The organism is Streptomyces sp. NPDC049541, from assembly GCF_044465725.1.
Taxonomy (GTDB): Bacteria; Actinomycetota; Actinomycetes; order Streptomycetales; family Streptomycetaceae; genus Streptomyces.
Window position 1 is genome coordinate 183296 of the sequence record NZ_JBITLY010000007.1, and the last position, 113194, is coordinate 296489.

A 113194-nucleotide genomic window follows, 5' to 3' on the forward strand; every position below is an offset into this window, starting at 1 on the left:
ACGCCGGCGACCACAAGGGTGTCGCCGCCGCGTTCGAGCAGCAGATGGCGGTTGCGCAGCGGCTGCCAGCCCAGTTCGTCCATCAGGTCGACCCAGCCCTGAGCCTCGCTGTAGTACTCGTGGTTGCCGGTGACGTAGACGCGGGCATGGGTGGCCCGCACGGTGCCGAGGGGGAGGGCCTGTTCGCGGCGGCGCTCGGCCGTGCCGTCCGCGATGTCGCCGGTGTGACAGACCAGGTCGGCCTCCAGGACGTTCACCGTCTCGCACACCCGGGCCGACCAGCGGACGCGGTCGAGGGGGCCGTAGTGGGTGTCGGTGATGAGGGCGACGCGGATACCGTCCAATCCGGCACCCAGTCGCGGGAGTCGAACGTCGAGTCGGCGCACACGGGGCACGCGGCGGGCCTCGGCGTACCCCCAGGCGAGCAGTACGGCGGTCACGCCCAGGACGGCCCAGGTGACGATCCGGGCCCGGTCCTGACTCTCGCCGACGCCGGCCAAGGTCAGGGCGAGCCGCAAGAGGACGCCGAGCAGAACGGACCAGGTGAACAGAACCCAGCTGGTACCCAGCAGGGTGTCACCGGCTATCGCTGCCCAGTCCTGCTGGCGCCGACCGTGGCCGCGCACCATCGCGAGCGGCATACCGACGAGGCCGAGGACGAACAAGGCGGTGCTCACCAGCGTGACGGGCAGCGGCCAGTGCTGGCCGGTGTACAGGAGCACCCAACAGGGCACGGTCCACAGCAGGACCGGAGCGATCACAGGGATGTAGCGCATCAGGCGGAGCAGTCGGCTCGGCCGTGGCGCTCGCGCTTCGCCGTCGGCGGGTCGGATGCTTCTGGTGTCGGTCACGCTTGCCCTCCCCAACCGTGCGGCCGTCTCGCGCGCACTGTATCCGGTCACCCTCGCGTCGGCCGGGCCGGCGTTGATGGGCGCCCCCGGACCACACCCCGCCGGGCAGAACATGGTCGGACTCTACGGTGCGCATGACATCGCCCGGTTTCCGCTCGACCGCGGGACGACGGTGCTCGGGGGCCTCTGGCCGACCGGCCTCCCCGCGTGGTGCGGGGAGGCCGTACTTGCTGCCGCAGGCTCAGGCAGGCCGGTTGCTTGTCAGCTCCAGGGAGATGCAGCGAGCCAGCTGGTGTCCTGGGCCCACGACGCCGTGGTGTCCCAGGCGTTGGTACCGCCGTTGCCTGCCACGTAGCCGGTGAATCGGTAGTGGCGGATGTACTTGGCCGGATAGTTGAAGGACTGCAGGGAGTAACCGGTGCCGCTGTTGCCCGGCTTGGAGCAGAAGGTGGCGTCGGCGGCGAACTGGCTGGAGCCGTCGTCGGGTTGCAGGTGAAGCTGGAAGGCGTAGTGCCTGAGGTACGTGCCGGGAGCGTTGGCGGACTCGAAGGAGACGCAGTTGCTGTCGGCCAGGCCGGCGCGGACGATCCAGGTGGCGTTGCCCTTGTCGGTGGTCGAGCTGCTGGAGGTCACCGGCGCGATCACGACCTTGTCGTCGCCGGTGTCGTGCTGCAGGTAGTCCCCGGTGCAGCAGGAGGTGGTGGCCTGCAGCGACACCTTCGCGCCCGGGGTGAAGGGGCTGGACGTGCCGGTGTTGTAGCCGGCCGCGGCGATATTGGCCTGGACGGCGGCGTCGGTGGCGTCGGAGGGGTAGCCCTTGACCATGGCGCCCTCGTAGAAGGTGCCCGCGCTCGCGTTGCGGTTGGTCTGGCAGCAGTCGCCGCCGCTGCCGAGGATGACGGCACCCTGTTTGTGCATCGGGTTCCATCCGCTGGGCAGCGCGCCGCTGTAGAGCTGGGTCAGGCTCCCGGCCTGGGCGTTCGCGCCTTTGAGCGCCATCTGGGTGGTGCCGTTGTTCTTGAGCATCGCGGTGACGAAGCGGCTGGTCTGGGAGACCTGGTTGGGATTCCATGTCTTGCTGCCGCCGGAGAACAGGCCGTTCTCCAGGTCCGCCTGGACCCACGGTCCGGTTCCGCTGCAGCCGCCGAACCAGCATTCGGTGCCGAAGTTGATCGCGTCCATGGCGCCGTTGCCGTCGGCCTTGTGGTCGATCTCCGTGTTGCCGTAGTCGAAGCAGCAGCCGTTGTTGACGTGGGTGCCGCTGGTGACCATGTACTCGCCCTCGGGTGAACTGCCGGTCGGCACACCCCCGGCGGAGTTGTAGGCGAAGTAGCTGTTGCCGGGGTTGATGTAGAGCGCGTACGCCTTCTGGCCGCCCACGCCGATCGCTTCGGTGGTCGCGGTGGCCGCCGTGTCGGCGCCGCCGGTCCCGCCGGGGCCCTGGTAGACCAGGGTGTTGCCGCCGCCGGTCTGGTCGTAGACGCGGGTGATGGTGCAGGTGGTGCCCGCGCAGAACGAGTCCTGCGCCGCCGCGTCGGCGACGCCTCCGGCCGACAGCAGCCCGATGTCCTTGAGCGCGTTGTCCGACGTCCGCTGCACCTGGTAGAGCGGTCCGTTGTAGGAGGCGAACAGCGCGCGGGTCGTGCTGTGCGCCGCGACGCACGGTGTGCCGCCCGCCGCGTAGATGTCGCAGGGCTCTTGTACAGCGGCCTGCGAGGCGCCGGTGAAGGCGACAAGGCCGGTGACGGCGAGCGCCACCGCAGCCAGGCAGCTCATCACCCCCCGGCGCAGTCTTCGGAGAACGAGCAGTTCAGGCACCATGTGCTCCCTTGTCATGGGTGTGGGGCAGCAAGCCGCGCCCCCAGCCGGGTTCGTCGTGGGGCTGGGGGCGGGGCTGAGAGGTGTTGAGGGCGGGCGGACGCGTCCGGGTGAGCGGATGGCGCCGGCGCGTCGGATCACGCTGTCACTGGATCGTCCAAGCCTGGTTGGACTGGTTCAACGGCATCCACTGACTGATGGCGGCTCCGTCGGCCGTCGATCCGCCGCCGAGCTCCAGGACCTGCCTGCTCTCGAAGTTGCGGATGACGTACCCGCCGCTGGTCGGCTCGAAGTACCACAGCTGGTTGTTGCCGCCGTTGTAGGTGTACTGCTGCAGCGCGGTCCCCGTCCGGTGACTGGAGCCGTTGATGTCGAGGGCCTTGCCGCTGTTCCGGTTCACGATCTTGTAGAGCTGACCGCTGACCGGGACGATGTTCCACTGCTGGTTGGCACCACCGTTGCTCGGCCACTGGATGACGCTCGCGCCGTCGGCGGTGGAGTTCTGGTACACGTCCATCAACTTCCCGCTGTTGACGTTCTTGATCGTGTAGTTCGTCGACGGGTTGATGGTCGGCGTCCCGGTCGCGTCCTCCAGCGCGCCGCCGGCCTGCTGCACACTGAAGTCCGCGATGAAGAAGTAGGCGCCGTCGGTCTTGGCGACCCGCACGTAGCGGAACTTCTGGCGGACGTCGATGTTGCCGGTGAGCGTGGAAGCGAGCGGCAGGGTGCTCGTCTGGCGTCCGACGACGGTGTAGGTGCCGAAGGACGGGTCGTTGGAGGCCCGGATCTCGAAGTTGCCGCGCGTCTCGGACTGGTCCAGGTCCTGGCGGGTAGTCAGGGAGAACTGCCCGAGCTGGTAGGCCTGTCCCAGGTCGACCTGCCACCAGGCCGAGGTGTCGCTCCCGGTCGGCGACCAGCCGGTGGCACCGTTGTTGTCGTCGGCTTTGGCCGCGTCCCAGGAGGAGCCGTTCACCGAGGAGGCGGACGCCGGCTTGTTGTAGGCGAGGTTGAGCTTCGCCGCCAGCCCCTGGTAGGCGGACTCTAGGCCGGAGGCCTTGATCACCGAGTCGCCGGACGACGTGTTGTTGGTGAGCGTGACGTTGGAGCCGTTGCGGTTCTGGTTGATGAAGCCGTCGGTGTGGGACAGCACGTTGTTCGACAGGGTCATGTTGTTCGACCCCTCGTCCATGTACAAGCCGGACACGGCCGAGCCGCAGGCGGCCGGCGTGCGTATCACGTCGTGGACGTAGTTGCCGTTGATGACCGTGCCGGGATCGTTGGAGAGGTGGTAGATGCCGGCGGAGTCGCAGAGCCGGTTCATCACGTTGCCGATGCGGTTGTAGCTGATGCTGTTGTTGCCTTCGGCGTTGGCCGCCGACTGCCAGCCCCAGCCCAGCGAGATACCGGCCCACGGACCGTCGGAGATGTCGTTGTGGTCGATCGTGGTGCTGTTGACGAAGCCCGCGTTGATGCCCGCGGTGCCCAGGTAGTCCTCACCGATCCGGGTGATCAGGTTGTCCTTGACGGTGACGTTCTTGACCACCTCCCGGGCGTCCTCACCCGCCGGTGAGGTGGGCGGGTTGTAGACGGTGTGGAACTCCACGGTCGGGTCGGAGAACTTGCCGACCATGATCCCGTTGCCGGCGATGTCGTAGATGACGTTTCCGGTCACGGTGCTGTCGTGCACGCCGTGGTGGAGGTCGAGGGCGGTGGCGCCCATCTGCGTGAAGGTGTTGCCGGTGAAGGAGACGCGGTCGGCGTCCGAGGCCTGGACGCCGGCCGGCGGACGGCCGACGTACTGGTTGTTGGAGGCGTCGGCCGAGAGGTTGTAGTTGCCGCCCTGGCCGTTGAGGTAGCCGTTGTCGGTCGCCTCCATCCAGGTGGTCCCGGTGAAGGTGAGCCCGGAGAAGCGCAGGTCGTGGGCGGGACTGTCGAGGCTCGTGCCCTTGATGTCGAAGAGTGTCTGCACCGTTGGGGCCTGCACGATGGCCGTGGACATGTCCTCGCCGGGGCGGGGCTTGTAGTAGACCGTCTGCGCGGCCGTGTCGACGTAGAACTCGCCCGGTTCGTTGAGGAATTCGTGGGCGTTCTCGAAGTGCAGGGGAGAACCGTTGGAGAGGACGGGGAACGGGCGCGGGAAGAGGATGCCCGCCTCATGATCCTGGATCGACAGGTTGGCGGTGCCGTTGGCGGAGCTGATCGACTTCAGCCGCAGGTAGCTCTCGCCCCACTGCGTCTCCAGCATCATCTCGACCTGGTCGAGGTGGTTCCAGTTGGAGACCTGTGAACTGAGCACCTTCAGCAGCTTGTTGGTCTTGTCGCTGCCCTGCAGCTGGAAGTCCGAGCCGAGGTCGGGGAAGCGGGCCCGGGTGGCGCGGACCCCGTTGACGTACAGCTGCCGGAAGTTGAGGCTGCCGACCGGCGCCTTGTACTCGCCGTTGGTGGCCGCGGTCCAGCCGGTGATCGCCTTGCCGCCGGTGATCACGGGCGTCTCGCCGTTGTACGCCTGGTAGACGACCGTGTGGCCGTTCGTGCCCGAGTCGCTGGTGCCGAAGCTGATCGGGCTGGTGAGGGGGTAGGTGCCGCCGCGCAGGTTCACGACGATGTCGTCGGACATGTTCGCGTTGACGGCCCGGACCGCGGCCTGGGCGGCCTGGATGGTCTTGAAGGCCGAGGCGGTGCTGGTTCCCGAGTTGCTGTCACTGCCGTTGACGGGGTCGACGTAGAAGTTCGTCGTGGCCGCGTAGGCGGGCTGAGCGGGCAGTACGGCCGCGAAGACGACGGCCGCCGCCGCGAGGGCCTTGACCGTCCCCGCGCCGATGCGTAGGGGTCTCATCTGTAGTGTGTCCCTCCTCGAACCCCCCGGTTTCTTATGAGTTGCATTTATCGATGCAACAAGGCGGGGTGGTCAAGACGATAGGCACACCTATTTTTCACTGGCGCAACAGGCGGGACATGCCGACGGGTCAGTCCGCGCGTCTGTCCACGCCTCAAAGTGGGCAATCTTCCCAGGTGGAGGCGGGCTGTCGGCGCCGATCGACCGCCGACCGAGTCCCTCCCGGACCAGTCCAACGAATCCATTGTTTTCAAAATGAGTAGTACTCATTTTGCTTCTGTGTGCTCCGGCTGAGCTCTGCCCTGGCTTCGCTGCGAAACATGGCATGTATCGATGGAAAGAAACGCCAACAAGGGTGCAAAACGGCCTTGCTGACGCTCTGTCTGAGCACTTTCATCCACGCAACTGTTGACACGGCGCAGTTACATCACTGAACTTCATGCGTAACTCAGCGCAGGGAGCCCAGAGCCGCCCGAGACCGGGAGTGCAGCTATGCCGTCAGAAGGAAGACTGTCCCGTCGTACCCTGCTGGGCTCCGCGGCCGCCGCTGTGGCCGCGAGCGCGCTGCCCGTGGTTCCCGGCGTCTCCGGCCTGTTGCCTCAGGCGGCCGCCGCGGACCTGCAGACCAGCCTCGGCAACCTGGTGAACCTGCGGTTCGGCATGTTCAACCACTTCAACATGGGCACGTTCACCAACCAGGAGTGGGCCGCCCCCAATCAGGACCCGGCTCTGTTCGCGCCCACGGCGGTCGACTGCGCCCAGTGGGCGGCCGCCGCGGCGGCGGCGAAGATGAGCTACGGCGTCCTGACCACCAAGCACCACGACGGCTTCTGCCTGTGGCCCAGTGCCCACAACAGCTACAACGTCGCCAACAGTTCCTACAGGCACGACGTCGTCGCACAGTACGTGACCGCCTTCCGGGCCCAGGGCCTGAAGGTCGGTCTGTACTTCTCCATCTGGGACCGCACTTACAACGTGCAGGCTTACGACACCCGCCACAAAGTCGCCGCCGACCAGGCCGTCCAGCCCGGCGACATCACTTACATCCTCAACCAGATCACCGAACTGCTCACCAACTACGGCACCATCGACATGTTCGTCACCGACGGCTACGCCTGGCAGATGGGCCAGCAGGCCGTCCCCTATCAGCGCATCAGGGAACATGTGAAGTCCCTGCAGCCCGGCATCGTGATGATCGACCACGGCGGGCTGTCGGTGCCGTTCCTCGGCGACGCGATCTACTTCGAGGAGCCCCTCGGCATCACCTCACCCGCAGGCAACACCTATGCCTCGCTGCAGGGCCAGACGATCAGCAACGGGTGGTTCTGGCATCCGGCGACACCCACGACCGACCCGATGAGCAGGGACTCCATCCTCTCCCATCTGGCGGACCTGGAGCCCAAGTACACCTCGTTCATCCTCAACTGCCCGCCCAACCGCAACGGTGTGCTGGACACCAACATCGTCAACCGGCTCTCCGAGGTCGGCACCGCCTGGAGCGGCCCGAACACCTCCCGGCCGCCCCTGCCCGCCCAGCTGCTCCGCGCCGAACACCCGGTCACCCCCGTGGCCGCCTACGCCACCGACTACCACACCGGCGAAGGCCCCATGAACGCCATCGACGGTCTCAGCGACAAGGGCTTCGAGACCTGCTGGTCCACCTGGAGCCTCACACTGCCCCAGACCATCACCGTCGACCTCGGCGGTCTATGGAGCAACATCTCCACCCTGGAGTACCTGCCCAAGCAGTGGAACCGCACCAACACCACCGACGGTGACATCACCGCCTGCACCATCTCCACCAGCACCGACGGCACCACCTTCACCCAGGTCGCGACCGCCTCCTGGGCCGGCGACCGCACCACCAAGGTCATCGAATGGCCGGCCGTCAACGCCGCCTTCGTCCGCATCCGGGTCACCGCCGGCACCGGCGGCTACGCCAACATCGGCAACCTGCGCATCGGCGGCCGCACCGCGACACCCGCCCTGGTGTCCACCCTCTTCCCGGGAGACGGCACCGTGTACCGCCTCGTCGCCCGCCACAGCGGCAAGGTCGCCGACGTCTCGGGCGCCAGGACCGCCAACAACACCGCCATCCTGCAGTGGCCCTGGCAGAACCACGCCAACCAGAAGTGGACGATAGCGCGGGCCGACTCCGGCTACTACAAGATCCGCAACGTCAACAGCGGCACGCTCATGGAAATCGGCGGACTCTCCCGTCTGAACGGCGGAACCGCCGACATCTGGAGCGACGCCGACGCGCCCCAGCAACACTGGGCCATCACCCCCACCGGCGACGGCTACCACCTCCTCACCAACCGGCTGAGCGGCCTGTCCCTCAACGTCGACAGCGGCTCCACCGCCGACGGAGCCGCCATCAACCAGTGGGCCTACACCGCCGGCGCCCAGCAGCAGTGGCAGATCGTCCCTTCGTAGGGCCGGGCGCCCGACTCGCGCCTCCCCGACACCTGTCAGCGCAGGGGGAGTGCCCGAGTGTGTTCGATGCGTACGGCGTCCAGGGACCGGGAGTCGAGACTGAGGAGCCGCAGGATCGTCGGGGCGATCTGCGTGGTCCGCACCGCGTCGCCGACGCGCACCCCTTGCGGGGTGGCGGCGCCGGAGACCACGAGCGGGACGTCGAGGTCGTCGGCGTGGGCGCCCCCGTGCTCGGCGATCTTGCCCATGCCGCCGGTGTAGACCACGCCGTACTGGGTGATGCCGAACAGGTCGGGAACACGGGAGTCGCCCGGGCGGGCGTGGAAGTAGTGGGCGGCATCGGCGCCCGCGTACAGGGTCTTGAGGCCGCTTGCCGTGAAGGGCTTGGCCGCGCCGTCGATGTCGTTGCCGGTGCCGGACTGAGCGAGCAGGTATGTCTTGGCGAAGTCGGTGGCGGCCTCGGAGCGGTCGGTGAGCCACAGGAGCATCGCGTCGTCGTCCACGGCGTGCGCGACCAGGTCGCCGGCGCCCGGGTGGGCGGCCTTCCAGGCGGCGTTGAGCCCGTCCAGGAGGGGGCCGTCGTCGATACGGGTCAGCGCCTTCGGGTCGGTCGGCGACTGGCCGTGCTTGGCCGAGAGGATGACCGTCGTGCTGCGGTCCAGGTGCTGCTTGTGGAGTTCGGTGAGGAACGCGCCCACCTGCTGGTCGACGAAGGCGAGGTTCTTGGCCAGCAGCGGCCCGGGGACGCCCTTGGCCTGGTAGCCGCCCGTCAGCCCGTTCGAGGAGGGCAGCTTCTGGGCGGTCGACACCGACTGGAAGTTCATGCCGAAGACCGCCGGGGTACCGACCTTGTGGGTGCGGCTGTGGTCGTAGCCGTCGATCTCGTTCACCACGGCCCGCACCTTGTAGCCGTCGTACTGTTCGGTCGCCGCGTTGTCCTTCGTCCAGTCCTTGCCCGCGGGGTAGCCGATGGCCTGGCTGTTGATCTCGGGGGCGAACAGGTCCTGGATGCCGTTGCCGCTCGGGCCGTTGAGGATGTCGTACGCGACGTGCTTGTCGGACCATGCGGTGCGCAGCCCGGCCCCGCGCGCCACGTCGAAGACCGTGTTCACCTTCAGGTAGCCGTGCGGATAGAGCGGCTTGCACGTCTTCGGGTCCACCGGCAGCTTCGACGGGTCGATCAGGCTCGCGGCGTCTCCCGTCATCTTCAGGATGCTGCCGGGCAGTTGCGTGAGGCCCTGACCGGCGTCGAGGGAGTCCTTGTTCTTGTCGAGGTCCTCGGTGAGGTCGACCTCGGCACCGCGTTTGACGCCCGCGCAGGCCGTCGTGCCGGGCGGGAGGAGCGCGGCGTCGTAGGTGTCGTCGTAGTAGACACCCGTCGTACCCGGGTCGCCGCCGGTGAGCTGGCCGACCATGCCGGGGAACGAGTCGGAGGGGATGGTGGTTCTCGCGTGGGTGTACTCCACACCGTCGCTGACGAGTCGGGCGAGCGCCGAGTCGGGGTGGCGGTCGATGTACCAGGCCAGGTCGGACTGGTGCAGGCCGTCGACGGACAGCAGCAGGACGTGCCGGGCGCGAGCGTGCGCCTGTGCCGCGGCGGGCGCGGTGGCCGTGGCGGTGAGGGCGCCCGCGGCGGCGAACGCGGCTGCGGCCGCGGCGACGGTACGGGCGGGACGGACTGGACGTCGGAACAACGGTGCACCCTGGTTGTACGGCGCGGGGGGCGGCGGCGAACCGTGCAACGACATGGGAAGGGCAGAACGTGTACGGGAGCGGACGTACGGACCGGGTCCTGCCCAAGAAACGCATCGGCGCATGCAAAGAGGCGCGCTGCCGACACCGCCCACCGGGTTCCGGACAACTCCCGTACGGTAGACCGGGCCCCCGCCTGGCCTCAGCGGCCCCCTGAGAGCAACTCGCCCGCGGCCCGCTGAACATCGTCCTCCGACACGAGCACCAACCGCGCCGCCTGCCCCAGCGGGACGAAGCTGTCCAGGCTGGTGACCCGTCGGACCGCCCCGCTGAATCCGCCGTCGACCAGGGCGGTGACGACTCCCTCCGACACACCTCCGGTACGGCGGGTCTCGTCGACCACGAGGACGCGGCCCGTCGCCCGGGCCTCGCGCAGCAGGTCGTCGACCGGCAGGGGGGCCAGCCAGCGCAGGTCCACGACCCGGCAGGCGATGCCCTGTCGCTCCAGCCGGCGCGCCGCCCGCAGTGAGATGCGCAGGCCGTTGCCGAAGGTCACGAGGGTCAGGTCCGTGCCTGTGCCGTAGGTGCGCGCCCGGCCGATCGGTACGTGCTCGGCGGGTGGCGGACAGGGGGTGAGCCAGCCGTTGTCGCCGTCTTCGTGGAGATCACGGGCGTGGTAGAGCGCGATCGGTTCGAGGAAGGCGCTGATGGTGCCGTCCACCTTCGCCGCCGCCACGCAGGTGCGGAGCATCGCGGCGGCGTCGTCGGGGCGGGACGGGGAGGCGATGACCAGGCCGGGAATGTCCCGCAGGGCGCCCACCGCGTTGTCGTTGTGGAAGTGGCCGCCGAAGCCGCGCTGGTAGCCGTATCCGGCGATCCGCACCACGAGGGGGTTGCGGTACTGGCCCTGCGAGAAGAACTGCAGTGTGGCGGCCTCGCCGCGCAGTTGGTCCCCGGCGTTGTGCAGGTATGCGAGGTACTGGATCTCCGCCACCGGCAGCAGCCCGGACAGGCCCGCCCCCAGCGCGAGCCCGAGGATGGCCTGCTCGTCGAGGAGCGTGTCGAAGACCCGGGCCGTGCCGAAACGCCGCTGCAGGCCCCTTGTCAGTCCGTAGACCCCGCCCTTGCGGCCGACGTCCTCGCCGAACACGACCAGCTCCGGGTGGCTGCCGAGCAGGTCGGCGAGGGTGTGGGTGATGGCCTGGGCGACGGTGACGGGCTCGCCCACGGGCGCCGCCGATGCCTCGCTCGTACGGCGGGCCGCAGCCGCCACGAGGTCGGCGCGGCGGGGTGCGACGGGGGCGACGATCTGTGTGGCGGTGGTCAGGGGCTCGCTCTCCAGGGCCTCCTTGGCGACGGCGAACACCCGGCCGCCCACCTCGTCGTACCGGTCGAGAACCTCCTGCGGGGTGAGGACGCCGGAGGCCGTGAGCAGCCGCGCCGTGGCCGACAGCGGGTCGCGGCGCAGGTCCGCGGCGACGTCGGAGGGCATCCGGTAGGCGGCTTCGGCGTCCGAGCCCGCATGGCCGAGGAAGCGCACCATCGACAGGTGCAGGAAGGCGGGCCGGCGGTGCTTGCGTACGTGGGCCACCGCCTCGCGCGCGGTGTCGTAGGCGTCCTGCGGATCGCAGCCGTCCGCGGCGAAGTAGGCGAGGGCGGGCCGGTCGCCGTGGGCGCGCCGCACCCAGTCGGGCGGGGTCGGCACGCTGATGCCCAGGCCGTTGTCCTCGCAGACGAACAGGATCGGCATCGGCAGGCCCTGGTAGGCCGCGTGGCAGGCGCTGTTGATGGCGCCCACCGCCGTGGAGTGGTTGACCGAGGCGTCGCCGAAGGAACAGCAGACGACGGCGTCGCCGGGCCAGGCGCACTCGGTACCGAGCCGCTTGGCGCGGGCGATGCTCCACGCCACCCCGACCGCCCGGGGCAGGTGGGAGGCGATGGTCGACGTCTGCGGGATCACGGCCAGTTCGCGGCGCCCGTACACCTTGTGCCGGCCGCCGGCGATCGGTTCCTCGGCCCCGGCGGCCACCCCCAGCAGCATGTCCCTGACCGCGTCGACGCCGCCGGCCTGCCGGGCACGGGCGCAGTAGAACGCTCCGGAGCGGTAGTGCAGCAACGCCGGGTCGGTGGGCCGCAGCGCCAGGGCGAGCGCGGCGTTGCCCTCGTGCCCGCTCGATCCGATGGTGTAGTAGCCGCGGCCCTGCTGCTGCATCCAGCGCGCCGCGAAGTCGGCGTGCCGGCTCTCCAGCTGGGCGTCGAACAGGTCAAGGGCCGTACGGGAGTCCAGCGGGCCCGCGGTCCGGGCGGCAGACCGCAGACCGGCCACCTCCTCGCGGAAGTGCCGGTCCAGGTCCTCGACGCCGCTCACAGACGGAACTCCATGTCGGGTTCGAGCGCAGCCACGTCCATCTGCGCCTTCTGCAGCCGGCCGGAGTGGTCCCAGTTCATCGACTGCCAGCGGGTGAACTGGTCGAGCACCCACTGCCCCGACTGGCGAGAGCCGTTGCCCGACTTGCCGTTGCCGCCGAACGGCAGGTGCGCCTCGGCTCCGGAGGTGGTGTTGTTGACGCTGACCATGCCGGCGGAGACGCCGCGCCGGAAGGTCCACACCTCGTGCGGGTCGGTGGTGTAGATCGCGGCGGACAGGCCGTAGCCGTGGAGATTGGCCAGTTCCAGGGCTTCGTCGAAGTCCCGGTAGGTGGTCACCCCGACGATGGGGCCGAAGGTCTCGGTGAGGAACAGGTCGTCGTCGCGGCGCACTCCGTCGACGATCACCGGGTGGTAGAACATGCCCGCTTCGGGGTCGCCGACGAAGCCCTTGCGCGGGTTGTCGGCCGTGATCCGTCCGATGCCGTCGGAGCCGTAGGTGCGGTGGTGGTCCTTGATCCAGCCGAGGAAGGTCTCGTAGCGCCGTGCGAACCGCTCGTCGAGCATCGGGCCGTACAGGACGTCCTCGAAGGCGTCGCCGATCCGGGCCGCGCGGCTCGCGGCGTCGAAGCGGGCGAGGAAGTCCTCGTGCACGGACTCGTGGACGACGAGCGTCCCGAGGGAGGTGCAGCGCTGACCCGCGGTACCGAATCCGGAGAACAGGGCCCCCTCGACCGCCAGGTCGAGATTCGCGCTCGGGGTGACCACCTGGGGGTTCTTGCCGCCCAGCTCCAGGCAGGGGGTCTGCAGGTGGCTTCCGCACAGGGCGCCGATCTTGCGGCCGACGAGCGTGGACCCCGTGAAGCCGACCTTGTCGACCAGCCCGGCGTCGAGGGAGGACTCCAGACCGGCGTACGTCTGCTCACCGTCGGCCAGTACCAGGTTGAGTACGCCGTCGGGCAGGCCGCCACCGTGCACGAACAGGTCGAACAGGGCCTTGGCGCTCGCGGCGGCGTATTCGGCGGGCTTCCACACCACGGTGTTGCCGGTCACCAGCGCCGGCACGAGGTACCAGGCCGGCACCGCCACCGGGAAGTTGCCCGCGGTGATCACCGCGACCGCTCCGACGGGATTGCGGAAGGTGAACAGCTGCTTGTCGGGCATCTCCGAGGGCACCGTCTGCCCGTACAGCCGGCGGCCCTCGCCCAGGAAGAAGTCGCAGGTGTCGATGATCTCCTGCACCTCGCCGAGTGCCTCCGCGAGCGGCTTGCCGATCTCCTCGGTGACGATGCGGGCGAGCCGGTCCTTGTTGGTCTCGACGAGGCGACCGATCTTCCCGATGGCGGATCCGCGCACCGGTGCCGGGACGTCGGCCCAGGCCCGCTGTGCCGCCTTCGCGGCCTTGGCGGCCTGGACGAACGTCGAGGCGTCCCCGAGCGAGATCTCGGTGACCAGCTCTGCGGTACGGCCGGGATTGGGGCGTTGGAGAGTCCCGCCGGGAGCGCCGGCGACCGGGTGGCCGGCAACGACCGAGGCGACGGAACGGGCCATGACAGTGCTCCTTGTCCGCTGGGGTGGGGCGGTGTCCGCCGGAGGGTCAGTGCAGGCCGGCGAGGACCCGGTCGAGAGCCCGCAGGGCGAGGACGAGCTCGTCCTGGGTGATGGACAGGGCGGGACGGAAGCGCATCGAACGCTCACCGCACGGCAATGCGATCACCTGCTCCTCGGTGCGCAACCGGCGTACCGCCTCGTCACGGACGCCGCTGTCCGGCAGGTCGATGGCGCTCATCAGCCCGCGTCCGCGAGCGTTGGACGCCACCGCCGCGTGCCGGACTTCCAGATCACGCAGTTCGGCAAGGAACCACGATCCCACGGCGGCGGCACGGGCCACCAGATCGTCCCGTTCGATGATCTCCATGATGCGCCGGGCGCGGACCATGTCGACCAGCCCGCCGCCCCAGGTGGAGTTGATCCGCCCGGAGACCCGCAGGACGTTGTCGGGCACCTGGTCGACCCGGCGGCCGGCCATGATGCCGCCGAGCTGGACCTTCTTGGCGAAGGCCACGATGTCCGGCTCGAGGCCGAGTTGCTGGTACGCCCAGGTGGTGCCGGTGATGCCGACACCGGTCTGCACCTCGTCGAGCACGAACAGCGCGTCGTACTCGTGGCACAGCGCCTGCATCGCCTGGAGGAACTCGGGGCGCATGTGGTTGTCGCCGCCCTCGCCCTGGATCGGCTCGGCGATGAAGCAGGCGACGTCGTGCGGGTTGTCCTCGAAGGCCCGGCGCGCCTGTGCGAGGGCTCGTCGCTCCGCCTGCTCCACCTCGGCAAGGTGGCGTTCGAGGGGGAAGCGCATCGCGGGCACGTCGATGCGGGGCCAGTCGAACTGCGGGAAGCGGGCCGTCTTGTTGGGCTCGGTGTTGGTCAGCGAAAGGGTGTAACCGCTGCGGCCGTGGAAGGCGCGGCGCAGGTGGAGCACCTTGGTGCCGAGGTCGGGGGAGCGGCCCGCGGCCTCGTTGCGGCGGCTCTTCCAGTCGAACGCCGTCTTCAGCGCGTTCTCGACGGCGAGCGCCCCGCCCTCGACGAAGAACAGCCTCGGCAGCTCCGGATCGCCCAGCACCCGGGCGAACGTCTCGACGAACTCGGCGTAGTGCGTGGTGTACATGTCCGGGTTGGCAGGCTTGTTGGCCGCCACCTGCGCAAGCAGCGTCATGAACTCCGGATCGTCCACGATGCCCGGCGCGTTGAGGCCCAGCGGAGCGGAGGCGAAGAACGAGTAGAGGTCCAGGAACTTCTCATTGGTGCGTGCATCCACGATCCACGAGCCCCGGCTGGCCAGCGGGTCGAGCACCAGCTTGAAACCGTCGGTCAGCACATGACGGCCGAGTCTTTCGTGCACCTCGCCCGGATGGATCGTCGACTCAGCGGCAACCGTCATGGGGCACCTACTCTCGATAGACGCGAACAGGAGATGTTTCGTCAGTCACGAGGAGTAACGAAATTATCTTAGGTGTGTAGGCGAGATGGCCGCAAGATTTCGTGCGCTGGTTGATGTGAATGCTGCCGGGAGAGGCTCGCCCGGCGGCTCGACCCGCGTTACTGATCATGACTTAGGCCGATTGTCAGTGGTGCGTCCTACTCTCGCCATATGACCTACTGCGTCTGGCACAGGGGCCTCGGCATCACGCTCGACCTGACCGAGGCGGATCTCGGGCACCCCGAATACCCGCGGCTGCTCGACGAGATCTACGGCAACTACCAGCCGGATCTTCTGTACTGCCTGGAAGCCCATGAGGACGAGGGGTTCATCTGCCCCGGCTTCATGGCCATCCGCAAGGTCAACGGCCGCCCGCACGCCATGCATGTGGCCAAGGGGGAGCGCCCCGAGACGAAGGACGAAAGCGATCTCCACAAGGCGCTGAGGGAATACACCGTCAAGGTCGCCGCGGGGGAGGGGTTCCGGGTCACGGGAGCCGAGGGCGCCGAGGGCGGAAAACGCCGCACGGACGTGACGGTGGAAGGCGGCGAGCATCACCGGCTCGCGTACGAGATACAGCTTGCGGCCATCGCCGGCGGTTCCGTCGACGAGCGCACCCGCAGCGCATTCCGGAACGGGATCACCCCGCTGTGGCTCGTCAACAACGAGAACGCGATCCCGATCGACCGCGCGCCCTGGGCCAGGCTCAACGTACAGAGCTGGCGGGACGTGACCGACCGCGCGGCTCTGCCGGTGCGCGGCGGCGTCAAACAACTGCAGATGCCCCGCTGCGACTGGAGCAACGCGGTCCCCTGCCCGCAGCAGGGCGCCGGCCGGTGCGGCGGACGCCACGCGCTGTGGGAACCGGTGCGAGGCCTCTACTACGACGACGTCATCCGGCGCACGGCCACAGGCGAACTCGTCTCGCTCTACCTGCCCCACCCGGCGGGCCGGCGCGGCTGGTACATGTGGGTCACCCCGACGGACAAGGACGAGTTCCTCGAAGGCCGCCCCGAACCGCTGCCCGGTCCCTGTACGGGCGGGCTGGGACACGTGCCCGCGCCACGGGCCGGCGCGCGGGAGACCGGTGACCACCTGGAGGCGGGACTTCGCAGCGAGCTCACCCGGGCGCGTGACGACGAACGGCCCATCGACGCCTCGCTGTGGCACACCGAGCCGGGGTCGTCCGGGTTCTCGCGGCCCTTCACCGTGGGCGAGTTCGTCATACCCGGCGATCTGGTCGCCGCCCGGCGGACCTTCACCCGGGCGCTGGAGCACTGCGCGGACATCGCCGCGCGGCTGCCCAGCGGCGTGGACATCGCGGCCGGACGCGCCGAGATCACCGGCGAGCAGCGCGAGCGCCTCGCGGACGCCCGGGAGCGCTGCCGGCGGCTCGCCGAGGAGATGCACACGCACCCCTGGTGGGAGACGGTCGGCGACCGTCATGCCGCACGGGAGGCGCTGACGTACGCCGCGACCCATGACACGGCATCCTGGACTATTCGTCCAGAGGCTGGACCAGTAGTCTAGGGGGCATGGGTGACGAGCATGTCCACGAAACCGAGCGGGATGCGATCCTCGCCGCGCTCAGACCGGTGGTCGACGGGATCGCGGCGACGTTCGGGCCGGTGTGCGAGGTGGTCCTGCACGACTACCGGCAACCGGAGGAGTCGGTCGTCGCCGTCGCCGGCGAGGTGACCGGGCGGGCCGTCGGCGGGGCGATGAGCGAGATCGGCATGAGGGTGCTGGCACGCGGCGACGAGGCGGCCGACGACCTGAACTACGTCACCCGCACCAAGGCCGGAAAGCTGGTCAAGTCGTCCACGATGGTGCTGCGCGACTCCACAGGAGCGGTGTTCGGCGCGCTCTGCGTCAACGTGGACATCGGCGCGGTCAACGAGGCCCATGCCCTGCTCGGCGCGCTCGCCGGCCTAGGCGCCGGGGCCGCCGAGCCGCCGGTCACCGCCTTCGGCAACGACATCGACTCAGTGGTGGACGCCATCCTCGACGCCCACCGGCTCGGGCGGAACCAGAGCTGGGCCGCACTGGACCGGGCCGAGCGCCTCGACCTGTTCCGCGGACTCGACGAACACGGCGTGTTCGCCGTGCGCCGCGCGATCGAGCAGGTCGCCGCCCGGCTCGGCATCTCCCGCGCCTCCGCCTACAGCTACCTCGCCCAGGCCCGAGCCGCCACCGACCCGACCCCCGCTGGAGGACACGCGTGACGACCACCACCCCGCCGGTCACCCTCGACACCGTCCGCGACGCGGCCGACCGCCTCAAGGGCGTCGCCCATCGCACCCCCGTACTGCACTCCCGCACCCTCGACGAACTCGTCGGCGCCGAGGTCTTCCTCAAGTGCGAGAACTTCCAGCGCGTCGGCGCCTTCAAGTTCCGCGGCGCCTACAACGCGGCCTCCCGGCTCACCCCCGAGCAGTTGGCCCGCGGCATCGCCGCCTACTCCTCCGGCAACCACGCCCAGGCTGTCGCCCTCGCCGCCCGCGAACTGGGCACCACCGCTGTCATCGTCATGCCCGAGGATGCCCCGCGCTCCAAGGTGGAGGCGACCGTCGGCTACGGCGCCGAGATCGTGACGTACGACCGCTACACCGAGGACCGCGTCGCTGTCGGTCAGGCCCTGGCCGCCGAGCGGGGCCTCGCCCTCATCCCGCCGTACGAGCACCCGCACGTCATGGCCGGGCAGGGCACAGCAGCCCTCGAACTCCTGGAGGAAACAGGGGAGTTGGACGCCCTGGTCGTGCCCGTCGGCGGCGGCGGGCTGATCGCCGGGTCCGCCACCGCGGCCAAGGGGCTGCACCCCGGGATCCGCGTGATCGGCGTCGAACCGGAGGCCGGGGACGACACCAAGCGGTCCCTGGAGGCGGGCCGGCGCGTCAGCATCCCCGTGCCGCGCACCATCGCCGACGGGCAGGCCCTGGACACGCCCGGCGAGCTGACGTTCTCCGTCAACCGGCGGCTCGTCGACGGCATCGCCCTCGTCTCCGACGACGAGATCCGCGAGGCCATGCGGTTCGCCTTCGAGCGCCTGAAGATCGTCGTCGAGCCCAGCGGGGCCACCCCGCTGGCAGCCCTGCTCGCCGGGCGTGCGGGCTCCCTTCCGCGCCGGATCGGTGTCATCGTCTCCGGCGGGAACGTGGACGCGGACCGTTTCGCCCGGCTGTGCGGCCGGGCGACGGCGTCATGACCAGAACTCGTTGACCTTGTCGATGTCCGCCACGCACTCGTCGAGGTCGGTGATCTTGTCCCCGACGATCCGGAAGACGATGGCTCCGTCCTCGTCGACCCGCTTGTCGCCGCGCTGGGCGGTGAAGTGGTGCATGGACACCGCGTGGCCGCGCCCGTCCACCAGGACGTTGCGCAGCTCGACCTTGAACGTGCCGCCCGTCTCCTCGTAGAGGCGACGGTAGTAGTCGAGGACCGCGTCGATTCCCTTGCAGTCGCCGGACAGCTGGTGGCTTCCGGGTACATGGTGCGTGGCGTCGCCCGTCATCATCGAGCGCAGGGTGTCCATGTCGCCGCGCGAGAAGGCCTCGTAGCCCGACCGGACGAGTTGTGCGTGGGGGTGTTCAGCCACGGTGATCGCCACCTTTCTGGGTGGTTCGGCGAAAGCGGCCTCGCACCATTCTCCGCCTGTTCGACCCAGTTGTCCGCTCATCGACGTTTTCTCCGCATCCCGGATGGCGGTCCCGGCTGGACCGGCGGACGATGGTGTGGTGGGCGGGGCTCGTAAGGAAGGGAGCCGTCATGCTTGAGATCAAGGCCGTCGAGAAGCCCGACGAGCGGCGTGATTTCCCGCGCGGACACCTCGAAGCCGTCCATATGACCGGACTCGACTTCGCGGTGGGGACCTTCGAACCCGGCTGGAAGTGGTCGGAGTCCGTGGCACCCATCGCCGGGACCAAGAGCTGCCAGGTCCACCACAACGGGTACTGCGTTTCCGGACGCATGCGCCTGCGCATGGACGACGGCGCCGAGCAGGAGGTCGGACCGGGCGACGTGTTCGTGGTGTCGCCGGGCCACGACGCCTGGGTGGTCAGCGACGAACCGTGCGTGGTGTACGACTTCGCCGGTCAGATGGCGACGGAGTACGCGAAGAAGAGCTAGCGGTCACACCGGCAGCAGGCGCGCGATGAGCGCGCCGAGCTGCCGCGCGTTGCGGCACTCGTACATCTCCACCAACTCGGCGTACTCGGGTGCCGCGGAGTCACCCGTGCCCCACAGGGTGTGCGGCTCGGGATTCAACCAGTAGACGCGGCGGGCCCGTTCGGCCACCTGCCGTACCGCCGACAGGTTCGGGTCGCTCATGTTCGTACGGGCGTCACCGAGCACGAACACCGTGGTGCGCGGGCCCACCGCGTCGCCGTACCGCTGCGCGAACTCGCCCAGCGCGACGCCGTAGTCGCTGCTGCCGTGCCAGCCCGTGAGCGTCGCCTCCGCCCGGATGCGGGCGCCCAGCCCCTGCGGGTCGGCCGCACCGTGGTCGAGCAGCCGGGTCACCTCGTCGAGCCGGTTGACGAAGGCGAACACCCGCACCTTGCTGAACTGGTCGTGCAGCGCCTGCACCAGCAGCATCGTGAAGTCCGAGAACCCGGACACCGACCCCGACACATCGCACAGCAGCACCAGTTCGGGCCGTACCGGACGGCGCCGGCGCAGCACCGGCTTCATCGGCACCCCACCCGTGGACAGGGAACCGCGCAGAGTGCGCCGCAGATCGATGCTGCCCCGGGCGGCGCGGCGCCGACGGGCCGCGAGCCGGGTGGCGAGCTTGCGGGCCAGCGGCTGGACCGTCCTGCGCAACTCGGCGAGCTGGAGATTCCCGGCGTACAGGAAGTCGACCCGGTCGGGAGTGGTGGCCACCGCGCGCCGGGCGAGCTCGTCCCGGTCGCGCTGCTCGGCGATCCGGCGCCGCGCCTCCACGGCCACCTGTCTGCGGAACGTCTCGATGCGCCGCCGGATCTCGTCGTCGAGGAGCCGGTCGGCGAACCCGGAACTGCCGTCCCGGGCCTGGACGTTCTCACGGACACGGGCCAGCAGGGTCTGCGGGCGGAGCCGGTCCAGCGCCTGGTACGACGACCAGCCCCGCGACCCCGGTGACGCACCGTAACCGCCGAACCCGTCGACCGCCTCCGCCGCCAGCTGCCCCATCAGCACGACGTCGCCGGCGGCGAGCGCGGCGGCGAGCCGTTCCCGCAGATCGTCCCGGTCCGCGGGCTCCGCCTCCGGCGCGCCGACGCCCCGCGGGAAGTACAGGTCGAAGACCGGGTCGAACACCTGCCGCTGCACCGTGGCGTGCAGCAGCGTGGCGGCCAGCCCCTCCCGCAGCAGCTCACGGTCCGCCAGGCCCAGCGCCGCCACCGCCTGCGCCGCGTCCACGGTCTCACCGGTGCCGATCCGCATGCCGTGCGCGCGCAGCGCCCCGACCAGCGAGGTCAGGCGCTCCGCCACCCCCGGCGCGGTCACACGGCGTCCAGGTCGAGCTTGGCGGCCGCCTTGAGGACGTCGTCCTGGTGCTTGAGCAGGACGCCCAGGCTGTCGCGTACGACGCCCTCGTCGAGGGTGTCGGCCCCCAGCGCGAGGAGGGTGCGCGCCCAGTCGATCGTCTCGGCGACCGAGGGCACCTTGCGCAGGTCCATCGCGCGCAGCGCACCGACCACCCGAACCACCGAGTCGGCCAGCGCCTCGTCCAGGCCGGGCACCTTCAGCCGTACGATCCGGCGCTCCAGCTCCTGCTCGGGGAAGCCGATGTGCAGGAACAGGCAGCGACGGCGCAGCGCCTCGGACAGCTCGCGGCTCGCGTTCGAGGTGAGGACGACGAAGGGGCGGCGGGTCGCGGTGATCGTGCCCAGCTCGGGCACGGTGACCTGGAAGTCGCTCAGCACCTCCAGGAGCAGACCCTCCACCTCGACGTCCGCCTTGTCGGTCTCGTCGATCAGCAGCACCTTGGGGTCGTCGCCGCGGATGGCGGTGAGCAGCGGGCGGGTGAGCAGGAACTCCTCGCTGAAGATGTCCGTGCGGGTCTCGTCCCAGGTCTCGTCACGGCCGGCGCTGATGCGGAGCAGCTGCTTGGCGTGGTTCCACTCGTACAGCGCCCGCGACTCGTCGACGCCCTCGTAGCACTGCAGCCGGACCAGCCGCGCATCCGCCACCTCGGCCACGGCCTTGGCGAGCTCCGTCTTGCCGACCCCGGCCGGGCCCTCCACCAGCAGCGGCTTGCCCAGCCGGTCGGCGAGGAAGACGGTCGTGGCGACCGCGGGCGAGGCGAGATAGCCGGTGGCGGCCAGCCGCGCGGAGACGTCGTCGACGGATGAGAACAGCAACGGGGCCTCCAGCTCGGCATGGGTCGGAGCTACTATCTAAGCGCTTGTTCACCCCTGCTGTCACGCAAAATGTGGGGCAGCCGGACGAAGCACGCAGCACCCGCCGGCTCGTGAGCGGGCACCCGCCGGCGATAAGTCGTGGCCGCCTTCGAAGCCGTTGTCAGTGGTGCCTTGTACGTTTCAGCCATGGGGATCTATCTGGTCAGTGTCGGTGCGCAGGAGTGGTCCGAGGACGACGAGGAGGAGGGCGGCCGAGGAGCCGTCGCCTCCGCGCTCGACGCGGAGTTGAGGCGGCGCGGTCTGCCGGCGTACACCTCGGTGCCCGAGGAGACGGACTTCGTGCGCGGCTCGGGGATGTCGTTCGAGGAGAAGCTGGTGCCTCCCATGGACGGCTTCAGCGCGCTGTGCCGCTCGCATCTGTCACGGGCCGAGGAGGAGGTGCTCTGCGGCTGGACACTGCTGGTGCCACTGTCCCTCGACGAGGAGATCTGGCTCCCCGTCAACTCCGCCTACACGGACGAGACGATGGTCGCCGGCGCTCCCCAGGTGCTCCGCCTCGCCGAGCGGCTTGCCGCGGCCGTCGAACTGCCGGTGGACGAGATACCGGCGACCAACGACAACCTTGACCTGACCATGTGGTTCCTCGACGGACCGGCGAAGGACCTGGCCGCCACCCGGCCCGGACCGTGGAGCGAGGACCTGGACGCCGCGTTCTACGTGGCGCTGTATCTGCGGGCCGCCCAGCACTCGCTGCGCCGCGGCTGTCCGATCGCGTACTGCTGATACGCACCCGCGGTGACGCCCGGCGCGACGAAATCCCGGGATGGCTGTCGAGGCCACCCCGGAATCCGGCTCGTCGCCCGGTTCACCGAGGCCATGGAACGCGCCGACCTGGACGCCCTGATCGAACTGCTCCTCACCGACGTGAGGCTCTCCATGCCCCCGGCCATGCTGGAATACCGCGGCATCGAATCAGCCCAGCGCGTCCTGGCCGCCGTCACCTTCCGCCCCGGCCGCGCCTACCGCGCAGTCCCCACCCGCGCCAACGGCCAGCCGGCCTTCGGCCCGTACCTGGCAGACCCGCACTCCGGTGTGTACCGCGCCTACTGCCTCCTGGTCATCACCACGGCCGGCGACCACATCACCGCCATCACCAGCTTCACCACCGACGTCATGACACGCTTCGGACTGCCCCGAACCTTGCCCGAGACGGATTGACGGGCCGCCGACCGACCCCCGCGCTCTCTGACGGTACGGAGGCTCAAGAGTTGACTTCGCCGCTTGCACGACCGCTCACCAGCACCACCTCCAGCGTGCGCGGTCCGTGCACCCCCTCGACCCGGTCCAGTTCGATGTCGCTGGTCGCCGACGGGCCGGAGATCCATGTCAACGGGCGGGCCGGGTCGAGGCGTTCGAGGGCCTGGGGCACGGACGAGACGACCTGCTCCGGGACCCGTACGACACAGATGTGGTGGTCGGGGACGAGGGTGATGCGACGGCGGCCCTGTTCGGGGCTGCCGTCCAGGACGATGGTGCCGGTCTCGGCGATGGCGACCGCGCAGCCGGTGACCACGCTCTCGACCTGGTCCAGCTCGTGCGGGGTGCTCTCGGCGCGATCCGGCAGCCGCTCGGCGTCCGTCGCCGCGAGCCACCCCTCATCGAGCCCGGACGGCACCAGCACCGTCTTCGAGCCCCGCTCGGCGAGCAGCCGGCCGATCACCGCCGTCAGCTCGGACGCTGTGCAGCGGTGCACGATCGCCCGGTAGTCCGCCAGGTTCTCGGCCAGCAGATCCACCGTCTGCTCGACACTCCGCTCCCCGTGCTCCCGCAGATAGTCGCGCGAAACGGCCTGCTCGTACGGCGTGTCTTCTTGCGGTACGTCCGCGAGTGCGCGCCGCACCCGGCCCAGGATCCGTTCCCTGCTGCTCACTTCGCGCCTCCCTTGCCACCCTGTGTGCGCTGCCACCAGTCGCGGAACGGTTCCGCGGGCACCGACGGCAGATCCCGGCTGCCGCTCCACGCCTTGCCCGGCCCGGGCAGCGTCCGTGGGTGGAGGCGGCGGGTGCGGGAAGCGAGTCGCTGGCCCGTGCGCAGGGCGCCCGGGTGCGTGAACGCCCAGCGGGCCGCGCGCATCGCCGCCCGTTCGGCCGCATGGCCCTTGGCGGGCTGCAGCACCACCTTGTTGCCCTCGCGGGTCACCTGCCCGCCCTCCACGACCCGCTCCCGCAGATGGACCAGCACCTCGGGGATGTCGATGGCGACCGGGCACACCTCGTAGCAGGCACCGCACAGCGACGAGGCATACGGCAGCGAGGCGTCGATCTCGCTCTGGGTGCCCCGGAGTTGGGGGCTGAGAATCGCGCCGATCGGGCCGGGATACACCGAACCGTAGGCGTGACCGCCTGCCCGCTCGTAGACCGGACAGACATTCAGGCAGGCCGAGCAGCGGATGCAGCGCAGCGCCTGGCGGCCGACCTCGTCGGCGAGGGTGTCGGTGCGGCCGTTGTCGAGCAGCACCAGGTGGAAGGTGCGCGGCCCGTCGCCGTCCGTGGTGCCGGTCCACGTCGAGGTGTAGGGGTTCATGCGCTCGGCGGTGGAGGAGCGGGGCAGGGTCTGCAGGAACACCTCCAGGTCCTGCCAGGTCGGCACGATCTTCTCGATGCCGACGACCGAGATCAGCGTCTCGGGCAGGGTCAGGCACATCCGCCCGTTGCCCTCGGACTCGACGACGACCAGTGTGCCGGTCTCGGCGACCATGAAGTTGGCGCCGGAGATGCCGACCTTGGCGCGCAGGAACTTCTCCCGCAGGTGGAGCCGGGCGGCTTCGGCGAGTTCCGCGGGCGTGTCGGTCAGGCCCTCGGGGGCCGGGCGGCCCCACTCGCTCATCTCGCGCTCGAAGATGTCCCGGATCTCGCCGCGGTTGCGGTGGATGGCCGGGACCAGGATGTGGGAGGGCCGGTCCTTGCCCAACTGCACGATCAACTCGGCGAGATCGGTCTCGTAGGCGCGGATGCCCTCGGCTTCGAGGGCTTCGTTGAGGCCGATCTCCTGCGTGGCCATCGATTTGACCTTGACGACCTCCGTCTCGCCGGTCGCCTTCACCAGCCCGGCCACGATCCGGTTGGCCTCGTCGGCGTCGGCGGCCCAGTGCACGGTGCCGCCCGCGGCCGTGACCGCCTCCTCCAACTGCTCCAGATACCGGTCGAGATGACGCAGCGTATGGCCCTTGATCCGCTTGCCGGCCTCCCGCAGCGCCGCCCAGTCGGACACCTCCGCCACGGCCTTCGCCCGCTTGGCGCGGATGGTGTGCGTGGCGTGCCGCAGATTGCCGCGCAGCGTCGGATTGTTGACCGCCTCGTGCGCGGCCTTCGGGAAGGCCGGCATCCCTACGAACGTCCCGCTCATGCCGGCTCCTCCTCCGTGCTCGCCAGGATCTCCGCGAGGTGTACCGGCCGCATGCCGCTGCTGAGCCGCGTCATCGTCCCGCCGATGTGCATCAGACAGGAGTTGTCGGCCGCGCACAACACCTCCGCGCCGGTCGACTCGGCGTAGCGCACCTTGTCCGCGCCCATCGCCGCCGAGACATCGGAGTTCTTCAGCGCGAAGGTGCCGCCGAAGCCGCAGCACTCCTCGGCACCAGGCAGTTCCACCAGCTCCAGGCCCTTCACGGCCTGGAGCAACCGGCGCGGCCGGTCCCCGAGCCCCAGGCCGCGCAGCCCGTGGCAGGTGGGGTGGTAGGTCACCCGGTGCGGGTAGTACGCGCCGACGTCCGTCACGCCCAGCACGTCCACCAGGAACTCCGTCAGCTCGTACGTCTTCGGGACGACGGGAGCCAACGTCGCCGCGAGCGTGTCCCCGCGCCCCTCGGCCCGCGCCCGCTCACCCATCCGCGGATACAGCTCCCGCACCATCGCCCCGCACGACCCGGACGGCGTCACGATCGCCTCGTACTCCCCGAAGACATCGGAGAAATGCCGGGCCAGCGGCTCCGCCTCATGCCGGTACCCGGTGTTGTAGTGCGCCTGCCCGCAGCAGGTCTGGGCCATCGGGAAATCGACCTCGACGCCCAGCCTGGTCAGCAGTTTCACCACGGCGCGCCCGGTGTCCGGATAGAGCGTGTCGTTGACACAGGTCAGGAACAGGGCGACACGCATCGCGGCTCCTTGTGATCGATCATCGGATGAGTGAAGGGTAGCCGGGGGACGCGGCGTGGGGGAGCCCCCTCACCTTCCGGTGAGCCGGGCCTGCGCCTCATGCCAGCGGGCGGTGTCGCCCCGCGGCTCGTAGCGGGTCAGCGGCTGGGCGCGCGTGAGCAGGCGCCGCCCGCTCGCGAGGTCGCCGACCAGTCCGTGCGCCCGGGCCTGGACCAGCACGTTCCCCAGCGCCGCCGCCTCCGTCGGACCCGCCACCACGGGCAGCCCGCACGCGTCGGCGGTCAGCTGGCACAGCAGGGTGTTGCGGGTACCGCCGCCGACGACGTGCACGACGTCGACCGGATGCGAGGCCAGCCGCTGGGCGTCCTCGATCGCCCGGCGATGGGCCAGGGCCAGCGAGTCGAGGATGCAGCGCGTGATCTCCGCGGGGGACTCGGGCACCGGTTGTCCGGAGACACGGCACGCCTCGGCGATCCGCTCCGGCATCCGCCCGGGCGCCAGGAACACCGCATCCCCGGCGTCCACCACCGACCGCAGCGCTGGCACCTTGGCCGCCTCCAGCAGCAGCTCGCCCAGCTCCGGTTCACCCCAGGCCCGTGCGCACTCCTGGAGCAGCCACAACCCCATGATGTTGCGCAGATAGCGGACCGTGCCGTCCAGCCCCAGCTCGTTGGTGAAGTTGGCGGCCCGGCTCTCCTCGCTCAGCACGGGTGCGTCCAGCTCGAGGCCGGCCAGCGACCAGGTCCCGGTGCAGATGTACGCGAACCGCTCGCCGTCGGCCGGTACGGCGGCCACCGCGGACGCCGTGTCGTGCGAACCGACCGCCGTCACCGGCACCGGACCCCGCAGCCCCGTCTCCTCCAGCACTTCCGGCCGCAGCACACCCGCCGGATCCCCGGGCCGCCGCAGCGGCGCGAACAGGCCCAGGTCTACTCCCAGCCGGGAGGCGACCTCGTACGACCACTCACGCGTGCGCGGATCGATCAGCTGGGTCGTCGAGGCATTGGTGAGTTCGGTCCCCTGCTCGCCGGTGAGCCAGTAGGACATCAGGTCCGGAATGAGCAACAACCGCTCCGCCTGGGCCAGTTGGGCCGTCTCCCGCGCCGCGACCAGCTGGTACAGGGTGTTGAAGGGCGCGTACTGCAACCCCGTCGCCGCGTACAGCTGGTCGGCGGGCACGCTCGCCCACACCTTCTCCGCGACGCCCTCGGTGCGGGCGTCCCGGTAGTGCACGGGATTGCCGAGCAGCGCCCCGTCCGCGTCCAGCAGCCCGTAGTCCACGGCCCAGCTGTCGATGCCGACGGAATCCACCTGGCCCGCAGCCTTGAGTCCGTCCAGGACACCCCCGTACAGGGAGAGGATGTCCCACCGCAGCCCCTCGGGCACCCGTACGGGCCGGTTGGGGAAGCGGTGCGCCTCGGTCAGCTCCAGGCTGTCGGGTCCGACGCGGCCGACCATGACACGCCCGCTGGACGCGCCGAGGTCGACCGCGGCGTACGACTTCACGAGCGCGCTCACCGCAGGAAGGCGGCCGCGACGCCGGCGTCGACCGGGACGTGCAGCCCGGTGGTGTGGGTCAACTCCCCGCCGGTCAGCGCGAACACGGCGTTGGCGACATGCTCCGGCAGCACCTCACGCTTGAGGATGGTCCGCTGCGCGTAGAACTCGCCCAGCTTCTCCTCCGGCACCCCGTACACGGCCGCCCGCTGGGCACCCCAGCCGCCCGCGAAGATCCCGGAACCGCGCACCACACCGTCCGGGTTGACGCCGTTGACGCGGATGCCGTGTTCGCCCAACTCGGCGGCCAGCAGCCGCACTTGATGCGCCTGGTCGGCCTTGGTGGCCGAGTAGGCGATGTTGTTGGGCCCGGCGAACACGGCGTTCTTGGAGGCGATGTAGACGACGTCGCCGCCCAGCTCCTGCGCGATCATCACCCGAGCCGCCTCCCGCGACACGAGGAAGGACCCACGGGCCATGATGTCGTGCTGCAGGTCCCAGTCCCTGGCCGAAGTCTCCAACAACGGCTTGGAGATGGAGATCCCGGCGTTGTTGACCACCAGATCGACGCCACCGAAGGCGAGCACGGCCGCCTTGAAGGCCGCGGCGATCTGCTCCTCGTCCGTCACGTCCACCGTCACGGCGACGGCCTTGTCCGGGCCGCCCAGCTCCTCGGCCACAGCGGCCGCGTTCTCCGCGTTGAGATCGGCGACGACGACACACGCGCCCTCCCCGACCAGCCGCTCCGCGATGGCCTTCCCGATACCGCTGCCCGCGCCCGTCACGAGCGCGACCCGCGTCGCCAGCGGTTTGGGCTTCGGCATCCGCTGGAGCTTGGCCTCCTCCAGCGCCCAGTACTCGATGCGGAACTTCTCCGACTCCTCGATCGGCGCATACGTCGACACGGCCTCGGCCCCGCGCATCACATTGATGGCGTTGACATAGAACTCGCCGGCCACCCGCGCCGTCTGCTTGTCCTTGCCGAAGCTGAACATGCCCACCCCCGGCACCAGCACGATCGCCGGGTCGGCGCCGCGCATCGCGGGGGAGTCGGGCAGCGCGTGCCGCTGGTAGTAGGCGGCGTACTCCTCGCGGTACTCGGCGTGCAGCTCCTTCAGTCGCGCGATCGCCTCCTCCACGGGAGCGGAAGGCGGCAGGTCGAGCACCAGCGGCCGTACCTTCGTCCGCAGGAAGTGGTCGGGGCAGGAGGTCCCGAGCGCGGCGAGCCGCGGATGCTCGGCGCGCGCCAGGAACTCCAGCACGACGTCGGAGTCGTTGAAGTGCCCGACCTGCGGCTTGTCCTGAGACGCAACGGCCCGCACAAACGGCGCCAGCGCCGCCGCCCGCTCCCGCCGCTCGGCCTCGGGCAGCGCCTCGTAGCCCTCGATCACCGGCCCGAACGGCTCGTCCCTCCCCCGTTCGGCGAGGAACGCCTCGGCGGTACGGATGATGTGCAGCGAGTTGCGCTCGCACTCCTCGGAGGTGTCGCCCCAGGCGGTGATCCCGTGCCCGCCGAGGATGCACCCGATGGCCTGCGGATTGGCCTCCTTGACCGCCGCGATGTCCAGCCCCAGCTGGAACCCGGGCCGCCGCCACGGCACCCACACCACCGTGTCGCCGAAACACTCGGCGGTCAGTTTCTCCCCGTCGGCCGCACAGGCGAGCGCGATCCCGGAGTCGGGATGCAGATGGTCGACGTGCGCGGCGTCCACCAGACCGTGCATCGCGGTGTCGATGGAGGGAGCGGCACCCCCCTTCCCGTGCAGGCAGTAGTCGAACGCGGCGACCATCTCGTCCTCGCGCTCGACCCCCGGATAGACCCCCTGCAGGGCCCGCAACCGATCCAGCCGCAACGCGGCGAGCCCGGCCTCGGTGAGCGTGCCGAGATCACCACCGGACCCCTTGACCCACATCAACTCGACGTCACCACCGGTCACGGGATCGGTGTCGGTGCCTTTCGCGGAAGTGTTGCCCCCCGCGTAGTTGGTATTGCGGGGATCAGAGCCGAGCCGATGGGACCGGGCCAGCAGAGCGGCAGCTTCGGGGTGGGATGCCATGTCCATTCAGTCCTTCTGGAGATACGTGCCCCGACGGGGCGCGGGGCTATATAGATGTGCGGCTCCGTCGCGCCCCTTTGGGGGCGCGGGGCTGTATCGATGTGCGGCTCCGTCGCGTGGGCGCGACCAGCGCGTCGGGCCCGCGGCCTGCAGACATCAAGGTCCCGGCAGACGAGTTGCAGTGTTCAGGCTCCCCATCCGGCTTGTTGTCCGCCGACTCGTTGCTCGACGATTTTTTCGGCCCATCCGGAGCGGTGGTAGGCGCCGATGGGGTCGGCATCGAGTCCCATTTCCTGGCGGACTTCGGCGAGCAGGGGCCGTACGTCGGTGTTGTAGGCGTCCATGAGCACGGCGTTGGCTTCGAGGACGTCACCCGCCCGCTGAGCCGCCTCCAACGCCTCCGCGTCCACGAGCAGTGCTTTGGCGGTGGCTTCCTGGACGTTCATGACGGAGCGGATGATGGCGGGGATCTTGGCTTCGATGTTGTGGCACTGGTCCAGCATGAAGGCGACCTGAGGGGTGTAGCCGCCGCCGCGGACGACTTCGTACATGATGCGGAAGAGCTGGAAGGGGTCGGCGGCGCCGACCATGAGGTCGTCGTCGGCGTAGAAGCGTGAGTTGAAGTCGAACCCGCCGAGTTTGTTCTCGCGCAGCAGGGTGGTGACGATGAACTCGATGTTGGTGCCGGGTGCGTGGTGCCCGGTGTCCACGACGACCTGTGCCTTCTCGCCCAGCTTGAGGCAGTGGGCGTAGGCGGTGCCCCAGTCGGGCACGTCGGTGGCATAGAAGGCGGGTTCGAAGAACTTGTACTCCAGCAGCATCCGCTGCCCGTTGCCGAGCCGCGCATACACCTCGGCGAGTCCCTCCGCGAGCCGGTCCTGGCGGGCGCGGAGGTCGTCCTGTCCGGGGTAGTTCGTGCCGTCGGCGAACCACAGCTTCAGGTCCCTGGATCCGGTGGCGTCCATGATGTCGACGCACTCCAGCAGGTGATCGACCGCCTTGCGGCGCACCGCCGCATCCGGGTGGCAGATGCTGCCCAGCTTGTAGTCGTCGTCCTGGAACGTGTTGGAGTTGATCGCACCCAGCGCAACCCCCTGCTCCCGTGCGAACGCCGCCAGCCTGCCGTAGTCCTCGACCTTGTCCCATGGAATGTGCAGCGCGACCGTCGGCGCCACGCCGGTCACGGCATGCACCTGCGCCGCATCGGCCAGCTTCTCCCACGGGTCGCGCGGCACACCCTGCTGGGCGAACACCTTGAAACGTGTACCGGAGTTGCCGTACGCCCACGACGGTGTCTCGATCTTCTGCGCCGCGAGCGCTGCCTTCACGGCGGACTGGTCTGGCATGACCACCTCTGAACACTGTTTGAATCGTTTCAGAGAACGTAGTCCCACTGGTGGGATGTCGTCAAGACGTCATGGTGGCTCGCCCCGCGGTGTTCATGAAGGTGCCGAGATTTCGTTGCCGGAACCCTTGACGGGCCGCCGCCGCGGCCCCACGATGCCGTGAAACGTTTCATGACTGTTTACAGGGCCGGTTACACGTGTCATCACCCCATGGCACGCACAGCCCTCCGTCCCCGAACTCCCCATCAGAAAGGCCGCCTTGATGAGCAACGACGCCATCTCCCGCAGGCCCGCCGAACCCCGGGTCACCCGCTCCCAGTGGCGCCTGGCCGTCCTGTCCGGCATGGCCTCCTACCTGGACTCGGGCATCATCGTCTCCTCCGGCTTGTCGCTGGGCCTGTGGCAGAGCCGCTTCCACCTGTCCTCCTGGGGCCTCGGCGCACTGAGCGCGGCGCTGACCTTCTCCATCGCCATCGGCTCACTCGTCGGCGGCCGCCTCGCCGACCGCTTCGGCCGCAAGCGCGTGTACGGGATCGACATCCTCGTCTACGCCATCGGTGCCGCCGTGCTGGTCTTCGCCCCCAACAGCGCCTTCCTCTTCGCCGGCATGATCATCGGCGGTCTCGCGGCCGGTGCCGACCTGCCGACCTCGCTGGCCATGGTCTCCGAGCACTCCCCGCGCGCGGTCCGCGGCCGGCTGATCGGCGCGACGCAGACCATGTGGGTCGTCGGCATCACCGCCGCGATAGTGATCGGCTTCGGCACTTCCACGCTCGGCTACCTCTCCGCTCAGCTCCTCTTCGCGCACCTCGCCGTCGTGGCCCTGGTCAGCTGGGTGCTGCGCAACCGCATGCGGCTGTCTCCTGTGCTGGAGGAGGCCGAGCGCGGCGGCGGTGGCGAGGGCATCGACGCGCGGGCGCTGCGCCGCCTCGGCGCCAAGCCGGTCCTCGTCCCGCTCCTCGCGACGGGCGGTTTCTACCTCGCCTGGAACCTCGCCGCCAACACCATGGGCCAGTACGGCACATACTTCCTGACCACCGTCAGCGGCGCCTCCCAGACCCTCGCCACCGGGATGAGCCTGGCCGGGCTCCCGATCGGACTGGTCTGTTCGCTCGCCTTCGTGCGACTGGCCGACACGCCCTGGCGCGACCGGCTGTTCTACGTCTGCGCGGTGCTCCAGGTCCTTGCCTTCGCCGTGGCCGCGGCAACCGGCGGTGCGGTGATCGCGGCGATGGTGTTCTTCCTGCTCCTCTACAACGTCGTCAACCAGTTCGCCGGCGAGGCCAACTACAAGGTCTGGTCCCAGGAGGCGTTCCCCGAGGAACTGCGCGCGACCACCCAGGGACTGACCTACGGTCTGAGCCGCGCCCTGTGCGGTCTCGCCGGCCTCGCCACCCCCACCCTGATGGCGGTCAGCGGTTCGGCCGTCCTGTGGATCACCACGGCGTGTGTGGCCGTGTCCGGTCTGATCGGCGTGTGGGTCGTCCGCACCATCGCTCCCCAGGGGCGGGCCGCGGCGCCCGGGACCACCTCCACCGCCCGTGCGAAGGAAGCCATCTGATGCGCGTCACCGCACCTGTCCTGGAACACCAGCGCGAGCCGCTCGGCATCGGCGAGAGCAGGCCCCGCCTGAGCTGGCGCACCGAGACGGACACCCCCGGCTGGACGCAGCAGGCGTACCGGCTCGAGATCACCGGCACCGACGGCACCGTCCTGACCGACACCGGGCGCGTCGAGGGCGCCGACTCGGTACTGGTGGACTGGCCCGGCGAGCCGCTCGCCTCCCGCAGCCGCGTCGGGGTGCGTGTCCAGGTGTGGGGCGAGGACCCCGAGCCGTCCGCCTGGTCGCCGCCGACCTGGGCGGAGACGGGACTGCTCGCCCGTACCGACTGGACCGCCCGGCCCGTCACCCCCGACCGCGAACCGTCCGACGCCCCGCTCCCGGTGGCGCTGCTGCACCGCACCTTCACCCTCGCCAAGCCGGTCGCCTCGGCCCGCCTGCACATCACCGCCTACGGCGTCTACGAGGCCGAGATCAACGGCAGCCGTGTCGGCGACCACGTCCTCGCCCCCGGCTGGACCTCCTACCACCACCGGCTGCGCTACCAGACCTTCGACGTCACCGGCCTGCTGCGCGCGGGCGACAACGCGATCGGCGCACTCCTCGGCGAGGGCTGGTACACGGGCCGGCTCGGCTTCCACGGCGGCCGGCGCAACGTCTACGGCGACCGCCGCGCGCTCCTCGCCCAGCTGGAGGTCACCCACCCCGACGGCACCGTCACCACCCTCGGCACCGACGAGACCTGGCGCGCCACGAGCGGCCCGATCCTGCGCTCCGAGCTCTACGACGGCGAGCTCTACGACGCCCGGGCGGCCCGCCCCGGCTGGTCCGAACCGGGCCACGACACCTCCGACTGGTCACCCGTCACCGAACTCCCGCTCCCCGGCGCCGAGTTGGTGGCCCCGACCGGGCCGCCCGTGCGCCGCACCCAGATCCTCGCTCCCGTCGACGTCCTCACCACGCCGTCCGGGAAGACCGTCCTCGACTTCGGGCAGAACCTGGTCGGACGCCTGCGCATCCGCGTGTCGGGCCCGGCCGGACACACCATCACCCTGCGGCACGCGGAAGTCCTGGAGCACGGCGAACTCGGCGTACGGCCGCTGCGTCTCGCCGCCGCCACCGACACGTACACCCTCGCCGGCGCGGGCGAGGAGACGTACGAACCGCGCTTCACCTTCCACGGGTTCCGCTACGCCGAAATCGAGAACTGGCCCGGCGAACTGGACCCGTCCGCGGTCGAAGCCGTCGTGCTGCACACCGACATGACCCGCACGGGCTGGTTCGAGTCCTCGCACGAGCTGGTCAACCGCCTGCACGAGAACGTCGTATGGGGCATGCGCGGCAACTTCCTCGACATCCCCACCGACTGCCCCCAGCGCGACGAACGCCTCGGCTGGACCGGCGACATCCAGGTCTTCGCCCCCACCGCCTCCTTCCTCTACGACTGCTCGGGCATGCTCGGCGGCTGGCTGCGCGACCTCGCGGCCGAACAACTCGCGCGCGCGGACGGCACACCCCCGCTGGTGGTGCCCGACGTCCTGCCCTCCGGCTTCGGCGGCACCCCGCACGCGGTGTGGGCGGACGTCGCCGTACTGCTGCCGTGGACGCTGTACCGGCGCTTCGGCGATCTGGCCGTGCTGCGCACCCAGTACCCGAGCATGCGCGCCTGGATGGAGACCGCCGCCCGTCTCACCGAGGAGGGCGGCGGTCTGTGGCGGCAGGACTTCCAGCTCGGCGACTGGCTCGACCCGGCCGCCCCGCCGGACGCTCCGGGAGACGCCCGTACGGACGGCGACCTCGTCGCCAACGCATACGTCGCCCGCTCGGCCGACGTGCTCGCCGAGACGGCGCGGCTGCTGGGGGAGAAGGGCGACGCCGTCCGCTACGAGGAGCTCGCGCGCTCGGTGCGGGCGGCCTTCGCCGACGAGTTCGTCACTCCCGTCGGGCGGATGTCGAGCGACGCGCAGACCGCGTACGCGCTCGCCCTGTGCTTCGCACTGCTGCCGACCGAACGCCAACGGCAGGGCGCCGCCGAACGGTTGGCCCACATCGTGCGCAAGGCGGGCTTCCGCATCGCCACCGGGTTCGCCGGTACGCCGCTGATCTGCGACGCCCTGTGCGCGGGCGGCCAAGCGCAACTGGCGTACCGGATGCTCCTGGAGCAGGGCTGCCCGTCCTGGCTGTACCCCGTGAGCATGGGGGCGACGACCGTGTGGGAGCGGTGGGACTCGATGCTGCCCGACGGGAGCATCAACCCCGGCGAGATGACCTCCTTCAACCACTACGCCCTCGGCGCGGTCGCGGACTGGCTGCACCGCACGGTCGCCGGTCTCGAAGCCGCCGAACCGGGCTGGCGCAGGCTGCGGATCGCGCCCGTTCCCGGCGGTGACCTCACATATGCCAAGGCCGCGTACGACACGCCGTACGGCCGTGCCGAGGCGGGCTGGCGGATCGAGGACGGCACGCTCACGGTGGAGGTGCTCGTCCCGCCGAACACCCGGGCCGAGGTCCAACTGCCAGGTGACGCTGAGCCGTTCGAGGTCGGCTCGGGCCGCCGTACCTTCCGCCGGCCGTACACCGCGCCCGACTGGCCGCCGGCCGCCATCCGCAACCCGTTCGCCGGGCCGGAGGAGTAGGGCGGGCGAGGTGCTCAGGCCAGGACCGCCGGCCTGAGCACCTCCTCGCACCACTGGCGGAACGTGGTCGGGCTGGGGGAGGCGAGGCGGTGGTCCTCGTCGTAGGCGCCCTTGATCTGGGCCACGGCCATGTCGACCAGTCCCCGCGCCCATGCCTCGCTCGCGCCGTGCTCCAGCATCGTCGCCCGGTACGTGTCGAGGGGCAGCTGCTGATAGCGGACGGGCCGCTCGAGCACCTCGGAGAGGACCTGTGCCATGCCGTCGGGGGAGAGGGCGTCGGGGCTGACCACGGGTACACCCCCCTGACCGCTCCACGACCGGTCGAGCAGGAGTTCCGTGGCCTTGGCCGCGATGTCCCGGGTGGCGACGGACGCGACGACGCGGTCGCCGGGCTGCGGCCAGTAGAACGCGCCCTGGTCCTTGATCGCGGCCACCTGCCACAGCAGGTTCTCCATGAACGCCGGCGGCTGCAACGCCCGGAAGTGCACACCGCTGTCCATGATCATCCGGTCCTTGGTCAGCGAGGCCGACAACTGCCCGGCGTTCTTCTCGACTCCGCGCCCCATGGTCGACACGGCGACGACCCGCTTCACACCCCGGTCGCCGATCGCCTGACAGGCCGCCCGCGTGTAGTCGACGTAGTGGCCTTCGACGCTCTCCGCGCGCGGGTCCGGCGGCACCACCCAGAACACCGCCTCCGCGCCCGCGAAGGCCTCCATGACGACGCCGAGGTCGCGATGCGACCCCTGGACGACCTCGACGCGCTCGCGTACCTCCGCGGGCAGTCGGGAGGGCTCGCGCGCGATCACCCGGACCGGCTCCTCAGCGGCGAGGAGACCGTCGACGACCTGGCGGCCGATCTGACCGGTGGGCGTAGTGATGACAAGCATGGAAAAGCTCCAAAAGGGTTCACGGGAAGGCCGGTCGGCCCCCTCGGTCGCCGGCCGGGGCTGGTCGGACCGGGGGACCGCGTGCTTCGATCCTGCGGTGCACCCCTGCGAGACGGAAGGACCGAAGGGATCCCGCTTGTTACCCTCTGGGTAATACCGAACGGAGGTGCCGGATCGTGGAATCCCGATCACTGCGCTACTTCGTCGCCGTGGCCGAAGAACTCAACTTCGCCCGCGCCGCCGAACGGCTGGGCATCTCCGCCCCGCCCCTCTCCCGCGCCATCCGCAAACTGGAGACCGACCTGGGCGTCACCCTCTTCGAGCGCACCACCCACAGCGTCGAACTGACCCCCGCCGGCACGGTCCTGCTCGGGGAGGCCCGGATCGCGCTCGACGCCCTGCAGGCGGCCGGACGACGGGCCCAGCGCGCGGCCGCCCAGGACGCGAAACTCGTCCTGGCCCTCAAGGCCGACGGCGACGGCGGCCTGCTGGAACCCATCCTCGCCCGTTACGCGACCGAGCCCGCCGCCCTTCCCGTCACGCTTCGCCTGTCCGGCTGGGGCGACCAGGCCCGTCTGCTGCGCCAGGGCGAGGCGGACGCCGCCCTGATCTACGAACCCTTCGACCACACCGGCCTGGACAGCGAAACGATCACCGTCGAACGCCGCCTGGCCGCCCTCCCGGCCACCCACCCCCTGGCCGCCCGCGACCACGTCACCCTCGCCGACCTGGCCATCCCGGGAGTCGAGTCCGGCCCCCTCGACGGCCTGGCCCGCTACCTGGACATGATCGTCGAGCGCCATGGCATCGCCGACCTGCCCCAACTGCTCACCCTCGTCGAACTCGGCGAGATCGTCACCCTGCTGCCCGAATCCGTCACCACCCGCTACCCGCGCCCAGGCCTCGCCTACCGCGAGGTCCCGGACGCCCCGCCGGCCACCCTGTCGATCGCCTGGCCCCAGCAGTCCTGCTCGACGGCCACCGCCGCACTGGTCCGGGCGGCCGCGTCCGTGGTCCCGCCTGTCGAGGCGGCTGCATGAAGTACCTGGTCCTGATGTACGCCGATCCCGCGGCGACCGAAGCGATGACCGCCGCCGAACGCGCGGAGGTCTTCCGCCGACACGAGGCCCTCCACCAGGACCTGGAAGGCACCGGCGAGATGCTGAACGGAGCCGGTCTTGCCTTCCCCCGCGACACGAAGACCATCCGGTGGGAAGGCGACGGGGTGCCCCCGACCACGACGGACGGCCCGCTCATGGACACCACCGACCACATGACCGCGTACTACGTGATCGACTGCGCCACCCCGGAACGAGCACGGGAGATCGCCGCACGCGTCCTGGACTTCCATGTCGTGGCGGTAGAGCTGAGACCAGTCCACGACTCGTTCGGCATGGGACCAACCTGACCGCACAAGCTCACATGCGGATCAGCGCCCCTTTGGGGGCGCGGGGCTGTATCGATGTGCGGCTCCGTCGCGTGGGCGCGACCAGCGCGTCGGGCCCGCGGCCTGCAGACATCAAGGTCCCGGCAGACGAGTTGCAGTGTTCAGGCTCCCCATCCGGCTTGTTGTCCGCCGACTCGTTGCTCGACGATTTTTTCGGCCCATCCGGAGCGGTGGTAGGCGCCGATGGGGTCGGCATCGAGTCCCATTTCCTGGCGGACTTCGGCGAGCAGGGGCCGTACGTCGGTGTTGTAGGCGTCCATGAGCACGGCGTTGGCTTCGAGGACGTCACCCGCCCGCTGAGCCGCCTCCAACGCCTCCGCGTCCACGAGCAGTGCTTTGGCGGTGGCTTCCTGGACGTTCATGACGGAGCGGATGATGGCGGGGATCTTGGCTTCGATGTTGTGGCACTGGTCCAGCATGAAGGCGACCTGAGGGGTGTAGCCGCCGCCGCGGACGACTTCGTACATGATGCGGAAGAGCTGGAAGGGGTCGGCGGCGCCGACCATGAGGTCGTCGTCGGCGTAGAAGCGTGAGTTGAAGTCGAACCCGCCGAGTTTGTTCTCGCGCAGCAGGGTGGTGACGATGAACTCGATGTTGGTGCCGGGTGCGTGGTGCCCGGTGTCCACGACGACCTGTGCCTTCTCGCCCAGCTTGAGGCAGTGGGCGTAGGCGGTGCCCCAGTCGGGCACGTCGGTGGCATAGAAGGCGGGTTCGAAGAACTTGTACTCCAGCAGCATCCGCTGCCCGTTGCCGAGCCGCGCATACACCTCGGCGAGTCCCTCCGCGAGCCGGTCCTGGCGGGCGCGGAGGTCGTCCTGTCCGGGGTAGTTCGTGCCGTCGGCGAACCACAGCTTCAGGTCCCTGGATCCGGTGGCGTCCATGATGTCGACGCACTCCAGCAGGTGATCGACCGCCTTGCGGCGCACCGCCGCATCCGGGTGGCAGATGCTGCCCAGCTTGTAGTCGTCGTCCTGGAACGTGTTGGAGTTGATCGCACCCAGCTTCACGCCCTGGTCCTCGGCGTACTTCGCCAGGGCACCGTAGTCGTCCACCTTGTCCCATGGAATGTGCAGCGCGACCGTCGGCGCCACGCCGGTCACGGCGTGCACCTGCGCCGCATCGGCCAGCTTCTCCTGCGGCGTACGGGGAACGCCCTGCTGCGCGAACACCTTGAACCGGGTCCCCGAGTTCCCGTACGCCCACGACGGCGTCTCGACTGCCTGGGTCTTCAGCGCGGCCTTCACCGCGGCGAGCTCGGTCACTGCAGGGCTCCTGTGACGTCTGGCCGTAAGGGCAGATGGATGAATCGATTCAGAAGGGGAAGCTTAAAGCTCCCCGCAGGGGTGTCAAGCGTTCCAGCAGAGGCTGTTGCCCGTGGCCTCGCCGTTACCTCTGGCTCTGGAAGGGGCCTCGAAATTTTTTCGAGGCCCACCCATTGACGTGACATGACCGACGCGCCTAACGTCCCGGCAACCAAGTTGAAACCTTTCACGACGTCGTGAGCCCTTGTCGGCGTCGTCGAGGAGCCCCTGATGACCCACCCGTCCGACACGGGTCCGGCCCCGGTGCTGGCGCTCGAGGACATCTCGAAGTCCTTCGGCGCGGTGCGCGCCCTGCGGGACGTTTCCCTGGAGTTGTTCCCCGGCGAGGTGCACGCACTCGCCGGAGAGAACGGCGCGGGCAAGTCGACCCTGATCAAGACCCTTGCCGGTGTGCACCGCCCCGATGCCGGCCGGGTGCTGCTCGACAGTGAGCCCGTCGTCTTCCACGGGCCCGGCGACGCCCGCGACGCCGGCATCGCCGTCATCTACCAGGAGCCCACGCTCTTTCCCGACGTTTCGATCGCCGAGAACATCTTCATGGGCCGCCAGCCCCGGCGCGCCCTCGGCCGTATCGACCACAGGGCGACCCACGCGGCGACCCTGGCCCTGATGCGGCGTCTCGGCGTGGAACTCGACCCCGACCGCCCGGCCCGCGGCCTGTCCATCGCCGACCAGCAGATCGTCGAGATCGCCAAGGCCCTGTCCTTCGAGGCCCGCGTCCTGATCATGGACGAGCCGACGGCCGCCCTCACCGGCAGCGAGGTGGCCCGCCTCTTCGGCGTCGTGCGCACCCTGCGCGAACAGGGCGCCGCCGTGTTGTTCATCTCGCACCGGCTGGAGGAGATCTTCGAGATCTGCCAGCGGGTCACCACCCTGCGCGACGGCGCCTGGATCTCCAGCGAGCCGATCGAGGGCATGACCGAGGACGACCTCGTACGTCGCATGGTCGGCCGCGACCTCGACGAGCTGTACCCCAAGCAGGACGTCAAGCCCGGCCAAGTCGCCCTGAGCGTACGGCGGTTGACCCGCGAGGGCGTCTTCACCGACGTCTCCTTCGAGGTGCGGCACGGCGAGATCGTCGGCCTCGCCGGCCTCGTCGGCGCCGGACGCACGGAGGTCGCCCGAGCCGTCTTCGGCATCGACCGCTGGGACGCCGGCGAGGTCGAGGTCCAGGGGCGCAAGCTCACCAACGGCGCCCCCTCCACCGCCATGGCCGCCGGGCTCGCCCTCGTCCCCGAGGACCGGCGCGCCCAGGGCCTGGTGATGGACATGTCCATCGAGCGCAACATCGGCCTCACCGGTCTGCGCACCACCGTCCGGGCGGGCCTCGTCGACCGCGGCGCCGAACGCAGCCGGTCCCTCGACTGGGCCGTCAAGCTGCAAGTGAAGTACGCCAGGATCGCCGACACGGTCAACACCCTGTCCGGTGGCAATCAGCAGAAGGTGGTCCTCGCCAAGTGGCTCGCCACCGGTCCGAGGGTGCTGATCGTCGACGAGCCCACCCGGGGCATCGACGTCGGCACCAAGGCCGAGGTGCACCGGCTGCTGAGCGAGCTGGCCGCCGACGGCGTGGCCGTGCTGATGATCTCCTCCGACCTGCCCGAGATCCTCGGCATGGCCGACCGCGTGCTCGTGATGCACGAGGGCCGCCTGACCGCCGAGATCCCACGCGCCGAAGCCACCGAGGAAACCGTGATGGCCGCAGCCACCGGGAGGGCCGCCGGATGACGGTGACCACTCCGAACGAAGCCCCCGTCGCCGAGGTGCCCAGGTCCAGCGGCACCCGGCTCGTCGACCGCGTCTTCAAGATGCGCGAACTCGCCATCCTGGTCGTCTTCCTGGTGATGATCGCCGTCACCCAGGCGGGCAACAGCCAGTTCCTGTCCGAGCAGGGCATCAAGGACCTGCTGCTGAACGCGACCATCCTGGTGCTGGTCGCCACCGGCCAGTCCCTGGTGGTGATCACGAGGAACGTCGACCTGTCGGTCGGTTCCACGCTCGGCATCGCGGCCTTCGCCGCCGGTGACTATCTGCACGGCGGCGGCAACTCGCTCGTCGCCGTCCTGCTGGCGGTGCTGCTGGGCGTGGGCCTCGGCCTGCTCAACGGCCTGCTCGTCAGCCTCGGCCAGGTGCCCGCCCTGGTCGTCACCCTCGGCACGCTCTACATCATCCGAGGCGTCGACTCCATCTGGGTCGGCTCCCGCCAGATCACTGCGGCCGACCTGCCGGGCGGTTTCGTGGACTTCGGCTCCGGCGGGCTCTCCGCCGTGCCCTGGCTGGCGCTGATCGCCCTTGCGGTGCTGGTGGCGACGGCGTACTACCTGAAGCACTTCGGCAGCGGGCGCGAGCTGTACGCCCTCGGCTCCAACCCGGAGGCCGCCAGGCTCGCCGGTATCCCCGTCCGCAAGCGGATCCTGGCCGCGTACACCTTCTGCGGCGGCCTCGCCGGTCTCGCGGGCGCCATGTATCTGGCCCGGTTCGGCAACGTCGACTCCGGGACCGGCACCGGCTACGAACTCACCGTCGTCAGCGCGGTCGTGGTCGGCGGCGTCGTCTTCACCGGCGGCTCCGGCAGTGTCTACGGGGCCGCGCTCGGCGCCCTGCTGCTGACCTCCGTCAACAGCGTGCTGCCCGCCCTCGGCGTCAGCTCCGTGTGGGTGCTCGCCATCAACGGCATCCTGCTCATCCTCGCCATCGCGGTCGACCGGGTCGTCGCGCTGCGCGTGGCCTCCGCCCTGAAGAAGAGGAACGCCCGCCATGCCTGAGTCACTGACGCGCGCGGTCCGCTGGGACACGGTCGTCGGCGCGCTCCTGCTCGTCCTGCTGCTGATGTCGTTCGGCACGGTCGACGGGTTCGGGAACGCCCTGAACCTGTCGTTCCTGATCGGCAACACCCTGCCGATCGCCCTGATCGCCCTGCCCATGACGCTGCTGGTCGTCTCCGGCGAGATCGACCTGTCCGTCGCCTCGACGGCCGGCCTCTCGGGCGCCGTGATGGGCAAGCTGTGGAACGACGGCATGGCCATCGAGACGATCATCCCGCTGTGCCTGCTGCTCGGCGTGGTGTGCGGCCTGGTCAACGGGCTGCTCGTCACCCGGCTCGGGCTGCCCTCGCTCGCCGTCACCATCGGCACCCTCGCCGCCTACCGGGGCATCGCACAGATCGTGCTCGGCTCCGACGCGGTGACCGACTTCCCCACCCAGTACCTGGACTTCGCGGCCGGACGCATCGGGAACACCTTCGTCCCGCAGGCCTTTCTGCCCTTCCTGGTGCTGCTCGCCATCGCAGTGGTCGTCCTGCACGCCACCCCGTTCGGACGCTCCCTGTTCGCGATCGGTGCGAACGAGGAGGCGGCGCGGTTCGCCGGCATCCGCGTCAAGCGGTACAAGCTGACCCTGTTCACGGTGACGGGGCTGATGGCCTCCCTCACCGGCATTTTCTGGGCGCTGCACTACGCCAGCGCCCGGTATGACAACGCCACCGGTCTCGAACTCTCCGTCGTCGCCGCCGTGCTGCTCGGCGGCATCGACTTCGACGGCGGCAAGGGCACGCTCGGCGGAGCCGTCGCCGGGGTGTTTCTGCTCGGGGCGCTGCAGAACGTGATGAGTCTGCTCAATGTTTCCGCGCAGTCGCAGATCGTTGTGACCGGTGTGTTGCTGGTGGTGTCCGTGTTGGGACCGCGGGTTGCTCGCCAGATCTCCATAGCGAGGGCAGCTACTCGCTCCGCTGGATAAGCCGTTTGCCGACCGCGGGCCGGATGTGGCTGGTCGCGCCCGCGCGGCAGCGCCGCAAATTCAATACAGTCCCGCGCCCCTTTGGGGCGCGTCTGGCTCACCCTCGTATCAAAGGACCCCATGCCATGCGCAACTCATCCCTCCGCCGTGCCTGTGCGGCGCTCGCCGCCGGAACCTCTCTCGCTCTCGCGCTGACCGCCTGTGGCGGTACCACCAAGAACAACTCCAAGAGCGACGACGCGGCGGCCACCTCGACCGCCAAGGCCGACCCCGGCGCCGCCCTCAAGAAGGGCCTGACCGTCGGCTTCCTGCCCAAGCAGGTCAACAACCCGTACTTCACCTCTGCCGACAAGGGCGGCGAGCAGGCCCTCACCGAGCTGGGCAGCAAGTACAAGGAGGTCGGCCCCTCCAGCGCCACCGACACCGCCGGCCAGGTCTCCTACGTCAACACGCTCACCCAGCAGCAGGTCAACGCGATGGCCGTGTCCGCGCAGGACCCGGGCGCCCTGTGCACCGCGCTCAAGCAGGCCATGAAGAACAACATCAAGGTCGTCACCTACGACTCCGACACCAAGCCCGACTGCCGCAACGCCTTCGTCTCGCAGGCCTCCGCCGAGGACCTCGGCCGTACCGAGGTGCAGCTGCTCGCCCAGCAGATCGGCTACAAGGGCGAGATCGCGATCCTGTCCGCCGCGCAGACCGCGACGAACCAGAACGTGTGGATCGACTTCATGAAGAAGGAGCTGGCGGACCCGAAGTACAAGAACATCAAGCTGGTCAAGGTCGCCTACGGCAACGACGACGCACAGCAGTCCTTCCAGCAGACCCAGGGCCTGCTCCAGCAGTACCCGAACCTGAAGGGGATCATCTCCCCGACCACCGTGGGCATCAAGGCGGCCGCCCAGTACCTGTCCGGCTCCAAGTACAAGGGCAAGGTCAAGCTGACCGGCCTCGGCACCCCCAACGACATGCGCAAGTACGTCAAGAACGGCACCGTCGAGGGCTTCGAGCTGTGGGACCCGGCCAAGCTGGGCGACCTGGCCGCCCGTACCGCCGTCGCGCTGGCCTCCGGTCAGATCACCGGCAAGGAGGGCGAGACCTTCAAGGCCGGCTCCACCACCTACACCATCGGCAAGGACGGCGTGATCACCCTCGGCAAGCCGACCGTGTTCAACGCCAAGAACATCGACCAGTTCAACTTCTGAGCCCCTTCCACCCCCGCGGGAGCTGGTACCTCATGCAGCGCGTCTGTTTCCTCCTCAAGGTCCGCGAGGACCGGCTCGCCGAGTACCGCGAACGCCACGCCGCCGTGTGGCCGGAGATGCTCGAAGCGCTCTCCGCCACCGGCTGGCACAACTACTCCCTCTTCCTGCGCGACGACGGTCTGCTCGTCGGCTACCTGGAGACCGAGGACTTCGACGCCGCGATCACCGGCATGGAGGCCACCGAGGTCAACGCCCGCTGGCAGGCCGAGATGGCGCCGCTCTTCGAGTCGCTGGACGGCGCCCGGCCCGACGAGGCCATGAAACCGCTCACCGAGGTCTTTCACCTCGCCTGACATCTCCCCTCGCCCCTGCTGGAGCCGCTCATGAGAAGACGTACCGTGCTCGCGACCGCCATACTTGCGGCCGTGGCAACGCCGGGCATCGCACGGGCCGCCGATCCCGGCCCCTCCGTCACCAAGAAGGGCACCACCCAACTCGACGCGACGGCCGTCTTCTTCGTCTCCTACGACGGCCTGGTCAACAACAACTCGTTCCAGAAGAACGGCCTGTTGACCTACAAGGGCTACCAGTACGCCGCCTGGTACACGTCCACCGGCAACGCCGTGGTCGGCCGCCGCGTGCTCGGCGGGAGCAGCTGGTCGACCGTGACGCTGCCCCACGTCCTCAAGACCAGCGACTCCCACAACGTCATCTCCATGGGCGTCTCCAAGGTCGACGGCCGTCTGCACCTGACCATGGACTCCCACAGCGACGGCTACTTCTACGTGAAGTCGATCGCCGGACTCCTCGACAACCCGGCGACCACGGCCTGGACCTCGTCCGTCTTCGGCGCGGTGCAGACCTCGCTCGACGGCCTCGCACTCACCTCCCAGTTCACCTACCCGCAGTTCATCTCGACCCCCGAGGGCAAGCTCCAGCTCAGCTACCGGGTCGGGATCTCCGGCAACGGACGCAACGCCCTTGCCGAGTACGACGGTTCGACGTGGACGGCCCTCGGGGAGTGGTCCAGCTCCACTGGCACGTACACCAGCTCCCACGGCTCCTCGACGGCCCGGAACATGTATCTGCACGGCATCGACTACGACGCGGGCGGCCGCCTGCACTCCTTCTTCACCTGGCGCGAGCAGAACGCCGCCGTGATGTGCAACAGCGGCGGCATCACCAACCACGACACCGGCTACGTCTACTCCACCGACCGCGGCCGCACCTGGCGCAACGACGCGGGCACCGTCGTAGCCACCACCGGCAGCTCCGACACGGTGGCCGTCACCGACGGCGGACTGGTCGTCGACTCGCTCAACCCGGACCACTCGCTGATGAACCAGGAGAGCCAGTTCACCGACTCCTCCGGCCTCCCGCACGCCATCATCAGCTACGTCCCCGGCCGCTTCGGGCAGTGCACCACGAACTACGTCGCCGACCGCACCGCCAACGGCCGCGCCTTCCACCTCCGCAAGAACTCCTCCGGCACCTGGCAGAAGACCGAGATCCCCGTCGCGCTCGATTCCAGCCAGCGCACCAAGCTGATCCTGGACAAGTACGACAACGCCTACGCGGTCTTCCCCTTCGGCCGGATCGCCGCCGCCTCGAAGGCCTCCGGATACACGGACTGGACGCTGCTGTACGACGGCAGCGAACTGAACGCCTTCGGCGAGGTCGTGATCGACGAGCTGCGGGTCAGGGCGGACAACGTCCTGTCGTTCATGTACCAGGAGAAGTCGAGCGGTACGACCCCCTCGGCACTCCACGTCGTCGACTTCGCACTGCCCGTGTGACCGGGCCTGATGCGTCGGACGATGACGGTAATGTGAAGGTCTTCCGGCCGAATCACGTCCCCCTGGAGGTCCCTGCCCGATGAGCCAGTCGGTGGGTATCAAGGACGTCGCCCGCGCCGCCGGAGTCTCCGTCGGCACGGTGTCGAACGTGATCAACCGTCCGGACACGGTCGCCACGGAGACCCGGGCCCGGGTGCTGTCCGCGATCGACCGGCTCGGCTATGTCCGCAGCGAGTCCGCGCGCCAGCTGCGCGCGGGCCGCAGCCGGATCATGGGACTGCTCGTCCTGGACATGGGCAACCCGTTCTTCGTGGACGTCGCGCGCGGCGCCGAGCGTGCCGCACGCGACGCCGGGCTCGGCGTCATGGTCTGCAACAGCGCCCAGAGCGCGGGCGAGGAAGCCGAGTACCTCTCCCTCTTCGCCGAGCAGCGGGTGCGCGGCGTGCTGCTGACCCCCGCCGACGCGACCGGCCGCAACATCGAGACCTTCCGGCGGCACAACATCCCCTTCGTCCTCGTCGACCGGGTCGCCGAGGGCACCACCGAGTGCTCCGTCTCCGTCGACGACGTGGCGGGCGGCGCCCTGGCCGTGCGCCACCTCGTCGACGCCGGGCACCGCACCATCGCCTACGTCAGCGGCCCGCCGGGCCTCAACCAGGTCCGCGACCGGCGCACGGGCGCCCTGAACGCCCTCGCCGAGGCCGGCCTCGGCCCCGAGTGTCTGCGCGAGCTGCCCACCGAGCGTCTCGACGTGGCCGCGGGCCGGGACGCCGGGGCCCGCCTGCTCGGCCTCGTCGACCGCCCCACCGCCGTCTTCTGCGCCAACGACCTCCTCGCCCTGGGCGTCCTGCAGGCCATGTACGCAGCCGGCATAACGGTCCCCGACGACCTGGCCATCGTCGGCTACGACGACATCGAGTTCGCCGCCGCCGCGGCCGTCCCGCTCACCTCGGTACGCCAGCCCGCCGTCACCATGGGCGCCCTCGCCGCCGAGCTGCTGCTGGAGGAGACGGAGACGGAGACCGCGACCAAGCGGCACGAGCACCGGCGTGTCGTGCTCCAGCCGGAGCTCGTCGTACGACGCTCCAGCCTGTCCGCCCGCTGATCGCCCGGTCAGTAAGTTTCATGATCCGGGGGGTCGGCCGCCGCACGAACATGTGGTGAAGTGGGACGCGGTCCGAAACCCGTCCGTCCCTGGAGACCCGTTGACCGCCACCTACCGCCAGCCGGGCGTCGTCCTCACCGACCGCCACTTCACCGTACCCCTCGACCACGACGACCCGGCGGGGGAGACGATCGAGCTCTACGCCCGTGAGGTCGTCGCGAGCGACAAGGCCCAGCAGAACCTGCCCTGGCTCGTGTACCTCCAGGGCGGCCCCGGCTTCGGCGCGAACCGCTTCGTGGGCCGGCAGTCCTGGCTGGGCCGCGCCCTCAAGGAGTACCGCGTCCTCCTCCTCGACCAGCGCGGCACCGGCCACTCCACCCCCGCCAACCGCCAGACCCTCCCGCTGCGCGGCGGCCCCGCCCAACAGGCCGACTACCTGGCGCACTTCCGGGGCGACGCGATCGTCCGCGACTGCGAGGCCATCCGCCCCCAGGTCACCGGCGGCGCCCGATGGACGGTCCTCGGCCAGAGCTTCGGCGGCTTCTGCACCGTGAACTACCTCTCCAGCGCCCCCGAAGGCCTCACCGCGGCCGTGATCACCGGCGGCCTGCCCTCCCTGGACGCGCACGCCGACGACGTCTACCGCGCCGCCTACCCCCGCATCGAACACAAGGTCGCCGCCCACTACGCCCGCTACCCGCAGGACGTCGAGCGCGCCCGCCGTATCGCCGACCACCTCCTCACCCACGAGGTCACCCTCCCGAACGGCTACCGCCTCACCGTCGAGGCCTTCCAGTCCCTCGGCATCGTCCTCGGCGGCAGCGAGGGCAGCCACCGCCTGCACTACCTCCTGGAACACGCCTTCGTCCGCACCCCGCACGGCCAGGCCCTCTCCGACCCATTCCAGGAACAGACCCAAGGCCTCCTCTCCTACGCGAGCCACCCCCTCTACGCCCTCGTCCACGAGGCGATCTACGGCCAGGACGAACGCCCCACCGCCTGGTCCGCCGAACGCGTCCGCGCCGAGTTCCCGCAGTTCGACGCCGCGAAGACCCTCGCCGGCGACAGCCCGCTGCTGTTCACCGGCGAGTCCGTCCACCCCTGGACGTTCGACTGCGACCCGGCGCTGCGCCCGCTGCGCGAGACCGCCGACCTGCTCGCCGCCCGCACCGACTGGCCGCCCCTCTACGACCCCGCCCGCCTCGCCGCCAACGAGGTCCCGGTCGCGGCGGCGATCTACCACGACGACATGTACGTCGACACCACCCACGCCCTGGAGACGGCGCGCACCATCCGTGGCCTGCGGACCTGGGTGACCGACGAGTTCGAGCACGACGGCGTACGGGCCGGAGGGACCCGGGTGCTGGACCGGCTGCTGGCGCTGACCCGTGACGAGGCGTGAGATTCACCGGCAGTGATGTCGGCGTCACGCACTAGTCTTCGACCATGACCGAGCCGAAGATCACCGAGTTGCAGCCCATGCCCGCCGACTGGCAGCGCGCGCTGGCCGTCGTCGCGCACCCGGACGACCTCGAGTACGGGTGCTCGGCGGCCGTCGCCGTCTGGACCGACGAGGGCCGTGAGGTCGTCTACGTCCTGGCCACGCGCGGTGAGGCGGGCATCGACACGCTGGAGCCCGCGAAGTGCGGGCCGCTGCGCGAGCGCGAGCAGCGGGCGAGCGCGGCGGTGGTGGGGGTGACACAGGTGGAGTTCCTCGACCACCAGGACGGCGTGATCGAGTACGGCACCGCGTTGCGTCGCGACATCGCCGCCGCGATCCGCCGCCACCGGCCCGAGCTGGTGATCACCCTCAACCACCGGGACACCTGGGGCGGGGTCGCCTGGAACACTCCGGACCATGTCGCGGTCGGCCGTGCCGTGCTCGACGCGGCGGGCGACGCCGGCAACCGCTGGATCTTCCCCGAGCTCGTCGAACAGGGCCTGGAGCCCTGGAACGGCGTCCGCTGGGTCGCCGTCGCAGGCTCCGCCTCGCCCACGCACGCGGCGGACGCCTCGGCCGGGCTGGAGCGCGCGGTGCACTCGCTGCTCGAACACCGCAGCTACATCCAGGCGTTGACCGACGAGGACCCGGAGACCTACGCCCGCGGATTCCTGACGGCGAACGCCACGGCGGCAGGGGAGCGGTTCGGGGGCCGGCCGGCGGTGGCGTTCGAGGTCTTCAGCCGATAGGCACAGCCGAACACACGGATACATGGGGGAGCACATGAACGGCACGGACGCACTGGCCGACCGGTTCGAGGAACACCGGGGCCATCTGAAGGCGGTCGCCTACCGCATGCTCGGTTCGGTCGCCGAGGCGGAGGACGCCGTCCAGGAGAGCTGGCTGAAGCTGAGCCGCTCCGACGCGGACGCGATCGAGAACCTTGGCGGCTGGCTGACCACCGTGGTCGGACGGGTCTGCCTCGACATGCTGCGCTCCCGGGCCTCGCGTCGCGAGGACCCCATCGACGAGACGTTCGTGCCCGATCCCGTGATCAGGCCCCTGTCGCAGATCGACCCCGAGCAGGAGGTCCTGCAGGCCGACTCGGTGGGGCTGGCGCTGCTGGTGGTGCTGGAGACCCTGGAGCCCGCCGAGCGGCTGGCATTCGTGCTGCACGACATGTTCGCCGTGCCGTTCGACGACATCGCGCCGATCGTGGAGCGCAGTTCGGCGGCCACCAGACAGCTCGCGAGCCGGGCCCGGCGCCGGGTCCGCGGTGCCACACCGTCCTCGGAACCCGACCTCGGCAGACAGCGGCAGGTCGTCGACGCCTTCATGGCGGCCGCCCGAGCCGGTGACTTCGAGGCGCTGGTCGCGGTCCTGCATCCCGACGTGGTGCTGCGGGCCGACTCCGGTGCACTGGTCGCGGGCGCCGCCGCCTCCAAGACGGTGCGCGGCGCGAAGCCGGTGGCCGAACAGGCGCTGCTGTTCCGGCAGTTCGCGCAGTTCGCGCGGGTGGTGCTGGTCAACGGGGAGATCGGTGTCGTCAACGCGCCCGAGGGACGCCCGCTGTCGGTCATGGGCGTCACCGTCGCCGACGGCCGGATCGTGGCCCTGCACATCCTGGCGGACCCGCAGCGGCTCGCCCGTCTGGACCTCGGCGCGTTCGGCTGAGAGTCAGGCGGCCACGGCCAGCGGACGCAGGGGGCGGTGCGGGTCCACGATCCGCCCGTCCGGCAGCAGTTCACCGGTGTCGTCGAACACGATCGTCCCGTTGCACAGCAGGTTCCAGCCCTGTTCGGGATGGGCCGACACGATCACGGCGCTGTGGTGGTCCGGGCTGTCTGCGGTGGGGCACGGTGGCCGGTGACTGCACATGATCCTTCTCCTCTGTCCGTCTGGCTCCCGCCTGAAGTGGGCTCGTATTTGTGATAGCCGAGCTTGTTTTCCGTTGAATGAGGAGACCCCCACAGCGCCGGAAACTCATCGGTGAGGTTCGGTTTCCCGCGGGTCCTTTTCGGCGGGATCCGCAGCGGAGTCACTGTCAGACCCGTGTGGCAGCGTGGGACATGGACAAACGGTGCCCGCCGAGCCGAAGGGGGCGGCGTCATGGCCGACGTCGATTCGCAGTTCCTGCGTGGGCTGTTCGACGAGGAGGGCAGCCTGCACACCGCGGGCCGCACAGCGCTGTACCGGCTGTACGGCCTGGAAGGCCTGCTGTACGTCGGCATCTCAGTCTCCCCGCTCACTCGTGTGCGCACGCACCTGCGGGAGCAGCCATGGGCTTCGGAGATCGTCGGGATACGGATCGAGTACCCGGTCGACGCGGAGGCAGCCGAACGCGAGGCCGTCTGGACCGAACGCCCCAGGTACAACGTGATCTTCAACGGCGAGTCCCCACCCGCCCCTCCCGACCGGGGAGCCCGCCTCAGGACCGAACTCGCCCTCGAACGAAGGCGATTGGAGGAACTCGAGTCGACCGTGCCCGAGTCGTCGGCTCATCTGCGGCTCATGACCCGCGGCATCAAGGCGAAGCAGGCGAAGATCGCGAAGCTGGTCGAGGACCTCGGGAACATGGAGCAGACCGAGAAGGTCGAGAACACCGTAGCGGCACGTCACCACGTCACGAACCGGGGCAAGGGGGTGGGATCATGACTGCCGCTCACCAAAGCCCTTTTCCGCAAGGACCACGGAAGCGACTCCACGCCCGACCTGCGCCAGCCCCACCAGCAGGTCGGCGCAGTCGATCAGTTGCGAGCCTGCCTGCTTGACGCGTGCTTCGGCCGGCGCTATCGCCTTGCGCGAGTACGGCGCCAAGCGATCCGCTCGGCCACCTGTGAGGCGCCCATGCTCAGCCGGTCGCCGACCGACCGGTGGACGGCCTCCGCCGACACGCCGGACTTCTGCAGCAGCCGGGTGGCGCTGTTCTTCCTCCGCGGTCAGCCCGCGCTGCCGCACCGCCCGCCGGGTCACCCCGAGGGCCGACCCGAAGTGCGTCCACGACACGCCGTGCATCCGGCAGTGCTCCACGTAGTCCTCGACCAAGTCCAGCGCCTGGAGCCGGCCGGATATGGCGGCGGCCGCGGTCCGCAGCGCCAGCCAGTCGGGCTGTTCCTGGTCACCGGGGCGGTGGGCGGTCGCGCAGGTGCGGTCCACTTCGGCGATGAGGCCGTCCAGGCCGGGAAGAGTCATGAGGAGTCGAGGAGAGGTCAGTGCACGACGACGAACAGCCGCTGTCCGGCGGGAACGTCAGCGATGGCGTCGTCCGCATCGGTGACACCGTCCGCCGGCCCGCCGGGCCCTGGACGCCCGCGGTGCACGCTCTGCTCACGCACCTGCACGAGGCCGGATTCCGTGCGGCCCCGCGCCCCCTCGGGATCGACGACCAGGGGCGCGCGGTGCTGACCTTCGTGCCGGGCGGCGTGATCTGGCCCGACCGGTTCGCCCTGGTGGAGTCGACAGCGGGGCTGGTCCGCGTGGCCCGGCTGATCCGGGACTTCCACGACGCCGTGAGGGCCTTCACGCCGCCGGCCGACGCCCGCTGGCAGGTGCTCGTTCCCGCGGAGGGCGCCGACATCATCGCCCACCAGGACCTGGCGCCATGGAACCTCGTGGTCGGCGGCGAGGAGGAGTGGGCCTTCATCGACTGGGACACGGCCGCCCCCGGCTCCCGCCTCTGGGACGTCTCCTACGCCGTCCGCGGCTTCGTGCCGCTGTCCGCTCATCCCGAGTGGCAGAGCCCCGACGCCGCGGCCCGGCTGCGCCTCTTCGCCGACGTCTACGGACTCGACGAGACCGAACGGCGCGCCCTCGTACCGATGCTGGGCCGCCGCACCCGAGCCATGCACGACTTCCTCAGAGAGCAGTCGGACCGGGGGAATCAGCCGTGGGCCAGGCTCTGGGCGGAGGGCCACGGGGACGCGTGGCGTGGGGATGCCGAATACATCGAAGAGCGGCAGGAGCAGTGGGAGCGAGCGCTGCTGTCCGGATGACGACAGGGGCCCGTCATCCGACGGTGCCCAGATCCGCGGCGAACCAGTGTTCCGGTCGCATGCGCACCACGACGTGATCGGCGAGTTCGGCCTCCGCGAAGGACACGAACTCGTCGAGTGCCGCCCCCGACAGGTAGCGCCCGGCCATCTCACGGTGAAGGGCGCTGTTTCCCTCGGCCACCTCGGCTACCGGCCCTTCGACCGAGACGTACCGCGTCGTCGGCTCCGTGCGCTGGACCATCAGACTGAAGCGGCCCGCCGCCCTGATCAGGGTCATCTTCCGGGAGTCTGCGCCGGTGAGGATCCACGGCAGACCGCCGCGCTCGTAGGCGTACCAGATCGGCACCACCAACGGCCCGCGGTCGTCACCGGCGGCGACGCCCAGCGCGGCCACCTGCGGCTCAGCAAGGAAGCCTTCCCGTTCTTCGCGTGAAAGCGCCATACGACGACTGTACGTACGGCCACCGACAGCGCCCCGCGGCATCCCGTTAGGCTGGGCGTCATGCCAGATCAGACAGCCGACCGGGCCGAGCTGCGCGGCGACTGCGAGCGTTGCTTCGGTCTCTGCTGTGTCGCCCTGCCCTTCGCCGCCTCCGCCGACTTCGCGATCGACAAGAAGGCCGGCACCCCCTGCCGCAACCTGCGGGAGGACCACCGCTGCGGCATCCACGCCCGGCTGCGGCAGCAGGGCTTCAGCGGCTGCACGGTCTACGACTGCTTCGGCGCGGGCCAGAAGGTCTCGCAGGTCACCTTCGGCGGACAGGACTGGCGCACCACCTCGCGGGCGGACGCCCGGCGCATGTTCGATGTGTTCCCGGTCGTACGGCAGCTGCACGAACTGCTCTGGTACCTCACCGAAGCACTCGCCCTGCCCCCGGCGCGCCCCGTCCACGCCGAGCTGCGCCGCGCCCTGCAGAAAACCGAGGAGCTCACCCGCCAGAACCCCGAGCAGCTGGCCGCGTTGGACGTGGGGGCGCACCGGCAGGACGTCAACGTGCTCCTGCTGAAGACCAGCGAGCTGGTACGGGCCGGTGCCCGCGGCCGCAAGAAGGACCGCCGCGGCGCCGACCTGATGGGCGCCCGCCTCAAGGGCGCCGACCTGTGCGGTGCCAACCTCCGCGGCGCCTACCTCATAGCCGCCGACCTGACCGGAGCCGACCTGCGCGGCGCGGACATGATCGGCGCCGACCTGCGCGACGCCGATCTCAGCGACGCCGACCTGACCGGCGCCTTCTTCCTCACCCAGCCCCAGCTCAACGCCGCCCGCGGCAGCGCCGGCACCCGGCTGCCGGACTCACTCACCCGCCCCGTGCACTGGACAGCGCAGCTCTGACGGGGCCTCCTCGACGACCGGCGCGGCCGCGGTGGCCGCGGTGGCCGGGCGCCGCTCCAGATGCAGCCGCAGCCCCTCCGGCATCAGGGTGAGCCGCTCGGTCACCCGCAGCCGGTAGTCGGGGTCGGGCCGCAGGTCGTAGCGGCGCAGCAGCAGACCGAGTACCAGCGTGGCCTCGTGCAGCGCGAACTGCCGCCCGATGCACGCCCGTGCCCCCGTCCCGAACGGCTTGAAGGTGTGCGGGGCCCGGGACCGTACGGCCTTCGGGTCGAAGCGGTCCGGGTCGAACCGCTCGGCGTCGCTGCCCCACACCTCCGGGTCGCGGTGCAGCATCGCGGTGAGGACCAGCGCCCAGGCCCCGCGCCGCATCGGATGGTCCCCGGCCAGCAGCGTGTCCTCGCGGGCCTCCCGGGCGAAGGCCGGCGCCGTCGGCCACAGCCGCAGCGCCTCGTCCAGCACCCGCCGCACATACCGCAGCTTGGCCACCTGGTCGTAGCCGGGCACCGCCGCATCGCCCCAGACGGCGTCCACCTCGGCCCTGGCGCGGGCCGCGATCTCGGGGTGCCGGGAGAGGTAGTGCAGGGCGAAGGAGAGCGCGCCCGAGGTCGTCTCGTGGCCGGCCACCAGGAAGGTGATGACCTGGCGGCGCACGTTCTCGGCGGACAGCCGCTCCCCGGTCTCGGGGTGGGCCGTCTCCAGCATCCGGTCCAGCAGATCCCCGTCGCCGCCCTCGCCGGATGCGCGGCGGGCCCGGACCAGGTCGTCGACCGTGCGGTTGAGATACGCGATGTCGGCCTCGTTGCGGCGCGAGGCGCTCCGCAGCAGGAAGGGCGCCAGCGGCGAGGGCACCGTGTTCAGGCGCTGGGCGTAGGTCAGTGTGCCCACCATCGCGGTCACGAACGGATGCAGCCGGGGCCGCTCGAAGGAACCGAAGTCGTGCCCGAAGCCGGTGCGCGCGATCGTCTCCAGCGTCAGCTTGGTCATGTCACCGGGCACGTCCACCGCCCGGCCCGCCGCCAGCTCGCGGTCCCAGTGGTCGGTGAGCCGCTCGGCCACCGCCAGCATCATCGGGTGGTAGCCCTCCATCGCCTCCCGGCTGAAGCCCGGGGCGAGGACGTCGTGCGCCAGCTGCCAGTTCGGCTCGTGGTTGTACGCCGTGAACAGCGCGTCCCCGACGACCGGCCGCAGATTGGCGACCCCGAGGCCGACGTGCTTGGCGAAGCGCGACTCGTCCGCCATGTCGGCGGCCGGCTCGGCACCCCACACGAACACGAACTCCTTGCCGAACGCCTTGCGCCGGAAGATCGGCCCGAGCTGCCGTGCGTAGCGCATGGAGTCCTGGACGGGCGCGCGCCGGTCGGCGCCGAGCACATCGCCGAGCAGGGGGAGGCGGTGCGGGGGATGCGGAATGCGGTGCAGCTCGGGCCAGCCCTTTTCGGCGCCCCGGAACCCCTTGGGAAGGGTGGCCTCGGTCGCCGGTCCGGCCCCCGACGTCGTCTCCGCCATGACGCGTTCTCCCTTGAATCAGCGGCAGGTTGAGCTGGCGTACAACTGTTTCGCGCCTCTGTTGTACGTGGATTCAATAGCGGTTTCAGTCTGGTCCCGCTGTTGAACCGGCGTCAAGTAAAGTGCGGGCATGGCCGCGAACCAGAGCGAGCGCACGCGTCGCCGGCTCAGTACCGAGGAGCGCCGGGAGCAGCTGCTCGCGGTGGGGGCGCGGCTGTTCTCGGAGAGTCCGTACGACGAGGTGTGGATCGAGCAGGTCGCCGAGATCGCCGGCGTCTCGCGCGGACTGCTGTACCACTACTTCCCGACCAAGCGGGACTTCTTCGCCGCGGTCGTCGAGCGGCAGAGCGAACGGATGCTGCAGATGACGGCCGCCGTGCCCGGGGTCCCCGCGCGCGAGCAACTCGCAGCCGGACTCGACATCTTCCTGGAGTACGTGCACACCCATGCGCACGGCTTCCGCGCCTTCCATCGCGCGGACGCGGCGGGGGACCAGGCCATCCGCCGGGTCTACCAGCGGGCACTGGCCGCGCAGGAGCGGCAGATCCTGGCCACGCTCGCCGCCGACCCCGAACTCGGCCCGGTCGCGCAGCAGCGCCCCGACCTCAAGCTGGCGGTCCGCGGCTGGCTGGCCTTCACCACGGCCGTCTGTCTGGAGTGGCTGCGGGGTTCGGAGCTGACCCGGGAGCAGGTGCGCGACCTGTGCGCCCGGGCCTTGCTGGGAGTCATCGCCCCCTGAGGTGAACCACTTCGGCCGCCCCGTGGTTGGCGTACACCCTGATCTTCGATAGGTTAGGCAAGGCTTACCTAAGGAGGTTTGGGATGGGTGACAGCCCCAACTGGACGGCCGCGCCTGCCGCGGCCGAACGGGCCAGGTCGGTACTGGCCACCGCCTGGTCCTGCGCGGTGACCGCGGACGGCTGCCGCGAGGAGTTCGTCGGCGCGCACCGCGTGGACGAGGACGGTCGGGTGCTGCTGCACGTGCCCGAGGACAGCGCCCTGCTCGCGGCCGCGATCTGCGCACCCCGCGGAGAGCCCCATGCCGTGCTGGAGTTCGCCGACGTCGCACCCGTCCCGGTACGCCACCGCATCCGGGCCCGGCTCTGGCTCGCCGGGTACTTCCTCCCCGAGGATGGCCACCTGGCGCTCCGGCCCACCCGGGTCGTGCTGCGGCAGTCGTCCGGCGCAGTGGTCGTCGACCTGGACGAGTTCGCCGCCGCCGGGCCCGACCCGCTCGCCCTCGCCGAGGCGCACCTGCTGACCCACCTCGCCGACTGCCATCCCGACGCCGTCGAGCGGCTCACCCGGCTCGTCGACCACGCCAGTCTGCACGGCGCGGTCCGCGTCCAGCCCGTCGCCGTCGACCGGCACGGACTGACCCTGCGCATCGAGCGCAACCGCGCCCACGGCGACGTACGACTGCCCTTCCACGCGCCCGCCGACGACGTCGGACAGCTCACCGAACGCATGCGCGTCCTGCTCGCGCAGGCCACTGCCGCCTCCTGCCCGCGTGCCCTACAGCGGCAGCGCGCAGACGGCGACGGGTGAGACGAACGGCTCGCCCGCGAGCCGCAGGTCACCGCCCTTGCCGTCCACGTGGAAGACGCTGACCGTGCCGGACTTCTGGTTCGCAGCGAACAGCAGGCGCCCGTCCGGTGAGAAGGCGATCTGGCGCGGGAAGTCACCTGAGACCGGCACCGTGCCGAGCAGCCGCAGCCGGGCGCCGTCCGCCTCGACGGCGTAGCGCGCGAGGCTGTTGTCGCCGCGGTTGGCGAGATAGGCGTAGGAGCCGTCGGCGGTCACCAGGATCTGCGCCGGGTAGTTGGTGCCGGGGCCCGAGCCCGTGGACTGCGGCTCGCCGATCGTCAGCCGTCCGGTGGCGGCCTCGTACGCGCAGACCGCGACCGTGTTGTCGACCTCGTTGGCCAGATACGCGTACCGTCCGCCGGGGTGGAAGGTGAGGTGGCGCGGACCGGCGCCTGGCCGGGTGTGTGCCTGCGCGACCTCGGTGAGGGTCCCACGGCGCTCGTCCAGACGATATGTGTAGACGGTGTCCGTGCCCAGGTCGACGGCGAGCACATGACCGCCGTCGGGGCTGGTGATGAACTGGTGCGCGTGCGGGCCCTGCTGGCCCGGTCCGGGTGCCGGGGTCGAGTGCGTGACCACGTCCGTGCGCTCGACCAGTGCGCCCGACTTGTCGATCGGGTGCACGGCCACGCTGCCCGAGGTGTAGTTGGCGCTCAGCAGCCAGCGGCCGCTGGGGTGCACGGAGAGGTGGCAGGGCCCCGCCCCGCCGGTGCTGCGCGAGCCCAGGATCCTTCGGTCGGCCAGGCGTACGGCGGTCACGGCGCCGTCGTCGTGCTCGTTCACCGTGTACAGCGTGCGGCGGTCCGGGTGGAGCGCGAGATACGACGGGTTGACGATGCCCCTCAGGGTTCCGGTGCCGGTGACGCGGCCGGAGGTGGGGTCGTACGTGGCGAGGCCGACGCCCGTGCCGCCGCCCTCGACCGTGGTGTAGGTGCCGATGTAGAGCGGCTGGGGGCCGGAGTGCTTCTCGGCCGGGTGCGAGGCGCTGGGCTGGGCCGACGGCTGCTCGGCAGCGGGCGCCGCCCGGTCGGGGTCCGTGGGGGTGTGGGCGGCCGCTTCCCTGGGCGGCGCGGGTGCCGGCAGAGCCGTCACCGCGGCCGCTCCGGCGAGCGCGCCGACGAGGCGGCGCCTGCTCCAGCCGCCGCCCGCCGCTCCTGTCCCACTGCCCATGTCCACACCTCAGGTGGTCGCTCGCCTCGTTCGTGACAAGCCACCATGACCCGTGCCGGCAGGCGTCCGCAAGAACGGCAACGGGCGTTGCGCAAGGTGCAATGGGTACGGCTCTACCAGTCGCCGTCCGCCACCGGCTTGCCCGGAGCGTCCTTCAGCGGCTTGACCTGCTGCGGCGACGGATCCTGCCAGGGGTCGTGGTCGTCGCCGAGCCAGTCGCCGACCGGTTTCACGCCCTCCAGCGTGTCCGTGGGCGCGAGATCCTCCGCGTCCTGGTCGTAGTAGTCGTACCAGGGCAGCCCGGCCCGGGTGTACTCCGCACGGTTCACAGGGGACGGCGGGGGAGCCTCGCCGGTGATGCGGCGCCACTCCGGAGGCGTCACCAGGTGCACGAACACCCGCCCGGCGGGCCCCTCGGCCCAGTCCTCGAGCGGCCGGTCGTCCCGGTAGACCTCCTGCCGCATCGAACCGCCGACACCGAGCCCCATGGCCGCGGCGGGACGCGCACGGCCCGACGGAGCCGCCGCCGGTACCGGACCGCCCGGCGCGGCCGCCGCCATGGGCAGCGCCGCCCCGTATCCCCCGGCCGACATGCTCGTCCGGCGCAGCTCGGAGCGGCGCCGCTCCTCCTCGCGCCACTCGGCCAGCTTGGCTTCGCGGAGCGGGAAGGACTGCAGCTGGACGCCGCCCCAGGTCTCCTCGCCCGTGACCTGGCCCTCGACGGTCGCCCCCAGGCCCAGCGGCACCGCCACGAACTGGCGGACCGTGCCCTTCCCGGAGTTGATGCCGTCCAGCCAGGGCTGGCGGGGCAGCACGAGGTAGTTCTGCGGTTTCCGGGACAACCGGTCGCTCCAGGGCTTTCCCGAGACCGCGCACACCTTGCCGACCCCGACCTGCAGGGCGGCCGGCTCCACTGTCCCGCCGAAGCTCAGCCACATCGCCTCGCGCAGATACACCGGCAGCATCACACCGCCCCGCGCACGCCACTGGTCGGGCACCGTGTCCGGGAAGTCCGCGACCGGGCGCACCGGGAACTCGCCGAGGCCCGGTGGCAGCGGATGGGTGCCCGTCTCCGGCAGCCGCAGGGTGCGCACGAACCGCACTGCCACACCCCCCGGCAACCGCAGGGTGTTCCCGTCGATCCGCACGCCCGTGTCCGTCATCCGCCCGCCCCCTTGCTCCTTGGCCCCGGACGCGTACGCCGCTCCGGTGGCTCCGTCACTTGGGACGACGCCCGGCGTCGTCGGGGTTCCTGCGCAGCACCTCCGGAACCCGCAGCCGCTCGGAATCGCGCAGGCTCTCCCGCAGCCTGGTCAGCCGCGGCATCCGCTCGCGCTGTTCGCGGGAGTTGCGGTCCAGCTCCTCGAAGAGGCGGCGCGAGCGGTGCTCGGTGTCCATCTCGTCGAGAATGCGGTTGACCTCGGTCAGCACGGCGCCGTAGAGCTGCCAGCTGCGGGCGTCGCGCTGGACCTCCTCGAGCAGCAGCTGGGCCAGCTTGTCGCGGCTGGCCGCGGCCTGCCGCAGCTCCGCGGCCAGCCGGGACTCCGCCGACTCGGCGCTCTCGCTGACGTGGCTGGTGACCAGCACCGCGAAACTGACCACGGCGTCGGCGATCTCCGACAGCAGCTGCTCCACGGCGGCCCCCGTCTCGGGTGCGAACAGCGGCTCGGGATCGCGTTCCTTGGCGAGGTCGGTGAGGGTGCGCGCCAGCACCCGCAGGACCACCGTGCAGATCTCCAGCGTGTCCAGGCCCGTGCGCAGCACCACCCGGTGCAGCAGGCCCTCCCGAACGCGGGGATTGAGCCGCAGGCTGTCCTCGGCCTGTCGGAGGGCCGCGTCGACCTCGACGATGTCGTGGTCCAGCCGGCGTGCCTCGTAGAGCCGCTCTGTCGCCCGCTCGACGGGCGTGCGGCCGGCGGCCTCCTCGCCCATGCGCAGCATCAGCTGCCGCACCCGGCGGGCCAGACCCTCGATCGACTCGCCGGCCTCGTCCACCCACACGGGTGGCGCGAGCAGCAGATTGCAGCCGAACCCGACGACCGCGCCGATCAGTGTCTCCACCACCCGCGCCCAGGCCGTGTCCCCGTGGGTCGTCACCCCGAGCACCAGCATCGCGCTGATCGCCACCTCGGGCACGTACTCCTCGACCCGCACCAGCCGCCCCACCGCCAGCGAGGCCACGATCAGCAGGGCCAGACTCCACCACGTCAGACCCACCAGAAGGCTGAAGGCGATCGCGACGAGGACGCCGGCCACGACCGAGTTCACCCGGCGGACGCCGTTGGTGAGGGTGGCGTACAGGGTGACCTGCACGACCAGCAGCGCGGTCAGCGGAGCGGTGAGCGGTGCGGGCTCGGGACTGAGCCGCAGTGCGACGACGTACGCGATCGTCGCCGCGGCAGCCGACCGCAGGGTCTGTACGACCATCGGGTCCCGGCGGCGCTTCACAAAGCGCACGACAGACGCCGTCCACTCACGTACCGCTCGCATCCTCGGGCCGCGCTCCTTCCTCTCCTTGAAGACCTGTCCTGGAGGACCGTGTCCTTGAGGACCGTAACTGTCCGCAAGGCAGCCTAGATTGTTCATGTCGGTCGAAGGGTGACAGGAGGGGAACAATCGTGGTGCACACCCAGGGCATCGAGGTTCTCACGCAGGCGCACGCTTATCTCGCCGAGGTGGTCGCCGGAGTGCCGGAGTCGGCGTGGGGAGCGCCGACGCCGTGCAGCGAGTGGACGGTACGGCAGGTCCTCAATCACGCGCGTGTCGACCAGCAGGCCTACGGTCTCGCGATCACCGGCGGCCGCCCTGACTCGGACCCGTTCCACCCGGCCGACGCCCTCGACGGAGACCCGGCCGCGGAGCTCGACAAGGTGCTGCGCGCGGTGGCGGACGCCTACACGGGACTGCCCGCCGACGCCGAACAGGCACCGACTCCGCTGGGCCCCCTGCCCGTGCCGCTCGCCGCGGCGGCAGCCGCCATGGACGCGGCGGTGCACGCCTGGGACATCGCGGTCGCCACGGGCCAGGACCGACCGCTGACCGTAGGGCTCGCCGAGGGAATCCGGCCGGCGGCGGACCGGCTCGTCGACCATCTGCGGGACGCGTACCGGGTGTTCGCGCCCGCCCGCGAGGTCGCGCCGGGCTACGACACCGCCGAGGCGCTGCTCGCCTTCCTGGGCCGCGACCCGCACTGGTCGCCTGCGATGCGCTGACGCGCATGCGCAGTGAAGCCGAGGCGACGGTCGGCGGACAGCCCACGTCCCCCCGCCGGGCCCGCCCTACGGCTGGTAGGAGCGACCGCCTGAGCAGTTCACGGCGTCCGCCAATCGGTGGCCGGCGTGTGCCCGGCCGCCGTTGCGTCGGCACCGACTGCCCGGCCGGCCCCCGCCGACCTCGCGGTCGCCCGTACCCACGGCGTCCTGATCCACCTTCACCGCGTGGGTACGCCCCTGCTCCGGGACCGGTACCCGGCCACCTTCGCGAGGTTGCCGCAGCGCTCCATGGAGCACCAACGGCGGCGCCGGGCCTGGGAGTCGTCCAGGAACAGCAGTGAGCAGTTGGGGTTCTCGCATTTCTTGACCCGTTCCAGCAAGGGGCTGCGCACCAGGAGGACTGCGTCGCGGGCGACCGTCGCCAGAGCGGCCCGGGCCGGCTGTCGGGCCGTCCAGCGCAGGGGGCCCAGCTGGGGGGCGAGGTCCGGGCGGGCCGCCGCCTCGTTGATCAGCTCCACGTCGGCCGGTTCCGGGTGCTGCCCGGCCATCGACGTGCGCACCAGGCGGTAGAGGGCCTCGCGCAGGTCGCGGGCGCCGGTCAGGTCCCGGGCGGTGACCCGTACCGGCTCGCCGTCCGCGGTCAGCTCCGCCTCCGTGAACCAGCGGGCGAGCGCGGCCGGGTCCGGGAGCCGCTCCAGGGGAACGGACGCGTGCCGCCGGCCGAGCGTCGCCACGAAGTTCAGACAGGGGCGGCCGCCGATGAACGGGAAAGCGAGCGCCGGGTCGGCGGGCGGCGCGGAGGTACCGGTCATGAGGGAGAGCGTACACCGGTTCAGGAGGTGTCGAACATGACGGGCGATCCCTTGACACCGGTTGAAGCAGTGTTGGATGGTGACACCACTTCAACCGGTGTCAGTCGCGTGGGCGGCTGTGGCAGGAAGCGGGTGCGGTATGCGTGCGGTACGGATCGACGAGTTCGGCGGCCCCGAGGTGCTGGTGCAGGTCGAGGTGCCCGACCCCGTGGCGGGGCCCGGCGAGGTGCTGGTGCGGATCGCGGCGGCGGGCGTGAACCGCGCCGACGCGCTGGTCAGGAGGGGTGTCTACCACCGGGCCGGGCGACCGCCGCTGATCCCGGGCGTGGAGGCGGCCGGCGTCGTCGCGGCGGTGGGGGAGGGGGTGACCGGTCTGGAGGCCGGGCAGCGGGTCATGGCCCTGGACGGGGTCAACGCCCCTGGTTTCTATGCCGAGTTCGCGGTTGTGCCCGCCACTCAGGTCACCGTCCTGCCGGACGGCGTGGGCCTGACCGAGGCGGCCGCCCTGCCGGTGGCCTGGCTCTCCGCCTGGTACTGCCTGCGCCACCTCGCCCGGGTCACCAAGGAGGACACGGTGGTGGTGAAGGCGGCCGCGAGCGGGGTGGGCAGCGCGGCCGTGCAGATCGCCGCGGAGACGGGCGCGCGGGTCATCGCGCTTGCCGGATCGGCCGAAAAGGCGGCCTGGGCGGGGGAGTTCGGTGCCCACGTCACCGTCGACACCTCCGTCCACCCCGAGGACGCGGAGGTCGACGAGGTGCTGCGGCTGACCGACGGCCGTGGCGCCGACGTCGTCCTCGACACCGTCGGCGGCCGGGCGTTCGCCCGCAGTCTGCGCCAGGTGGGCCACGGCGGCCGGGTCGTGGCCCTCGCCAACGTCGCTCTGGAGCAGAGCACCGTCGACACCCGCGACTTCTACCCGAAGAACGCAGCCATCCTCGGCTTCCAGCTCACCAATCTCCAGATCCACGGCTACGACCCCCGCAACGATCTGCGGGAGCTCGCCGAGCGCGTGGCCTCGGGGGCGTACCGGGTGCCCGTCGAAACCGTCGTACCCCTCGAACAGGCCCGTACCGCCCACGAGTTGCTGGAGCAGCGCAGCAACCGCGGCAAAATCGTCCTGGCGGTTGCCGACCTCTGAGTGATCTCATGAGGGGGTCTTGGGGGCCCTCGGGACGCTTCGGGACCGGTGGGAGAAGGGGAACGGGTGGATTTCGGGAACGTCGGCTCACCGCGGGCGCGGCGGGCGCTGCGCCATGTAGCCGCCCGCTCGACGGGCCCGGCCCTCGGCCCCGACCTGCGCCTCACCCTGAACTTCCACCCCGACCGGCTGGTCGGCGGGCTGCCCATCCTCCGGGCGCTGGCCCAGGACGGCGCCTACCACTCGCAGTTCGTCACCGGCACCAGCAACGGCGGGCTCACCGCACACCCCGGCGGTGACCGCTGGCGCTGGGAGAGCCGGATCTTCGGCGGCGCCTACGACGACGCCGATCCGCACGAGCGGCCCGTGTACGGGGCGCTGAACTTCCGGCGGCAAGTGGTCGGCGCCGCCCCCCGGTTCGGCTCCTCGCACTTCCGGCTCACCGCCGACGCCCTCGCCCGCACCACGTTCTGCTACCCCGACAGCGCGGCCGAGCCGACCGACTTCGGAGTGGCCGCCGGCATGTCGCTGATCGCGCTCGCCGAGGCCGACGAGCAGGACGCCCTCAACGACTACATCGAGGCCCAGGTCCACGGCGGCGTACAGCTCGCCGCGCACATCGAGGCGCTCGTCCTGGACTCCGGCTACCGCGGCACGTCCGTCGAGGCGGCCGCCCGCCTGCTGCCCTGCCCGGTCGAGTGGCACCCCGGCTACCGGCTGAGCGTGGCGGAGTTGCGGGAGCACGCCGACTACCGCGGGGCGGAGTACGCGGAACTGGGTGCCCGGATCGCCCAGGACGGCCAGGTCGATCCGAGGATCATCGGCGACGCCGCCCGCACCGGCCGCCACGCACTGCAGGATCTGAAGATGGTCTGGCACATCCTCGCCCGCTTCGGCGCTCCCGAAGGGGCGGGCACCGCCTGTGCGCCCGGCGGCCGCACCCCGGGGGTGAGAACGCCGAGCGCATAGGCGTGCGCCACCCGTTCGGTACGGTTCGAGGCGCCCCAGCGCGCCGACAGCCGCCGTAGGTGACAGGTGACGCCGTCCGCGCTGAGACCGGTCTCCGCGGCGGCCCTGGCGGTGGTGGCGCCCCCGGCGAGCAGCGCCAGGACGCGGGCCTCCACCGATGCCAGTCGCTGACCGGGTCGGCGGTCAGCTCGCCGAACCGCTCGCCGCCGCCCGGCCCCGCCCAGCACACCGACACCTGGTGGCGCGAGCGGTGCCGCAGCCGCAGCGCCTGCGCGATCCGCTCCACCTGCGTGGCCTCCTGCGGCCGGAACAGTTCCAGCACATCAAGGCCGCGCAACCGCCCCGGAGTCGTACCGCACTCCGCGACACGCACTACGCAATCATGTGGCGAGCCAGGCTGCCTGATCCGGTCCCAGCAGATCATCGTCCAGTGCGCCGCTCGCCAGCAGGACCGAGGTGTGCTCGGGCAGCCGGTACGGCTCGGCCGAGAGGTTCACCACGCACACGAAACCGGGCTCGCGGCGGAACGAGAGGACGCCGGCCGGGGCGTCGAGCCAGCTCAGGCCACCGTCGCCGAGGGCCGGATGGTCGCGGCGCAGGCGCAGGGCGGCGCGGTACAGCTCCAGCATCGAGCCCTCGACGCCGTCCTGCGCGGCCACGCTGTGCTCCGCCCAGCCGTCCGGCTGCGGCAGCCAGGGCTCGGCCGTCGTGCCCTCCGGACTGAAGCCGTACGGGGCACTGCGCCCCGACCACGGGATCGGCACCCGGCAGCCGTCTCGCCCGCGGTCGGTGTGCCCCGACCGTTCCCATACCGGGTCCTGGAGCACGGACTCGGGCAGGTCCTCGACCTCCGGCAGCCCGAGCTCCTCCCCCTGGTAGATGTAGGCACCGCCGGGCAGCGCGAGCATCAGCAGGGCGGCGGCGCGGGCCCGCCGGGTGCCCAGGGCCAGATCCAGGGGGCCCTCGGGCCGGTAGGGCTCGTTGGCGACCCAGCGCCGGACCACCTTGCGGCCGTAGCGGCTGGGGTGGCGCATCACGTCGTGGTTGGACAGCACCCAGGTGGCCGGGGCGCCCACCGCGCCGAGCATGGCGAGGGAGTCGTCGATGACGGCCCGCAGCTCCTTCGCGTCCCAACTGGACATCAGGAAGTCGAAGTTGAAGGCCGTGTGCAGACCGTCCTGGCGGACGTAGGCGGCGAGTCGCTCCGGGGTGTCCGCCCAGGCCTCGGCGACGAACGAGCGGTCACCGGGAAACTCGTCGGCCACCCGGCGCCAGGCGCGGTAGATGTCGTGCACCTCGTCCCGGTCCCAGTGCGGATGGTCGAGGTGCTGCCGCGGGCCGTCGGGCGCCGCTTCCGGGCGGGGCGGCAGGTCGGGCAGCTCGGGATGCTTGATCAGCCCGTGCGCCACGTCGATACGGAAGCCGTCCACGCCCCGGCTGAACCAGAACCGCAGGATCGACTCGAACTCCGCCCGCACGTCCGGGTGCTGCCAGTTGAGATCCGGCTGCTCGGGGGCGAACAGGTGCAGATACCACTCCCCGTCGGGCAGCCGGGTCCAGGCCGGGCCGCCGAAGCAGGACACCCAGTCGTTGGGCGGTTCGGCGCCGTCCGCGCCGCGGCCGGCCCGGAAGACGTAGCGCTCCCGCTCCGGGCTGCCGGGCCCGGCAGCCAGCGCCGCCTGGAACCAGGCGTGCTGGTCGGAGGTGTGGTTGGGCACGATGTCAGGGATCACGCGGATGCCGTGCCGGTGTGCCTCGTCGATGAGCTGCTCCGCCTCGGCGACCGTGCCGAACAGCGGATCGATCCGACGGAAGTCGGCGACGTCGTAACCGTGGTCGGCCATCGGCGACTTGTACCAGGGGTTGATCCAGATCGCGTCCACCCCGAGCGACTTCAGATACGGCAGCCGGGAGCGGATGCCCGCGATGTCGCCGACGCCGTCGCCGTTGCCGTCGGCGAAACTGCGGACGTAGACCTGGTAGATGACGGCGTCGCGCCACCAAGGTGCGGTGCTGGTGGACATATGGGTGCGTACTCCTCGTACATCAGTGGGGTACATCAGCGGGGACACATCAGTGGGGAAAAAGGGCTACTTCGCCGCGCCCGCCGTGAGGCCGGCCACGATCCGGCGCTGGAACAGCAGCACCACCACCACGAGCGGAACCGTGACCAGGACTCCGGCTGCCATCTGGCTGCCGAACGGCGTCTCGAACTGGGTCGCACCGGCGAACTTCGAGATCGCGACGGGCGCCGTCTGGATGGAGGGCTTGTTGGTCATCGACAGGGCGATGAGGAACTCGTTCCAGGCGGCGATGAAGGTGATGATCGCGGTGGTGAAGATGCCGGGCGCGGCGAGCGGGATGATGACGCGGCGGAAGGCCTGGGCGCGGGTGCAGCCGTCGATCATGGCCGCGTGCTCCAGTTCGTCGGGCATCTGCCGGAAGAAGGCCGTCAGGTTCCACACCGCGAGCGGCAGCGTGAAGGACAGGCTGGGCACGATCATCGCCTGGTAGGTGTTGATCCAGCCGAAGCCGACGAACATCTTCAGCAGCGGTACCACGAGCGACACCACCGGGAACATCGACGTGGCGATGATCAGCGTCAGCACGAACCGTTTGAAGCGGAACTCCAGCCGCGCCATCGCATACGCCGTGAACGTCGCCAGCAGCAGTGCACATACGGTCGTGATGCCCGCTACGACAAGACTGTTGAACAGGGCACGGGTGAAGTTCTCGGAAGGGTCGAGCACGGCACGGTAGTTCTCGAAGGAGATCCGTTCCGGGAACAGGGAGTTGTCGAAGATGTCCGAGGTGCGGCGCAGACTGGAGACCAGCATCCAGTAGAACGGTGCCAGACAGTAGGCGACGACAGCGGCGACGCCGAGCCAGAGCAGCGCTCTGCGCAGGACCGGGTGCAGGGCGGCGGAGTTCATGCAGCCACCTCCTTGTGGCGGCGCGGCACCACGTCGGCGCCCAGCAGCCGTACGAACGCCAGCGCGATGAGGAAGACATAGACGAAGAGGATCACCGCGTAGGCGGCGGCCGGTCCGAACCGCACGTTCGCGGCCTGGTCCTGGGCGAGCATGGACAGCGTCTCCACGGACGTCTTCTGCGCGCCGATCAGGATGTACGGCAGGTCGAACATGCGCAGCGCGTCGAGCGTGCGGAACAGCACGGCCACCAGCAGTGCCGGCTTGACCAGCGGCAGCGTGATGCTCCAGAACTGGCGCAGCGCGCCCGCCCCGTCCATGCGCGCCGCCTCGTACACCTCCTTGGAGATCACCTGGAGTCCGGCCAGCACCAGCAGCCCGATGAACGGAGCCGTCTTCCACACATCGGCCACGATGACCGCGACCTTGGCGTGGAACCCCTCCGTGGTCCACAGGATCTGACGGCCGATCAGGGCGTTGGCCACTCCCTCGCTGCTGAAGATCCAGCGCCACAGCAGACCCGTGACGGCGGTGGGGATTGCCCACGGCACCAGGATGGAGGCGCGGACGACCGCCCGGCCGCGCAGCGCCCGGTGCATGATCAGAGCCATCGCGATGCCGAGCACCGTCTCCAGTGTGACCGTGGTGACGGTCAGGAAGGTCGTGTTCCAGAAGGCGTTCCAGAAGCGGTCGCCCGCCGCTCCGAAGATCGCGGTGTAGTTGTCGGCGCCGACGAACGGGTCGTGGTCGCGCACGAAACCCGTCTTCGGGTCGAGGCCCGGGGTGCCGTAGAAGGAGTCCTTCAGCGCCACGATCGTCGGACAGAGCACGACGACCGCCAGGACCAGCAGTGTCGGCGAGACGAGCAGGGCGGCGAGCCTGCCCTCGCCGGAGGTGGCTCTGCGTCCGCGGTCCCGCAGGGTCCGGCCGGCGCTGTCGTGGGTCTTCGCTTCCGGCCGGTCGAGGCTGTCCGGCGGGTTGTGGGTGCTCACCATGTCGTGTCTCCTCACTGCCCGGCCGCCTGTTGCCGCAGGTCCTTCTGCAGGTCCTTCAGCGCGCTCGCGCTGCTCTTGGCTCCGGTCAGCGCGGCGAACGCCTCCCGCTGCACGGCGGCGGTGACATCGCCGTAGCCGAAGACCCGCGGCCGTGGCACCGCATGCAGGATCGACTGCTTGAGGACGGGCAGGTACGGATACTTCTTCACCAGGCGCGGGTCCTGGTACAGCGCCTGGTACGTGGGCGCCGCCGGCGCGTAGGCCAGTGCGAAGCGCTGGGTCTCCTGGCTGGTGAAGAAGCGGATGAAGTCGAGTGCGGTGGCCTTGTTCTTCGCCGAGGCGGACAGCGCCAGGTTGTGGCCGCCCAGGCTGGAGGCGCCGGGCCCGTTCAGGCCGGGCAGCGGTGCGACGGCGAACTTGCCCGCGACCTTGCTGGAGCCGTCCTTCTTGTTCACCAGCGGATACATGTACGGCCACTGCCGTTCGAAGACGAGCCTGCCGGACTGGAAGGCGCGGCGGGCGTCCTCCTCCTGGTAGGTGGCGGCCTCCTTGGGGATGGTGCCGTCCCGGAAGGAGCTGACCAGGAAGTCCAGGCCCTTCCTGGCCTGCGGGGTGTCGAGATGCGGTTGCCCTTGCGCGTCGGTGACGACCCCGCCCGCGGAGTTCACCGCCTCGGCGAAGTTCACCGTAAGGCCCTCGTACTTCTGGAACTGGCCCGCGTAACAGGCCATGCCCTTGGCCGCGGGCAGTCTGCGCACCCTGGCGCAGTCCGCCTTCAACTCCGCCCAGGTGACCGGCGGTCGAGAGATGCCTGCCTGCCGGAGCAGATCGGTGCGGTAGTACAGCATGCCGCCGTCGGAGCTGGCCGGCACGGAGTACAGGCCGCCGCGGTACATGCCGGTCGCGACGATCGGCTTCAGCATCCGGCTCAGCGGGAAGCGGTCCTCGGGCAGCCGGTCCACCCAACGATGCGCCGCGAACTCCGAGGTCCACACGACGTCCAGGGACAGCACGGTGAAGGCGTCCGACCGCGTCGCCGCGTTCTGGATCATCTGCTGCCGCTGGGCGTCGGGATCGGTGGGCAGCTGGACGAAGGTGACCTTCTCGCCCGGGTGCAGCCTGTTCCAGCGGTCGAGCACCGCCTGCACGGTCCCGGTGTTGTCGGCACCGGCGACATAGGTGATGGGGCCGCGCCCCGTACTCGACACGGAGCCGCCGCCGGTGCCGCACGCGGCAACGGCGGCCAGCCCCGCGCACAGCGCACCGGAGCGCCGCAACGCTCTGGTCTTCCTCTTGTTCAAGGTCACTCCTGGGCAGCGATTGCAGAGGAAAATATGCAGGTCAGACCGTATAGATGTGAGATCTGCTCAAGTAGTTGATTTCGGTTGAGACAACGCTTGCAAGCTAGGAGCAAGCCGGGCGGCACGTCAATGCGTTACGCGCAAGTAATCCAGTGACAGCGCTGTCACGAGGGCGGGCGGATCAGTGCACGCTTGTGCTAACGTCCGCCCATGCCAGCAGCTCAACGGCACCCCACGATGGCCGATGTGGCCGAACGGGCCGGGGTCTCCACATCCACCGTCTCCCGCACCCTGCGCGGACTGTCGAGCGTCTCGCCGGACGTCCGGGCCCGCGTCGAACAGGCCGCGCGCGAGCTGAACTTCGCGGTGTCCCGGCAGGCCTCCAGCCTGGTGACCGGCAGGACCGGCGTGGTGGCGGTGCTGGTGCCCACCCTCAAGTCGTGGTTCATGGGCTCGGCCCTGTCCAGCCTGGGCCCGCTGCTGCGCGCCGCGGACATGGAACTGGCCCTCTACGTGATACCGGACCTAGCCGAACGCGCCTCGTTCTTCGAGCAGTTGCCGGCCCGCCGCAACGCCGACGCCCTGCTGGTGCACTGCTTCGACCTCACCGAGGAGGAGGGCGCCCGGCTCGACGACCTCGGGATGCCGGTCATCTACGTCAGCCAGCACGCCGAGGGACGCCCCAGCGTGTACGTCGACGACGCGGCCGGCGCCCTCAGCGGCACCCGGCACCTGCTGAACCTGGGCCACCGCCGCATCGCCTTCATGCAGAGCCCCGGCGCCACCGGCTTCTCCTTCAGCTCGCATGCGCGGCTGCACGGCTACCGGCAGGCGCTCGCCGAGGCGGGCATCCCGCTGGACGACTCCCTGGTGGTGGCCGCTCCCGCCGAGGACAAGCGCGCCGTCGCCGAAGCGCTGGGGCAACTGCTCGGCCTGCGCGAGCCTCCCACCGCGGTCTTCGCCGAGCAGGACGAGCTCGCCGCCACCCTGATCTCGACCCTGCGCAAGGCCAGGATCGAGGTGCCCGAGGCGATGTCCGTCCTCGGCTTCGACGACCAGCCGCTGGCCGACTGGTTCGACCTGACCACGGTGGCCCAGTCGCCCTCCGAGATGGGCCGTGTGGCCGGCGAGCTGGTCCTGCGCCTGATCAACGACCCGGAGGCGGACCACGAGCGGCACATCGTCCTGCCGACCCGTCTGATCCCGCGGGGCACCACCGCCCGGCCGCCCGGCCCCGCGACCGAGGACGAGAACCCCACCTGAGGGCCTTTGCAAGCCCCCCGACACGTTCCTGACGACACGGCACCGCGTCGCCGCCGAGGCCGACGAGGTCTGGCAGCTGCTCGACGCCGGGGCCCGCGTGTACATCTGCGGCGACGGTTCGAAAATGGGGCCGGGCGTGCGGGACGCGTTCCGTACGCTGTACCGGGACCGCACGCCCGGAGCCGACCGCACGGCGGCCGAGGAGTGGCTCGACGCACTGATCGCGGACGGGTACGCGGCCGGCTGACCGAGGGGAGAGGTGGGCGCACGGTGGTGGACTCCTGGGAGAGGGCCCGACGCATCCTGGAGGGCGCACGGATCCCTTCCGACCGGCTGGAAGACCTGCGCCCCCTCACCGGTGGCACCTACAACACCGTCGAGGAACTCCGGCTCACCGACGGCAGCCGCTACGTACTCAAGGTCGCACCGGACACCCCCGGACTGCGCTACGAGAGCCGGCTCCTCGTCGCCGAGGCGGAGTTCTACCGCCGCGCCGAAACGGCCGGTGTGCCGGCGCCCCGGCTCGTCACCCTCGACGACGACGACAGCTCCGTACTTTTGATGACCGCATGTCCCGGCGACCCGTGGGACGGATCCGTCGCCGAGGAAGAACGGGGTTGTCTGCGCGCTGAGTTGGGACGCGAGGTGGCCGCCCTGCACCGTGTCACCGGAACCGCCTTCGGCTACCCGTCCGGTGCGCTCGGCCCCCTCGCCGACGACTGGCGGACCGCCTTCAGCGGAATGCTGGAGGCGATCCTCGACGACGCCCGCCGCTTCTCGGCCCGGCTGCCCAGACCCGTCGACGAGATCGCCGGCACCCTCCGCGCCGCGTACGACTGCCTCGACGAGGTCACCGTCCCCGCACTCGTCCACTTCGACCTGTGGGACGGCAACATCCTCGTGGAACGCTCGGGGGGCTCCGTCCGCATCGGCGGGCTCATCGACGGGGAGCGCATGTTCTGGGGCGACCCGCTGGCCGAGTTCGTCTCCCTGGCGCTGCTCGGGGACATCAGGAAGGACGAGGCGTTCCTCTCGGGCTACCGGGAGGGCGGCGGACGCGCCGAGTTCGACCGCCCGGCCCTCCTGCGCCTCGCCCTCTACCGCACCTACCTCTACCTGATCATGCTGGTGGAGGCCGTGCCGCGGGCGATGGGGGAGGGGGACATCCGGTGGCGTGAGGAGGCGGTCGCACCGGAGCTCGTGGCCGCCCTGGACGAGATCGAGGAGGCCACCTCTTAGCTCACATCATGAACTAAGGGTTGGAGGAATGTCGCGCCAAGCCTGTCCGCAGAGGTATGTTGCAGGTCGGACAGGGCGCGAAAGGAACCACATGGCGGGGCGCAACGGACGCACGGTGCGCGACCTCAGGCGGGCCAACCGCGCGGTCGTGCTGCAGCGGCTCTACTTCGACGGACCCCTCAGCCGCTTCGAACTCGGCCCGGTGACCGGGCTGAGCTCCGGCTCGGTCAGCAACGTCGTCGCGGACCTCGTCGCCGACGGCCTCGTCGAGGAGGCCGGCAGCGTCGACTCCGACGGCGGCCGCCCCCGCACCCTGCTGCGCGTGGCACCCGGCGCCGGCCACATGATCGGCGTCGACGTCGGCGAGACCCGGGTGCGCGTCGAGCTGTTCGACCTCACCCTCACCGAACTCGCCCGCGCCGAGCGGCCCTTGGAGCAGCAGCGCTACGACGTCGAGGTCATCGTCGGCCACATCCGCGACGGTATCGCCGAGGTGCTCGCCGGTGCCGCCATCGGCCCGGAACAGCTCCTCGGCGTTGGCATAGGCGTCCCCGGCATCGTGGAGCGCACCCCGGAGCGCGGCGCCGTCGTGCACGGGCAGACGATCGGCTGGGACGCCGTACCGCTGGAGGCGCTGCTTCGCTCGTCCTCCCAACTCCCGGACGAGGTCCGGTACTTCATCGACAACGGCGCCAAGACCCTCGGCCAGGCCGAGATGTGGTTCGGTGCGGGACGCGGCGCTCGCAATGCGATCGTCGTCCTCTTCGGCTCCGGTGTCGGCGCGTGCCTCGTGACGCCCGAGGTGGAGCAGGGACGGGCGGTCGAGTGGGGCCATCTGACGGTACGGGTCAGGGGGCGCCGGTGCCGGTGCGGTGCGCTGGGCTGTCTGGAGGCGTATGCGGGGGCGGAATCGCTGCTGGAGCGGTGGCGCGAGGAGGGGGGGCAGCCGCCGGAGGGGGCGGACGAGGAGACCGCCCTGACGGCGATGCTTGCGTCCGCGTACCCGGCCGAGAGCGGCGGGGCCGATCCGGTCGCGCTGGCCGTGCTGGAGGAGACCGCCGAGTATCTCGGAGCCGGGCTGTCCGACCTGATCAACCTGTTCCAGCCCGAGCGGATTCTCATCGGGGGGTGGGCGGGGCTTCAGCTGGGGGCGCGGTTCCTGCCTGCGGTGCGGCGGTATGCGGCCTCGTATGCGCTGCGGCACCCGGCCGAGAAGGTGGCCATTGATCTTGGGCGGCTCGGGCCCGACGCGGTCACCGTCGGTGCGGCGATCTTGCCGCTGGCGGACTTCTTCGCGCGCGGCGGACGGCGGCCGGAGCCGGTGCCTGCGGGGCCGGTGCCTGCGTGGCGGACGGCGTTGGAGGAACGCACTCCCTGACAGCCCCCCGCTCCTTTGGGGCGCACCCCCCAGGTTTCGGCCGTCACCCGCAGAGGTACTCGCGTCTCGCTCGACGACGTGAAGGGAGTGCGCCGTGGCCGATCGGCACGACACAGGCCAAGGCGGTGAGCCCGTGCCGCGGGATCTGCCTGACCAGCAGGTCGGCGAGGGTGAGGACCCGCTGGACATCCCCGTTCCGGACATGGAAGCCGATACGTCCGACGACGAGGTGCCGGACACCGACGAGGCCGGTACCGGACGACGGGACGGACCCCGTTCGGCCGCCGTCCACCCCGAGCACCCCGCTCCGGACGAGCCCTCGGCCTGACCGCGACAGGGGAGCCACCATGGGTATCGGCGACCGGGTCCGCGCATGGCCTGTCTACCGGCAGCTCACCGGCACCGACCGTACCGGCCGGGGGAGCGCCGCGAAATCCTCGTACACCGCAGGTCTGCGCCCCCGCACGGACAGCGCGGAGCGCGTGGTGCAGTCCGTCTGCCCCTACTGCGCGGTGGGCTGCGGCCAGCAGGTCTATGTGCGCGACGAGAAGGTCGTACAGATCGAGGGCGACCCCGCCTCGCCGGTCAGCCGCGGGCGGCTGTGTCCCAAGGGCTCGGCGACCCTGCAGCTGACCACCGGACCGGCCCGTGAGCACCAGGTGCTCTACCGCCGCCCGCACGGCACCGACTGGGAGCCGCTCGACCTGGACACGGCCATGGACATGGTCGCCGAGCGGGTCCTGCGCACCCGGCGCGAGACCTGGGAGTGGGAGCGCGACGGGATGCGCACCGCGCGCACCCTGGGCATCGCCAGCCTCGGCGGCGCCACCCTCGACAACGAGGAGAACTACCTCATCAAGAAGCTGCTGACCGGCCTCGGCGTGGTGCAGGTGGAGAACCAGGCGCGGGTCTGTCACTCGTCCACGGTCGCAGGTCTCGGCACCTCCTTCGGACGCGGCGGCGCCACCACCTTCATGCAGGACCTGCAGTTCTCCGACTGCATCGTCATCGAGGGCTCCAACTTCGCCGAGTGCCACCCGGTCGGCTTCCAGTGGGTGATGGAGGCCAAGAAGCGCGGCGCCACCATCATCGACGTCGACCCGCGCTTCAACCGCACCAGCGCGCTCGCCGACCTCTATGTGCCCATCCGCGCGGGCACCGACATCGCCTTCCTCGGCGGGATCATCAACCACGTCCTGACCGAGGAGAAGGACTTCCGCGAGTACGTCCTCAACTACACCAACGCCGCCACCCTGGTCGGCGAGGACTTCCGCGACACCGAGGACCTCGACGGCGTCTTCTCCGGCCTGGACGAGGAGAAGAAGCACTACGACCCCACCACCTGGCAGTACGAGGGCGTCGAGATCCAGCAGCCGGCCGGTGAGGCCGACGAACTCTACGCGGAGCGCACCCGCAAGTCCGCAGGCGCCGAGGCGCACGGCTCCGGCGGAGCGCGTACGGGTCACCGCGCCCCGACCGACGAGACCCTCCAGCACCCGCGCTGCGTCTACCAGATCCTCAAACGGCACTACGCCCGCTACACCCCCGAGATGGTCGAGGAGGTCTGCGGCATCCCCCGCGAGACCTTCCGGCAGGTCTGCGACGCGCTGACGACCAACTCCGGACCCGAGCGCACCAGCGCCTTCTGCTACGCCGTCGGCTGGACCCAGCACACCACCGGCGCCCAGTTCATCCGCGCCGCCTGTGTCCTTCAGCTCCTGCTCGGCAACATCGGCCGCACCGGCGGCGGCATCCAGGCCCTGCGCGGCCACGCCTCCATCCAGGGCTCCAGCGACATCCCCACCCTGTTCAACCTGCTGCCCGGCTACATCCCGATGCCGCACGCCCACGAGGACATGAACCTCGACAACTTCGTCGAGACGACCCGCACCGTGAAGGGCTTCTGGTCCGACATGCGGGCGTACCTCGTCAGTCTGCTGAAGGCCTACTACGGCGACGCCGCCACGCCCGACAACGACTTCTGCTTCGACCACCTGCCGCGGCTGACCGGCTCCCACTCCACCTACGACACGGTCATGGCCCAGCTCGACGGCGACTGCAAGGGCTACTTCCTGCTCGGCGAGAACCCGGCGGTCGGCTCCGCCAACACCCGTCTGCAGCGCCTCGGCATGGCCAACCTGGACTGGTTGGTCGTGCGCGACTTCTCCCTCATCGAGTCGGCGACCTGGTGGAAGGACGGCCCCGAGATCGAGACCGGTGAACTGCGCACCGAGGACATCGGCACCGAGGTGTTCTTCTTCCCGGCCGCCTCCCACACCGAGAAGTCCGGCTCCTTCACCAACACCAACCGCTGGGTGCAGTGGCACTACCAGGCCGTGGAACCCGAGGGCGACGCCCGCAGCGACCTGTGGTTCATGTACCACCTGGGCCGCCGCATCAGGGAGAAGCTGGCCGGCTCGACCGACCCCATGGACCGCCCGGTCCTCGACCTGACCTGGGACTACCCGGTCACCGGGGACCTCGAGGAACCCCTCGCCGACGCCGTGCTCGCCGAGATCAGCGGCCAGGGGCCCGACGGCACCCCGCTGAGCGCCTACACCGAACTCAAGGACGACGGCTCCACCCGCTGCGGCTGCTGGATCTACTGCGGTGTCTACGCCGACGGCGTCAACCAGGCCGCCCGCAAGAAACCCCACTGGGAGCAGGACTGGGTGGCCGCCGAATGGGCCTGGGCCTGGCCCGCCAACCGGCGCATCCTCTACAACCGGGCCTCGGCCGCCCCCGACGGCACCCCCTGGAGCGAGCGCAAGAAGTACGTCTGGTGGGACCCGGAGGAGGGCAAGTGGACCGGGCGTGACGTCCCGGACTTCGTCCCCGACCGTGCACCGGACTTCGTGCCCGACGAGGACGCGGTCGGCTCCGACGCGCTGCGCGGCGACGACCCGTTCATCATGCAGGCCGACGGCAAGGGCTGGCTGTTCACCCCCGCGGGCCTGGAGGACGGCCCGCTCCCCAGCCACTACGAGCCCCAGGACTCGCCGTTCCCCAACGCCCTGTACCCCTCGACCCCGCGCAACCCGGTGCGCGAGCTGCTGCCCCGCGAGGGCAACCGCTACCACCCCAGCGGAGACGAGAAGGGCGCCGGCGTCTTCCCCTACGTCGTCACCACGCACCGCCTGACCGAGCACTTCACGGCGGGCGGCATGAGCCGCTGGTCGGAGTATCTCTCCGAGCTGCAGCCGGAGTTCTTCTGCGAGGTCTCGCCCGCGCTGGCTCGTGAGCGCGGCCTGGAGAACGGCGGCTGGGCGACGATCGTCACGGCCCGCAACGCGGTCGAGGCGCGGGTGCTGGTGACCGACCGCATCCGGCCGCTGCGGGTGCAGGGCCGCACCGTCCACCAGATCGGCCTGCCCTTCCACTGGGGCCCCAACGGTGTCGCGAAGGGCGACGCCGCCAACGAACTGATGGCCATCGCGCTCGACCCCAACGCCCATATCCAGGAGGACAAGGCGCTCACCGCCGACATCCGTCCGGGTCGCCGCCCGCGCGGTCCGGACCTGCCGAGGCTGGTCGCCGAGTACCGCACCCGGGCCGGTATCACCCCGGACACCGGAACGGAGGCACGCAAGTGAGCGAGGACCGCGTCGGGTTCTTCACCGACACCTCCGTCTGCATCGGCTGCAAGGCCTGCGAGGTCGCCTGCAAGGAGTGGAACGCCATCCCGGAGGACGGCCTGTCGCTCACGGCCATGTCGTACGACAACACGCAGGCGCTCGGCGCCTCGACCTGGCGGCACGTGGCCTTCATCGAGCAGCCGCGCCCGGACGGCCGCACCCAACTCCCGCTGGTCGAGGGCGAGTCGACCGCGCAGGAGACACCGGTCGGCGGCGACGGCGAACTGCGCTGGCTGATGTCCTCCGACGTGTGCAAGCACTGCACCCACGCCGCCTGCCTCGACGTCTGCCCCACCGGCTCGCTCTTCCGCACCGAGTTCGGCACGGTCGTCGTCCAGGAGGACATCTGCAACGGCTGCGGCTACTGCGTGCCCGCCTGCCCGTACGGCGTCATCGAGCAACGGCCGCGCGACGGCCGCGCGTTCAAGTGCACGATGTGCTACGACCGCCTTGGCGCAGGACAGGAACCGGCCTGCGCCAAGGCCTGCCCCACCGAGTCCATCCAGTTCGGCCCGCTCGACGAACTGCGCGAGCGGGCCGCGCTGCGCGTCGACCAGCTGCACGAGGCGGGCGTCACCGACGCCCGGCTCTACGGCCACGACCCGGACGACGGCGTGGGCGGCGACGGCGCGTTCTTCCTGCTCCTGGACGAGCCCGAGGTGTACGGGCTGCCACCGGACCCCGTCGTCACCACCCGGGACCTGCCCGAGATGTGGAAGCACGCCGGCGCCGCGGCCCTGTCCCTGCTGGGCGGCCTCGCGGCCTGCTTCGCGCTCACGGGAAGGGGCCGGCGATGAGCACGACCGAGCGTGCGGGACACAGGCGGCGCCGCGGCGAGCAACCCGTCGTCCCGCGGGCCGAGTTCCAGTCCTACTACGGCCGTCCCGTCATCAGGGCGCCCTCCTGGGCCGCCCCCGACATCGCCGGGTACTTCTTCCTCGGTGGGCTCGCCGGCGCAGGATCGGTGCTCGCGGCGGGCGCGCACCTGACCGGACGTACGACGACCGCGACGGCACTGAAGGTGTCCTCGCTGGCCGCCGTCACCCTGTCGGCCGCCGCCCTGATCCACGACCTCGGAAAGCCGAGCCGGTTCGCGAACATGCTGCGGGTGTTCAAGCCGACCTCGCCCATGAGCATGGGGTCCTGGCTGCTCGGCGCCTACGCGCCCGTGGCGGGTGCGGCCGCCGCGAGCGCCGTGACCGGCCGGTCGCCGCGTCTCGGGGGCGCGGCGACCGGCGCGGCCGCACTCCTGGGCCCCGCGGTCGCCACCTACACCGGCGTGCTGGCCGCCGACACCGCCGTACCGGCCTGGCACGGCGTCCACCGGGAGCTGCCGTACCTGTTCGCGGCGTCCGCGACCGCGGCGGCGTCCGGAATGGCCCTCGTCGCCGGACCCACGAGCGAGAACGCCCCGGCCCGCTGCGCCGCCGGGCTGGCGGCGCTGGCCGACGCGGCCCTCACGAAGGCGGCCGAGCAGCGCCTGGGCATGGTCGCCGAGACCTGGCGCGAGGGCCGGGCGGGCACACTGCTCCGGGCGGCGCAGCTGCTCACCGCCGGGGGTGCCGTCACCGCCGCCCTCTTCGGCGGACGGCGTAGCACCGCGGTCGCCTCCGGGCTCGCCCTGCTCGCGGGATCGGCCTGCACCCGCTTCGGCGTCTTCGCGGCGGGCATCGCCTCGGCGGAGGACCCCAAGTACACCGTGGTGCCGCAGCGTGAACGGCTCGACGCGCAGGCGTAGACGCCGAGCCGGTCAGCCCGTCAGCCCACCTTGCGCCCCCGCAGCGGCTCGGTCCTTGCCCCCTCGCCGTGCTGCAGGCCCTGGAGGAACTCCTGCAGGACTTCGGTCGCCTCGTGCTCCGGGTGCCAGCCCAGCTCGGTACGCGCGCGTGTGCAGTCCATCAGCGGGAGCCGCAGAACCGCGTCGAACAGATGCGGCGACGCCGGCAGGAGGTGCAGGCCCCAGGCGGCGGCGATCGCCGAGCGGGCCGCGACGCGGGGGAGCCGGACGGGGCGGGTGTCCAGCAGCTGAGCGAGCAGTTCGGCGTCGACCGGGGGCTCGGCCGCCAGGTTGAAGGCGCCGCGGACCTCGGAGCCGAGCGCGAGGACGTACGCCCTGGCCGCGTCGTCGGTGTGCAGCGCCTGCACCCGCAGACCCGGAATGTCGGGGAGGAAGGGCAGCAGCTCCGGGCGCGCCAGCGGGCCCGGCAGGAAGCGGCCGCCGAAGATCCGGCGCTGCTCGCTCGCCGACTCGCGCTTGAAGAGGAAGGCGGGCCGCATCCGGACCACCCGCACCTCCGGGTGGTCGCGCTCGAAGGTGTCCAGGGTGCGCTCCAGATAGGCCTTCTCCCGGCAGTACGCGGCATCCGGCCAGCCGTGGGTCGGCCACGACTCGTCCACCGCGTGGTCCTTCGGCCCCGGGGAGTAGGCGCCCACCGACGAGGCGTGCACGAGCGTCGGCACCCGGGCCGCCGCGACCGCCTCGAACACCCGGATGCTCCCGAGCACGTTCGTGCGCCAGGTCGCCGCCGGATCATGCGTCGGCTGGAAGGCCCACGCCAGATGGACGACCGCGTCGGCGTCCTCGAACTCCTTGACCAGATCGGCCTGTTGGGACGCCAGGTCGACCGCGGACCACTCGGTCCGCGCCGGCGACCACTCGGGAATCCGCCGGGCCAGACCCAGCACGGACCCCACCTGCGCTTCCTCGGAGAGGAGGCGCACCACACTGGTGCCGACGTTGCCGGTGGCACCCGTGACCACGATCCTGCTGCCCACTGCGCTGCTCACCTTCGGCTCCTTCCGGCCGCACGGTCCGAAACGGGGTCACCGAGTACCCGGCCGGGGCGGGGGCACGCGGACTGCGCGCCATGACCTCGGAGGCAATCGGCGCCGGTACCGGTCCCGGGAACGATGGAGGGCGTACCCACGTCGACCACGGCCCGGCCGACGGCCCCGCGACCTGCACGGGCTGCTGGACCACCTGGGCCTGCACGCGGTGACACTGATCGGCCACTCCGTGGGCACCGCGGAGATCGTGCGCCGCCTGACCCGGGTCGCGCTCGTGCGCGGTCTTCCTGCGCGACCGGGCGGCGTTCGGCCTGTTCGTCACCCACGCCGAACAACTCACCGCCGAACCGCGGTAGTTCATGCGCCGCCGGGAGATGATCAAGCCATGAGCGAGATCATCCTGATGTCCGACGCCCGGGTCGCCGCCGTACCGGTGGCGGAGAACGGCGAGCCCCTCGTCGACGTACGAGACAAGCTTCTGGTCGACGACCGCAAGCACGAGGACTCCCATGGCGCCGAGATCCGGCTGCGCCGGGGCGTCCTGGACCGCCTGCTCGCCGCACAGGCCCTGCTCCCCGAGAGCCTGCGTCTGCTGTTCGTGGAGGGATACCGACCGCCGGCCCTCCAGCGCCGCTACTTCGAGCGGTACGCCGACGAACTGCGCGCCGTACACCCCGACTGGCCCTCCGACCGTATCCGCAGCGCCGCCAGCCGCTATGTCTCCCCGCCCGAGATCGCCCCGCACAGCGCGGGCGCGGCCGTCGACCTCACCCTCGCCGACGCCGACGGCCGCGAGCTGGACCTGGGCACCGAGATGAACGCCGATCCGGAGCAGAGCGACGGCGGCTGCTACACGGATGCCCCGAACATCACGGACGAGGCACGCGCCCACCGTGCCCTGCTCGGCGGGGCGTTGACGGCCGCCGGGCTCGTCAACTACCCCACCGAGTGGTGGCACTGGTCCTACGGAGACCGCTACTGGGCCCTTGTGACCGGCGCACCGGCCGCCCTGTACGGGCCCAGGGAGCCGGGTGACTCCTAGGCGAAGGCGTTCACGCCCGTCAGCTCCGCCGACAACTCCCACAGCCGGGCGGCCTGTTCGGGGTCGATCGCCCACTCCTTGACGCCACTGGTCGTGCCGTCGACCGCGAGCTCGGCGATCTCGCAGTCCTCCAGGTAGACACCGCCAAGGCCGTCCAGCTGCGGCGAGGTCGCCGCCCACACCTGGGTGGCCGCGCCCTGCGGCGGGGTCTTGAAGCCCTCGGGGTTGAGGACGTTGCCGTCCTCGTCGATCCAGCCGCGCTCGATCATCTCCGCCTTGGGGATGTGCCGCTGCAGCGGGGTGAGGATGCCGCCGGGGTGCAGCGAGAAGGCGCGCACGCCGGCGTCGCGGGCCAGCTTGTCGAGGTGGACGGCGAACAGGACGTTCGCGGTCTTGGCCTGCCCGTAGGCCTGCCACTTGTCGTAGCCCTGCGCCCAGTGGACGTCGTCCCAGCGCATGCCCGAGAAGTGGTGGGCGCGGGAGGAGACGGACACGACACGGGCGCCGCCGGGCGTGATCGCCGGCCACAGCCGGTTGACCAGCGCGAAGTGGCCCAGGTGGTTGGTGGCGAACTGGGCCTCCCAGCCCGGCCCCACCCGCGTCTCCGGGCACGCCATGATCCCGGCGTTGTCGATCATGAAGTCGATGGTCCGCCCGGAGGCGAGGAAGCGCTCGGCGAAGGTCCGCACGCTCTCCAGGTCGCCGAGGTCCAGCTCGTCCACCTCGACGCCGTCGAGGCCGGCCAGCGCCTCCTCGGCGGTGGCCCGGCGGCGGGCCGGGACGACGACCCGGGCGCCCGCCTTGGTCAGGGCGCGCGTGGTCTCCAGGCCGAGCCCCGAGTAGCCGCCGGTGACGACGGCGAGCCTGCCGGTCAGGTCGACGCCCTGAAGAACGTCGTCGGCCGTGCTCGTGGCGCCGAAACCGGATCCGATCTTGTGCTGTGCAGTGCCAGTGCTCATGCCGAGAACGCTACGGATTGGAGTGCTCTCGAAGTCAAGCGCGGGCCGGTGCGGTCGGGCGCGGGCAGAAAAGAGCCCCGACCGGACGGGGGAGGCCGGTCGGGGCTCGTTGGTGGGCACGGATGGCGGTCGCCTCTCGGCGAAAGGCTCCACAGGGCTTCAGCCGAACGATCGTCCCTGTGGGCGAATGGTGAGGCCCGGGGACACTGTCCCATCCGCACCCACGGTTGGTTCAACGGCGAACTACCGCCGGGTGTTCCGGTGTTCGGCGCCTTGTGGGGTGATCTGCGTCACCCGGTCGTGCCGCTCAGGCCAGTGGGCTGTTCTTCAGATCGGACAGCAGATGCGCGGGATCGTCGTACACGGCCTCGGCTCCCGCCTCCTCCAGGTCGGCGCGCGGGATGCCGCCGCACAGCACGCCCAGACAGCGCACGCCGGCACGACTGCCCGCGCGCATGTCCCACACGGTGTCCCCGACGAACACCGCCCGTTCGGCGGGTACCCCGGCCAGTTCCAGGGCGTGTTCCACGGGCTCGGGAGCCGGCTTTCCTTCCTTGACGTCGTCCGCGCTCGCGGTGGCGGTGATCGCGTCGTCGGCGCCGATCGCGCGGCGCAGCGCGGAGAGTTCCGGGCCGCTCGCGGAGGTGGCCAGCACCACCTTCCAACCGTCGTGGTCGAGGCGCCGCAGCAGCCGCCCGGCGTCCTCGAACGCGGGCAGCCGGTCGAAGTACTGGCCGTACAACGCCTTGTGCGCGGCGCTGAGTTCGGCGTCCTGGTCCGGGTCCCGCCGATCGCCCAGCAGCCGGGCGACGAGATCCTCGGAGCCGAGGCCGACGGAGCGGTGGATGGCGTGCATGGGCACCTTGTGCCCGGCTTGGCGGAAAGCCTCCCACCAGGTCGCCACGTGCAGGTGGTTGGTGTCGACGAGGGTTCCGTCGACGTCGAACACGGCCGCCCGTTCCATGCGTACTCCCTTGCTCTTCCGCTGCCCCGAGTACCACGTCAGGTTCCTGTCACTCCTGCGGGCGTGCGCCGCGAGCGGGTCCAGGCCAGCAGCTCGTCCAGGCTCCAGGTGTTCACCACGCGCTCGGCCGGCACCCCGCACTCCTCGGCCCGGGCACAGCCGAGGATCTGCCAGTCCAGCTGGCCCGGCGCGTGCGCGTCCGTGTCGACCGAGAACAGGACCCCCGCCTCGACTGCCTGGCGCAGCAGCCGCCGTGGCGGATCGAGCCGCTCGGGCCTGCTGTTGATCTCCAGGGCGGTGCCCGTCTCGGCCAGCGCGGCGAACACCGCCTCGGCGTCGAACTCCGACTCGGGCCGCCCCCGCCCGGTCACCAGCCGCCCCGTGCAGTGCCCGAGCACATCGGAGTGCGGATCGCGTACGGCGGCCACCATGCGGCGGGTCATCGAGCGGGCGTCCATGCGCAGCTTGGAGTGCACCGACACCACGACCACGTCCAGCCGCTCGAGCAGCTCCGGCTCCTGGTCCAGAGAGCCGTCCTCGAGGATGTCGCACTCGATGCCGGTGAGCAGCCGGAACGGCGCCCAGGTGGTGTTCAGCTCCGCCACCACGTCCAGCTGTTCCCGCAGCCGTTCGGGCGACAGGCCGCGCGCCACGGTCAGCCGGGGGGAGTGGTCGGTCAGCACGGCCCACTCGTGCCCGAGGGCCCGCGCGGCCCGGCCCATCTCCTCGATCGGGCTGCCGCCGTCCGACCAGTCGGAGTGCAGATGGCAGTCCCCGCGCAGCCTGGCCCGCAGCCCCGCACCGGCCCGGTCCCCGCTCTGCGCCTCCGCCTCGCCCTCCAGCTTGCGCAGATAGCCCGGCACCTCTCCGGCCAGCGCCTCCTGGACGACCTGCGCGGTCTTCGGGCCGACCCCCTTGAGCGACTCCAGCGACCCGGCGGCCGCCCGCTCGCGCACCTCGTCCGCGGGCAGGGACGTCAGCACGCGGGCCGCCGTACGGAAGGCGCGGACACGGTACGTCGGCGCCAGGGACCGCTCCAGCAGGAAGGCGATCCGCTCCAGTGCCTCGACGGGATCCATGGTGACCTCCTCCTCCAGGGTTCCCCAGCCCCGGGCACCCCGCACGGTTTGTGCCGCCCGCACCCGGGTACTGCGATGCGCACCCCAGCGCCCAGGAGGAGGCCGGCGATGTCCACATCAGCTCCCGCCAAGGTCGCCGTGATCACCGGCTCCGACTCCGGCATCGGCCGCGCCACCGCCGTAAGGCTGGCCCGGGCGGGCATGGACGTCGGCATCACCTGGAACAGCGACCTCAAGGGCGCCGAGGAGACCGCGGAGGAGGTCCGCGCCCACGGCCGGCGGGCCGCCGTGGCCCAGATGGACCTCACCCGGCTGCCCACCGCCGCTGACACCGTCGACGAGCTCCGCGACCGGCTCGGCCGCCTCGACGTCCTGGTCAACAACGCCGGTACCGGCACCATGACGCCCTTCCTCGACCTCGAACTCGACACGGTGCGCGAGGTCGTCGACGTCGACCTGATCGGCCCCTTCCTGTGCGGGCAGCGGGCGGCGCGGCACATGATCCGGCAGGGCGACGGCGGCCGGATCGTCAACGTGACCTCCGTCCACGAGCACCAGCCGCGGGTCGGCGCCGCCCCGTACTGCGCGGCCAAGGGCGGCCTCGGACTGCTCACCCAGGTCATGGCCCTGGAGCTCGCCGAGTACGGCATCACCGTCAACGCGGTCGCGCCCGGCGAGATCGCCACCCCGATGACCGGCCAGGAGGACACCGACGTGCACACCGAGCCACGCCCCGGCATCCCCGTGGGACGGCCCGGCGACGCCCGCGAGGTCGCCGCCGTCATCGCCTTCCTCGCGAGCCCCGACGCCTCCTACGTCACCGGCGCCTCGTGGAGCGTGGACGGCGGCATGCTGCGGATGGGCCCGCAGGCCGGCTCCCACCTCAGGAGCGACGACTGGCGGCGTCCCTGAGCCCGCCGCCGTGAGACTGCGCACCAGCTCCTGCGACGGCCCCGGCTTCACCCGTGTCCGCTGCGGCCGGGGCTTCCGCTACCTGGACGAGACCGGCGCGCCGCTGAAGGACCCCGGGCACCTCGCCCGCATCCGGGCCCTGGTCATCCCGCCCGCCTGGCGGGACGTGTGGATCTGCCCCTGGCCGGGCGGCCACCTCCAGGCCGTCGGCACCGACGACGCGGGGCGCCGCCAGTACCTCTACCACGAACAGTTCCGCGCCCAGCAGGAGCAGGCCAAGCACGAACACGTCCGCGAGGTCGCGCGCGCCCTGCCCGAACTGCGCGCCAAGGTCGCTCTGGACCTCGCCGGCCGCGGACTGTCCCGCTCCCGGGTCACCGCCTGCGCCGTGCGCCTGCTCGACCTCGGCTTCTTCCGCATCGGCAGCGACCGGCACACCCGCGAGAGCGAGACCTACGGCCTGACGACGATGCTGCGCGAACACGTCACCTGCGGCCGCGGGGAGATCGCGTTCAGCTACCCGGCCAAGGGCGGCACCGAGATCGTACGGGCCCTCGTCGACGAGCAGGCGCACGCCGTCGTACGTGCCCTGCTGCGCCGCCGCAGCGGCGGCGAGCGGCTCCTGGTGTACTGGGAGGGGCGCGCCTGGCACGACCTGCACGGCGACGACCTCAACGAGGCGCTGCGCCGGCTGTCCGGCACCGAGATCACCGCCAAGGACTTCCGCACCTGGCACGCCACGGTCCTCGCCGCCGTCGCCCTGGCCGTCGTCACCGAGGAGGCACGCGCCACGCCGGCCGCGCGGCGCCGGCAGACCAGCCGCGCCGTCCGCGAGGTCAGCCACTACCTCGGCAACACCCCCGCCGTCTGCCGCGCCTCCTACATCGACCCCCGGGTCGTGGAACTGTTCGAGCAGGGCGAGACCATCGCCCCCGTGCTCACCCGGCTGGGCGAACACGGGGACTTCGGGCGTCCCGCGACGCAGGGCGCCATAGAGGCGGCGGTGCTCGAGCTGCTGCAGCGCTGACACCCCCGAGCGATCCGCCGCCGATGCGTCCTACGCTCTATTGCATGACCGAACAAGCAGCTCCCCACATCTCCAATCCGCGGATCCTGGTCCTCGGCGTGCAGCCGGGCACACCGCCGTTCCGGATCGTGGAGATCGACGGCGAAGTGATCGGTGAGGCCAAGTCCGTCACCGACGTCCTGGAGGCCGCCGCCGCCTTCGGCATCACGGTGCACGACCTGGACGACCCGGACGTGGTGCGCTGGGTGGGCGGCGACAAGTTCACCTGGAAGTTGCACTGACCGCCCGGCTCAGCCGACCGTCCACTTCTGGTTGGCGCCGCCCGAGCAGGTCCAGATCTGCAGCCGGGTGCCGTCGGCCGAGTTGTTCCCGGTCACGTCGAGGCATTTGTTCGCCTGCGGATTGACGATGTCGTGCGCGCCGGTGACCGTCCACTTCTGGTTCGGGCCGCCGGTGCAGTCCCACAGCTGGACGGCCGAGCCGTCCGCGGTGCCGTTGCCGGTGACGTCCAGGCACTTGCCGAGCGCGCGCAGGGTGCCGTCGGAACCCACCGTCCACTGCTGAGCGGCGGTGCCGTTGCAGTCGTAGAGCTGGACGGGGGTGCCGTTCGCGGAGTTCGCCCCGGCGACGTCCATGCACTTGCCGGCCAGTCCCCTGATCGCCGCTCCGGTGGCCGAGTCGCCGGTCGTCACCGACACCGAGTCCACCACCAGCTGCTGCGGGAACGACGTGGAGCCGTCCGGGTCGCCGGGCCAGTAGCCGCCCACCGCCAGGTTCAGGATCAGGAAGAAGGGCTTGTCGAACACCCAGGTCCTGCCGCCCAGATCGGCGGGTGTGCGCCGCTGGTAGACATTGCCGTCCACGGACCAGGTGATCGAGTCGGGCGCCCAGTCGACGGCGAAGGTGTGGAAGGCGTCCGCGAAGGCCTGCCCGTTCGGCAGGGAGTAGGCGGCGCCGATGCCGCCCGAGCCGGAGTAGCCGGGGCCGTGGATGGTGCCGTGCACGGTGGACGGCTCGTAGCCGACGTTCTCCATGACGTCGATCTCGCCCGAGTCCGGCCAGTTGACGGGCGTGCCGAGCATCCAGAACGCGGGCCACATGCCCTGCCCCCGCGGGATCTTCATCCGTGCCTCGACGTGCCCGTACTGGGCGTTGAACTTCCCCGAGGTGTTCAGCCGCGCCGAGGTGTACTGGCAGGTTCCGTACCAGCACTGGTAGTTGGCCGGGTTCTCGCGCCGGGCCGTGATCACCAGATGGCCCTGGCCGTCCAGGGCCGCGTTCCGGGTGCCCGAGGTGTAGTACTGCCGCTCGTGGTTGTTGACGTTGTCGCCGGTCTCGGTCTGCCACTTCGAGGAGTCGACCGCGGCCCCGGCAGGTCCGTCGAAACCGTCGGAGAACGCCACCGCGGTGGCGGCCGCCCCGGGCGGATCCGCCTGCGCCGCACCGGGCCAGGCGGACGGGACCAGTACGGCGGACAGGGCGGCGAACAGACAGCTGCGCAGCAGACGTGGGGAGGCCACGGGACTTCCTTCCGTACGGCGGCCGGGCGCAGGGAGGCGACCGGCCGAGGTGAGGGGTGAAGGCGTCGCCTCTTGATTTAAGAAGTGAGATAAGGGGGCGTCAATACCTTGGTACGGACCAGGAGTTGAGCGGTGGTGGAGCTATGCGTCCTTCGCCCGCTTCGTCGCCCGCCGCGGCAGCCGCTCCCGCGCGTGCACGGCCCGGCTCAGCCGCCGCCCCAGCAGGAGGTAACCCACCAGCGCCCCGGCGGTGTTGAGGATGACATCGTCGATGTCGAAGGCTCGGCCTTCGACCAGCGCTCCCTGGGCGAACTCCACCAGCAGCATCACCACCGCGGTCAGCGCCAGCACCCGCAGCAAGCCGCGCGCCCGCGGCGCCACGACCGGCACCAGGATGCCGAACGGAACACCCAGCAGCACATTGCCGCCGATCTGCTTCACGGCGTCCCGGAACGCCGGCTGGTCCAGATAGAGCCGCAGGGTGCTGCCCGGATGCAGGTTCGTGTGGGCCATCGCCACCGAGGCGGGGGAGGGCTCCAGGGTCAGCCGGGCCAGCACCACGGCGAACGCCACCATGAACCCGAAGGCGCACAGCATCGCCAGCAGTCGGATCGGCAAGGGCATCACATGCCGCTCACGGGGTGCCGGCTGCGCCTTGTTCCTGGGTTTCGCGGACTTCTTCGCCTTGTCTGGCTTGCTCGCCTTCTCAGGCTTCCTCGGCTTCCTCCACTTCGCGTACTTCTTCGGCTTCTCGGACGTGCCGGTCCTGGTGGTACGCAGGCGCAACGCTGAACGTGGTCGCAAGGCTGCACGGGCCATCAGGTCCTCCAGTCTTCAACTTCCCTGCGTTGTAGGGCGGTTACCCGCTTGCGAGCCGAGAATGCCGCCGTCGGGCCGACTTCGCTCGAGCTGCCCCGCGGTTTCCCTTCCTGCCGTAGGGGCACTCCGGCGGTGGAAGCCAGCGCGCCGCCACCCGGGGCGCCCGCCGCGGTGTTTGGATGCCGCGGGACGGACGTACCGGACATCCCGCCCGTGACGGTGTGCGAGCAGAGCCCGAGGAGGTGGCGCATGACCCCGCGAACGGCCCTGTTCACCGTGGCCGAGCTGCTGGGTTGGTGGATCACGCTCGGCCTGCTGTGGCTGGTCCTCATCAGCACCGTCGACACCCTGGAACTCGTCGTCGGCGCGAGTTGCGCCTGCGTGGGCGCCTTCGCGGCCCGTGGCGCTCGACGGGCGGTGAGCGGGACGTGAACGGCTGGACGCTCGCCGCCGCCGTCGGCCTCGCCGGCGGACTGGGCACCGCGCTGTGGGGCGTCACCACCGGTCCGCTGCGCCGCCGGGTCGTGGCCCAGAACCTGTCCACCGCACTCGCCTGCCCGAGCCTGCTGCTCCTCTCCCAGGCCTACGACCGCCCCTCCTACGTCGACCTCGGCCTCGTCCTGGCCCTGCTCGGCCCCGTCGGCACCCTCGTCTTCGCCCGGCTGCTCGCCGAGGAAATCGCCGAGGACCCGCCCCGCGCCTGGGGCCCCACCCTGACGGTCGCCGGTCTCGGCGCGGCCGCCGTGACCGCCCTGTGCATCGCCACCGGCCCCGGCCGCGCCATGGTGAAACTGCTCGTCATCGGCGCCCTGCTGATCAGCGGGAACATCATCGCCTCGCGGGCCCTGGCCGGCGGGTTCCGGGGGGTCCGCGGTGGCTGACGCGGTGATCGTCGTGGCACTGCTGCTGGTCGCGGCCTGCGCGACCGCGGCCGTGGCCACCCGCGACCCCATGCGCCAGGCCCTCGTCCTGTCCCTCCTGGGTGTCGTCCTCGCCGCCCTGTTCACCGTTCTCCAGGCGCCCGACGTCGGACTCTCCCAACTGGCCGTCGGCTCCGCGCTGACACCGCTGCTGCTGATGCTCACCGTCCGCAAGGTCCGGCGGCGCGGCCAGGGCAAGGAGCGTGAACGGTGACCCGGCGCGCCCGGCTGTGGGTGCTGCTCGCGGGCGGCGCGGGCCTGGCCGCCCTGCTCGTCGCCGCCTGCCTGGACCTGCCGCACTTCGGTGGCGACCGCCACCCCTACGGCGACCGCGCCGTGCACGCCTCCCTGGCCCGGCGGACCGCCAACACCATCTCCTCCGTCAACTTCGACCAGCGCGCCTTCGACACCCTCGGCGAGATGACCATCCTGTTCTCCGCCGTCCTCGGCTGCGTGATGCTGCTGCGCCAGACCCGCGACGAACACCGCGCCCGCCCCGAACCCGCCGAGGTCGACCTGCCGGTCCGCCGCTACGCCCTCGTCGTCCTGCCCGTCGCCCTGCTCAGCGGCCTGTACGTCATCGCCCACGGCCAGCTCAGCCCCGGCGGCGGCTTCCAGGGCGGAGTGGTCGCCGCGACCGCCCTGCACCTGCTCTACCTGGGCGCCGACTACGCGGCCCTGGAACGCATCAGGCCGATCGGCGCCTTCGAGGTCTCCGACGCCCTCGCCGCCTCCGGCTACCTCGTCATGGGCATCGCGGGACTGATCGGAGGCACCGCCTTCCTCGCCAACACGCTGCTGCCGTACGGCACCTTCAACACGCTGTCCTCCGGCGGCACCGTCCCGCTGCTGAACGCGGCCATCGGCATGGAGGTCGCCAGCGCGGTCGTCGTGCTGCTCGCCCACTTCCTGGACCAGGCCGTCGAGATCGAGGAGGAGAGCGGCACATGAGAGCCGTGATGGATGTCCTGCCGTACCTGGTCGCCGCCTGGGTCTTCCTGGCCGGCTGCTACGGCCTGGCCACCAGCCGCAACCTGATCCACGCCGTCGGCTGCCTGTCCGTGTGCCAGGCCGGCACCTATGTGCTGCTGCTGTCCGTGGGCTACCGCGACGGCGCCACCGCGCCCGTGTTCTCCGACATCGAACCCGGCTCCCGACCGGTCGTGGACCCCGTGGTGCAGGCGCTCACCCTCACCGACGTCGTCGTCGGCGCCACCGTCACCGCGCTGCTGCTCGCGCTCGTCATGCAGATCGCCAAGCGGCACGGCACCGTCGACCCCGACGAACTCTCCGAGCTGCGCGGCTGATGAACGACCTGCTCCCCCTCGTCGTCGCCGTGCCCCTGCTGGGGGCCGCCCTCCTGGTCGCCGCGGGCCGCAGGCTGCCCCGTGTGGTCGCCGAGTCCGCCGGGTGCGCCGTCTCCGCAGGCACGGCCGGACTCGCGATCGTGCTGCTGCTCAACTCCTCGCCACCCATGACCGAGTGGGTCGGCGGCTGGCAGCCCGTGAACGGCGAGAGCGTCGGCATCGTCCTGACCGGCGACGGGCCGGGACTCGGCATGGCCGCGCTCGCCTCACTGCTGACGCTGGCCGCACTGGCGTACTCCTGGCACTACTTCGAGGAACCGCCCCGCCGCCACGCGGGCTCCTTCCCCGCGCTGATGCTGCTCTTCCAGGGCGGCATGTGCGGCTTCGCCCTCGCCGGCGACCTGTTCAACATGTTCGTCTGGTTCGAGCTGATGAGCGTCGTCGCCTACGCCCTGACCGGCACCCGCGTCGAGGAGGCCAAGGCCGTCCAGGGCGCGCTGACCTTCGCGGTCGTCACCTCGCTCGGCGCGTACGCCATGCTCATGGGCATCGGGCTGCTCTACGCCCGCACCGGCGAACTGGCGATGTCCCAGATCGGGCGCGGCCTCGACCGGCACGGCGGCCCTGATGCCCTCGTCCTCGCCGGGTTCGTCCTGGTCCTCACCGGACTGCTGGTCAAGGCGGCCGCCCTGCCCTTCCACTTCTGGCTGCCCGACGCCCACGCCGTCGCGCCGACGCCCGTGTGCATGCTGCTGTCGGGCGTGATGGTCGAGTTCGGCACGTACGGCGTGTGGCGGGTGTACGGGAGCATGTTCTCCGGGCCCGGCGGGGTGCCGGCCGGGGCCCTGACGCGGATGCTCGTCGTGCTCGGTGTGCTGACGGCCGTGATCGGCGCCGTCATGTGCTGGTACCAGCGGCACCTCAAACGGCTGCTCGCGTACTCGACCGTGGCCCACACCGGCCTCTTCCTCATCGGGATCGGCGTGCTGACCCCCGAGGCGGACGACGGGGTCGCGCTGTACGTCCTCGGCCACGCCGGTGTGAAGGCCGCGCTGTTCGCCTGCACCGGCGTCCTCCTCGACCGGTACGGCAGCGTCGACGAACACGCCCTGCACGGACGCGCCCGGCGGCTGCGCGGGGTCGCCGTCCTGTACGCCGCCGGGGCCCTCGGTCTCGCCGGGCTGCCCCCGTTCGGCACGGCACTCGGCAAGTCCGTCGCGGAGGAGGCCGTGGGCGGCCCCCTCTCCGTCGTGTACGTCGCCGCGAGCGCGGTGACCGCCGGCGCGGTGCTGCGGGTCGCCGCCCGCGTCTTCCTCGGCCTCGGGCCGACGCCGCCCGACCACGGCGAGTACGAGACGACCGGTACCGGAGAGGAGCCCGAGACCGGCCACCGCGTCAGCCGGGTCCCGGGCCCGATGACGGTCGTCCCCACCGTGCTGCTCGCCGCCGCGCTGGCCGTCGGTGTGGTCCCCGGCTTCGCCGGGCTCGTGGCGCACGCGATGAGCGAGGCGGGGTCCGGCGGGGTGGTGGTCTCCACCCCGCAGTGGACCCTGCCCGGCGTGCTTCTGGGCCTGGCCTCGACCCTGCTCGCCGTGGGCCTCGCCGCCGTCGCCGTCACCCGCCCCGAGCTGCTCGCCGCGCCGGACTGGGCGCTGCCGCTGCGGCGCCTGCAGTCCGGGCACGTCGGCGACTACGTGGCCTGGGTCCTGGTGGGGGCCGCACTGCTCGGCGCCCTCGCCCTGCCCGGGGTGTCGGGGGGCGGCTGATCAGCCGCCGTAGCTGACATGCACCTCCTTGAAACCGAGGGACCGCAGCAGACCGTCGAGCATGTCCGTGGTGTTGGTCTCGGCGCGCCGGGTCAGGCCGCTGTCCTTCGCCGCCTCACCGATGTGCTTGACCGCGAGTTTCTGCACGGCCTGCTCGCTGTTGGGATTGTCCGAGAACAGGTCGCCGAGCCGGTCGAGGAGACCGCGCTGCTTGGAGACGGCGTAGGAGCGGTCCGGGTCGAGGGCCGGCTTGCCGAGCACCGCGTGCGGCAGCCGGAGTGTGGCGGACGTACGGTCGCCGTTGACCGTCACGTCGTCCTTGCCGACCTTGCCGAGGTCGACGTAGGCGTCGACGGTGCCCGCACCGATGTACAGCGTGCGGGAGCCGCGGATCGCGTCGGGCAGGTACTTGGTGTCCTTTTCCAGGTCGACGACGACCTGGAAGTTGCCGGAGGCGGCGTCGTAACGGCTCATGTCCTGGATGGACTGGAGCAGTGCGGGTCCCGAGCGGTCGTGCGTTTCGGTGCCGAACAGGTCCTTGAGGCCAGGGAGCACACTCAGCCGGATCCCGGCGAAGAACACCACGAGCACCAGTACGACGGCGCTCACCGCCTTCGCCCAGCCGGGCATGCGCCTGGACACGCGCCTGATGGGAGTCGTCATGGCGACGGCCCTCCTTCCTACAGTGCGCATGCCCCCCAAAGCCCTTGCCAGACCCCGCCGTTGGCCGAATGACGCCGCTGACGGAGGCATGCGGGGCGCACTAGCGTGGAGAACTCTCCGTACCGGCGCGCCTGGAGTCCCGGATGAGTACACACAGCACCTCCCGGCCCCTCTGCCCCATGCACCGCATCGACCTCCCCGAGCCCGGACCGCCCCGTTCGGTCACCCTCGCCACCGGCACCCCGGTGTGGCTGGTGACCCGCCATGCCGACGTACGCCAGGTCCTCATGGACCCCCGGTTCAACAGGAGTTCCCTGCACGCCGAGGACGCTCCGCCGCTGCTCGTCGTACCGAACCTGCTGGACGACCCGAACGGGCTCCTCAACCAGGACGGCGAGGCCCATCAACGGCTGCGCGGCACCGTCCAGCGGGCGTTCACGCCCCGCGCGATCGCCCGCTGGCGGCCCTGGGTGGCCTCGGTGGTGGAGAGTCTCCTCGACGACTTCGCCGCGCAGGAGCGTCCCGCGGACATCATCGAGGGCTTCACCCGCCCGCTGCCCGTCTCCGTCATCTCCCGGCTGATGGGGCTCGACCACGTGGACCGCGAGCGCATCCGCCACTGGGCCGACCACGCCCTCTCCGGCGGGGCGCACACCCGCGAGCAAGTCGTCGCCGCCATGCACGAGTTCGGGGAGTTCGCCGCCGATCTGGTCGCCCAGCGGCGCAAGACCCCCGGCGACGACCTGGTGAGCGGCCTGGTGGCGGCAGGCGACAGCCTGGCCATCGACGAACGGCAACTGGTCACCCTGGTGTGCGGACTGGTGGTCGCGGGCCACGAGACCACCATGACGGCGCTCGGCAACATGGTCGTCTACCTCCTCACCGACCGTCAGGAGGCCTGGCGCGGACTCGCCGAGGACGAGGAGAAGGCGGCCGTCGCGGTCGAACAGCTGCTGCGGGCCGTCCCGCTCAGCGAGGGGCGGCTGCTGCCCGGCCTGATCCGCCGCGCCGTCGAGGACACCGAGGTCGGCGGCGTGACGATCCGGGCGGGCAGCGTGGTCGCCGTCCAGACCAACGCCGCCAGCCGCGACCCCGACGTGTTCCCGCCCGGCCCACCGGACCTGTTCACCCCGCTGACCGCCCCCAGCGTCATCTTCGGCGCGGGCCCCCACCACTGCCTCGGCGCCTGGCTGGCCCGCCTGGAACTCGGCCTTGCCCTGCACCGCCTGGCGGCACGCTTCCCGGGCCTCCGCGCCGAGTTCACCTCCGGGACGATCGAGTGGCGAGAGGGCCAGATGACACGAAGCCCGAGGCACCTGCCGGTGTCGTGGTGAACGGGCCCTGACGGGGCGCGACGGCCTGCGGCGGGTTGGGCCGCGCCCATAGCGGCGCGGGGAACTGCGCGAGCAACCACATCAAGGCCGCACACGCCCGACGGCCGTTGAGCTCCGTGCCGGTGTCGTGGTGAACGGGGCGCGATGACCTGCGGCGGCTTCGGCCGGGCCCCGTAGGGGGGCGGGGCTGTATCAATGTGCGGCTCCGCCGCGCGGGCGCGACCGGCCACAACGGGGCGGCACACGCCCGACGGCCATCAGCCGCACAGCTCACCGCAGCGCTCGGTCACCCGACGGACGCGACCACCACACACCCTCGCCCTGTGTGAGCCCCGGCAGCCGTAGCTCGACCTCCTGCACCCGGCGGGCCGGCAGCTCGCCGGTGATCAGCCAGGACGACGAGCCGGGCGTGGTGCCGGTGAACTCCGCTCCGAACGAGGCGAGTTCGGCGGTCACCGGAGCGAGCGCGTCGAGCGGGACCTCCGTCTCGAACGCGTGGTACGGCTCGTGCAGCCGGGTCCCCGACGCCTCCAGCGCGCGGCGCAGCACGATCGGGGTGAGGCCGCGGAAGTCGGCCGCCGTGCTGATCGGCGAGCAGTAGCCGGAGCGGATCAGCGTCACCCGGTAGTCCGTCACCGGCGCCCCGGACAGCCCGGCCAGCATGCTCGTGTGCACCGTGTCCTCGATCGCCTGGTGGAAGGCGCGGGGGAGTGCGCCGAGTTCCGTCTCGTACGTGAACAACCCACCCGAGTCGCGCGGTCCGGGCTCCACACGCAGCCCGACGGTCGCCCAGTACCGCGTGCCCAGGTGCCATGGCATCTCCGCGCAGGCTTCGCCCACGCCCCGCGGCCGCTCGAGGAAGCGCACCCGGCCCGGCTCGAAGTCGGCCTCGACGCCGAAGTCCTGGGCGAGCATCGCCGCGATCACCTCCATCTGGACCTCGCCGTAGAGGAGCAGCGCGGTGGCCCCCGCGGGCGCCGGCCCGGCGTGGATCAGCGGGTCCTGGTCGGCGAGGGCCAGGAGCGCCGTGCGCAGGTGGGCCGCCTGCCCTGGGCGGCGGGCACGGACCACGGTCTCCAGCGTGGGGGGCGCGAACTGCGGGGCGCGGTCGGTGAGTTCACCGAGCCGGTCACCCACCCGTACCCCGCCGAGGCCGCCGATCGCCGCGATGTTCCCCGCGGTGAGCGGCCCGTCCCGGCCGATGACCTCGAGGCGGTTCACCCGTCCGGAGACCTCCGTGGTGCGGCCGTCGGCCTCGCGTCGCAGCAGGGTGAGGCGCTGACGCGGGGTCACCTCGCCGTCGTAGAGCCGCAGATACGCCGTGCGTTCGCCGCCAGGGCCGGGGCGTACCGCGAACACCGTGCCCCGCGGGCCGGTGCCCTCGGCCGACGGTGCCGGCGGGATCAGCCCGACCACGCCCTCGACGAGCTCGGCGACGCCCTGTCCGCCGAGGGCCGAGCCGAAGAGGACGGGGTGGAACGAGCCGTCGGCGGTGCGCGCGGCGAGCGCCTTGCGCAGGTCGTCGGGCGTGGGCGCGGGGCCGTCGACGAGCGCCGCGAGGACCTCCGGGTCGACCTCGGCGAGCGCCTCGGCCAGCTGCGGATCCCCGGGCGGACGTACGGTCACGCGGGCGTCGGCGGTGCCGATGCCCGTCACGTCCGTGAGCGGAGCGACGTCCGGCGTGAGCCTGCGCCGGATGTCGGTCAGCAGGCCCGTGGACCGGGCGCCGGCACGGTCGATCTTGTTGACGAAGACGAGCGTGGGCAGCCGCAGCCGCCGCAGGGTCCTCATCAGCACCCTCGTCTGTGCCTGCACGCCCTCCACGGCGGACAGCAGCAGGACCGCCCCGTCCAGGACCTCCAGGGCGCGCTCGACCTCGGCGATGAAGTCGGAGTGCCCAGGGGTGTCGATGAGGTTGACCTGGGTGTCGCCGACGGTGAACGCGGCGACGGCGGAGCGGATGGTGATGCCGCGCTGCCGCTCGATCGCGCCGTCGTCCGTACGGGTGTCACCGCCGTCGACGCTGCCGAGCCGGTCGATCGCTCCGTGGTCGAACAGCAGCCGCTCGGTGAGGCTGGTCTTACCGGCGTCGACGTGGGCGAGAATGCCGATGTTCAGGGTGTTCATGCGGGGTCGAGTCCTCGAGAACCGTGGGCCGATGGGGGCGCTGGTTGGTTCCGAGGAGTCGGCGCATGGGATCTCCTGAGGTGAGGGACTCGGACCGGGACATCATGGCGCGCGGCCGGTGGCGCACCGCAACCGAATTTCCGCGGTCAGTAGCATGAACGCGTCCCCCGGAATGATCACGCGAGGAGCGGATCGTGCGAGACATCTCCGTGTTCAGCGGCAGCGCCCACCCCGACCTGGCCGCGGAGGTCTGTGCGCATCTGGGTGTGCCGCTCAGCCCCACCCGGGTCAGCCGTTTCGCCAACGACTGCCTGGAGGTGCAGCTGCAGGCGAACTGCCGTGAGCGGGACGTCTTCCTGATCCAGCCGCTGGTCCGGCCGGTCCAGGAGCACCTCGTGGAACTGCTGCTGATGTGCGATGCGGCCCGCGGCGCCTCGGCGGCGCGGATCTCCGTCGTCATGCCGCACTATTCCTACGCCCGCTCCGACAAGAAGGACGCACCCCGGATCTCCCTGGGCGGCCGGCTCGTCGCGGACCTGATGGTCGCGGCGGGCGCGAGCCGAGTCCTCGCCATGACGCTGCACTCGCCGCAGGTGCACGGCTTCTTCTCGGTACCGGTCGACCATCTGCACGCCCGGCGTGAACTGGCGGCGTACTTCCGGCAGTACGACCTGTCCCGCACGACCGTAGTCTCGCCGGACCTCGGCAACGCCAAGGAGGCGGCCGCCTTCGCCCGGATGATCGGAGCCCAGGTCGCCGCCGGCGCCAAGCAGCGGTACGCGGACGACCGGGTCTCCATCAGCTCCGTGATCGGCGAGGTCACCGACCGGGACGTCATCGTCCTGGACGACGAGATCGCCAAGGGCAGCACCGTTCTCGAACTGCTGGACCGGCTGCGGGAGTTGGGGCCACGGTCCATCCGGGTGGCCTGTACGCACGGCCTGTTCGCGGCCGGCGCGCTCAAGCGGATCGGGGAGCAGCCCGACGTACTGGAGATCGTGTGCACCAACACCGTCCCGGTCCCGGAGGACGAGCGCACCGAGAAGCTGCGGATCCTGTCCATCGCCCCCGCCCTCGCCGAGGCCGTACGGCGCATTCACAACGGCGAGTCCGTCAGCGCCCTGTTCGACGCGCCGCGAAGCGAATAGACATGAGGTAGCGAGCAACGCTCGGCATCACAGGGATGCTCAGGAGGGGTTGCAGTGGCGAAGGCGAAGCTCGAGCGGACCAAGCCGCACGTGAACATCGGCACGATCGGTCACATCGACCACGGGAAGACGACGCTCACGGCGGCCATCACCAAGGTGTTGCACGACAGGTTTCCCGACCTGAACCCGTTCACGCCGTTCGACCAGATCGACAAGGCGCCCGAGGAGCGGCAGCGCGGCATCACGATCTCGATCGCCCACGTCGAGTACCAGACCGAGCGCCGGCACTATGCGCACGTCGACTGCCCCGGACACGCGGACTACATCAAGAACATGATCACGGGCGCCGCCCAGATGGACGGCGCGATCCTGGTCGTGGCGGCCACGGACGGGCCCATGCCGCAGACCAAGGAGCATGTGCTGCTGGCCCGGCAGGTGGGTGTGCCCTACATCGTCGTCGCCCTCAACAAGACCGACATGGTGGACGACGAGGAGATCCTGGAACTGGTCGAGCTGGAGGTGCGCGAGCTGCTCACCGAGTACGAGTTCCCCGGCGACGACGTCCCGGTCGTCAGGGTCTCCGCACTCAAGGCCCTGGAGGGCGACGAGCAGTGGACCCGGTCGGTGCTGGACCTGCTGGACGCCGTGGACACGGCGGTCCCCGAGCCGCAGCGGGACGTGGACAAGCCGTTCCTCATGCCGATCGAGGACGTCTTCACCATCACCGGCCGCGGCACCGTCGTCACCGGCCGGATCGAGCGCGGAGTGCTGCACGTCAACAACGAGGTCGAGATCATCGGCATCCACGAGCACAAGACGAAGACCACCGTCACCGGCATCGAGATGTTCCGCAAACTGCTCGACGAGGGCCGGGCCGGCGAGAACGTCGGACTGCTGCTCCGCGGTGTCAAGCGCGAGGACGTGGAGCGCGGACAGGTCGTCATCAAGCCCGGCACGGTCACCCCGCACACGGAGTTCGAGGGGCAGGCGTACATCCTGTCGAAGGACGAGGGCGGCCGGCACACGCCGTTCTTCGAGAACTACCGCCCGCAGTTCTACTTCCGCACCACGGACGTCACCGGTGTGGTGACCCTGCCCAAGGGCACCGAGATGGTCATGCCGGGCGACAACACCAGCATCCATGTCGTGCTGATCCAGCCGATCGCCATGGAGGAGGGCCTGAAGTTCGCCATCCGTGAGGGCGGCCGGACGGTCGGCGCGGGTCAGGTCACCAAGATCCTCAAGTAGGGAGCCTCACAACGACCCGGACGTGGCCTCGGGCTGCCCCAGGGCCGCGTCCAGCGTCGGATGTGCGGGCAGCAGCCGGGTCAGTCCGGTGACCCGCATGATGCGCAGGGCGAGCGGGTGCGTGCAGACGAGCCGCAGCTCGCCGTCCTGGTCGAGGACCCGGGCGCGGGCCCGGTAGAGCAGGCGTAATCCGGAGCAGTCGAAGAAGTCGACCGGCCGCAGGTCGATCACCAGGCGGACGTCCGGGCGTGCCGTGACCCGGTCCAGAACGGGGGCGATCTCCAGGGCCGCGGCGATGTCGATCTCACCGCGGAACTCCAGCACCGTGTGGCCCCGGTGCTGGTGGACACGCAGATGCCGGGTCAGCGGTGCGGGCTCCTGGTGCACGACGACATCGCCTCCAACCTGCTCCGCCCTGCAAGTTACCCTCGATGGAGTGAATTTGAGCATGTTCGATTGACATATGTCTTCGAATTGCGCGGAAGCGCTCCCACGGTGGGCGTGGCCGGGTCTACGACAGTGCGTGCCAGGCCTTGGTGAGTGCCTGGCGCAGTTGCTCCGTCTGGTGCGCCGTGAGATCCCTGACCATCCGCTCCTCCAGCTCCCGCACGGGCGCCGCGAACTGCTCCAGCAGCTCCCGGCCGGCGTCCGTCAGCAGGATCAGCAGCTCGCGCCGGTTGCGCGGATTGCGCTCCCGGCGCACCAGCCCGCGGCTCTCCAGGGACCGTACGAGATCGGCGATGGACTGGGCGGTGACGAACGAGTCCCGGGCGAGCTGTGCGGCCGACAGTCCGTCGTGCCGCTCCAGGACGGTGAGCGCCGTGTACTGCAGCGCGGTGATCCCGGACGGCTTGACCAGCTCGTCCAGGTGTGAGCGCACCACCAGCTCCACCTGCTTCACCATGTAGAGCAGGGACGGAGAGGTCTTGGTCGCCTGGGTTTCGAGCATGAGTTCAGCCTAGAGCATTGACAGGAAACCTGTCTGTAATGAAACTGCGAACCAACAGGAATCCTGTTTGTTGAAGTCTTGGCAATGAGGCTGAGGAGTGGTGATGACCACCTTCGAGATCGAACCCGGACGGCTGTTTGTCGGGGGCCAGTGGCGCGAGGCCGCCGACGGAGCGCGCACCGAGGTGGTCGACCCGTCCCGGGGCGCGGTCGTCACCACCGTCGCGGAGGCGGGCGCCGCCGACGTGGACGCGGCCGTGCGCGCCGCCCGGGAGGCCTTCGACGGCGGCGCCTGGTCCGGGCTGAGCGGCCGCGAGCGCGGCCGGATCCTGCACCGCGTCGCCGAGCTGATCCGCGAGAACGCCGAGGAACTGGCCCGCCTGGAGAGCCTCGACGTCGGCAAGCCCATCTCGCTGTGCCACGCCGTCGACATCACCAACGCGGCCAACGACTACGAGCACTTCGCCGCGCTCGCCTACTCGCTGGACGGCGCCGTCCGCGACACCCCGATGAACGCCCTCGCCTACACCAAGCGCGAGCCGATCGGCGTGGTCGCCGCGATCACGCCCTTCAACTTCCCGCTCATCCTGGCCGGTTCGAAGATCGGCCCCGCCCTCGCGGCCGGCAACACCGTGGTGCACAAGCCGGCCGACGAGACCCCGCTCAGCGCCCTGTACATGGCCAAGCTGCTCCAGCAGGCGGGCGTCCCCGACGGTGTGGTCAACGTCGTCACCGGCACCGGCCCGGTCGCCGGCGAGGCCCTGCTGCGCCACCGCGGCGTCGACAAGGTCGCCTTCACCGGCTCCACCGCGATCGGCCGCCATGTGGCCGCCGCCGCGGGCGAGGCCCTCAAGCCGGTCACCATGGAACTCGGCGGCAACGCCGCCCACATCGTCTTCGAGGACGCCGACCTGGAGAAGGCCGTCGGCGCGGTCATCAAGGCCTTCGTCTTCAACACCGGCCAGTTCTGCATGGGCGGCCCCCGCCTGCTGGTGGCCCGCCCCGTCTACAGCACCCTCCTCGGCATCCTCGCCGACGCCGTCCCCGGCGTACCGGTCGGCGACCCGCGCAACCCAGAGACCGTCGTCGGACCGATGGCGGGGGAGAAGCACCTGAAGAAGGTCGAGGAATACGTCGACATCGCCCGCAAGGAGGGCGGCCGCATCGTCTGCGGCGGAGAACGGCTCGACCTCGACGGCGGCTACTACTACAAGCCCACCGTCATCGCCGACCTCACCAACGACTCCCGCGTCGTCCAGGAGGAGATCTTCGGCCCGGTCCTGACCGTGCAGCCCTTCGACACCGAGGACGAGGCCGTCGAGCTCGCCAACTCCACTCCGTACGGCCTGGCCTCGGGCATCCAGACCAGCAACCTCGCCCGCGCCCACCGCGTCGCCGACCGCCTCCAGGCGGGCATCGTCTGGATCAACGACTGGGCCATGCTCGACCCCGCGGTGCCCTTCGGCGGCGTCAAGGACTCCGGCTTCGGCCGTGAGTACGGGCCCGAGGCCCTCGCCGCCTACACCAGGGTCAAGTCCGTCGTCGTCTCGCTCGACTGAACCCGCACGGCTCAACTCGTCCGAGAATCAAGGGAGTTCGTACGATGTCCATCCCCACCCGTGCCGCGGTCGTCGAGTCGGGCGGAGCGCCCTTCACCCTCGCCGACGTCGAGCTCGACGAGCCCGGGCCCCATGAGGCGGTCGTCCGCATGGTGGCCGCCGGCCTGTGCCACACCGACCTCGGGGTCGCGAGCGGCGGTCTGCCCTTCCCGCTGCCGGGCGTGCTCGGCCACGAGGGCGCCGGTGTCGTCGAGGCCGTCGGCCCGGCCGTCACCGGCATCGCGCCCGGCGACCACGTCGTGCTGTCCTTCACCTCCTGCGGGGAGTGCCGCAACTGCCACGGCGGCCACCCCGCGTACTGCGCGACCTGGCTGCCGCTGAACCTGATCGGCGGCAGCCGCGCCGACGGCACCTCCACCATCAGCCGGGACGGCACCCCGCTCGGCGGCCACTTCTTCGGCCAGTCCTCCTTCGCCGAGCGGGCGCTGGTGGACGAGCGCAGCCTCGTCAAGGTCGACGCGGACGTACCGCTGGAGTCGATCGCACCGCTGGGCTGCGGGGTGCAGACCGGAGTGGGCGCCGTGTGGAACGTGCTGAAGCCCGTGACGGGCAGCACGATCGTCGTCCTCGGCGCCGGCGCCGTCGGCCTGTCCGCCGTGATGGCCGCCGCGCTGACCCCCGCCACCCGGATCGTCGCCGTCGACAAGGTCGGCGAACGCCTCTCGCTCGCCAAGGAGCTGGGCGCCACCCACACCGTCAACGTCGGCGAGGCCGACCTCAGCGAGGCGCTCGCGGAGATCACCGGCGGCCAGGGCGCCGACGGTGCCGTCGAAACCACCGGCAGCGTCGCCGTGCTGCGCCAGGGCGTCGACGCGCTCGCCGCCCGCGGCACCCTGGTCGTCGTAGGGGCGCCGCCCTTCGGCAGCGAGGTCGCCCTGGACGTCAACGGGTTGCTGGGCGGCAAGCAGGTCGTCGGCCTCACCCTGGGCGACGCCGAGACACAGTCGTTCATCCCGTCCCTGGTGCAGCTGGTGAAGGAGGGACGGCTTCCGCTGCACCGCCTGATCAGCACCTATCCGTTCGCGGACATCGACCAGGCGGTGCGGGACATGGGCGCGGGCAAGGCGATCAAGCCCGTGCTGACGTTCTGACTCAGTCGACGGTGAGGACCAGCTTCCCCGTGGTCCGGCCGGTGTCGCCGAGCCTGTGTGCCTCGGCGGCATCGGCCAGGGGGAAGGTACCGGCGATCGCGGGGCGCAACTTCCCCGCCTCCACCAGCTCCGCGATCGCCTTCAGACCGCTGTGCGAGGCGTCCACCAGCATGCGCAACGCCCGCACACCGAGCCGCTCCGCCTCCTCGTGGAAGTCCTTCGAACCGACGGGCAGGATCGAGACGACGATCCCGCCGGGGCGCAGCACACGCAGCGAGTTCGTCGAGGTGTCCCCGCCGAGCGTGTCCAGGACGACGTCCACGTCCTTCACGGCCTCGGTGAAGTCCGTCTCCCGGTAGTCGATCGCCTCGTCCACCCCGATCTCGCGCAGGAAGTCGTGCTTGCCGGCGCTCGCCGTGCCGATCACATACGCGCCGCGGGCCTTGGCGATCTGCACGGCCACATGCCCGACCCCGCCGGCCGCCGCGTGGACCAGTACCCGCTGCCCCGGCTGGACATCGGCGTACTCCACCAGGGCCTGCCAGGCGGTCAGGGAGACCAGCGGCAGCGCGCCCGCCTCGGTGTGGTCGATCGAGGCCGGCTTGTGCGCGAACCAGCGCGCCGGACCGGTGACGTACTCGGCGTGCGAGCCGTGGCCGAACGGGTACGACAGCATGCCGAAGACCTCGTCGCCGGGCTTGAACCGGGCGACACCGATTCCGACCGCCTCGACCGTGCCGGAGACGTCCCAGCCCAGGACGAAGGGCGGTTCGCCGAGGAAACCGCCGGTCGCGCGGTGCTTCCAGTCGGTCGGATTGACGCCGGCGGCGCGCACGCGGACCAGCACCTCGTTGGTACGCGGCTCGGGGCGCGGCGCCTGCACTTCCCTGAGGACCTCGGGACCGCCGAGGACGTCCTGGCTGATGGCTCGCATCGTGTTCACATCGCTCATGGTCACCCAGCCTGCCCGGAGTCGCCCGGCAGGAAAATGGCATGATTGCCAACATCCGATAGGATCGTGCCATGCGTGGTGAACAGCGAGTGGAGCGAGTGGTCGTACTGGCCCTCGACGGCGTCTACCCCTTCGAGCTCGGTATCCCGAGCCGGATCTTCGGCGCGGCCGACGGCCGGTACGAGGTGCTGACCTGCACCGTCGACGGTCAACCGGTGCGTACCAACGCGGACTTCACGGTCAGTGTCGAGCACGGCCCCGAGATCCTTGCCACGGCCGACACGGTGGTGGTCGCCTCCATGGCGATCCCGCACATCCCCGCTGAGCTCCCCGCCGAGGTCGCCGCGGCGCTGGCCAGGATCCGCCCGGACGCACGGATCGTCTCCATCTGCACGGCCGCCTTCGTCCTCGCCGCGGCAGGCCTGCTGGACGGTCGCAAGGCCACCACGCACTGGTGCGTTGTCGACCTGTTCCGGAGCAGGTATCCGCACGTGGACCTCGATCCGGAGGTCCTCTTCGTCGACGACGGCCGCATCCTCACCTCCGCGGGTGCCGCCTCCGGCGTCGACGTCTGCCTGCACATCGTGCGCACCGACCACGGCAGCGAGCTGGCCAACGCCGTGGCCCGCCGCTGCGTGGTACCGCCCTTCCGGGACGGCGGCCAGGCCCAGTACATCGAGCAGCCGGTGCCGGAGAGCGGTGCCGCGAGCACCGCCGCGACCCGCGCCTGGGCCCTGGAACGCCTCGACGAACCGCTCACCCTCTCCGACCTCGCCGCGCACGCCCGGATGAGCCTGCGCACCTTCGCCCGCCGCTTCAACGAGGAGGTCGGCCTCAGCCCCGGCCGCTGGATCGTCCAGCAGCGCATCGCCCGCGCCCGGCATCTGCTGGAGTCCAGTGACCTGTCGGTCGACCAGATCGCGGGCCACGTCGGCTTCGCGACGGGCGCCTCCCTGCGCCAGCACCTGCACGCTGCGATCGGGGTCTCTCCGCAGGCCTACCGGCGCACGTTCCAGACGGCCGCCCGCTAGACGCGAACGTTCCGCACCGCCGCGGCGTCGGAGGGCCGTAGGACAGAGTGCGGAACAAGGGGTGGGGGATGCGCGGACGACTCATGGCAACGACGGTGCTGGTCGCGTCGGCGGCGGTGGCGTGCGGCGGGGAGCAGGCCCGGGATCTCGTGGTCGACGGCTCGGCTCCCGAGGCGCCCTACAGCGGGCCGCTGCACGTGCCCGTGAAGCATGTCGGCGAGGACGGCGTCCGTGCCCTGCGGACCGCGTCGGGCGCCGCCGGCCGGGCGCTGGAGTGCGACGGGCAGATCTACTCCGGCGGCGGCAGCGACCCGTGGAGCAAGGCCGACGGAGGCAGGACACCGGAGGACGGCCTCAGGGCGTACTTCGAGATCGAGCAGCCTGAAATCCCCCGCTACGGCTACCGGGCGGAGCGCAGGGAGAAGGACCGCGTCCTGTACTCCTTCGACGTGCACGGCAGGACCAAGGTCGCCGTCGTCGTGGCCAAGGACCAGAAGAACCGGCCCGGTTGGGGTCCGGAGACCAGTGCCTCCTGCGACCCCTCCGAACTGCCGGCGAGCTTCACCGACCGGCAGTGGTACGAGATCTGGACCGACCGGCACGGCAGACGCGTGCCGATCACCAAGGTGAAAAGCAGCACCGGCCCGGCCCACTGCGGCTGGCAGAAGGCGCGCCTCCTGTCGCTGGGGGAGGGCAGGAACGGCAGGCTGTACGCCCGCGATCCCGACGGAGTCCTCCCCGACGGCATGCTCACCTCCCCGTACGACGGGGACGTGCCCATGCCCGCCGACGCCCACGACACCGGATACCGCTTCCATGACGTGCAGTTGTGGCTGAGCGGCGATCCGGGCAAGGCCTACGTCCGTACGCCCGACGGCGTCGAGGCCTGGTCGCTGGTGAGGGCCGGCCTGGGCTGCAAGTGAACGGTCGTCACCGGCTCGCATGCAGGGCGACCAGCAACTGCCATACCTCGTCGGCGATCTGGGCCGCGTCACCTTCAAGAAGGCCGTGCAGCCAGTCGGCCAGCACGCCCGCGAAGGTGGCGGCCACGGCCGACGCGACCAGCGCTGCGTCCGCGGCGCCCGCCCGCTGTCGTTCGCGGAGGCTGTAGGCGCGCAGGTCCCGGTGCAGCACCCGGCCGAGCGGGCCGCCGCCGCCCGGGGTCAGCAGTTCGCGGTACAGGCCGGCGTGCGGGGAGAGGGAGGCGAAGAACTCGGCCAGTGCGGGCGGCGCGTGCACCGGGTCCGGGCGGCCCTGCCACGAGTGCAGCGCCTCCACGGCCTCCCGGACGACGTCCGCGCAGGCGTCGACCGCCAGCGCCTCCAGACCGTCGTAGTGCACGTAGAAGGTGGCCCGTCCGACCCCGGCGCGCCGTACCAGCGCCGCCACCCCCACCTCCGCCAGGGGCCGCTCGGCGCACTCCGCGAGCAGCGCCTCCCGCAGTCGCGCCCGGGTGCGCGCGGCCCGCGGGTCGTGCGGCGCGCGGCGGGTCACTGCGCGATCAGGACGGCGGCCAGGGCGAGCGCGCCGGGCAGTGCCTGCGCGAACAGGATGCGACGGTTGGCGGTGAGGGCGCCGTAGACGCCCGCGACCACGACGCAGCACAGGAAGAACACCTGGGCGCGGAAGCCGGTCGGGTCCGCCGCGATCAGGCCCCAGACCAGACCGGCCGCGAGGAAGCCGTTGTAGAGCCCCTGGTTGGCGGCCATCGGAGCGGTCGCCCGCGCCATCTCCCGGTCGAAGCCGTGCAGCGCCCGCCCGGGCTTCTTCTGCCACAGGAACATCTCCATCACCAGGATGTAGGCATGCAGGGCGGCCACCAGGCCGACCAGTACGTTCGCGAGCGTCTCCATTGCAGGGCTCCGTCATTCTTGTTTCGATTTCCTGGACAGGTGTCCACTATAGCGGGACAGGTGTCCAGGAAGTGTCACTGTCAGTGCCCGCCGATAGCCTGCGCACATGACTGACCGACAGGTGATCGTGCGACGTGCCCGTACCGAGGACATACCGGGCCTCGTCGCCTCCAGCGCCGGGTTGTTCGCCGAGGACGGCGGCACGCGGGACAGCAGCGTGAACGTCGACTGGCCGCGGCAGCACGGCGCGCAGTCGTTCGCCGCGGCCCTGGACGACCCGGCGCGACTCGTCCTCGCGGTGGAGCACGACGGACAGGTCGTCGGACACCTCATGGGATCCGTCACCGGGCCCACGGACAAGCGGACCGTCGCCTCCGCGACCCTGGCCAGCATCTACGTCCGCCCCGAGCACCGGCGCGCCCGGGCCGGAGACCGGCTGGTGGAGGAGTTCCTGGACTGGGCCAGGCGGCAGGGCGCCGAGCACGCCGAGGTGACCGCCTACGCGGCGAACGCGGACGCCATCCGGTTCTACGAGCGGGGCGGCTTCACCGCCATGACGGTCACCCTGCGCCAGCCCCTGTAGCACCCCGGCGCAGCTCCAGGGCGCGCAGGGCCAGCTGCATCTCGAACTGGGCCGCCGGGTCGTGCAGTCGGGAGCCGAACAGCTCGTCCAGCTGGCGCATGCGGTAGCGCACCGTCTGGGGGTGCACGGCCAGCCGGACGGCGACCTCGCTGGCGTTGTGGCCGCACTGCAGCCAGCTGAGCAGGGTCTCCGCCAGGCGCTCGCGCTGTGGCGGCCGCACCTGCTCCAGCGGGCGCAGCCGGTGCTCGGTCAGCGCGTCGATCAGGGCGTCGTCGCGCAGCAGCAACAGCGTGGCCAAGTGGTCCTGGCAGCGCACCATTTCACTGCCCGGCAGCACGCCCCGCCGCACCAGGTCCAGCGCCTCGGACGCCCAGCGCAGCGACCGCGCACCCTCCTGCAGGGCCACCGTCGGGCCCATCGCGGCCAACCGTCCGTGCAGCGCCCCGGCCACCGCCCGCGCCCGGCCGGGCCCCTCCGGGTCCGGGACGACCAGCACCGCCGGCTGGACGTCGAAGCGGGCGAGGAACTCCGGCGCCACGATCGGCTGCCCGCCCGCCTGCGGGCGGTGGTCGACCGCCACCACCGCGAGCGCGCGCGGCACCGGCCAGCGCGCACTGTGCGCGAGCTCCGCGATGGCCTCAGCGGAGGCGGGCGGATCCGCGGTGAGCAGATCGAGCAGCCGGGTACGCCGCTGCTGCAGCTCACCGGCCGCGTGCAGCCGCGCCTCCGTGTAGCCGGCGGTGGTTGCGGCCGCCATCTCGTCCAGGTGCAGAAACAGCGCCTCGCCGAAGGCCGCCAGCACATTGCGCGGCAGCAGATCCGCGTCGACCAGCGCGTTCACCCGCCGCCATGTCACCCGTGCGCCCAGCCGCAGCGCCGACTGGAACGAGTCGAGGCTGCGCCCCTCCTCGGCCTCCCCGCGGCCGATGCGCTGATACGTCGCCTTCACCGGCTCCCAGTCCGTGTCCGGCTTCGCCATCCGCTCCAGGAAGCCCTGCAGCGCATGGTCCACGCCACGGTGCACACCCTGCATGTACGTGTCGTCGGCGGGGCGCGCGTACTCGGGGATCTCGGTCCTGATCGCCCGTACGACCTCCTCGGTGATGTCGGCGAAGAACGGTCTGAGGTGGTGGTGCAGGCCCGCCGGCAACGCGTTGAACGGGCCGCGCGGCTCCTCCACCGGCACAGCGGCTCTCTTCGGCACGGCCGCGACGATACCCGTGGGTAATTCATCAGGGCTTATCAACGGCGGACAGTGATGGACAGGTGAATTGTCATCACCTGACAAGTTCGCAGGTTCGCAAAGGGATTTGTCGACCCGTCGGCCGCTGGCTGAGAGTGATGGAACCCTCACTTCCGTCGGCTGTTCGAGGTTGATCCTTTCGGGTTCAAACCCGATAAGCTCCTGTGCGGCGCTGCGAGTTGACTCGATCGCGATCGGTCGCCCCGTGGTGCTCACGCATCAGTGCGGTCCCCCTTGCACACCCCCCCGTTCGTTCGTGTTGCTTGTAAGGATGCAGATGGAACTCGCCACTCCGCCGCCGGCGGCGCGGGCCCCTGTCGCCTGGTACAGCTGGTGGTTGATGCCGCTGGCCTTAGGAGGCGGGACGGTTGCCGCCACGTTCATGAGCTCCGAGCGAATCGCCGCCGGTGTCGCGGGCGTCGCGGCCACTGCCGCCAGCGCCGTGTGCGTACGGCTGCTGCTCCGCACCCGCACGCAGCTGAGCGCCAGTGAGGGCTCCTTCCGCGCCCAGCAGGCCGAGCACTCGCAGCAGTGGCAGCAGCATGTCGCGGGCCTGGAACGGAAATACGCCGCCGAGCGCGGCTCGCTGGAGGCCCGGCTGGGTGATCAGTCCGGCGCCTACGAGGCGCGGCTGGCGGAGCAGAGCTCGACGTACGAGGCCCAACTGACCGAACAGACACGGGCCTTCGAGGGACGCCTCGCCGACCAGGCCAAGTCCTACGAGGCCCAGCTCGCCGACCAGGCCGCGGTCTGGCAGGAGCAACTCGCCCACCAGCACGACGCGGTGGCCCGGCTCGCCGACGAGCAGCTGCCCGACGCGCTCAAGCAGCTGCGCGCCGGCGAGGCCATCGACGACCTGCTGCCCGAGCCCGGCCAGTGCGCCAAGGTCAGCGCCGACCTGCAGGCCGAACTGCGCAAGGTGCTGCGCACCGCCCTGATCGCCGTCGAGGAGGAGTTCAACCGCTCCACCACCGCCGAGCAGGCCGTGATCAGCATCGGCAACCGCATCCACGTGCTGACCAGCAAGCTCCGCGGCCGGCTGCACGAGATGCAGGGCGAGCACGGCCGGCTGCCGGCCGTCGCCCGCGGTCTGATGGAGCTGGACCAGGAACTCGGCCCCGCCGACTCCCTCGCCGCGAGCATCGGCGTGCTGGGCGGCTCGGACCGCCCGGGCCGGCAGTGGCAGGAGCCGCAGCGCCTGCTCAGCGTGGTGCGCGGCGGTATCGGCCGGATCAAGGACTTCCACCGCGTCGAGGTCCGCCATCTGCCCGAACTCGGCGTCGACGGCGGTCTGGTGGACCACCTGACGCTGATCTTCGCCCATCTGCTGGACAACGCGGCCCGCTACTCGCCGCCCAGCGAGCCCGTGCTCGTCTCCGGCAAGGAGGTGCCCAACGGCGTCGGCATCGAGATCCAGGACTCCGGCAAGGGCCTGAGCGAGGAGAAGAAGCGCGAGGCCGAGGAGGCCCTCACCGGCACCGCGGCCGGACCCGGCATCGGCGGAATCTCCGAGGACGCCAACATCGGGCTGCGCGTGGTGGGCGCCCTCGCCCGCCGCTACGGCATCCGTGTCACCTTCGCGGACTCGCCCTGGCTCGGCACTTCGGTGGTGGTCGTGGTCCCGCACAAGTACTTCAGCCCGCTTCCCACGGCTGCTGCGACGACTGCCACGGCCACGGCGTCGACCCCGGCGGCCCCGCCCGCGGCGGCTGCGCCGGTGTCGGCGGCCGCGTCCGCCCAGCCGGTGGCCCAGCCTTCCGAGGCGGTGGAGACCACTCCCGGCGGACTGCCCCGGCGCCGCAGCAAACGGCACGAGGAGGAAGGCACGGCACGGCCCCAGCCGGCCGAGCGCACCGAGGAGACCACGGTCTTCGCCGTCCCGCCGGACGCCTCGTTCACCGGCCTGGCTGCCTTTGCCACCGCCGGCCGCGAGGCAGACGAGGAGTCCACCACGGAGGACACGACGTCTTCGGGGCGCCGGTCCACCGAGCACCGCACTGAAGAGAGCGACTAGTCCACATGACGCAACAGGGAACCGACGTGAGCTGGGCGCTCCGCGATCTGGTGGAGTCCATCCCGGAGATCCGCTTCGCGCTCGTGGCCTCCAGCGACGGCAAGGCCATCACCTCCTTCGGAGCCGAAGACCCCGACGACGTGGACCGGTTCGCTGCCGTGGTGGCCGGACTGCAGGCGCTGGCCCAGCCGGTCGCCGAGCAGTTCCCGAGATACGCGGGGCAGCTGCGGCTGGCCATGATCGAGGTCGACGGCGGCCACCTCTTCGTCGTACGGGCCGGGGTGGAGACGTATCTCGGGGTCCTGGCCCGCGAGGGCCTCGACCAGGGGCTGCTCGGACACCAGATGAGGGACCTGGCCCGGAGGATGGGCGAGCTCCTCGGCACCACTCCGCGCCTGGAGGAGCACTCTGGATGAGTGCTCCCCGCAGGCCCACGGACCCGTCCGGTCTCGAGCGCTACTACGTCCTCACCGGGGGGCGCAGCGGACCGGGCGGTTCGGCGTCGAGTCTCGACGTGGCGACCCTCATCGTCTCCCTGACCGCCCCCGCACCGGGTATGCAGCACGAACACGAGGACATCCTCCGGCGCTGCCGCGATCCGCTGTCGGTGGCCGAACTCGGCGCCCATCTGGGACTGCCCTTCAACATTCTTGCGGTGCTGCTGGCGGATCTGCTCGAGGCAGGCCGCGTCGAAGCCCGTGACCCCATCCCGGCGCACGGCGCCGGTCGCGGGCCCGACCTCGCGCTCCTTGAGGAGGTACTCAGTGGACTTGAACGGCTTTGATCACCCTGGCCGCCCGGCAGCCGGCGGCACCCGCTCGGTGAAGGTGATGATCGCCGGCGGCTTCGGCACCGGGAAGACCACCATGGTCCGCTCCGTCAGCGACATCAAGCCGCTGACCACCGAGGAGACGCTCACCCAGGCAAGCGCCGACGTCGACCATCTCATCGGCGTCGCCGACAAGACGGAGACCACCGTCAGCCTGGACTTCGGCAAGATCAGCCTCAACGACAGCCTGATGCTGTACCTGTTCGGCACCCCGGGCCAGGAGCGCTTCTGGTTCCTGTGGAACGGCCTGTTCAAGGGCGCGCTCGGCGCGGTCGTCCTGGTCGACACGCGGCGCCTGGCCTCCAGCTTCCGGGCCATCGAGGAGATGGAGCGGCAGAACGTCCCGTTCGTCGTCGCCCTGAACGTCTTCCCCGACTCCAAGGACTATCCGGTCGAGGAGATCCGCGACGCCCTGGACATCCCCGAGAGCATCCCGGTCGTGGCCTGCGACGCCCGCGACCGTGCCTCCAGCCGAGACGTGCTCGTCGCGCTGATCCGCCACCTGAAGGACCGCTCCGCCGTCGCACTGGAGTCCCGATGAACCCCCAGACCTTAAACGGCCCCGACGCGCCCCGCGGGTGCCCCGTCGCGCACGGCGGGGCGGAACTCGCGCGACTGTACGGCCCGGACGTGGCCACCGACCCGCAGGCCGTCTACGAGCGGCTGCGCAAGGAGCACGGCTCCGTCGCGCCGGTGCTGCTGGAGGGTGACGTTGCGGCCTGGCTGGTGCTGGGCTACCGGGAGACTCGGCGGGTGCTCGACAATCCCAGCCAGTTCCCCCGGGACGCGCGGACCTGGCGGGACTGGCAGGAGGGACGGATCGCGGAGACCTCCGCGCTGATTCCGATGCTCGCCTGGCGTCCTGACTGCGTGTCCCAGGACGGCGAACCGCACCGGAGGCTGCGCGGCGCCGTCAAGGACGTGCTGCAGGCCGCTGTCGTCCGCGGTATCCGGCGCCACGCCACGCACTTCGCCAACAAGCAGATCGACGGGTTCGCGGCCGAGGGCCGCGCCGATCTGGTGGCGGACTACGCCGACTATGTGCCGATGCTGGTGATGAGCCGCGTTCTGGGGCTCGCCGAGGCGCAGGGGCGCCGGCTGGTCGAGTCCTGCGCTGCGGTGCTCAAGGGCGGTGAGGAAGCCCTCGTGCACGACGGTGTGACCAGGGAGATCCTCGGTGAACTCGTCGAGCGCAGACGGGCCGAACCCGGCTCCGACCTCGCCACCGACCTCCTGGGGCATCACGCGGCTCTCGACCACCACGAGGTCGTCGACCATCTGCGTATGGTGATGATCGCCGCGGCCGTCACCACCAACCTGCTGGCCCGGGTGCTGCGGCTGGTCCTGACCGACGCCTCCCGGCTCTCCGGGCTGATCGGCGGTCAGCTGAACATCTCGGCGGTGATGGAGGAGGCCATGTGGAACTCTCCGCCGCTTTCCGTCCTGCCGGGGCGCTTCGCGGCCGGTGACGTCGAGCTGGGCGGGCATCACATCGAGGCGGGTGACCTGCTCGTCCTCGGTCTCGCGCCGGGCAACTTCGACCCCGAGGTCCGGCCCGACCCGCATGCCTCGGTGGCGGGCAACCAGGCGCACCTGGCGTTCGGTTCGGGCCCTCACGAGTGCCCCGGGCAGAGCATGGGGCAGTCCATGATCGAGATCGCGGTGGACGTCCTGCTGCACCGGCTGCCGGGCCTGCGGCTGGCAGTGGAGGCCGACGAACTCACATCGACCGCCTCCACCTGGGAGTCCCGGCTGGACAGCCTGCCGGTCGAGTTCCCGGTGTGAGCGAGCGCGCTGCTGCCCGGCCGGAAACCGGCCGGGCAGCAGCGTTTTCCCATGCGGCCGGCCGGTCGTCCCTCAGCCGTCGAGCCAGTCGCCTGTGACGCTCGTGGGACGGTGTCCCGTGGCGTTCCAGATGAAGTGCGGGTGGGCGCAGCCGAACATGTAGGAGAGCAGCGCGGTGTCCTCCCTCCCGGTCCGGGGGTCGTACAGGGTGGAGAACATTTCGGATCCGACGGCGCCGGCGTCCTGTTGGACCTGCCGAGCTCGGTCCGGGGACGGCGCGTCCATGGATGCCTCCACGGCGGCGATGTAGGTGCGTCGAAGGATCTCCCATGCGCTGCCGGTGCTGCCCTGCCAGGGGCCGTGCAGTGCTTCGAAGGCGTGGAGCTCGGCGTCGAAGAGGGGCCAGGTCCGGGGGAATTGGGCTCGGCAGAGTGCGGACAGCTCGGCGGTCCGGGTGCTCAGGGTCGGTGCGGTGGGCCGCGGGGCGAGGGTGAGGGTGGTGCCGTGGGTGAGGATGCCGGCGCATGCGTTGGGCTGCAGGTCGCACAGCGGGCACTCCTCGGCCGGCGGCAGGCCCTGGGTGATGCCGTCGAACCACAGGGCGTGGCGGCCCGTGAGCCCCATCCAGACGATGGTGCTGTTCATCAGCCAGGTGTTCCACATCGGGTGGTGCGCCTCGGGCATGCACCCGTACTTGATGAGGGCGATCGTGCAGGCGGCGTAGAGGGCCTTGGTGTGGGTGGGGATGTCGGCGAGCCAGAAGTTGCTGATCTCGCCGGTGAGGGAGTCGACTCGTACGTCGGCCATGTCGTCGATGACGCGGCACAGCAGCAGGGAGGCGAGGTGTTCCTCCTGCCAGAGTTCGGCGTCGGGTGAGACATGCCAGAACAGGCAGTCCAGCATCTGCAGGGCTGAATAGGCGCTCTGGCTCAGCGGGTTGGTCTGGGGGAGTCTCGCGCCGCCCGCTTGGTGCTGTTGGAGCCAGTACTCGTCGGCGGATCGCTTGTGGGCTGCGTAGAGTCCGCAGACCAGGGCCCGTGCGCTGTTGGTGCTGAAATTCTCGGCCAGGCGGTCTTCGACGAGTCGGATGACGCTCGCGGTGTCGATGGTGTCGATCACGCGCTTGTACTCGTGGAAGACGAGGATGTCGTCCTCGAAACGGTGGCGGAGGCCAAGGTCTCGTTCCAGGTCGTTCAACTGCCGGACCCAGATCCATCCTGCGGTGAGGACGCTGTCTAGTTCCTCGCGGTACGGCCAGGCCTTGACGGTGAGGGGACGACCGGCGCTCTGCCGCCAGTTGTAGTCAGCCAGCGTGCGTACGGGGGGTGCGGGCAGCCGACGGCACAGCGGGCAGGTGCAGGCGGTTGTCTGCTCCTCCGCACGCGGCGGGGTGAGTGCCCGGGTCCGCCAGGCTCCCTCCAGCATCGTGCAGGTCAGTCGGCAGATCTCGATATCGGTGCTGACCTGGGGGAAGGCCGTTTCGATCATGCGCAGGCCGGCATCGAGGTGCCGCAACCTGGCGTAGCCCTCTTCGTCGGGCGGGAGGAACGCGGGTTGCGCCAGGTGGAGGGCTCCCGCCACGTGCAGCGGGTTACTGGAGCCGGGGGATATGAGTGCGGGGGATATGAGTGCGTCCAGCCGCTGCCGAGCGGCG

104 protein-coding genes and 2 pseudogenes (2 of these 106 cut by a window edge) are annotated in these 113194 nt (G+C 70.9%); 60 read left to right on the top strand and 46 right to left on the bottom strand.

Translation table 11 applies throughout. The features are described from left to right. From ACIBW9_RS26420 to ACIBW9_RS26430, 3 genes are all read right to left on the bottom strand, one after another. Positions 1-851, bottom strand: partial view of a metallophosphoesterase gene (locus ACIBW9_RS26420; RefSeq protein ID WP_398959046.1) — the 5' portion only. Its footprint begins 376 nt before the window's first position; the window shows 851 of its 1227 coding nt (coding positions 1-851); the start codon lies at positions 849-851; its stop codon lies off the left edge, out of view. Positions 852-1112: 261 nt separating this feature from the next. Then, the gene (locus ACIBW9_RS26425) at positions 1113-2672 is read right to left on the bottom strand and encodes an alpha-L-arabinofuranosidase B (RefSeq protein ID WP_398959047.1); all 1560 of its coding nucleotides are present in this window, start codon (positions 2670-2672) and stop codon (positions 1113-1115) included. Positions 2673-2814: 142 nt separating this feature from the next. Beyond that, positions 2815-5505 carry an RICIN domain-containing protein gene (locus ACIBW9_RS26430; RefSeq protein ID WP_398959049.1) on the bottom strand — a complete coding sequence of 897 codons (2691 nt, stop codon included), beginning with the start codon at positions 5503-5505 and terminating at the stop codon, positions 2815-2817. Between the two features lie 492 nt (positions 5506-5997). On the opposite strand from ACIBW9_RS26430, the gene ACIBW9_RS26435 reads away from it, so the two are divergent. Next, the gene (locus ACIBW9_RS26435; RefSeq protein WP_398959051.1) at positions 5998-7941 is read left to right on the top strand and encodes an RICIN domain-containing protein; all 1944 of its coding nucleotides are present in this window, start codon (positions 5998-6000) and stop codon (positions 7939-7941) included. A 35-nt stretch (positions 7942-7976) separates the two neighbouring features. Here the strand turns inward: ACIBW9_RS26435 and ACIBW9_RS26440 are convergent, their stop codons facing one another. The 4 genes from ACIBW9_RS26440 to lat all read right to left on the bottom strand — a co-directional run bounded on the left by ACIBW9_RS26440 (position 7977) and on the right by lat (position 14938). Next, entirely contained in the window at positions 7977-9635 is a 1659-nt protein-coding gene (locus tag ACIBW9_RS26440; protein WP_398959053.1) for an alkaline phosphatase family protein, read from the bottom strand. Positions 9636-9835: 200 nt separating this feature from the next. Beyond that, positions 9836-12001: a transketolase C-terminal domain-containing protein gene (locus ACIBW9_RS26445; protein ID WP_398959055.1), complete on the bottom strand. Its 2166-nt coding sequence runs from the start codon at positions 11999-12001 to the stop codon at positions 9836-9838. Continuing rightward, entirely contained in the window at positions 11998-13551 is a 1554-nt protein-coding gene (locus tag ACIBW9_RS26450) for an aldehyde dehydrogenase family protein (RefSeq protein WP_398959057.1), read from the bottom strand. Before ACIBW9_RS26450 ends, ACIBW9_RS26445 begins: the two co-directional genes overlap by 4 nt. A gap of 46 nt (positions 13552-13597) precedes the next feature. Next, positions 13598-14938 (bottom strand): L-lysine 6-transaminase, encoded by a 1341-nt coding sequence (gene lat / locus ACIBW9_RS26455; RefSeq protein ID WP_398959059.1) that lies wholly within the window; start codon positions 14936-14938, stop codon positions 13598-13600. Positions 14939-15148: 210 nt separating this feature from the next. Between lat and ACIBW9_RS26460 the strand changes: the two genes are divergently transcribed. From ACIBW9_RS26460 to ACIBW9_RS26470, 3 genes are read left to right on the top strand one after another with little or no spacing between them, the layout of a single operon-like run. Beyond that, positions 15149-16507 (top strand): hypothetical protein, encoded by a 1359-nt coding sequence (locus ACIBW9_RS26460; protein ID WP_398959061.1) that lies wholly within the window; start codon positions 15149-15151, stop codon positions 16505-16507. Positions 16508-16512: 5 nt separating this feature from the next. Continuing rightward, positions 16513-17202, top strand: a complete 690-nt coding sequence (locus ACIBW9_RS26465) for a transcriptional regulator (RefSeq protein WP_398959062.1) — start codon at positions 16513-16515, stop codon at positions 17200-17202. After that, positions 17199-18182, top strand: coding sequence for a threo-3-hydroxy-L-aspartate ammonia-lyase (locus tag ACIBW9_RS26470; protein ID WP_398959064.1), 984 nt, complete (start codon positions 17199-17201; stop codon positions 18180-18182). Before ACIBW9_RS26465 ends, ACIBW9_RS26470 begins: the two co-directional genes overlap by 4 nt. Here ACIBW9_RS26470 and ACIBW9_RS26475 read toward each other — a convergent pair. Beyond that, positions 18177-18572, bottom strand: a complete 396-nt coding sequence (locus tag ACIBW9_RS26475) for a nuclear transport factor 2 family protein (RefSeq protein ID WP_398959066.1) — start codon at positions 18570-18572, stop codon at positions 18177-18179. The two genes, ACIBW9_RS26470 and ACIBW9_RS26475, sit on opposite strands and share 6 nt — an antisense overlap. 170 nt (positions 18573-18742) lie before the next feature. On the opposite strand from ACIBW9_RS26475, the gene ACIBW9_RS26480 reads away from it, so the two are divergent. Then, a complete protein-coding gene (locus ACIBW9_RS26480; RefSeq protein ID WP_398959068.1) occupies positions 18743-19102 on the top strand; it encodes a cupin domain-containing protein in 360 nt (119 codons plus the stop codon). Positions 19103-19105: 3 nt separating this feature from the next. On the opposite strand, the gene ACIBW9_RS26485 is transcribed toward ACIBW9_RS26480, so the two are convergent. Together ACIBW9_RS26485 and ACIBW9_RS26490 are read right to left on the bottom strand one after the other, a co-directional pair. Continuing rightward, positions 19106-20398, bottom strand: coding sequence for a VWA domain-containing protein (locus ACIBW9_RS26485; protein WP_398959679.1), 1293 nt, complete (start codon positions 20396-20398; stop codon positions 19106-19108). A 59-nt stretch (positions 20399-20457) separates the two neighbouring features. Then, positions 20458-21315 carry an AAA family ATPase gene (locus ACIBW9_RS26490; protein WP_398959681.1) on the bottom strand — a complete coding sequence of 286 codons (858 nt, stop codon included), beginning with the start codon at positions 21313-21315 and terminating at the stop codon, positions 20458-20460. A 189-nt stretch (positions 21316-21504) separates the two neighbouring features. On the opposite strand from ACIBW9_RS26490, the gene ACIBW9_RS26495 reads away from it, so the two are divergent. After that, entirely contained in the window at positions 21505-22101 is a 597-nt protein-coding gene (locus tag ACIBW9_RS26495; RefSeq protein ID WP_398959070.1) for a hypothetical protein, read from the top strand. A gap of 93 nt (positions 22102-22194) precedes the next feature. Then, complete coding sequence (locus ACIBW9_RS26500) at positions 22195-22536, top strand: hypothetical protein (RefSeq protein WP_398959071.1); 342 nt, start codon at positions 22195-22197, stop codon at positions 22534-22536. 43 nt (positions 22537-22579) lie between these two features. On the opposite strand, the gene ACIBW9_RS26505 is transcribed toward ACIBW9_RS26500, so the two are convergent. The 6 genes from ACIBW9_RS26505 to rhaI (ACIBW9_RS26530) all read right to left on the bottom strand — a co-directional run bounded on the left by ACIBW9_RS26505 (position 22580) and on the right by rhaI (ACIBW9_RS26530) (position 30372). Beyond that, positions 22580-23248 (bottom strand): lactate utilization protein C, encoded by a 669-nt coding sequence (locus tag ACIBW9_RS26505; protein ID WP_398959073.1) that lies wholly within the window; start codon positions 23246-23248, stop codon positions 22580-22582. Then, on the bottom strand, positions 23245-24723 hold the full coding sequence (locus ACIBW9_RS26510) for a LutB/LldF family L-lactate oxidation iron-sulfur protein (RefSeq protein WP_398959075.1): 1479 nt from the start codon (positions 24721-24723) through the stop codon (positions 23245-23247). Before ACIBW9_RS26510 ends, ACIBW9_RS26505 begins: the two co-directional genes overlap by 4 nt. After that, entirely contained in the window at positions 24720-25472 is a 753-nt protein-coding gene (locus ACIBW9_RS26515; protein WP_398959077.1) for a (Fe-S)-binding protein, read from the bottom strand. The genes ACIBW9_RS26510 and ACIBW9_RS26515 overlap by 4 nt, the downstream gene beginning before the upstream one ends. 69 nt (positions 25473-25541) lie before the next feature. Further along, entirely contained in the window at positions 25542-26978 is a 1437-nt protein-coding gene (locus ACIBW9_RS26520; RefSeq protein ID WP_398959683.1) for a rhamnulokinase family protein, read from the bottom strand. Between the two features lie 8 nt (positions 26979-26986). Further along, a complete protein-coding gene (locus ACIBW9_RS26525; protein ID WP_398959079.1) occupies positions 26987-29026 on the bottom strand; it encodes a bifunctional aldolase/short-chain dehydrogenase in 2040 nt (679 codons plus the stop codon). A 185-nt stretch (positions 29027-29211) separates the two neighbouring features. Next, a complete protein-coding gene (rhaI, locus tag ACIBW9_RS26530) occupies positions 29212-30372 on the bottom strand; it encodes an L-rhamnose isomerase (protein ID WP_398959081.1) in 1161 nt (386 codons plus the stop codon). 262 nt (positions 30373-30634) lie between these two features. On the opposite strand from rhaI (ACIBW9_RS26530), the gene ACIBW9_RS26535 reads away from it, so the two are divergent. Next, positions 30635-31933, top strand: coding sequence for an MFS transporter (locus ACIBW9_RS26535; protein ID WP_398959083.1), 1299 nt, complete (start codon positions 30635-30637; stop codon positions 31931-31933). Next, positions 31933-34569 (top strand): family 78 glycoside hydrolase catalytic domain, encoded by a 2637-nt coding sequence (locus ACIBW9_RS26540; RefSeq protein WP_398959085.1) that lies wholly within the window; start codon positions 31933-31935, stop codon positions 34567-34569. Before ACIBW9_RS26535 ends, ACIBW9_RS26540 begins: the two co-directional genes overlap by 1 nt. A gap of 14 nt (positions 34570-34583) precedes the next feature. Here the strand turns inward: ACIBW9_RS26540 and ACIBW9_RS26545 are convergent, their stop codons facing one another. After that, complete coding sequence (locus ACIBW9_RS26545) at positions 34584-35459, bottom strand: NAD(P)H-binding protein (RefSeq protein ID WP_398959087.1); 876 nt, start codon at positions 35457-35459, stop codon at positions 34584-34586. Positions 35460-35635: 176 nt separating this feature from the next. On the opposite strand from ACIBW9_RS26545, the gene ACIBW9_RS26550 reads away from it, so the two are divergent. Both ACIBW9_RS26550 and ACIBW9_RS26555 read left to right on the top strand, forming a co-directional pair. Next, entirely contained in the window at positions 35636-36499 is an 864-nt protein-coding gene (locus tag ACIBW9_RS26550; RefSeq protein ID WP_398959088.1) for a LysR family transcriptional regulator, read from the top strand. Beyond that, entirely contained in the window at positions 36496-36867 is a 372-nt protein-coding gene (locus ACIBW9_RS26555) for a YciI family protein (RefSeq protein WP_398959090.1), read from the top strand. Before ACIBW9_RS26550 ends, ACIBW9_RS26555 begins: the two co-directional genes overlap by 4 nt. A 140-nt stretch (positions 36868-37007) precedes the next feature. Here ACIBW9_RS26555 and rhaI (ACIBW9_RS26560) read toward each other — a convergent pair whose 3' ends face one another. After that, the gene (gene rhaI / locus ACIBW9_RS26560; RefSeq protein ID WP_398959093.1) at positions 37008-38168 is read right to left on the bottom strand and encodes an L-rhamnose isomerase; all 1161 of its coding nucleotides are present in this window, start codon (positions 38166-38168) and stop codon (positions 37008-37010) included. Positions 38169-38438: 270 nt separating this feature from the next. Here rhaI (ACIBW9_RS26560) and ACIBW9_RS26565 point away from each other — a divergent pair, with 270 nt between their 5' ends. The 10 genes from ACIBW9_RS26565 (at position 38439) to sigJ (ending at position 49184) form a co-directional block, all read left to right on the top strand. Next, on the top strand, positions 38439-39956 hold the full coding sequence (locus ACIBW9_RS26565) for a sugar ABC transporter ATP-binding protein (RefSeq protein ID WP_398959095.1): 1518 nt from the start codon (positions 38439-38441) through the stop codon (positions 39954-39956). Next, the gene (locus ACIBW9_RS26570) at positions 39953-40993 is read left to right on the top strand and encodes an ABC transporter permease (protein ID WP_398959097.1); all 1041 of its coding nucleotides are present in this window, start codon (positions 39953-39955) and stop codon (positions 40991-40993) included. Before ACIBW9_RS26565 ends, ACIBW9_RS26570 begins: the two co-directional genes overlap by 4 nt. Further along, the gene (locus tag ACIBW9_RS26575) at positions 40986-41963 is read left to right on the top strand and encodes an ABC transporter permease (protein ID WP_398959099.1); all 978 of its coding nucleotides are present in this window, start codon (positions 40986-40988) and stop codon (positions 41961-41963) included. Before ACIBW9_RS26570 ends, ACIBW9_RS26575 begins: the two co-directional genes overlap by 8 nt. Before the next feature lie 125 nt (positions 41964-42088). Next, the gene (gene rhaS / locus ACIBW9_RS26580; RefSeq protein WP_398959101.1) at positions 42089-43168 is read left to right on the top strand and encodes a rhamnose ABC transporter substrate-binding protein; all 1080 of its coding nucleotides are present in this window, start codon (positions 42089-42091) and stop codon (positions 43166-43168) included. A 32-nt stretch (positions 43169-43200) separates the two neighbouring features. Beyond that, positions 43201-43521, top strand: a complete 321-nt coding sequence (locus ACIBW9_RS26585; protein WP_398959103.1) for an L-rhamnose mutarotase — start codon at positions 43201-43203, stop codon at positions 43519-43521. 30 nt (positions 43522-43551) lie between these two features. Then, the gene (locus ACIBW9_RS26590) at positions 43552-44964 is read left to right on the top strand and encodes a BNR repeat-containing protein (protein ID WP_398959105.1); all 1413 of its coding nucleotides are present in this window, start codon (positions 43552-43554) and stop codon (positions 44962-44964) included. Between the two features lie 79 nt (positions 44965-45043). After that, positions 45044-46069, top strand: a complete 1026-nt coding sequence (locus ACIBW9_RS26595; protein ID WP_398959107.1) for a LacI family DNA-binding transcriptional regulator — start codon at positions 45044-45046, stop codon at positions 46067-46069. Between the two features lie 100 nt (positions 46070-46169). Beyond that, on the top strand, positions 46170-47471 hold the full coding sequence (locus ACIBW9_RS26600) for an alpha/beta fold hydrolase (protein WP_398959109.1): 1302 nt from the start codon (positions 46170-46172) through the stop codon (positions 47469-47471). Between the two features lie 44 nt (positions 47472-47515). Then, positions 47516-48259: a PIG-L deacetylase family protein gene (locus tag ACIBW9_RS26605; protein WP_398959111.1), complete on the top strand. Its 744-nt coding sequence runs from the start codon at positions 47516-47518 to the stop codon at positions 48257-48259. Between the two features lie 34 nt (positions 48260-48293). Further along, the gene (sigJ, locus tag ACIBW9_RS26610) at positions 48294-49184 is read left to right on the top strand and encodes an RNA polymerase sigma factor SigJ (RefSeq protein ID WP_398959685.1); all 891 of its coding nucleotides are present in this window, start codon (positions 48294-48296) and stop codon (positions 49182-49184) included. 3 nt (positions 49185-49187) lie between these two features. Here the strand turns inward: sigJ and ACIBW9_RS26615 are convergent, their stop codons facing one another. Then, entirely contained in the window at positions 49188-49388 is a 201-nt protein-coding gene (locus ACIBW9_RS26615; RefSeq protein ID WP_398959114.1) for a DUF5999 family protein, read from the bottom strand. 231 nt (positions 49389-49619) lie between these two features. Here ACIBW9_RS26615 and ACIBW9_RS26620 point away from each other — a divergent pair, with 231 nt between their 5' ends. Beyond that, positions 49620-50165 (top strand): GIY-YIG nuclease family protein, encoded by a 546-nt coding sequence (locus tag ACIBW9_RS26620; RefSeq protein WP_398959116.1) that lies wholly within the window; start codon positions 49620-49622, stop codon positions 50163-50165. On the opposite strand, the gene ACIBW9_RS26625 is transcribed toward ACIBW9_RS26620, so the two are convergent. After that, complete coding sequence (locus ACIBW9_RS26625) at positions 50160-50702, bottom strand: hypothetical protein (RefSeq protein WP_398959117.1); 543 nt, start codon at positions 50700-50702, stop codon at positions 50160-50162. The genes ACIBW9_RS26620 and ACIBW9_RS26625 overlap by 6 nt on opposite strands. A gap of 20 nt (positions 50703-50722) precedes the next feature. On the opposite strand from ACIBW9_RS26625, the gene ACIBW9_RS26630 reads away from it, so the two are divergent. After that, on the top strand, positions 50723-51502 hold the full coding sequence (locus tag ACIBW9_RS26630) for a phosphotransferase enzyme family protein (protein WP_398959119.1): 780 nt from the start codon (positions 50723-50725) through the stop codon (positions 51500-51502). Between the two features lie 13 nt (positions 51503-51515). Here ACIBW9_RS26630 and ACIBW9_RS26635 read toward each other — a convergent pair whose 3' ends face one another. Continuing rightward, positions 51516-51944: a pyridoxamine 5'-phosphate oxidase family protein gene (locus ACIBW9_RS26635; RefSeq protein ID WP_398959121.1), complete on the bottom strand. Its 429-nt coding sequence runs from the start codon at positions 51942-51944 to the stop codon at positions 51516-51518. 60 nt (positions 51945-52004) lie between these two features. On the opposite strand from ACIBW9_RS26635, the gene ACIBW9_RS26640 reads away from it, so the two are divergent. Continuing rightward, positions 52005-52835, top strand: a complete 831-nt coding sequence (locus ACIBW9_RS26640) for a pentapeptide repeat-containing protein (protein WP_398959123.1) — start codon at positions 52005-52007, stop codon at positions 52833-52835. Here ACIBW9_RS26640 and ACIBW9_RS26645 read toward each other — a convergent pair. Then, the gene (locus ACIBW9_RS26645; RefSeq protein WP_398959125.1) at positions 52797-54341 is read right to left on the bottom strand and encodes a cytochrome P450; all 1545 of its coding nucleotides are present in this window, start codon (positions 54339-54341) and stop codon (positions 52797-52799) included. The genes ACIBW9_RS26640 and ACIBW9_RS26645 overlap by 39 nt on opposite strands. Before the next feature lie 130 nt (positions 54342-54471). On the opposite strand from ACIBW9_RS26645, the gene ACIBW9_RS26650 reads away from it, so the two are divergent. Both ACIBW9_RS26650 and ACIBW9_RS26655 read left to right on the top strand, forming a co-directional pair. Then, positions 54472-55080, top strand: coding sequence for a TetR/AcrR family transcriptional regulator (locus ACIBW9_RS26650; RefSeq protein WP_398959127.1), 609 nt, complete (start codon positions 54472-54474; stop codon positions 55078-55080). 83 nt (positions 55081-55163) lie between these two features. Then, a complete protein-coding gene (locus ACIBW9_RS26655; RefSeq protein ID WP_398959129.1) occupies positions 55164-55889 on the top strand; it encodes a DUF2470 domain-containing protein in 726 nt (241 codons plus the stop codon). On the opposite strand, the gene ACIBW9_RS26660 is transcribed toward ACIBW9_RS26655, so the two are convergent. The 3 genes from ACIBW9_RS26660 to ACIBW9_RS26670 form a co-directional block, all read right to left on the bottom strand. After that, positions 55857-57098, bottom strand: coding sequence for a lactonase family protein (locus ACIBW9_RS26660; RefSeq protein ID WP_398959131.1), 1242 nt, complete (start codon positions 57096-57098; stop codon positions 55857-55859). The two genes, ACIBW9_RS26655 and ACIBW9_RS26660, sit on opposite strands and share 33 nt — an antisense overlap. A gap of 113 nt (positions 57099-57211) precedes the next feature. Next, on the bottom strand, positions 57212-58261 hold the full coding sequence (locus ACIBW9_RS26665; RefSeq protein ID WP_398959133.1) for a hypothetical protein: 1050 nt from the start codon (positions 58259-58261) through the stop codon (positions 57212-57214). 55 nt (positions 58262-58316) lie between these two features. Then, entirely contained in the window at positions 58317-59588 is a 1272-nt protein-coding gene (locus ACIBW9_RS26670; RefSeq protein ID WP_398959135.1) for an FUSC family protein, read from the bottom strand. A gap of 128 nt (positions 59589-59716) precedes the next feature. Between ACIBW9_RS26670 and ACIBW9_RS26675 the strand changes: the two genes are divergently transcribed. Continuing rightward, a complete protein-coding gene (locus ACIBW9_RS26675; protein ID WP_398959137.1) occupies positions 59717-60310 on the top strand; it encodes a TIGR03086 family metal-binding protein in 594 nt (197 codons plus the stop codon). 218 nt (positions 60311-60528) lie between these two features. Here ACIBW9_RS26675 and ACIBW9_RS26680 read toward each other — a convergent pair whose 3' ends face one another. After that, positions 60529-61122 carry a CGNR zinc finger domain-containing protein gene (locus tag ACIBW9_RS26680; RefSeq protein WP_398959139.1) on the bottom strand — a complete coding sequence of 198 codons (594 nt, stop codon included), beginning with the start codon at positions 61120-61122 and terminating at the stop codon, positions 60529-60531. Between the two features lie 139 nt (positions 61123-61261). Here ACIBW9_RS26680 and ACIBW9_RS26685 point away from each other — a divergent pair, with 139 nt between their 5' ends. Both ACIBW9_RS26685 and ACIBW9_RS26690 read left to right on the top strand, forming a co-directional pair. Further along, a complete protein-coding gene (locus ACIBW9_RS26685; RefSeq protein WP_398959141.1) occupies positions 61262-62260 on the top strand; it encodes a zinc-binding alcohol dehydrogenase family protein in 999 nt (332 codons plus the stop codon). Positions 62261-62326: 66 nt separating this feature from the next. Then, positions 62327-63229 (top strand): DUF3626 domain-containing protein, encoded by a 903-nt coding sequence (locus tag ACIBW9_RS26690; RefSeq protein WP_398959143.1) that lies wholly within the window; start codon positions 62327-62329, stop codon positions 63227-63229. On the opposite strand, the pseudogene ACIBW9_RS26695 reads toward ACIBW9_RS26690, so the two are convergent. The 5 genes and pseudogenes from ACIBW9_RS26695 to ACIBW9_RS26715 all read right to left on the bottom strand — a co-directional run. Then, positions 63184-63653, bottom strand: a pseudogene (locus ACIBW9_RS26695) (diguanylate cyclase); the annotation flags it as partial. The gene ACIBW9_RS26690 and the pseudogene ACIBW9_RS26695 overlap by 46 nt on opposite strands. After that, a complete protein-coding gene (locus ACIBW9_RS26700; RefSeq protein ID WP_398959145.1) occupies positions 63610-65253 on the bottom strand; it encodes a glycoside hydrolase family 13 protein in 1644 nt (547 codons plus the stop codon). The gene ACIBW9_RS26700 and the pseudogene ACIBW9_RS26695, both read right to left, overlap by 44 nt. A 66-nt stretch (positions 65254-65319) precedes the next feature. Next, entirely contained in the window at positions 65320-66162 is an 843-nt protein-coding gene (locus tag ACIBW9_RS26705) for a carbohydrate ABC transporter permease (protein ID WP_398959147.1), read from the bottom strand. Continuing rightward, entirely contained in the window at positions 66159-67154 is a 996-nt protein-coding gene (locus ACIBW9_RS26710; protein WP_398959149.1) for a carbohydrate ABC transporter permease, read from the bottom strand. Before ACIBW9_RS26710 ends, ACIBW9_RS26705 begins: the two co-directional genes overlap by 4 nt. A gap of 11 nt (positions 67155-67165) precedes the next feature. Beyond that, positions 67166-68455 carry an ABC transporter substrate-binding protein gene (locus ACIBW9_RS26715; protein WP_398959151.1) on the bottom strand — a complete coding sequence of 430 codons (1290 nt, stop codon included), beginning with the start codon at positions 68453-68455 and terminating at the stop codon, positions 67166-67168. A gap of 210 nt (positions 68456-68665) precedes the next feature. Between ACIBW9_RS26715 and ACIBW9_RS26720 the strand changes: the two genes are divergently transcribed. From ACIBW9_RS26720 to nrfD, 8 genes and pseudogenes are all read left to right on the top strand, one after another. Continuing rightward, on the top strand, positions 68666-69718 hold the full coding sequence (locus ACIBW9_RS26720; protein ID WP_398959153.1) for a LacI family DNA-binding transcriptional regulator: 1053 nt from the start codon (positions 68666-68668) through the stop codon (positions 69716-69718). Positions 69719-69755: 37 nt separating this feature from the next. Continuing rightward, positions 69756-69965 (top strand): annotated as a pseudogene (locus ACIBW9_RS26725) (hypothetical protein); the annotation flags it as partial. A 23-nt stretch (positions 69966-69988) separates the two neighbouring features. Continuing rightward, positions 69989-70957: a phosphotransferase family protein gene (locus ACIBW9_RS26730; protein ID WP_398959155.1), complete on the top strand. Its 969-nt coding sequence runs from the start codon at positions 69989-69991 to the stop codon at positions 70955-70957. Positions 70958-71048: 91 nt separating this feature from the next. Continuing rightward, a complete protein-coding gene (locus tag ACIBW9_RS26735) occupies positions 71049-72335 on the top strand; it encodes an ROK family protein (protein ID WP_398959157.1) in 1287 nt (428 codons plus the stop codon). Between the two features lie 94 nt (positions 72336-72429). Then, the gene (locus ACIBW9_RS26740) at positions 72430-72663 is read left to right on the top strand and encodes a hypothetical protein (protein WP_398959159.1); all 234 of its coding nucleotides are present in this window, start codon (positions 72430-72432) and stop codon (positions 72661-72663) included. 19 nt (positions 72664-72682) lie between these two features. Continuing rightward, on the top strand, positions 72683-75928 hold the full coding sequence (gene fdh / locus ACIBW9_RS26745) for a formate dehydrogenase (RefSeq protein WP_398959161.1): 3246 nt from the start codon (positions 72683-72685) through the stop codon (positions 75926-75928). Further along, entirely contained in the window at positions 75925-76767 is an 843-nt protein-coding gene (locus ACIBW9_RS26750; protein ID WP_398959163.1) for a 4Fe-4S dicluster domain-containing protein, read from the top strand. Before fdh ends, ACIBW9_RS26750 begins: the two co-directional genes overlap by 4 nt. After that, the gene (gene nrfD / locus ACIBW9_RS26755) at positions 76764-77708 is read left to right on the top strand and encodes an NrfD/PsrC family molybdoenzyme membrane anchor subunit (RefSeq protein WP_398959165.1); all 945 of its coding nucleotides are present in this window, start codon (positions 76764-76766) and stop codon (positions 77706-77708) included. The genes ACIBW9_RS26750 and nrfD overlap by 4 nt, the downstream gene beginning before the upstream one ends. Positions 77709-77728: 20 nt before the next feature. On the opposite strand, the gene ACIBW9_RS26760 is transcribed toward nrfD, so the two are convergent. After that, complete coding sequence (locus ACIBW9_RS26760; RefSeq protein ID WP_398959167.1) at positions 77729-78757, bottom strand: SDR family oxidoreductase; 1029 nt, start codon at positions 78755-78757, stop codon at positions 77729-77731. A gap of 385 nt (positions 78758-79142) precedes the next feature. On the opposite strand from ACIBW9_RS26760, the gene ACIBW9_RS26765 reads away from it, so the two are divergent. Beyond that, the gene (locus tag ACIBW9_RS26765) at positions 79143-79799 is read left to right on the top strand and encodes a M15 family metallopeptidase (protein ID WP_398959169.1); all 657 of its coding nucleotides are present in this window, start codon (positions 79143-79145) and stop codon (positions 79797-79799) included. On the opposite strand, the gene ACIBW9_RS26770 is transcribed toward ACIBW9_RS26765, so the two are convergent. From ACIBW9_RS26770 to ACIBW9_RS26780, 3 genes are all read right to left on the bottom strand, one after another. Continuing rightward, a complete protein-coding gene (locus ACIBW9_RS26770; protein ID WP_398959171.1) occupies positions 79796-80758 on the bottom strand; it encodes an SDR family NAD(P)-dependent oxidoreductase in 963 nt (320 codons plus the stop codon). The two genes, ACIBW9_RS26765 and ACIBW9_RS26770, sit on opposite strands and share 4 nt — an antisense overlap. Positions 80759-81065: 307 nt before the next feature. Further along, a complete protein-coding gene (locus ACIBW9_RS26775) occupies positions 81066-81722 on the bottom strand; it encodes an HAD family hydrolase (RefSeq protein WP_398959173.1) in 657 nt (218 codons plus the stop codon). Between the two features lie 38 nt (positions 81723-81760). After that, positions 81761-82801 carry a PHP domain-containing protein gene (locus ACIBW9_RS26780; protein ID WP_398959175.1) on the bottom strand — a complete coding sequence of 347 codons (1041 nt, stop codon included), beginning with the start codon at positions 82799-82801 and terminating at the stop codon, positions 81761-81763. Positions 82802-82909: 108 nt separating this feature from the next. Between ACIBW9_RS26780 and ACIBW9_RS26785 the strand changes: the two genes are divergently transcribed. The 3 genes from ACIBW9_RS26785 to ACIBW9_RS26795 are packed head-to-tail and all read left to right on the top strand — an operon-like array spanning position 82910 to position 85021. After that, positions 82910-83713, top strand: coding sequence for an SDR family oxidoreductase (locus tag ACIBW9_RS26785; RefSeq protein WP_398959177.1), 804 nt, complete (start codon positions 82910-82912; stop codon positions 83711-83713). Between the two features lie 10 nt (positions 83714-83723). Continuing rightward, complete coding sequence (locus ACIBW9_RS26790; protein ID WP_398959179.1) at positions 83724-84740, top strand: DNA topoisomerase IB; 1017 nt, start codon at positions 83724-83726, stop codon at positions 84738-84740. 44 nt (positions 84741-84784) lie between these two features. After that, complete coding sequence (locus ACIBW9_RS26795; RefSeq protein ID WP_398959181.1) at positions 84785-85021, top strand: hypothetical protein; 237 nt, start codon at positions 84785-84787, stop codon at positions 85019-85021. Positions 85022-85030: 9 nt separating this feature from the next. Here ACIBW9_RS26795 and ACIBW9_RS26800 read toward each other — a convergent pair whose 3' ends face one another. Next, complete coding sequence (locus tag ACIBW9_RS26800) at positions 85031-86260, bottom strand: lectin (RefSeq protein ID WP_398959183.1); 1230 nt, start codon at positions 86258-86260, stop codon at positions 85031-85033. A 141-nt stretch (positions 86261-86401) separates the two neighbouring features. Next, positions 86402-87079 (bottom strand): VanZ family protein, encoded by a 678-nt coding sequence (locus ACIBW9_RS26805; RefSeq protein WP_398959185.1) that lies wholly within the window; start codon positions 87077-87079, stop codon positions 86402-86404. 249 nt (positions 87080-87328) lie between these two features. Between ACIBW9_RS26805 and ACIBW9_RS26810 the strand changes: the two genes are divergently transcribed. Genes ACIBW9_RS26810 through ACIBW9_RS26835 form a run of 6 tightly spaced genes read left to right on the top strand, consistent with a single transcriptional unit; the run spans position 87329 to position 91072 of the window. Continuing rightward, the gene (locus tag ACIBW9_RS26810; protein WP_398959187.1) at positions 87329-87511 is read left to right on the top strand and encodes a hypothetical protein; all 183 of its coding nucleotides are present in this window, start codon (positions 87329-87331) and stop codon (positions 87509-87511) included. Further along, positions 87508-87960, top strand: coding sequence for a monovalent cation/H+ antiporter complex subunit F (locus ACIBW9_RS26815; protein ID WP_351477144.1), 453 nt, complete (start codon positions 87508-87510; stop codon positions 87958-87960). Before ACIBW9_RS26810 ends, ACIBW9_RS26815 begins: the two co-directional genes overlap by 4 nt. Then, complete coding sequence (locus ACIBW9_RS26820) at positions 87953-88213, top strand: Na(+)/H(+) antiporter subunit B (RefSeq protein WP_398959189.1); 261 nt, start codon at positions 87953-87955, stop codon at positions 88211-88213. The genes ACIBW9_RS26815 and ACIBW9_RS26820 overlap by 8 nt, the downstream gene beginning before the upstream one ends. Further along, positions 88210-88950 (top strand): MnhB domain-containing protein, encoded by a 741-nt coding sequence (locus ACIBW9_RS26825; RefSeq protein WP_398959191.1) that lies wholly within the window; start codon positions 88210-88212, stop codon positions 88948-88950. Before ACIBW9_RS26820 ends, ACIBW9_RS26825 begins: the two co-directional genes overlap by 4 nt. 8 nt (positions 88951-88958) lie before the next feature. After that, positions 88959-89306: a sodium:proton antiporter gene (locus tag ACIBW9_RS26830; protein WP_398959687.1), complete on the top strand. Its 348-nt coding sequence runs from the start codon at positions 88959-88961 to the stop codon at positions 89304-89306. Then, entirely contained in the window at positions 89306-91072 is a 1767-nt protein-coding gene (locus tag ACIBW9_RS26835) for a complex I subunit 5 family protein (RefSeq protein WP_398959193.1), read from the top strand. Before ACIBW9_RS26830 ends, ACIBW9_RS26835 begins: the two co-directional genes overlap by 1 nt. Here ACIBW9_RS26835 and ACIBW9_RS26840 read toward each other — a convergent pair whose 3' ends face one another. Continuing rightward, the gene (locus ACIBW9_RS26840; RefSeq protein WP_398959195.1) at positions 91073-91735 is read right to left on the bottom strand and encodes a DUF4230 domain-containing protein; all 663 of its coding nucleotides are present in this window, start codon (positions 91733-91735) and stop codon (positions 91073-91075) included. A 143-nt stretch (positions 91736-91878) separates the two neighbouring features. Between ACIBW9_RS26840 and ACIBW9_RS26845 the strand changes: the two genes are divergently transcribed. Further along, the gene (locus ACIBW9_RS26845; protein WP_398959197.1) at positions 91879-93069 is read left to right on the top strand and encodes a cytochrome P450; all 1191 of its coding nucleotides are present in this window, start codon (positions 91879-91881) and stop codon (positions 93067-93069) included. Positions 93070-93339: 270 nt separating this feature from the next. On the opposite strand, the gene otr(A) is transcribed toward ACIBW9_RS26845, so the two are convergent. Then, a complete protein-coding gene (gene otr(A) / locus ACIBW9_RS26850) occupies positions 93340-95196 on the bottom strand; it encodes a tetracycline resistance ribosomal protection protein Otr(A) (RefSeq protein ID WP_398959199.1) in 1857 nt (618 codons plus the stop codon). Positions 95197-95390: 194 nt separating this feature from the next. Between otr(A) and ACIBW9_RS26855 the strand changes: the two genes are divergently transcribed. Together ACIBW9_RS26855 and tuf are read left to right on the top strand one after the other, a co-directional pair. Continuing rightward, positions 95391-96344, top strand: coding sequence for a ribose-phosphate diphosphokinase (locus tag ACIBW9_RS26855; RefSeq protein WP_398959201.1), 954 nt, complete (start codon positions 95391-95393; stop codon positions 96342-96344). 54 nt (positions 96345-96398) lie between these two features. Then, positions 96399-97592: an elongation factor Tu gene (gene tuf / locus ACIBW9_RS26860; protein WP_398959203.1), complete on the top strand. Its 1194-nt coding sequence runs from the start codon at positions 96399-96401 to the stop codon at positions 97590-97592. A 6-nt stretch (positions 97593-97598) separates the two neighbouring features. Here the strand turns inward: tuf and ACIBW9_RS26865 are convergent, their stop codons facing one another. Beyond that, complete coding sequence (locus tag ACIBW9_RS26865) at positions 97599-97979, bottom strand: anti-sigma factor antagonist (RefSeq protein WP_398959205.1); 381 nt, start codon at positions 97977-97979, stop codon at positions 97599-97601. A gap of 124 nt (positions 97980-98103) precedes the next feature. Further along, positions 98104-98541 carry a MarR family winged helix-turn-helix transcriptional regulator gene (locus ACIBW9_RS26870; protein WP_398959207.1) on the bottom strand — a complete coding sequence of 146 codons (438 nt, stop codon included), beginning with the start codon at positions 98539-98541 and terminating at the stop codon, positions 98104-98106. 103 nt (positions 98542-98644) lie between these two features. Here ACIBW9_RS26870 and ACIBW9_RS26875 point away from each other — a divergent pair, with 103 nt between their 5' ends. Both ACIBW9_RS26875 and ACIBW9_RS26880 read left to right on the top strand, forming a co-directional pair. Continuing rightward, entirely contained in the window at positions 98645-100099 is a 1455-nt protein-coding gene (locus tag ACIBW9_RS26875; RefSeq protein ID WP_398959209.1) for an aldehyde dehydrogenase family protein, read from the top strand. Positions 100100-100143: 44 nt separating this feature from the next. After that, on the top strand, positions 100144-101250 hold the full coding sequence (locus ACIBW9_RS26880; RefSeq protein WP_398959211.1) for an NAD(P)-dependent alcohol dehydrogenase: 1107 nt from the start codon (positions 100144-100146) through the stop codon (positions 101248-101250). Position 101251: 1 nt separating this feature from the next. Here the strand turns inward: ACIBW9_RS26880 and ACIBW9_RS26885 are convergent, their stop codons facing one another. Beyond that, positions 101252-102202, bottom strand: a complete 951-nt coding sequence (locus tag ACIBW9_RS26885; RefSeq protein ID WP_398959213.1) for an NADP-dependent oxidoreductase — start codon at positions 102200-102202, stop codon at positions 101252-101254. 71 nt (positions 102203-102273) lie between these two features. Here ACIBW9_RS26885 and ACIBW9_RS26890 point away from each other — a divergent pair, with 71 nt between their 5' ends. Together ACIBW9_RS26890 and ACIBW9_RS26895 are read left to right on the top strand one after the other, a co-directional pair. Beyond that, positions 102274-103233, top strand: coding sequence for a GlxA family transcriptional regulator (locus ACIBW9_RS26890; protein WP_398959215.1), 960 nt, complete (start codon positions 102274-102276; stop codon positions 103231-103233). A gap of 68 nt (positions 103234-103301) precedes the next feature. Further along, complete coding sequence (locus ACIBW9_RS26895) at positions 103302-104156, top strand: hypothetical protein (RefSeq protein WP_398959217.1); 855 nt, start codon at positions 103302-103304, stop codon at positions 104154-104156. 7 nt (positions 104157-104163) lie between these two features. Here the strand turns inward: ACIBW9_RS26895 and ACIBW9_RS26900 are convergent, their stop codons facing one another. Beyond that, the gene (locus tag ACIBW9_RS26900; RefSeq protein ID WP_398959219.1) at positions 104164-104727 is read right to left on the bottom strand and encodes a TetR family transcriptional regulator; all 564 of its coding nucleotides are present in this window, start codon (positions 104725-104727) and stop codon (positions 104164-104166) included. Beyond that, positions 104724-105086 (bottom strand): DUF1304 domain-containing protein, encoded by a 363-nt coding sequence (locus tag ACIBW9_RS26905; protein WP_390697699.1) that lies wholly within the window; start codon positions 105084-105086, stop codon positions 104724-104726. The genes ACIBW9_RS26900 and ACIBW9_RS26905 overlap by 4 nt, the downstream gene beginning before the upstream one ends. A 106-nt stretch (positions 105087-105192) precedes the next feature. Between ACIBW9_RS26905 and ACIBW9_RS26910 the strand changes: the two genes are divergently transcribed. Continuing rightward, positions 105193-105669 (top strand): GNAT family N-acetyltransferase, encoded by a 477-nt coding sequence (locus ACIBW9_RS26910; RefSeq protein ID WP_398959221.1) that lies wholly within the window; start codon positions 105193-105195, stop codon positions 105667-105669. Here the strand turns inward: ACIBW9_RS26910 and ACIBW9_RS26915 are convergent. Next, the gene (locus ACIBW9_RS26915) at positions 105647-106873 is read right to left on the bottom strand and encodes a PucR family transcriptional regulator (protein ID WP_398959223.1); all 1227 of its coding nucleotides are present in this window, start codon (positions 106871-106873) and stop codon (positions 105647-105649) included. The two genes, ACIBW9_RS26910 and ACIBW9_RS26915, sit on opposite strands and share 23 nt — an antisense overlap. 316 nt (positions 106874-107189) lie before the next feature. On the opposite strand from ACIBW9_RS26915, the gene ACIBW9_RS26920 reads away from it, so the two are divergent. The 5 genes from ACIBW9_RS26920 to ACIBW9_RS26940 are packed head-to-tail and all read left to right on the top strand — an operon-like array spanning position 107190 to position 111540. Continuing rightward, positions 107190-108926: an ATP-binding protein gene (locus ACIBW9_RS26920; protein WP_398959225.1), complete on the top strand. Its 1737-nt coding sequence runs from the start codon at positions 107190-107192 to the stop codon at positions 108924-108926. A gap of 5 nt (positions 108927-108931) precedes the next feature. Then, the gene (locus tag ACIBW9_RS26925; RefSeq protein WP_099933429.1) at positions 108932-109342 is read left to right on the top strand and encodes a roadblock/LC7 domain-containing protein; all 411 of its coding nucleotides are present in this window, start codon (positions 108932-108934) and stop codon (positions 109340-109342) included. Then, the gene (locus ACIBW9_RS26930; protein WP_365834042.1) at positions 109339-109710 is read left to right on the top strand and encodes a DUF742 domain-containing protein; all 372 of its coding nucleotides are present in this window, start codon (positions 109339-109341) and stop codon (positions 109708-109710) included. Before ACIBW9_RS26925 ends, ACIBW9_RS26930 begins: the two co-directional genes overlap by 4 nt. Continuing rightward, positions 109691-110296: an ATP/GTP-binding protein gene (locus tag ACIBW9_RS26935; protein WP_389084880.1), complete on the top strand. Its 606-nt coding sequence runs from the start codon at positions 109691-109693 to the stop codon at positions 110294-110296. The genes ACIBW9_RS26930 and ACIBW9_RS26935 overlap by 20 nt, the downstream gene beginning before the upstream one ends. Further along, on the top strand, positions 110293-111540 hold the full coding sequence (locus tag ACIBW9_RS26940; RefSeq protein ID WP_398959228.1) for a cytochrome P450: 1248 nt from the start codon (positions 110293-110295) through the stop codon (positions 111538-111540). The genes ACIBW9_RS26935 and ACIBW9_RS26940 overlap by 4 nt, the downstream gene beginning before the upstream one ends. Before the next feature lie 72 nt (positions 111541-111612). Here the strand turns inward: ACIBW9_RS26940 and ACIBW9_RS26945 are convergent, their stop codons facing one another. Further along, positions 111613-113194: the 3' portion of a hypothetical protein gene (locus tag ACIBW9_RS26945; protein WP_398959230.1), read on the bottom strand. It continues 164 nt past the right edge of the window; 1582 of the gene's 1746 nt are visible here — the last part of the coding sequence; its start codon lies beyond the right edge, outside the window — the gene reads right to left on this strand; the stop codon is at positions 111613-111615.

Bases quoted from the DNA above. Each gene is read 5' to 3' on its own strand.
- ACIBW9_RS26785 (WP_398959177.1), top strand. From the start codon at position 82,910: ATGTCCACATCAGCTCCCGCCAAGGTCGCCGTGATCACCGGCTCCGAC.
- nrfD (WP_398959165.1), top strand. From the start codon at position 76,764: ATGAGCACGACCGAGCGTGCGGGACACAGGCGGCGCCGCGGCGAGCAA.
- ACIBW9_RS26910 (WP_398959221.1), top strand. From the start codon at position 105,193: ATGACTGACCGACAGGTGATCGTGCGACGTGCCCGTACCGAGGACATA.
- ACIBW9_RS26700 (WP_398959145.1), bottom strand. From the start codon at position 65,253: ATGTCCACCAGCACCGCACCTTGGTGGCGCGACGCCGTCATCTACCAG.
- ACIBW9_RS26605 (WP_398959111.1), top strand. From the start codon at position 47,516: ATGACCGAGCCGAAGATCACCGAGTTGCAGCCCATGCCCGCCGACTGG.
- ACIBW9_RS26570 (WP_398959097.1), top strand. From the start codon at position 39,953: ATGACGGTGACCACTCCGAACGAAGCCCCCGTCGCCGAGGTGCCCAGG.
- ACIBW9_RS26620 (WP_398959116.1), top strand. From the start codon at position 49,620: ATGGCCGACGTCGATTCGCAGTTCCTGCGTGGGCTGTTCGACGAGGAG.
- ACIBW9_RS26805 (WP_398959185.1), bottom strand. From the start codon at position 87,079: ATGGCCCGTGCAGCCTTGCGACCACGTTCAGCGTTGCGCCTGCGTACC.
- ACIBW9_RS26930 (WP_365834042.1), top strand. From the start codon at position 109,339: ATGAGTGCTCCCCGCAGGCCCACGGACCCGTCCGGTCTCGAGCGCTAC.
- ACIBW9_RS26625 (WP_398959117.1), bottom strand. From the start codon at position 50,702: ATGACTCTTCCCGGCCTGGACGGCCTCATCGCCGAAGTGGACCGCACC.
- ACIBW9_RS26940 (WP_398959228.1), top strand. From the start codon at position 110,293: ATGAACCCCCAGACCTTAAACGGCCCCGACGCGCCCCGCGGGTGCCCC.
- ACIBW9_RS26670 (WP_398959135.1), bottom strand. From the start codon at position 59,588: ATGCGAGCGGTACGTGAGTGGACGGCGTCTGTCGTGCGCTTTGTGAAG.
- ACIBW9_RS26665 (WP_398959133.1), bottom strand. From the start codon at position 58,261: ATGACGGACACGGGCGTGCGGATCGACGGGAACACCCTGCGGTTGCCG.
- ACIBW9_RS26905 (WP_390697699.1), bottom strand. From the start codon at position 105,086: ATGGAGACGCTCGCGAACGTACTGGTCGGCCTGGTGGCCGCCCTGCAT.
- ACIBW9_RS26645 (WP_398959125.1), bottom strand. From the start codon at position 54,341: ATGGCGGAGACGACGTCGGGGGCCGGACCGGCGACCGAGGCCACCCTT.
- ACIBW9_RS26680 (WP_398959139.1), bottom strand. From the start codon at position 61,122: ATGACCGGTACCTCCGCGCCGCCCGCCGACCCGGCGCTCGCTTTCCCG.
- ACIBW9_RS26925 (WP_099933429.1), top strand. From the start codon at position 108,932: ATGACGCAACAGGGAACCGACGTGAGCTGGGCGCTCCGCGATCTGGTG.
- ACIBW9_RS26565 (WP_398959095.1), top strand. From the start codon at position 38,439: ATGACCCACCCGTCCGACACGGGTCCGGCCCCGGTGCTGGCGCTCGAG.
- ACIBW9_RS26435 (WP_398959051.1), top strand. From the start codon at position 5,998: ATGCCGTCAGAAGGAAGACTGTCCCGTCGTACCCTGCTGGGCTCCGCG.
- ACIBW9_RS26650 (WP_398959127.1), top strand. From the start codon at position 54,472: ATGGCCGCGAACCAGAGCGAGCGCACGCGTCGCCGGCTCAGTACCGAG.
- ACIBW9_RS26875 (WP_398959209.1), top strand. From the start codon at position 98,645: ATGACCACCTTCGAGATCGAACCCGGACGGCTGTTTGTCGGGGGCCAG.
- ACIBW9_RS26590 (WP_398959105.1), top strand. From the start codon at position 43,552: ATGAGAAGACGTACCGTGCTCGCGACCGCCATACTTGCGGCCGTGGCA.
- lat (WP_398959059.1), bottom strand. From the start codon at position 14,938: ATGACGGTTGCCGCTGAGTCGACGATCCATCCGGGCGAGGTGCACGAA.
- ACIBW9_RS26885 (WP_398959213.1), bottom strand. From the start codon at position 102,202: ATGAGCGATGTGAACACGATGCGAGCCATCAGCCAGGACGTCCTCGGC.
- ACIBW9_RS26810 (WP_398959187.1), top strand. From the start codon at position 87,329: ATGACCCCGCGAACGGCCCTGTTCACCGTGGCCGAGCTGCTGGGTTGG.
- sigJ (WP_398959685.1), top strand. From the start codon at position 48,294: ATGAACGGCACGGACGCACTGGCCGACCGGTTCGAGGAACACCGGGGC.
- ACIBW9_RS26480 (WP_398959068.1), top strand. From the start codon at position 18,743: ATGCTTGAGATCAAGGCCGTCGAGAAGCCCGACGAGCGGCGTGATTTC.
- ACIBW9_RS26640 (WP_398959123.1), top strand. From the start codon at position 52,005: ATGCCAGATCAGACAGCCGACCGGGCCGAGCTGCGCGGCGACTGCGAG.
- ACIBW9_RS26705 (WP_398959147.1), bottom strand. From the start codon at position 66,162: ATGAACTCCGCCGCCCTGCACCCGGTCCTGCGCAGAGCGCTGCTCTGG.
- ACIBW9_RS26835 (WP_398959193.1), top strand. From the start codon at position 89,306: ATGAACGACCTGCTCCCCCTCGTCGTCGCCGTGCCCCTGCTGGGGGCC.
- ACIBW9_RS26555 (WP_398959090.1), top strand. From the start codon at position 36,496: ATGAAGTACCTGGTCCTGATGTACGCCGATCCCGCGGCGACCGAAGCG.
- ACIBW9_RS26765 (WP_398959169.1), top strand. From the start codon at position 79,143: ATGAGCGAGATCATCCTGATGTCCGACGCCCGGGTCGCCGCCGTACCG.
- ACIBW9_RS26895 (WP_398959217.1), top strand. From the start codon at position 103,302: ATGCGCGGACGACTCATGGCAACGACGGTGCTGGTCGCGTCGGCGGCG.
- ACIBW9_RS26685 (WP_398959141.1), top strand. From the start codon at position 61,262: ATGCGTGCGGTACGGATCGACGAGTTCGGCGGCCCCGAGGTGCTGGTG.
- ACIBW9_RS26920 (WP_398959225.1), top strand. From the start codon at position 107,190: ATGGAACTCGCCACTCCGCCGCCGGCGGCGCGGGCCCCTGTCGCCTGG.
- ACIBW9_RS26510 (WP_398959075.1), bottom strand. From the start codon at position 24,723: ATGAGCGGGACGTTCGTAGGGATGCCGGCCTTCCCGAAGGCCGCGCAC.
- ACIBW9_RS26585 (WP_398959103.1), top strand. From the start codon at position 43,201: ATGCAGCGCGTCTGTTTCCTCCTCAAGGTCCGCGAGGACCGGCTCGCC.
- ACIBW9_RS26545 (WP_398959087.1), bottom strand. From the start codon at position 35,459: ATGCTTGTCATCACTACGCCCACCGGTCAGATCGGCCGCCAGGTCGTC.
- rhaI (WP_398959081.1), bottom strand. From the start codon at position 30,372: ATGCCAGACCAGTCCGCCGTGAAGGCAGCGCTCGCGGCGCAGAAGATC.
- ACIBW9_RS26615 (WP_398959114.1), bottom strand. From the start codon at position 49,388: ATGTGCAGTCACCGGCCACCGTGCCCCACCGCAGACAGCCCGGACCAC.
- ACIBW9_RS26465 (WP_398959062.1), top strand. From the start codon at position 16,513: ATGGGTGACGAGCATGTCCACGAAACCGAGCGGGATGCGATCCTCGCC.
- ACIBW9_RS26830 (WP_398959687.1), top strand. From the start codon at position 88,959: ATGGATGTCCTGCCGTACCTGGTCGCCGCCTGGGTCTTCCTGGCCGGC.
- ACIBW9_RS26870 (WP_398959207.1), bottom strand. From the start codon at position 98,541: ATGCTCGAAACCCAGGCGACCAAGACCTCTCCGTCCCTGCTCTACATG.
- ACIBW9_RS26890 (WP_398959215.1), top strand. From the start codon at position 102,274: ATGCGTGGTGAACAGCGAGTGGAGCGAGTGGTCGTACTGGCCCTCGAC.
- ACIBW9_RS26525 (WP_398959079.1), bottom strand. From the start codon at position 29,026: ATGGCATCCCACCCCGAAGCTGCCGCTCTGCTGGCCCGGTCCCATCGG.
- ACIBW9_RS26535 (WP_398959083.1), top strand. From the start codon at position 30,635: ATGAGCAACGACGCCATCTCCCGCAGGCCCGCCGAACCCCGGGTCACC.
- ACIBW9_RS26575 (WP_398959099.1), top strand. From the start codon at position 40,986: ATGCCTGAGTCACTGACGCGCGCGGTCCGCTGGGACACGGTCGTCGGC.
- ACIBW9_RS26425 (WP_398959047.1), bottom strand. From the start codon at position 2,672: ATGGTGCCTGAACTGCTCGTTCTCCGAAGACTGCGCCGGGGGGTGATG.
- ACIBW9_RS26770 (WP_398959171.1), bottom strand. From the start codon at position 80,758: ATGAGCACTGGCACTGCACAGCACAAGATCGGATCCGGTTTCGGCGCC.
- ACIBW9_RS26460 (WP_398959061.1), top strand. From the start codon at position 15,149: ATGACCTACTGCGTCTGGCACAGGGGCCTCGGCATCACGCTCGACCTG.
- ACIBW9_RS26775 (WP_398959173.1), bottom strand. From the start codon at position 81,722: ATGGAACGGGCGGCCGTGTTCGACGTCGACGGAACCCTCGTCGACACC.
- ACIBW9_RS26655 (WP_398959129.1), top strand. From the start codon at position 55,164: ATGGGTGACAGCCCCAACTGGACGGCCGCGCCTGCCGCGGCCGAACGG.
- ACIBW9_RS26660 (WP_398959131.1), bottom strand. From the start codon at position 57,098: ATGGGCAGTGGGACAGGAGCGGCGGGCGGCGGCTGGAGCAGGCGCCGC.
- ACIBW9_RS26500 (WP_398959071.1), top strand. From the start codon at position 22,195: ATGGAACGCGCCGACCTGGACGCCCTGATCGAACTGCTCCTCACCGAC.
- ACIBW9_RS26720 (WP_398959153.1), top strand. From the start codon at position 68,666: ATGCCAGCAGCTCAACGGCACCCCACGATGGCCGATGTGGCCGAACGG.
- ACIBW9_RS26595 (WP_398959107.1), top strand. From the start codon at position 45,044: ATGAGCCAGTCGGTGGGTATCAAGGACGTCGCCCGCGCCGCCGGAGTC.
- ACIBW9_RS26515 (WP_398959077.1), bottom strand. From the start codon at position 25,472: ATGCGTGTCGCCCTGTTCCTGACCTGTGTCAACGACACGCTCTATCCG.
- ACIBW9_RS26780 (WP_398959175.1), bottom strand. From the start codon at position 82,801: ATGGATCCCGTCGAGGCACTGGAGCGGATCGCCTTCCTGCTGGAGCGG.
- ACIBW9_RS26845 (WP_398959197.1), top strand. From the start codon at position 91,879: ATGAGTACACACAGCACCTCCCGGCCCCTCTGCCCCATGCACCGCATC.
- ACIBW9_RS26485 (WP_398959679.1), bottom strand. From the start codon at position 20,398: ATGCGGATCGGCACCGGTGAGACCGTGGACGCGGCGCAGGCGGTGGCG.
- ACIBW9_RS26840 (WP_398959195.1), bottom strand. From the start codon at position 91,735: ATGACGACTCCCATCAGGCGCGTGTCCAGGCGCATGCCCGGCTGGGCG.
- ACIBW9_RS26495 (WP_398959070.1), top strand. From the start codon at position 21,505: ATGGGGATCTATCTGGTCAGTGTCGGTGCGCAGGAGTGGTCCGAGGAC.
- ACIBW9_RS26430 (WP_398959049.1), bottom strand. From the start codon at position 5,505: ATGAGACCCCTACGCATCGGCGCGGGGACGGTCAAGGCCCTCGCGGCG.
- ACIBW9_RS26880 (WP_398959211.1), top strand. From the start codon at position 100,144: ATGTCCATCCCCACCCGTGCCGCGGTCGTCGAGTCGGGCGGAGCGCCC.
- ACIBW9_RS26635 (WP_398959121.1), bottom strand. From the start codon at position 51,944: ATGGCGCTTTCACGCGAAGAACGGGAAGGCTTCCTTGCTGAGCCGCAG.
- rhaS (WP_398959101.1), top strand. From the start codon at position 42,089: ATGCGCAACTCATCCCTCCGCCGTGCCTGTGCGGCGCTCGCCGCCGGA.
- ACIBW9_RS26795 (WP_398959181.1), top strand. From the start codon at position 84,785: ATGACCGAACAAGCAGCTCCCCACATCTCCAATCCGCGGATCCTGGTC.
- ACIBW9_RS26735 (WP_398959157.1), top strand. From the start codon at position 71,049: ATGGCGGGGCGCAACGGACGCACGGTGCGCGACCTCAGGCGGGCCAAC.
- ACIBW9_RS26540 (WP_398959085.1), top strand. From the start codon at position 31,933: ATGCGCGTCACCGCACCTGTCCTGGAACACCAGCGCGAGCCGCTCGGC.
- ACIBW9_RS26710 (WP_398959149.1), bottom strand. From the start codon at position 67,154: ATGGTGAGCACCCACAACCCGCCGGACAGCCTCGACCGGCCGGAAGCG.
- fdh (WP_398959161.1), top strand. From the start codon at position 72,683: ATGGGTATCGGCGACCGGGTCCGCGCATGGCCTGTCTACCGGCAGCTC.
- ACIBW9_RS26450 (WP_398959057.1), bottom strand. From the start codon at position 13,551: ATGGCCCGTTCCGTCGCCTCGGTCGTTGCCGGCCACCCGGTCGCCGGC.